The organism is Actinacidiphila sp. bgisy167, from assembly GCF_965342175.1.
Taxonomy (GTDB): Bacteria; Actinomycetota; Actinomycetes; order Streptomycetales; family Streptomycetaceae; genus Actinacidiphila.
The window spans coordinates 1-114,150 of the sequence record NZ_CBDRBL010000005.1; the positions used below are offsets into that span (position 1 = coordinate 1).

96 protein-coding genes, 3 tRNA genes and 3 pseudogenes (1 of these 102 only partly in view) are annotated in these 114,150 nt (G+C 72.7%); 51 read left to right on the plus strand and 51 right to left on the minus strand.

The annotated features are described in order from the left end of the window. Nucleotides 1-689: 689 nt before the first annotated feature. Both ACRWND_RS02935 and ACRWND_RS02940 read right to left on the minus strand, forming a co-directional pair. Nucleotides 690-762 (minus strand) — tRNA-Arg (locus ACRWND_RS02935). Nucleotides 763-1,325: 563 nt separating this feature from the next. Continuing rightward, nucleotides 1,326-2,099, minus strand: coding sequence for an alpha/beta fold hydrolase (locus ACRWND_RS02940; protein WP_431945516.1), 774 nt, complete (start codon nt 2,097-2,099; stop codon nt 1,326-1,328). Between the two features lie 470 nt (nt 2,100-2,569). Here ACRWND_RS02940 and ACRWND_RS02945 point away from each other — a divergent pair, with 470 nt between their 5' ends. Continuing rightward, entirely contained in the window at nt 2,570-2,875 is a 306-nt protein-coding gene (locus tag ACRWND_RS02945) for a TetR-like C-terminal domain-containing protein (protein ID WP_431945518.1), read from the plus strand. A gap of 262 nt (nt 2,876-3,137) precedes the next feature. On the opposite strand, the gene ACRWND_RS02950 is transcribed toward ACRWND_RS02945, so the two are convergent. Next, a complete protein-coding gene (locus tag ACRWND_RS02950; protein WP_431945520.1) occupies nt 3,138-3,620 on the minus strand; it encodes a MarR family winged helix-turn-helix transcriptional regulator in 483 nt (160 codons plus the stop codon). A gap of 103 nt (nt 3,621-3,723) precedes the next feature. On the opposite strand from ACRWND_RS02950, the gene ACRWND_RS02955 reads away from it, so the two are divergent. The 4 genes from ACRWND_RS02955 to ACRWND_RS02970 all read left to right on the plus strand — a co-directional run bounded on the left by ACRWND_RS02955 (nt 3,724) and on the right by ACRWND_RS02970 (nt 7,529). Then, a complete protein-coding gene (locus tag ACRWND_RS02955; protein ID WP_431945522.1) occupies nt 3,724-4,134 on the plus strand; it encodes an organic hydroperoxide resistance protein in 411 nt (136 codons plus the stop codon). 234 nt (nt 4,135-4,368) lie between these two features. Then, nucleotides 4,369-5,001, plus strand: a complete 633-nt coding sequence (locus tag ACRWND_RS02960; RefSeq protein WP_431945524.1) for a TetR/AcrR family transcriptional regulator — start codon at nt 4,369-4,371, stop codon at nt 4,999-5,001. A gap of 121 nt (nt 5,002-5,122) precedes the next feature. Beyond that, entirely contained in the window at nt 5,123-6,634 is a 1,512-nt protein-coding gene (locus ACRWND_RS02965) for an MFS transporter (RefSeq protein ID WP_431945526.1), read from the plus strand. Between the two features lie 391 nt (nt 6,635-7,025). After that, the gene (locus tag ACRWND_RS02970) at nt 7,026-7,529 is read left to right on the plus strand and encodes a MarR family winged helix-turn-helix transcriptional regulator (protein ID WP_431945528.1); all 504 of its coding nucleotides are present in this window, start codon (nt 7,026-7,028) and stop codon (nt 7,527-7,529) included. A gap of 10 nt (nt 7,530-7,539) precedes the next feature. Here ACRWND_RS02970 and ACRWND_RS02975 read toward each other — a convergent pair whose 3' ends face one another. Beyond that, nucleotides 7,540-8,067 carry an N-acetyltransferase family protein gene (locus tag ACRWND_RS02975; RefSeq protein ID WP_431945530.1) on the minus strand — a complete coding sequence of 176 codons (528 nt, stop codon included), beginning with the start codon at nt 8,065-8,067 and terminating at the stop codon, nt 7,540-7,542. Nucleotides 8,068-8,257: 190 nt separating this feature from the next. On the opposite strand from ACRWND_RS02975, the gene ACRWND_RS02980 reads away from it, so the two are divergent. Both ACRWND_RS02980 and ACRWND_RS02985 read left to right on the plus strand, forming a co-directional pair. Beyond that, nucleotides 8,258-9,244: a sigma-70 family RNA polymerase sigma factor gene (locus tag ACRWND_RS02980; protein WP_431945532.1), complete on the plus strand. Its 987-nt coding sequence runs from the start codon at nt 8,258-8,260 to the stop codon at nt 9,242-9,244. A gap of 271 nt (nt 9,245-9,515) precedes the next feature. After that, a complete protein-coding gene (locus ACRWND_RS02985; protein WP_431945534.1) occupies nt 9,516-9,728 on the plus strand; it encodes a hypothetical protein in 213 nt (70 codons plus the stop codon). An 11-nt stretch (nt 9,729-9,739) separates the two neighbouring features. Here the strand turns inward: ACRWND_RS02985 and mscL are convergent, their stop codons facing one another. Both mscL and ACRWND_RS02995 read right to left on the minus strand, forming a co-directional pair. Beyond that, nucleotides 9,740-10,219 (minus strand): large conductance mechanosensitive channel protein MscL, encoded by a 480-nt coding sequence (mscL, locus tag ACRWND_RS02990; RefSeq protein WP_431945536.1) that lies wholly within the window; start codon nt 10,217-10,219, stop codon nt 9,740-9,742. A gap of 191 nt (nt 10,220-10,410) precedes the next feature. Then, nucleotides 10,411-10,881 (minus strand): hypothetical protein, encoded by a 471-nt coding sequence (locus tag ACRWND_RS02995; protein WP_431945538.1) that lies wholly within the window; start codon nt 10,879-10,881, stop codon nt 10,411-10,413. Between the two features lie 329 nt (nt 10,882-11,210). Between ACRWND_RS02995 and ACRWND_RS03000 the strand changes: the two genes are divergently transcribed. Further along, nucleotides 11,211-11,891, plus strand: coding sequence for a helix-turn-helix domain-containing protein (locus tag ACRWND_RS03000; RefSeq protein ID WP_431945540.1), 681 nt, complete (start codon nt 11,211-11,213; stop codon nt 11,889-11,891). 84 nt (nt 11,892-11,975) lie between these two features. On the opposite strand, the gene ACRWND_RS03005 is transcribed toward ACRWND_RS03000, so the two are convergent. The 5 genes from ACRWND_RS03005 to ACRWND_RS03025 form a co-directional block, all read right to left on the minus strand. Continuing rightward, nucleotides 11,976-12,836: a universal stress protein gene (locus ACRWND_RS03005; RefSeq protein ID WP_431945542.1), complete on the minus strand. Its 861-nt coding sequence runs from the start codon at nt 12,834-12,836 to the stop codon at nt 11,976-11,978. 149 nt (nt 12,837-12,985) lie between these two features. Further along, on the minus strand, nt 12,986-13,996 hold the full coding sequence (locus ACRWND_RS03010; RefSeq protein ID WP_431945739.1) for a zinc-dependent alcohol dehydrogenase family protein: 1,011 nt from the start codon (nt 13,994-13,996) through the stop codon (nt 12,986-12,988). Between the two features lie 124 nt (nt 13,997-14,120). Next, entirely contained in the window at nt 14,121-14,441 is a 321-nt protein-coding gene (locus tag ACRWND_RS03015; protein ID WP_431945544.1) for an FmdB family zinc ribbon protein, read from the minus strand. A 66-nt stretch (nt 14,442-14,507) separates the two neighbouring features. Continuing rightward, complete coding sequence (locus ACRWND_RS03020) at nt 14,508-15,854, minus strand: MFS transporter (RefSeq protein WP_431945546.1); 1,347 nt, start codon at nt 15,852-15,854, stop codon at nt 14,508-14,510. A 208-nt stretch (nt 15,855-16,062) separates the two neighbouring features. Then, entirely contained in the window at nt 16,063-17,562 is a 1,500-nt protein-coding gene (locus ACRWND_RS03025; RefSeq protein ID WP_431945741.1) for a potassium/proton antiporter, read from the minus strand. A 164-nt stretch (nt 17,563-17,726) separates the two neighbouring features. Here ACRWND_RS03025 and ACRWND_RS03030 point away from each other — a divergent pair, with 164 nt between their 5' ends. Continuing rightward, entirely contained in the window at nt 17,727-20,630 is a 2,904-nt protein-coding gene (locus ACRWND_RS03030) for a penicillin acylase family protein (RefSeq protein WP_431945548.1), read from the plus strand. Between the two features lie 168 nt (nt 20,631-20,798). Here ACRWND_RS03030 and ACRWND_RS03035 read toward each other — a convergent pair whose 3' ends face one another. Continuing rightward, nucleotides 20,799-21,395 carry a 5-formyltetrahydrofolate cyclo-ligase gene (locus tag ACRWND_RS03035; protein ID WP_431945550.1) on the minus strand — a complete coding sequence of 199 codons (597 nt, stop codon included), beginning with the start codon at nt 21,393-21,395 and terminating at the stop codon, nt 20,799-20,801. 80 nt (nt 21,396-21,475) lie between these two features. Between ACRWND_RS03035 and galU the strand changes: the two genes are divergently transcribed. From galU to ACRWND_RS03070, 7 genes are all read left to right on the plus strand, one after another. Then, nucleotides 21,476-22,384 carry a UTP--glucose-1-phosphate uridylyltransferase GalU gene (galU, locus tag ACRWND_RS03040; protein WP_431945552.1) on the plus strand — a complete coding sequence of 303 codons (909 nt, stop codon included), beginning with the start codon at nt 21,476-21,478 and terminating at the stop codon, nt 22,382-22,384. After that, complete coding sequence (locus tag ACRWND_RS03045) at nt 22,381-23,724, plus strand: molybdopterin molybdotransferase MoeA (RefSeq protein WP_431945554.1); 1,344 nt, start codon at nt 22,381-22,383, stop codon at nt 23,722-23,724. The genes galU and ACRWND_RS03045 overlap by 4 nt, the downstream gene beginning before the upstream one ends. 56 nt (nt 23,725-23,780) lie before the next feature. Further along, nucleotides 23,781-24,263 carry a cyclic pyranopterin monophosphate synthase MoaC gene (gene moaC, locus ACRWND_RS03050; RefSeq protein WP_431945556.1) on the plus strand — a complete coding sequence of 161 codons (483 nt, stop codon included), beginning with the start codon at nt 23,781-23,783 and terminating at the stop codon, nt 24,261-24,263. Then, complete coding sequence (locus ACRWND_RS03055) at nt 24,260-24,748, plus strand: MogA/MoaB family molybdenum cofactor biosynthesis protein (protein ID WP_431945558.1); 489 nt, start codon at nt 24,260-24,262, stop codon at nt 24,746-24,748. Before moaC ends, ACRWND_RS03055 begins: the two co-directional genes overlap by 4 nt. Next, nucleotides 24,745-25,365, plus strand: coding sequence for a GNAT family N-acetyltransferase (locus ACRWND_RS03060; RefSeq protein WP_431945743.1), 621 nt, complete (start codon nt 24,745-24,747; stop codon nt 25,363-25,365). Before ACRWND_RS03055 ends, ACRWND_RS03060 begins: the two co-directional genes overlap by 4 nt. 140 nt (nt 25,366-25,505) lie before the next feature. Then, nucleotides 25,506-26,366 carry a divisome protein SepX/GlpR gene (gene sepX, locus ACRWND_RS03065; protein ID WP_431945560.1) on the plus strand — a complete coding sequence of 287 codons (861 nt, stop codon included), beginning with the start codon at nt 25,506-25,508 and terminating at the stop codon, nt 26,364-26,366. A gap of 63 nt (nt 26,367-26,429) precedes the next feature. After that, nucleotides 26,430-26,503, plus strand: a tRNA-Ala gene (locus ACRWND_RS03070). A 165-nt stretch (nt 26,504-26,668) separates the two neighbouring features. Here the strand turns inward: ACRWND_RS03070 and ACRWND_RS03075 are convergent. Together ACRWND_RS03075 and ACRWND_RS03080 are read right to left on the minus strand one after the other, a co-directional pair. After that, complete coding sequence (locus ACRWND_RS03075; protein ID WP_431945562.1) at nt 26,669-26,899, minus strand: DUF6461 domain-containing protein; 231 nt, start codon at nt 26,897-26,899, stop codon at nt 26,669-26,671. Then, nucleotides 26,895-27,142: pseudogene (locus tag ACRWND_RS03080) on the minus strand (hypothetical protein); the annotation flags it as partial. The gene ACRWND_RS03075 and the pseudogene ACRWND_RS03080, both read right to left, overlap by 5 nt. 355 nt (nt 27,143-27,497) lie before the next feature. On the opposite strand from ACRWND_RS03080, the gene ACRWND_RS03085 reads away from it, so the two are divergent. Beyond that, complete coding sequence (locus tag ACRWND_RS03085) at nt 27,498-28,460, plus strand: alpha/beta hydrolase family protein (RefSeq protein ID WP_431945564.1); 963 nt, start codon at nt 27,498-27,500, stop codon at nt 28,458-28,460. Between the two features lie 227 nt (nt 28,461-28,687). Then, nucleotides 28,688-29,437, plus strand: coding sequence for an aminoglycoside 3'-phosphotransferase (locus ACRWND_RS03090; protein WP_431945566.1), 750 nt, complete (start codon nt 28,688-28,690; stop codon nt 29,435-29,437). 42 nt (nt 29,438-29,479) lie between these two features. Here ACRWND_RS03090 and ACRWND_RS03095 read toward each other — a convergent pair whose 3' ends face one another. Beyond that, nucleotides 29,480-31,156, minus strand: coding sequence for an IucA/IucC family protein (locus ACRWND_RS03095; protein WP_431945568.1), 1,677 nt, complete (start codon nt 31,154-31,156; stop codon nt 29,480-29,482). A 75-nt stretch (nt 31,157-31,231) separates the two neighbouring features. On the opposite strand from ACRWND_RS03095, the gene ACRWND_RS03100 reads away from it, so the two are divergent. Further along, nucleotides 31,232-32,929 (plus strand): IucA/IucC family protein, encoded by a 1,698-nt coding sequence (locus ACRWND_RS03100; protein ID WP_431945570.1) that lies wholly within the window; start codon nt 31,232-31,234, stop codon nt 32,927-32,929. 78 nt (nt 32,930-33,007) lie between these two features. Here the strand turns inward: ACRWND_RS03100 and ACRWND_RS03105 are convergent, their stop codons facing one another. The 3 genes from ACRWND_RS03105 to ACRWND_RS03115 form a co-directional block, all read right to left on the minus strand. Further along, entirely contained in the window at nt 33,008-33,961 is a 954-nt protein-coding gene (locus tag ACRWND_RS03105; RefSeq protein WP_431945572.1) for a hypothetical protein, read from the minus strand. An 86-nt stretch (nt 33,962-34,047) separates the two neighbouring features. Continuing rightward, nucleotides 34,048-35,517, minus strand: coding sequence for a dihydrolipoyl dehydrogenase family protein (locus ACRWND_RS03110; protein ID WP_431945574.1), 1,470 nt, complete (start codon nt 35,515-35,517; stop codon nt 34,048-34,050). A gap of 154 nt (nt 35,518-35,671) precedes the next feature. Further along, nucleotides 35,672-38,218 carry a SpoIIE family protein phosphatase gene (locus ACRWND_RS03115; protein WP_431945576.1) on the minus strand — a complete coding sequence of 849 codons (2,547 nt, stop codon included), beginning with the start codon at nt 38,216-38,218 and terminating at the stop codon, nt 35,672-35,674. 225 nt (nt 38,219-38,443) lie between these two features. Here ACRWND_RS03115 and ACRWND_RS03120 point away from each other — a divergent pair, with 225 nt between their 5' ends. Beyond that, a complete protein-coding gene (locus ACRWND_RS03120; RefSeq protein WP_431945578.1) occupies nt 38,444-38,884 on the plus strand; it encodes an OsmC family protein in 441 nt (146 codons plus the stop codon). A 384-nt stretch (nt 38,885-39,268) separates the two neighbouring features. Here ACRWND_RS03120 and ACRWND_RS03125 read toward each other — a convergent pair whose 3' ends face one another. Continuing rightward, nucleotides 39,269-39,592, minus strand: coding sequence for a GNAT family N-acetyltransferase (locus ACRWND_RS03125; RefSeq protein ID WP_431945580.1), 324 nt, complete (start codon nt 39,590-39,592; stop codon nt 39,269-39,271). Further along, on the minus strand, nt 39,589-39,858 hold the full coding sequence (locus ACRWND_RS03130; protein ID WP_431945582.1) for a DUF2630 family protein: 270 nt from the start codon (nt 39,856-39,858) through the stop codon (nt 39,589-39,591). Before ACRWND_RS03130 ends, ACRWND_RS03125 begins: the two co-directional genes overlap by 4 nt. 618 nt (nt 39,859-40,476) lie before the next feature. Here ACRWND_RS03130 and ACRWND_RS03135 point away from each other — a divergent pair. Then, nucleotides 40,477-41,673 (plus strand): MarP family serine protease, encoded by a 1,197-nt coding sequence (locus ACRWND_RS03135; RefSeq protein ID WP_431945584.1) that lies wholly within the window; start codon nt 40,477-40,479, stop codon nt 41,671-41,673. Between the two features lie 208 nt (nt 41,674-41,881). Next, nucleotides 41,882-42,787 carry a DMT family transporter gene (locus ACRWND_RS03140; protein WP_431945586.1) on the plus strand — a complete coding sequence of 302 codons (906 nt, stop codon included), beginning with the start codon at nt 41,882-41,884 and terminating at the stop codon, nt 42,785-42,787. A 69-nt stretch (nt 42,788-42,856) separates the two neighbouring features. Here the strand turns inward: ACRWND_RS03140 and ACRWND_RS03145 are convergent, their stop codons facing one another. Then, entirely contained in the window at nt 42,857-43,939 is a 1,083-nt protein-coding gene (locus ACRWND_RS03145) for a glycerophosphodiester phosphodiesterase family protein (protein ID WP_431945588.1), read from the minus strand. A gap of 226 nt (nt 43,940-44,165) precedes the next feature. Beyond that, complete coding sequence (locus tag ACRWND_RS03150; protein ID WP_431945590.1) at nt 44,166-45,113, minus strand: MIP/aquaporin family protein; 948 nt, start codon at nt 45,111-45,113, stop codon at nt 44,166-44,168. Between the two features lie 132 nt (nt 45,114-45,245). Between ACRWND_RS03150 and ACRWND_RS03155 the strand changes: the two are divergent. Further along, a pseudogene (locus ACRWND_RS03155) lies at nt 45,246-45,460 on the plus strand (DUF4287 domain-containing protein). Nucleotides 45,461-45,501: 41 nt separating this feature from the next. Here the strand turns inward: ACRWND_RS03155 and ACRWND_RS03160 are convergent. Then, a complete protein-coding gene (locus tag ACRWND_RS03160; RefSeq protein ID WP_431945592.1) occupies nt 45,502-45,627 on the minus strand; it encodes a hypothetical protein in 126 nt (41 codons plus the stop codon). A 42-nt stretch (nt 45,628-45,669) separates the two neighbouring features. Next, entirely contained in the window at nt 45,670-46,509 is an 840-nt protein-coding gene (locus ACRWND_RS03165; protein ID WP_431945594.1) for an arylamine N-acetyltransferase family protein, read from the minus strand. Between the two features lie 269 nt (nt 46,510-46,778). Between ACRWND_RS03165 and ACRWND_RS03170 the strand changes: the two genes are divergently transcribed. From ACRWND_RS03170 to ACRWND_RS03185, 4 genes and pseudogenes are all read left to right on the plus strand, one after another. Beyond that, nucleotides 46,779-48,284 carry a flavin-containing monooxygenase gene (locus ACRWND_RS03170; protein ID WP_431945596.1) on the plus strand — a complete coding sequence of 502 codons (1,506 nt, stop codon included), beginning with the start codon at nt 46,779-46,781 and terminating at the stop codon, nt 48,282-48,284. Beyond that, nucleotides 48,281-49,231, plus strand: coding sequence for an alpha/beta fold hydrolase (locus ACRWND_RS03175; RefSeq protein WP_431945598.1), 951 nt, complete (start codon nt 48,281-48,283; stop codon nt 49,229-49,231). Before ACRWND_RS03170 ends, ACRWND_RS03175 begins: the two co-directional genes overlap by 4 nt. After that, nucleotides 49,228-50,120, plus strand: a pseudogene (locus ACRWND_RS03180) (SDR family oxidoreductase). Before ACRWND_RS03175 ends, ACRWND_RS03180 begins: the two are co-directional and overlap by 4 nt. A gap of 98 nt (nt 50,121-50,218) precedes the next feature. Further along, nucleotides 50,219-50,500: a hypothetical protein gene (locus ACRWND_RS03185; protein WP_431945600.1), complete on the plus strand. Its 282-nt coding sequence runs from the start codon at nt 50,219-50,221 to the stop codon at nt 50,498-50,500. Between the two features lie 75 nt (nt 50,501-50,575). On the opposite strand, the gene ACRWND_RS03190 is transcribed toward ACRWND_RS03185, so the two are convergent. The 7 genes from ACRWND_RS03190 to ACRWND_RS03220 all read right to left on the minus strand — a co-directional run bounded on the left by ACRWND_RS03190 (nt 50,576) and on the right by ACRWND_RS03220 (nt 64,117). Next, nucleotides 50,576-53,953, minus strand: coding sequence for a S41 family peptidase (locus ACRWND_RS03190; RefSeq protein ID WP_431945602.1), 3,378 nt, complete (start codon nt 53,951-53,953; stop codon nt 50,576-50,578). A 50-nt stretch (nt 53,954-54,003) separates the two neighbouring features. Beyond that, nucleotides 54,004-55,206, minus strand: a complete 1,203-nt coding sequence (locus ACRWND_RS03195) for a serine hydrolase domain-containing protein (protein WP_431945604.1) — start codon at nt 55,204-55,206, stop codon at nt 54,004-54,006. Nucleotides 55,207-55,307: 101 nt separating this feature from the next. Then, a complete protein-coding gene (locus ACRWND_RS03200; RefSeq protein ID WP_431945606.1) occupies nt 55,308-56,963 on the minus strand; it encodes an FAD-binding dehydrogenase in 1,656 nt (551 codons plus the stop codon). 280 nt (nt 56,964-57,243) lie between these two features. Beyond that, nucleotides 57,244-58,089 carry an EamA family transporter gene (locus tag ACRWND_RS03205; protein WP_431945608.1) on the minus strand — a complete coding sequence of 282 codons (846 nt, stop codon included), beginning with the start codon at nt 58,087-58,089 and terminating at the stop codon, nt 57,244-57,246. Between the two features lie 49 nt (nt 58,090-58,138). Further along, the gene (locus ACRWND_RS03210) at nt 58,139-59,767 is read right to left on the minus strand and encodes a penicillin-binding transpeptidase domain-containing protein (RefSeq protein WP_431945610.1); all 1,629 of its coding nucleotides are present in this window, start codon (nt 59,765-59,767) and stop codon (nt 58,139-58,141) included. Between the two features lie 156 nt (nt 59,768-59,923). After that, complete coding sequence (locus ACRWND_RS03215) at nt 59,924-62,350, minus strand: SpoIIE family protein phosphatase (RefSeq protein WP_431945612.1); 2,427 nt, start codon at nt 62,348-62,350, stop codon at nt 59,924-59,926. Nucleotides 62,351-62,458: 108 nt separating this feature from the next. After that, entirely contained in the window at nt 62,459-64,117 is a 1,659-nt protein-coding gene (locus ACRWND_RS03220; RefSeq protein WP_431945745.1) for a dolichyl-phosphate-mannose--protein mannosyltransferase, read from the minus strand. Between the two features lie 176 nt (nt 64,118-64,293). On the opposite strand from ACRWND_RS03220, the gene rsmI reads away from it, so the two are divergent. From rsmI to ACRWND_RS03250, 6 genes are all read left to right on the plus strand, one after another. Further along, nucleotides 64,294-65,178, plus strand: a complete 885-nt coding sequence (gene rsmI / locus ACRWND_RS03225; RefSeq protein ID WP_431945614.1) for a 16S rRNA (cytidine(1402)-2'-O)-methyltransferase — start codon at nt 64,294-64,296, stop codon at nt 65,176-65,178. Between the two features lie 534 nt (nt 65,179-65,712). Beyond that, on the plus strand, nt 65,713-66,111 hold the full coding sequence (locus tag ACRWND_RS03230; protein ID WP_431945616.1) for a hypothetical protein: 399 nt from the start codon (nt 65,713-65,715) through the stop codon (nt 66,109-66,111). A 68-nt stretch (nt 66,112-66,179) separates the two neighbouring features. Continuing rightward, complete coding sequence (locus ACRWND_RS03235; protein ID WP_431945618.1) at nt 66,180-67,079, plus strand: TatD family hydrolase; 900 nt, start codon at nt 66,180-66,182, stop codon at nt 67,077-67,079. A 234-nt stretch (nt 67,080-67,313) separates the two neighbouring features. Beyond that, a complete protein-coding gene (locus ACRWND_RS03240; RefSeq protein ID WP_431945620.1) occupies nt 67,314-68,570 on the plus strand; it encodes a ubiquitin-like domain-containing protein in 1,257 nt (418 codons plus the stop codon). Between the two features lie 88 nt (nt 68,571-68,658). Next, nucleotides 68,659-69,552: a 16S rRNA (adenine(1518)-N(6)/adenine(1519)-N(6))-dimethyltransferase RsmA gene (rsmA, locus tag ACRWND_RS03245; RefSeq protein ID WP_431945622.1), complete on the plus strand. Its 894-nt coding sequence runs from the start codon at nt 68,659-68,661 to the stop codon at nt 69,550-69,552. Between the two features lie 109 nt (nt 69,553-69,661). Then, nucleotides 69,662-70,570: a 4-(cytidine 5'-diphospho)-2-C-methyl-D-erythritol kinase gene (locus tag ACRWND_RS03250; RefSeq protein WP_431945624.1), complete on the plus strand. Its 909-nt coding sequence runs from the start codon at nt 69,662-69,664 to the stop codon at nt 70,568-70,570. A 48-nt stretch (nt 70,571-70,618) separates the two neighbouring features. Here ACRWND_RS03250 and ACRWND_RS03255 read toward each other — a convergent pair whose 3' ends face one another. Together ACRWND_RS03255 and ACRWND_RS03260 are read right to left on the minus strand one after the other, a co-directional pair. After that, a complete protein-coding gene (locus ACRWND_RS03255) occupies nt 70,619-70,870 on the minus strand; it encodes a type II toxin-antitoxin system RelE family toxin (RefSeq protein WP_431945626.1) in 252 nt (83 codons plus the stop codon). Continuing rightward, nucleotides 70,867-71,142, minus strand: coding sequence for a type II toxin-antitoxin system Phd/YefM family antitoxin (locus ACRWND_RS03260; RefSeq protein WP_431945628.1), 276 nt, complete (start codon nt 71,140-71,142; stop codon nt 70,867-70,869). The genes ACRWND_RS03255 and ACRWND_RS03260 overlap by 4 nt, the downstream gene beginning before the upstream one ends. A 212-nt stretch (nt 71,143-71,354) precedes the next feature. Here ACRWND_RS03260 and ACRWND_RS03265 point away from each other — a divergent pair, with 212 nt between their 5' ends. From ACRWND_RS03265 to ACRWND_RS03275, 3 genes are all read left to right on the plus strand, one after another. Beyond that, complete coding sequence (locus ACRWND_RS03265; RefSeq protein WP_431945630.1) at nt 71,355-73,145, plus strand: ABC-F family ATP-binding cassette domain-containing protein; 1,791 nt, start codon at nt 71,355-71,357, stop codon at nt 73,143-73,145. A gap of 101 nt (nt 73,146-73,246) precedes the next feature. Continuing rightward, nucleotides 73,247-74,839 (plus strand): PQQ-binding-like beta-propeller repeat protein, encoded by a 1,593-nt coding sequence (locus tag ACRWND_RS03270; protein ID WP_431945632.1) that lies wholly within the window; start codon nt 73,247-73,249, stop codon nt 74,837-74,839. Nucleotides 74,840-75,114: 275 nt separating this feature from the next. Next, nucleotides 75,115-75,846 carry a helix-turn-helix transcriptional regulator gene (locus tag ACRWND_RS03275; protein ID WP_431945634.1) on the plus strand — a complete coding sequence of 244 codons (732 nt, stop codon included), beginning with the start codon at nt 75,115-75,117 and terminating at the stop codon, nt 75,844-75,846. Here the strand turns inward: ACRWND_RS03275 and ACRWND_RS03280 are convergent. Continuing rightward, complete coding sequence (locus ACRWND_RS03280) at nt 75,770-76,102, minus strand: hypothetical protein (protein ID WP_431945636.1); 333 nt, start codon at nt 76,100-76,102, stop codon at nt 75,770-75,772. The two genes, ACRWND_RS03275 and ACRWND_RS03280, sit on opposite strands and share 77 nt — an antisense overlap. A gap of 11 nt (nt 76,103-76,113) precedes the next feature. Next, entirely contained in the window at nt 76,114-77,784 is a 1,671-nt protein-coding gene (locus ACRWND_RS03285) for a sodium:solute symporter family protein (protein WP_431945638.1), read from the minus strand. Between the two features lie 104 nt (nt 77,785-77,888). On the opposite strand from ACRWND_RS03285, the gene galT reads away from it, so the two are divergent. The 3 genes from galT to galK all read left to right on the plus strand — a co-directional run bounded on the left by galT (nt 77,889) and on the right by galK (nt 81,194). After that, the gene (gene galT / locus ACRWND_RS03290) at nt 77,889-78,962 is read left to right on the plus strand and encodes a galactose-1-phosphate uridylyltransferase (protein ID WP_431945639.1); all 1,074 of its coding nucleotides are present in this window, start codon (nt 77,889-77,891) and stop codon (nt 78,960-78,962) included. A gap of 100 nt (nt 78,963-79,062) precedes the next feature. Further along, on the plus strand, nt 79,063-80,052 hold the full coding sequence (galE, locus tag ACRWND_RS03295; protein WP_431945641.1) for a UDP-glucose 4-epimerase GalE: 990 nt from the start codon (nt 79,063-79,065) through the stop codon (nt 80,050-80,052). Next, complete coding sequence (gene galK / locus ACRWND_RS03300; protein ID WP_431945643.1) at nt 80,049-81,194, plus strand: galactokinase; 1,146 nt, start codon at nt 80,049-80,051, stop codon at nt 81,192-81,194. The genes galE and galK overlap by 4 nt, the downstream gene beginning before the upstream one ends. 357 nt (nt 81,195-81,551) lie before the next feature. Here the strand turns inward: galK and ACRWND_RS03305 are convergent, their stop codons facing one another. Both ACRWND_RS03305 and ACRWND_RS03310 read right to left on the minus strand, forming a co-directional pair. Further along, a complete protein-coding gene (locus ACRWND_RS03305; protein WP_431945645.1) occupies nt 81,552-81,959 on the minus strand; it encodes a PIN domain-containing protein in 408 nt (135 codons plus the stop codon). Further along, on the minus strand, nt 81,956-82,219 hold the full coding sequence (locus ACRWND_RS03310; RefSeq protein ID WP_289935391.1) for a CopG family transcriptional regulator: 264 nt from the start codon (nt 82,217-82,219) through the stop codon (nt 81,956-81,958). The genes ACRWND_RS03305 and ACRWND_RS03310 overlap by 4 nt, the downstream gene beginning before the upstream one ends. Nucleotides 82,220-82,772: 553 nt before the next feature. Here ACRWND_RS03310 and ACRWND_RS03315 point away from each other — a divergent pair. Then, the gene (locus ACRWND_RS03315; protein WP_431945647.1) at nt 82,773-83,570 is read left to right on the plus strand and encodes a LuxR C-terminal-related transcriptional regulator; all 798 of its coding nucleotides are present in this window, start codon (nt 82,773-82,775) and stop codon (nt 83,568-83,570) included. Nucleotides 83,571-83,645: 75 nt separating this feature from the next. On the opposite strand, the gene ACRWND_RS03320 is transcribed toward ACRWND_RS03315, so the two are convergent. Both ACRWND_RS03320 and ACRWND_RS03325 read right to left on the minus strand, forming a co-directional pair. Further along, entirely contained in the window at nt 83,646-85,070 is a 1,425-nt protein-coding gene (locus ACRWND_RS03320; protein WP_431945649.1) for an SH3 domain-containing protein, read from the minus strand. A 244-nt stretch (nt 85,071-85,314) separates the two neighbouring features. Beyond that, nucleotides 85,315-85,812 (minus strand): MarR family winged helix-turn-helix transcriptional regulator, encoded by a 498-nt coding sequence (locus tag ACRWND_RS03325; protein ID WP_431945651.1) that lies wholly within the window; start codon nt 85,810-85,812, stop codon nt 85,315-85,317. A 119-nt stretch (nt 85,813-85,931) separates the two neighbouring features. On the opposite strand from ACRWND_RS03325, the gene ACRWND_RS03330 reads away from it, so the two are divergent. Next, entirely contained in the window at nt 85,932-86,756 is an 825-nt protein-coding gene (locus ACRWND_RS03330; protein ID WP_431945653.1) for a trans-aconitate 2-methyltransferase, read from the plus strand. 5 nt (nt 86,757-86,761) lie between these two features. After that, a complete protein-coding gene (locus tag ACRWND_RS03335; RefSeq protein WP_431945747.1) occupies nt 86,762-87,130 on the plus strand; it encodes a VOC family protein in 369 nt (122 codons plus the stop codon). 59 nt (nt 87,131-87,189) lie between these two features. Here the strand turns inward: ACRWND_RS03335 and ACRWND_RS03340 are convergent, their stop codons facing one another. From ACRWND_RS03340 to ACRWND_RS03370, 7 genes are all read right to left on the minus strand, one after another. Further along, entirely contained in the window at nt 87,190-87,969 is a 780-nt protein-coding gene (locus ACRWND_RS03340) for an LPXTG cell wall anchor domain-containing protein (RefSeq protein ID WP_431945655.1), read from the minus strand. Between the two features lie 156 nt (nt 87,970-88,125). Further along, complete coding sequence (locus tag ACRWND_RS03345; RefSeq protein WP_431945657.1) at nt 88,126-88,620, minus strand: hypothetical protein; 495 nt, start codon at nt 88,618-88,620, stop codon at nt 88,126-88,128. A gap of 49 nt (nt 88,621-88,669) precedes the next feature. Further along, complete coding sequence (gene pth / locus ACRWND_RS03350; RefSeq protein WP_431945659.1) at nt 88,670-89,272, minus strand: aminoacyl-tRNA hydrolase; 603 nt, start codon at nt 89,270-89,272, stop codon at nt 88,670-88,672. A 64-nt stretch (nt 89,273-89,336) separates the two neighbouring features. Further along, the gene (locus tag ACRWND_RS03355; RefSeq protein ID WP_431945661.1) at nt 89,337-89,939 is read right to left on the minus strand and encodes a 50S ribosomal protein L25/general stress protein Ctc; all 603 of its coding nucleotides are present in this window, start codon (nt 89,937-89,939) and stop codon (nt 89,337-89,339) included. 227 nt (nt 89,940-90,166) lie between these two features. Next, nucleotides 90,167-91,144: a ribose-phosphate diphosphokinase gene (locus ACRWND_RS03360; RefSeq protein ID WP_431945663.1), complete on the minus strand. Its 978-nt coding sequence runs from the start codon at nt 91,142-91,144 to the stop codon at nt 90,167-90,169. Nucleotides 91,145-91,295: 151 nt separating this feature from the next. Continuing rightward, the gene (gene glmU / locus ACRWND_RS03365) at nt 91,296-92,735 is read right to left on the minus strand and encodes a bifunctional UDP-N-acetylglucosamine diphosphorylase/glucosamine-1-phosphate N-acetyltransferase GlmU (protein WP_431945665.1); all 1,440 of its coding nucleotides are present in this window, start codon (nt 92,733-92,735) and stop codon (nt 91,296-91,298) included. A 106-nt stretch (nt 92,736-92,841) separates the two neighbouring features. After that, nucleotides 92,842-92,912, minus strand: a tRNA-Gln gene (locus ACRWND_RS03370). Nucleotides 92,913-93,155: 243 nt separating this feature from the next. Between ACRWND_RS03370 and ACRWND_RS03375 the strand changes: the two genes are divergently transcribed. Both ACRWND_RS03375 and ACRWND_RS03380 read left to right on the plus strand, forming a co-directional pair. Further along, nucleotides 93,156-94,145 carry an acyl-CoA desaturase gene (locus ACRWND_RS03375; protein WP_431945667.1) on the plus strand — a complete coding sequence of 330 codons (990 nt, stop codon included), beginning with the start codon at nt 93,156-93,158 and terminating at the stop codon, nt 94,143-94,145. 76 nt (nt 94,146-94,221) lie between these two features. After that, nucleotides 94,222-94,824: a TetR family transcriptional regulator gene (locus tag ACRWND_RS03380; protein WP_431945749.1), complete on the plus strand. Its 603-nt coding sequence runs from the start codon at nt 94,222-94,224 to the stop codon at nt 94,822-94,824. A 91-nt stretch (nt 94,825-94,915) separates the two neighbouring features. Here the strand turns inward: ACRWND_RS03380 and ppc are convergent, their stop codons facing one another. Further along, nucleotides 94,916-97,645 carry a phosphoenolpyruvate carboxylase gene (gene ppc, locus ACRWND_RS03385; protein ID WP_431945669.1) on the minus strand — a complete coding sequence of 910 codons (2,730 nt, stop codon included), beginning with the start codon at nt 97,643-97,645 and terminating at the stop codon, nt 94,916-94,918. Nucleotides 97,646-97,784: 139 nt separating this feature from the next. On the opposite strand from ppc, the gene ACRWND_RS03390 reads away from it, so the two are divergent. After that, entirely contained in the window at nt 97,785-99,170 is a 1,386-nt protein-coding gene (locus tag ACRWND_RS03390) for a sensor histidine kinase (protein WP_431945671.1), read from the plus strand. Between the two features lie 524 nt (nt 99,171-99,694). Here ACRWND_RS03390 and ACRWND_RS03395 read toward each other — a convergent pair. Both ACRWND_RS03395 and ACRWND_RS03400 read right to left on the minus strand, forming a co-directional pair. Next, a complete protein-coding gene (locus tag ACRWND_RS03395) occupies nt 99,695-100,174 on the minus strand; it encodes an SUKH-3 domain-containing protein (RefSeq protein WP_431945673.1) in 480 nt (159 codons plus the stop codon). Continuing rightward, nucleotides 100,171-100,665 carry a YwqJ-related putative deaminase gene (locus ACRWND_RS03400; protein ID WP_431945675.1) on the minus strand — a complete coding sequence of 165 codons (495 nt, stop codon included), beginning with the start codon at nt 100,663-100,665 and terminating at the stop codon, nt 100,171-100,173. Before ACRWND_RS03400 ends, ACRWND_RS03395 begins: the two co-directional genes overlap by 4 nt. 450 nt (nt 100,666-101,115) lie before the next feature. On the opposite strand from ACRWND_RS03400, the gene ACRWND_RS03405 reads away from it, so the two are divergent. The 3 genes from ACRWND_RS03405 (at nt 101,116) to ACRWND_RS03415 (ending at nt 105,515) form a co-directional block, all read left to right on the plus strand. Then, nucleotides 101,116-102,102, plus strand: a complete 987-nt coding sequence (locus tag ACRWND_RS03405) for an HNH endonuclease (RefSeq protein WP_431945677.1) — start codon at nt 101,116-101,118, stop codon at nt 102,100-102,102. 8 nt (nt 102,103-102,110) lie between these two features. After that, complete coding sequence (locus ACRWND_RS03410) at nt 102,111-104,408, plus strand: SUKH-4 family immunity protein (RefSeq protein WP_431945679.1); 2,298 nt, start codon at nt 102,111-102,113, stop codon at nt 104,406-104,408. Nucleotides 104,409-104,519: 111 nt separating this feature from the next. Continuing rightward, nucleotides 104,520-105,515, plus strand: coding sequence for a cellulose-binding protein (locus tag ACRWND_RS03415; RefSeq protein WP_431945680.1), 996 nt, complete (start codon nt 104,520-104,522; stop codon nt 105,513-105,515). Here ACRWND_RS03415 and ACRWND_RS03420 read toward each other — a convergent pair. Both ACRWND_RS03420 and ACRWND_RS03425 read right to left on the minus strand, forming a co-directional pair. Continuing rightward, a complete protein-coding gene (locus tag ACRWND_RS03420; RefSeq protein WP_431945682.1) occupies nt 105,500-106,078 on the minus strand; it encodes a Uma2 family endonuclease in 579 nt (192 codons plus the stop codon). The two genes, ACRWND_RS03415 and ACRWND_RS03420, sit on opposite strands and share 16 nt — an antisense overlap. 4 nt (nt 106,079-106,082) lie before the next feature. Continuing rightward, entirely contained in the window at nt 106,083-107,570 is a 1,488-nt protein-coding gene (locus ACRWND_RS03425; RefSeq protein WP_431945684.1) for an MDR family MFS transporter, read from the minus strand. A gap of 365 nt (nt 107,571-107,935) precedes the next feature. Between ACRWND_RS03425 and ACRWND_RS03430 the strand changes: the two genes are divergently transcribed. From ACRWND_RS03430 to mfd, 3 genes are all read left to right on the plus strand, one after another. Then, nucleotides 107,936-108,724 (plus strand): ABC transporter ATP-binding protein, encoded by a 789-nt coding sequence (locus ACRWND_RS03430; protein WP_431945686.1) that lies wholly within the window; start codon nt 107,936-107,938, stop codon nt 108,722-108,724. After that, a complete protein-coding gene (locus ACRWND_RS03435) occupies nt 108,721-111,300 on the plus strand; it encodes an ABC transporter permease (protein ID WP_431945688.1) in 2,580 nt (859 codons plus the stop codon). The genes ACRWND_RS03430 and ACRWND_RS03435 overlap by 4 nt, the downstream gene beginning before the upstream one ends. 467 nt (nt 111,301-111,767) lie before the next feature. After that, nucleotides 111,768-114,150: the 5' portion of a transcription-repair coupling factor gene (gene mfd, locus ACRWND_RS03440; RefSeq protein ID WP_431945690.1), read on the plus strand. The gene runs 1,154 nt beyond the window's last position; the window shows 2,383 of its 3,537 coding nt (coding positions 1-2,383); its start codon is at nt 111,768-111,770; its stop codon lies beyond the right edge, outside the window.

Here is a 114,150-nt window from a genome sequence, read left to right on the forward strand (position 1 = left end):
ATCGGCCCACCCGACATGTGACCACCGCCTCAGGAGCGAGGTGGGGCGACTGTGGCTCTGACCTGCGAAGCAGGCAGGTGGGCGGAAAGGGATATCAGACACCTGCCGGTCCCGCCGTTCCCCGCGGTTCCCCGCTGGATCTGGCACGGATGTGGGACGGGGAGGCCTCTGATCTTCCTCAACTGACGGGGGCGGCACGGCTGTACAACTGACGGGGCCGTCCCTCAACGGGATGCCGCTCTCTCCTGCTTGTCTATCGCGGCGGCAAGTGCAAGGAGCGCCTCAACCTGGGCCATCCGTACGCGAGTCTCGACGGAGAGCCGCCCCCTCTCTCGCTCAGCTGCTTCAAGCAACTCCTGAGCCTTGTGCGCATGCGTGGCATAGTCAGCCACGAGAGACCCCCTGCTCGTCGAGACGTCCACCGTAGCGATCACTCCGGGGCGATGGGGCCCCGTTGCCCGAGTCGAGCCAAGCGGTCTCTTCGACGAGGAGGGGCCTACCGGCCTGGCCTCGGGATTTGAACACCCTCGATGGTCAACGGTCGTGATCGGGATCGCTGATCGACTCGGCTCGATGATCCGTGGGGCGCGAGGCGACGTGGACTCAAGTGGCACGGAAGTGGCACGGCCGTGGTCACGAGAAAGGGCCAGTTCGAGGGCATCAAGCCCCTGAACTGGCCCTTCACTATGTGCCCCAGGCAGGATTCGAACCTGCGACACCCGCTTTAGGAGAGCGGTGCTCTATCCCCTGAGCTACTGAGGCGAGGCTTGATCGTTACCTCGTCATGCGGTGGGGCCGCACCTTGCGAGGTCCTCTGTCAAGCTCTGAGCGTTCCCAGGCTGACGGCTGCCAAGCGAGTGGGGGACATGATCCGGACACCGCACGGCAGCGCCCGCCGGGGCGCTCGATCCACAGGGTACCGGATCGTTGCTCGGGCAGGCGCTGCCATGCGGTGGGTCGGTGACAGCGCGGTCGGGTATCGGGGGGTACCGGAGGCGGTGCCTTGGTGAACGGCTCGACGGGCGAGGTCATGGGGTCGAGCCGAGCCCATGCCTGCTCGACGCGGCGCCTGCGGGGCCCTTGAACTTCTGACGGCTGCATCCGACGACCTGCCGGTGTGCGGCGTCGGCGCGCCGCGTACGGTGCCGCACCGGAGGGGGCCAGCTGCCGTGTTGAGCGCAGTCACCACCGGCTCGGCGTCGTGCCCGCCCCGTTGTTCAGCCCTGCGGCCCTCCAGCCGATGTGCGCCCGCGCGGGCGAGCTGCGGATCGGACGGCCGACCCGCCCGGCCGGGTACCGGGACGGGCGGTTCCACGGCAGGGGCGTCAGTCGCCGGGCAGCCGCGCGTGGGTGTGCCGGACCAGGTCGGCGAAGGCATCCGGATCCTGGAGTGGGAAGAGGTGGTCGCCGGGGGCGTGCGAGAGGTGGGCGGTTGTACCGCCGCCGCGCACGGCCCTGACGTACGTCTGCTCCTCCAGGCGGAAGAGGAGGTCACGGCGCCCGTTGACGAACCGGGTCGGAGTCCGCAGCCGGGCGGCCAGGTCCAGGAAGTCCACGCGGCGCAGCTCCCGGACGGCCTCACCGAAGGCGTGCCGGGCGAAGCCGCCGGCGATGACCGCCTCGGCGCACTCGGGCGTGGCGTGGCGCCGGAAGAGGCGGGCGTTCACCTCGGTGCTGCGCTCCTCGCTCCGGAGCTCGTCGATGCGCGCGGCAGCGGTGTAGGCGAGCGCCTTCCAGCCGCGCGGCCGCGCGGTCGACCCGCACACCAGCAGCCCGTGCACGTGCTCGGGACAGAGCGCCGCGTGGGCCATGGCCACGAAGCCGCCCAGGGACATGCCCACGACCAGCGGCCGTCGGCCGGTCACCGCATGCGCCTCTGCGACGACCGGGTCGAGTGCCTCGACGGCCGCCGCGAGGGTGAACGTCCGACCGCGCAATGCGCCGTGGCCGGGCAGGTCGGGGGTGCTTACCCGGAAGGCGGGTGCGAGCCGCCGGGCATGGGGGAGCCACATGGACGAGGAAACGCGGATGCCGTGCAACATCACCACAGCGGAGTCTGTCCTGTCGCCGCCGAACACGCGCGAGGTGGGCTCGGTCATGCCGCGCGCCCCCCGTCGCCGGTCGTCTTCCGGGGGCGCCGGGCCGTGGCGGGACCCCGTCTCGCGTCTCCCCCGCCGAGGGGCTTGCGGGCGCCGGTGTGCCGGGGAGCGTTCGGTGGCCGCGCGGTCCGTCCGGTCAGGAAGCAGCCTGGCGCGGTGGTGGCCGCCCCGGTACAGCGGAGCACTGCGCGCAGTGAGTGGGGCGCCGTGCCGTTCATGGCCGAGCGCCCGGTCGCCGGTGGACGGACGGCCCGGCCCGCGAGGTCACGTCGGTGCGGAACGTCGGGGCAGGGATTGAGCAGGCCGGCGTACGCGGTCCTGGGCCGGTGAACACCAGGCCGAGCAGCTCCGTCACGCGGGCGCCGGGTCCGCTCCGCAGGTCGTGCCAGTACTCGGTGACACGGGTCCCTTCGCCCGCCGGCTCGACTTCCCCTGTGTGAACCCAGGGGGATGCGTGAACAAGATCGCGAATGGTGTTGCCCGCGCTCGTCTCGGACGCCGCCGCGGACCCCGAACTCGGCCAGCGTCTGCGCGAGGAACTCATAGAGCAGCGCAAGAAGCAGTCGGTCGCGGTTCTCGACCGGGCGGTCGAACGCGGGGCCCTCCCCCAGGACGCCGACGTTTCCACGGTGCTGGACATGTGGGCCCGGCTGATGCTGTTCCGCAGCCTGTTCTACGGCGTCAGGCTCGACGAACAGTCCATACGCGGCCTGGTGAGTGCGACCCTGGCGTCCCCGCCGCGCACCGTCTTTGTGGACCAGCCTTCCGCGGCCTGAAGCGGCCCCCGTCAGCGGCCGGCTGACGATCGGCTGTCCCCGCGGGATCGCTGTCGCGTTCGGGCCGCTGCGCCGTACGGGCGCAGCGGCCCGAAGAACCCGGCGACAGCAGGACGACACGGTCGACGCCTCCCCGCGGGCGCGTCGGCGGGAGCGCCGGGGCGGCGGCCGTTCCCCCGTGCTTCGCGGCGCGCCGTCTCGCAGTGCGGGGAACGGTCCCGCCGGCGTGTCCCGGTAAGGACGCAGAGCAGCATCGGGCGCGTCAGGTGCGGGGCTGCCCGTCGTCGAGGCCGGCCGCGGTGAGGGCAGCGGTGAGGCGGTCGACGCGGGCGCGCAGGTCGTTGATCTCGTCCAGGTCGAGGCCGGTGGCCGCGGAGATGCGGGGCGGTATCCGCAGGGCCTTCTCGTGGAGCGCCGTGCCGGCGTCGGTGAGGTGGACCGTGACGGAGCGCTCGTCGTCCGTGGAGCGCTCGCGACGGACGAGGCCGGCGGCCTCGAGGCGCTTGAGGAGTGGGGAGAGGGTGCCGGAGTCCAGGCGCAGGTGCTCGCCGATCTTCTTGACCGGCAGGGCGCCGTGCTCCCAGAGCACGAGCATCACCAGGTACTGGGGGTAGGTGAGGCCGAGGTCCTTGAGGACGACGCGGTAGACGCTGCCGAAGGCGCGCGATGCCGCGTGCAGGGAGAAGCAGATCTGGTTCCCGAGCCGGAGATGGTCCTCGGCGCGGGCGGGCGCGGTGGCGGTCATGGGTCGATGGTAACTCGACCGTCCACATTTTAGTTGTGCACAACTGAATTGTGTGCTTTACTTGTCGTCGTCGAGATCGCAACCGATCGAAAGAGGACGTTCCATGGACCCGCTGTACACCGCCGTCGCCACCGCCAACGGCCGTGACGGCCGCGCCGTCAGCTCCGATGGTCAGCTCGACCTGGCGCTCGCCATGCCGCCGGCGCTCGGTGGCAACGGTCAGGGCACCAACCCCGAGCAGCTTTTCGCCGCCGGTTACGCCGCGTGCTTCGCCAGCGCCCTCGCCCTGGTCGGGCGGCAGGCGAAGGTGGACACCAGTGAGATCTCCGTGACCGCCGAGGTGACCATCGGCAAGGACGAGACGAGCTTCGCCCTGGCCGTCGTGCTCCGTGCCGAACTTCCGGCGGAACTGGAGAACGAGACCGGCCGCAGCCTGCTTGAGCAGGCCCACCAGGTGTGCCCGTACTCCAAGGCGACGCGGGGCAACATCCCGGTCGAGCTCGTCGTGGAGTGAGCGGAGCAAGGATGTGCGGAAGGGCCCCGGGCGCGGCAGCGTCCGGGGCCCTTCCGCTGTGCGCGGGGGCCGCGACGCCCTGCCTCCCGGGCGCCACCCCGCTCGGCCGCGTGCGTGTGACCCAGTTCACGAAGGACGCCGAAATATCCGGGGAACGGTTCCCCGTTTATCCCTACGCCGCACAAACGGGGACTCGCTCCCCGGAACCGAACGGAACGAGAGGAGTGCCCCGTCATGACGGCGAACGCCGCTGTGAAGCTTCGCGCGGACGCCACGCGCAACCGCGAGCGGATCATCGTCGCCGCCCGTGAGGCGCTCCTCGAGCACGGTGTCGACGCCCCGCTCGACGAGATCGCCAAGCGAGCCGGAGTGGGCAACGCCACTGTCTACCGTCACTTCGCCGACCGCCAGGAGCTCGCGCTCCAGGTGGCCCTGTCGGTGATGGACCGGCTCACCCGTCGGGCCGAGGAGGCGCTGGCGCAGGAGCCGGACGCCTTCGACGCACTGCGCCGCTTCGTGCACGAGGCGGCCGACGAGCGCGTGGGCGCGCTGTGCCCGATGCTCTCCACCGGATTCGGCAAGGGGGATCCGCGGCTCGAGGAGAGCCGCATACGCTTGGAGCACGCGATCGAGGAGCTGCTGGCCGCCGGGCGGCGGATCGGACGGCTCCGTTCCGACATCGACGTCGGCGACGTGATGGTGGCCGTCAGCCAGCTGACGCGGCCACTGCCCGGTATGCACTGCGGCAGCATGGATCGCTTCGTCCGTCGTCATCTGCAGTTGTTCGTCGACGGCCTGCAGGCGTCGGCGAGCTCCGAACTCCCCGGCCAGTCCGTCACTTTCGACGATCTGCGGCAATGTCGCTGAGGTCCGCCTGCCGAGCGGGTGCCCCCGCGTAATTCATTCGCCCACAACATCTGCGTTACATACCGTAAGTCCTCTTCGTCTTCAATGTCGTCATCTCCTCGTACCGTTAGTGAGTTCACCCATGCCTGATACGGCACATTCCCAACGCTGGAAGGCGTTGGCCTTCATCGCGATAGCTCAGCTGATGGTCGTCCTCGACGGCACCATCGTGAACATCGCCCTTCCGTCCGCCCAGACCGACCTGGGCATCTCCGACGCCAACAAGCAGTGGGTCATCACGGCCTACGCGCTCGTCTTCGGTGGGCTGCTGCTCTTCGGCGGACGCATCGCCGACCTCTGGGGCCGCCGCCGTACCTTCGTCACGGGCCTGATCGGTTTCGCCGCCGCCTCCGCCATCGGCGGCGCGGCTGCCAACGAGGCGGTGCTCTTCGGAGCCCGTGCGCTGCAGGGCGCCTTCGGTGCGCTCCTCGCGCCGGCCGCGCTGTCGCTCCTCGCGGTGATGTTCACCGAGGCCAAGGAACGCGCCAAGGCGTTCGGCATCTACGGCGCCATCGCCGGTGGTGGCGGTGCCGTCGGTCTGATCCTCGGCGGTGTGCTCACCGAGTACCTGGACTGGCGCTGGACCTTCTTCGTCAACATCCCCTTCGCCGCCGTCGCCGCCTTCGGCGCCATGCGCTTCGTCCGCGAGCCGGCCGGCAGCCGCAACAGCAGCGCTCTGGACATCCCCGGCGTCGTGCTGGCCACCGCGGGCCTGGTCTCCCTGGTCTACGGCTTCACCCGCGCCGAGACCCACGGCTGGAGCGAGGGGACGACGATCGGCCTGTTCGTGGCCTCGGTGGTGCTGCTCGTCGCGTTCGTGGCCGTGGAGGCCCGCGTGAAGGCCCCGCTGCTGCCGCTGCGCGTGGTGACCGACCGCAACCGCGGCGGTGTCTACCTCTCGTTGGGCCTGGCCATCATCGCCATGTTCGGCCTGTTCCTCTTCCTCACCTACTACCTGCAGGTCGTCCAGGGCTACTCCGCGCTGAAGACCGGCTTCGCCTTCCTCCCGATGATCGCGGGTATGATCACCGGCTCGACGCAGATCGGCGCGCGCCTGATGACCCGCGTCCCTCCGCGCCTGCTGATGACCCCCGGCTTCCTGGTGGCGGGCCTGGGCATGCTCGTGCTGACCCAGCTGTCGGTCGACAGCTCGTACGCGGGCCTGGTGCTGCCGGCCGAGATCCTGCTCGGCCTCGGCATGGGTACGGCCTTCATGCCGGCCATGAGTCTGGCCACGTACGGGGTTCAGCCGCGTGACGCGGGTGTCGCCTCCGCCATGGTCAACACCTCGCAGCAGGTCGGCGGCGCCATCGGTACGGCGCTGCTGAACACCATCGCGGCCAGCGCGACCACCTCGTGGGTCGCGGCGCACGCGGCCGAGGCCCGCACCCTCGGCAAGCAGGGCTTCACCAACGCCGCGGCCGTGCACGGCTACTCCACGGCGATCTGGTGGGCGGTCGGGATCCTGGCCCTGTCCGCGATCATCGCCTTCACCTTCATCAACACCGGCGGTGGCGGTGGAGTGGTGGCCGGCTCCGGCGGCAAGGACGCCGATGGCGCGGAAGACGTCGCCGTCCCGGTGATCGCTCACTGACGCACGCGTCGACGACGACGGCACGCCGGACGAACGGCGAGCACACGGAAGGGCCCCGCTTCATGGGAGGAAGCGGGGCCCTTCCTGTCGCGTCGCGGAGACTACCTGCCGAACTGCACGGAGCGCTTGGCCGGACCGGTCCAGAAGCTGTCGATGACGCTTGCGCTGCTCGCCGAGCGCGTCCTCGCGGCGCCCGTGTCAGGTAGAGCGCGGCGAAGTGCTCCGCGGATGGGTGAGCCGTCCGGCGGGGGGATGTGTGCTCGAAGTCCAGCGGTACGGCCGGGGCGGCACTCTCGGGGAAGGTTGGCGGTCTCTTGAAGTTTCAAGCGGAAGGGAGGGGTTGGGTTCGCGATTGCTTGAAACTTCAAGGTCGAGTTCGTAGAGTGGAGCCATGAGCACGAGAGCCACCGAACCCCGCTGGTTGAGCCAGGAGGAGCAGCGCACCTGGCGTGCTTACCTGGCGTCCACACAGTTGGTCTCGGACGCGCTCGACCGGCAGCTCCAGCGTGACGCACGGATGCCACACGCGTACTACTCGTTGCTGGTGTGGCTCTCGGAGACCCCCGACCGCCGGATGCGCATGACGGAACTGGCCGAACGCTCGAAGATTACGCGCAGCCGGCTCTCCCACGCCATATCCCGTCTGGAGGGGAACGGCTGGGTCCGGCGCGAGAACTGTCCCTCCGACCGGCGCGGGCAGCTGGCGGTGCTCACCGACGAGGGGTTCGCCGCGCTCGCCGCGGCCGCCCCCGGCCATGTCGAGGCAGTGCGCGGGGCGATCTTCGACCCGCTCTCGGCAGAGCAGGTGCGCCAACTCGGCGAGATCTGCCGGGCCATCGCCGAGGGGCTCCAGCCGCGCGACGGCGGGGCGGAAGACCTCCCCTGGCTGCGCTGAGCCCTTCGGTTCAGGCCAGCTCCTTCTCGTACCAGGCGACGTCCCAGTAGCGGCCGAACTTCCGGCCGACCTCCCGGTGGACGCCCAGCGGGCGGAATCCGAAACGGGTGTGCAGGCGGACGGACGCCTCGTTGGGTTGCGTGATGCCGGCGTACGCGCGGTGCAGGTCCTCGCCTCGCAGGGCTTCGAAGAGCGCGGCGTAGAGAAGAGTGCCGACGCCGCGGCCGCCTGCGTCCGGGGCGCAATACACGGAGGTCTCCACGGAGGTGGAGTACGCGGCCTTCGGGCGGAACGGGCTGCTTGTGGCGTATCCGAGCAGTCCGTTCGAGCCGTCCGGTTTTTTTCCGCAGGCAACCAAAAGGCGATGCGGCCCGTCTTCCGGGTGGGACAGGAGCCAAGGACGGCGCTGTTCCGGTGACAACGGCTCGAGATCGAAGGTGGTCGCCGTCTCCCGGATGTAGTGGTTGCACAGGTCGGTGAGGGCCTGCAAATCCCCCTCCACCCCCGTCCTGACCTGCACTTCTGTGGACTCTGACAATGATCCACCTCCGGCTTTGGGCCCTACAGGGTACTGCAAGATCGTAAAAAACGGGGTCGCGCTTGGGAATTGTGTCCGGATTCCAGTCGTTATCTCTTTTCGAGTGGGCAGCCGAAAGGCACGCGCGAAGCTGCTGGAGGGGCAGCTCATTCGACCAGACACCCGACCGAACCTTCGCAAGGGAGCACGCATGGCAACCCGTGCCGTCGCCCGCAGCACCACAGGCGGGAACAGCAGCGCTCGCGCAGGCCACGGTGAGATGGCCGACCGTGACCTCGTCGGCATGTACCTCGACGAGATCGCGCGCACGCCGCTGCTCGACGCCGCGCAGGAAGTCGAGCTTTCCAGGGCGATCGAGGCCGGCGTCTACGCCGAGCAGCTCCTCGCGGGCGAGGAGCTGGGTCAGGGAGCGGGCGCAGGCCGAGAGGAACTGGAGGCGATAGCCGCCGCGGGAGCGCGGGCCAAGGACGTCTTCATCCGTTCCAACCTGCGCCTGGTCGTCGCCGTCGCGCGACGCTATCCGCGCAGCGGCCTGCCGCTGCTCGACCTGATCCAGGAAGGCAACGCAGGCCTGGTGCGCGCCGTCGAGAAGTTCGACTACACCAAGGGCTTCAAGTTCTCCACGTACGCGACGTGGTGGATCCGTCAGGCGATCACCCGGTCCATCGCGGACCAGTCGCGCACCATCCGGCTTCCCGTCCACCTGGTGGAGGAGCTGGGGCGGGTGCGCCGGGTGCAGCGCGAGTTCAACCGCGAGCACGGGCGCGACCCTGAGCCCGCGGAGATCGCGGACGAGCTCGGCTCCACCCCGGAAAGGGTCTCCGACGTACTGGACTGGGCGCGCGACCCTGTGAGCCTGAACATGTCGGTGGACGACGAGGGCGAGACGCAGTTCGGCGATCTCGTCGAGGACACCTCCGCGACCTCGCCGGAGGACTCCGTACTCGTCATGCTGCGGCGTGAGGAACTGGAGGACCTGATCGACCGGCTCGACGACCGGACAGCGTCCATCATCCGGGCGCGCTACGGCATCGTGGACGGCCGCGAGCGCACGCTGACCGAGGTCGGCAAGCAGCACGGGCTGACGCGTGAGCGGATCCGGCAGATCGAGAAGCACGCGCTGGCGGACCTCAAGCGCATGGCGCGCGCGACCGGGCTGTCCATCGAAGCGGCCTGACCCTGGGCGGCCACCGCGCGCGGTGCCCGCGCTGACTCCACAGACTCGAGCCCCGGTGCCACCCCCCTGTGCCGGGGCTCGACCCTTGGCGCCGCCGGACCGGTCCCCGTGTCGGCCCGGTGTCGGCTTGGCCCGGTGTCGGCTTGGCCCGGTGTCGGCCCGGACTTGGGTCGGCCCGGACCTGGGTCGGCCCGGTGCGTGCGGCCTGGTCGTTGTGGTCGGGCCGTCTGGTCGAGCGGGAGCCGTCGAGCCGCCCCGTACCCTGGGTGGCATGAGCAGTACCCCCTACTCCGCCACGAACCACACCGAGGCCCCTGTTCCGCGAGCACCGCGCGACGACCCCGCGGCGGCGCTGGTCTTCGACGACCCGCTGGACCGACAGTCGTCCGACGACACCGACACCGGATGGGGCGAGCGCCCCGGCCAGGGCGGTGCGGGGGATCTCGCGCGCTTTCTCGACGAGAAGCCCCCGCACCACATCTGAGGCGGCCCGTCTTACGGACGCGTCCGGTTGCTGCTGCCGTGGCTGTAGGGAGAGGGAATGGTGGGGGCGTCGCCGTGGCCCTGCTGCTGGCGGGCGAGCAGGTCGCGTATCTCGGTCAGCAGTTCCAGCTCCGTGGGAGCGGCCACTGCCTCCTCCTTGCCCGCCCTGCGCCGCTCGTTGAGTTTGTTCATCGGCAGGATCAGCAGGAAGTACACGACGGCGGCCGTGATGAGGAAGGTCAGCGCCGCGCCGGCGACGGCGCCCCACAGCAGGCCCACACCCTTGGTGAGCTCGCCGTTGACGACGGTGCAGGGCGCCTCGATGCACAGGGTGTAGCCGTCGAGGTTCTTGGTGCCGATGGCACCGATCACCGGATTGATGAGGCCCTTCACGAACGCGTCGACGATCTTGCTGAACGCGGCGCCGACCACGACCGCGACAGCGAGCTCGACGACGTTGCCACGCAGCAGGAAGGCTTTGAAGCCCTTCAAGGGACGAATTCCTTTCGAGGAACGACCGTGCAGTGCGGCCCGGGGAGCCGTGGGTACCCAGTGGTGTCCCGCGGGGCGCCGCCGGAGCGAGGGCCGGCGGTCACGGAGGTAGGTGAGCGGTTCGGCCTTTGAGGGTAGGGGGTGCGCGCGGGGGCTCACCCACTGGTTGCTGCCCTTCTCATGGAATACGGCTAACGCAGGGCGACCGCCAGGGGCGAGGAGGCCGCGGCGCCGGACAACGCGGCAGCCGTCCCCCGTGGTACCGACAGCACGATCAGTGCTCCGCCGCCGAATCCGCCCCCGTCCACGCCTGCCGCGGCGAGGCCCTGGGCGCCGGCGGGGGGAGAGGGGACCGCCACCACAGGCGCTCCGCGGGCCACCACGCGCGCCGCGGCGAGGACGTCCACCCGGTCGCCGGGCCGGACCAGCGAGGCGGCAGCCGCGTCCGCGATGCGCACCGGCGCCCGGACCATGTCCTGTGCGGCGGCAGCGGCAGCCGGGGCGTCCCGTCCCGGTCGGCGGGGCTGCTGATCCGTCCGGGGCGCCGCCGCGGCCAGTGCGGCAGCGGTCATCGCCAGGCCCGCGGCCATCATCCGCCGCCGTCGGCGCAGCGCACGGCGCAGGCGATGCCTCCCGCCGCCCGCCCTGATCGGCGCGAACATCGGGACCACGCCAGGTGTGGGCGCGTCCGTGCCCATACCCGCCGGCGGTACCGGGCCGCCGCCTGCCCACCATGTGGCGCCACCGCTGTCCACCATCTCGACCACCCCCGTCATCGGGCCTTGCCCGCCGGTGCTTCCGGCCGGGCACGACCACCATGACGCATCGCGCCGCGGCGCCTCGGCGCCCTGTGGAGTACTGGCCGGTTGTGGATAACTCGGCCACCCGTTCGAGGGGATGAGCTTGACGGGCCTGGCGGTGCGGCGCCGGTGGTGGTGTGCTTGCTGGTAACGAACCGAAGCGCGGAGCTCGAGAGCGGGAGGTGGTCGACATGACCAGTCAGCCATTGCGCGACGGCCCGTCCGAAAGGTCCAGAGCTCATCCGGGGGACGTCAGCCGTCGCGTCGCGCAGCGGCGGGAACAGTTGGGGCTCAGCCGCGAGGAAGTGGCCGCCAGGGCCGGAATGACGTCCAGCTACGTGCGGTATGTGGAGGAGCAGTGCCACCACACCATCGGCACCAACGCCCTGCTCCGGCTTGCAGGCGCCTTGCGCACCACTGCGAGCCATCTGCTGGGCGGTGATGCCGAGCACGTGCCCGGTGAGGAGGCCGTCGGTCCACCGGTGATGGAGGAGATGCGGCCGGAGGAGTGCTGGAACCGGCTGTCCGGCCAGGACGTCGGCAGGATCGCGCTGACAACCGGCGGGGGCCACCCCGCGGTCGTTCCTGTGAACTACGCGGTCGTCGACGGCACCATCATCTACCGCACGGCTGCGGACGCGCCTCCGTCCCTGGCCAAGGGCAATGAGGTCGCCTTCGAGGTCGACCAACTCGACGCCTGTCTCAGCGCGGGATGGAGTGTGCTGGTTCTCGGGGCCGCCGAGCGCGTCGTCGATCCCGAGGACTCTCGGGTGCTGGAGGCCCATCCTGGCCCTTGGTCCGGAGGTGAGGACGACCTGTGGATACGCATCGTCCCCTCCCGTATCTCCGGCAGCCTCATACGCAGCGTGTAGCAGGCAAGAGCCGCGAAGGAGAGAGACGGGCACAGTCGGATGTGATCGCGCGTCCGATCGGACGCATTCGGTTCGGCCGGCCGGTCAGGCGTGGCGAAACACCGCCACGGGGCAGTGAGCGTGGTGTAGCAGGGCATGGGTCACATGTGGCAGTCGGCCGCGGGAACGTCGATGCCGTTGGGCGCCTGCGACGAGTAGGTCGGCATGGGCCGAGGCATCCACCAGGGCGCCGCTCGCTGAGGAGGCGTTGACCAGGTCCACAGTCACGGTGAGGTCCGGGTACTCCTCGCGAATCCTGTCGGCGACCTGCTGTTGCGCGGCCGCCTCCCGGTCACCGACCGACCTGGCGTCGTCCAGCCCGGGCACCATCTCGCCCACAGCCCCGAGCAGGCTCCATGCCGTCAGGAGGCGCAAGGTGGCCTTCCGTAGCCGGGCCTCGTCGGCGGCGAAGCGCACGGTGGCCAGGTCGGTCTCGTCGCGGAGCCCGGCCAGGACGACACCGGTGGACGGATGCTCGCTGCCTCGCACGATGACCACGGGCCCGCACGCGTGGGCCGCCACACGCAGCCCGACCGAGCCCAGCAACAGCGCTTGGAAGCCACCCAGCCCACGGCTGCCGACCACGACGAGGCTCTCGGGCCCGGAGTGGTCCACCAAGGTGTCGGCGGGCTTCCCTTTACCGAGAGAGGTGGTGATCGTCAGGTCCGCGTAGCGGGTTGTGGCGGCGGCCGCCGCCTCGTCCAGCACCGCGTGGCCGTTGTCGATGACGAGTTGTGCGGTCTCGGGCGTCAGGTTGCGGCCCGAACGGGTCTCCAGGCCGGCAGCGTGGAGGATGTGCAGCGGGCGATCGCGTAGCACGGCCTCGCCTGCGGCCCACATCACCGCGGCGATGGCGCGGGGCGAGCCGTCCGTGCCGACCACGACCGATCCGTGGCTGGTGTCCATGGCGGTGTCTCCTTGTCGCTGTCGCTCCGCTCGGACTCGTCCCCCCTGCGTTCCGTCCCGCCCTCGTCCCGTCTCGGCGATGCCCACGCCGCACTGCAGCTGCCCGGACAGCCCTTGCCCGCCTCGTCCCCCGTCCCCTCGTCCACATCTCAGCGCGGCAGCAGCACCGCGGCGCCGTTGACACCGTCGGCGGCCAGGTCGGACAGCGCCCGGTCCGCGTGGTCCAAGGAATAGGGGGTGACAGTCACCCGGATGCCGATTCGGGCGGCCAAGGCCAGGAATTCCTTTCCGTCCTGTCGTGTGTTGGAGGTGACGCTGCGCAGATTGCGTTCCTGGAACAGATGGCGCTGGTAGTTCAGTGCCGGGATGTCGGTGAGGTGGATCCCGGCGATTGCCAGGGTTCCGCCCCGGTCCAGGGCTTCCAGGGCCGGCGGCACCAGGTCGCCGACCGGGGCGAAGAGGATGGCCGCGTCCAACGGTTCCGGCGGGCGGTCCGCCGCCGCCCCGGCAGAGGCGGCGCCGAGTTCCCGCGCGAGTTCCCGCGCTCGTTCCGACCGCGTCAGTACATGCACGGTGGCCCCCTCGGCCAGGGCGACCTGGGCAGCGATATGCGCGGAGGCGCCGAAGCCGTAGATGCCGAGCCGCCCGCCGGGCGGCAGGTCGCTGCGGCGCAGCGCGCGGAAGCCGATGATGCCCGCGCACAGCAGGGGCGCCAGGTGCATGGCGTCACGGCCGTCGGCGTCTTCGGGCAGGGCGTAGGCGTAGTCCTCGGGCACGGAGGTGAAGTCGGCGAAGCCGCCGTCTGCGTCCCAGCCGGTGTAGAGCGAGTACGGGCACAGGTTCTCGCGGCCGCTCAGACAGTAGATGCAGTTCCCGCACGTGCCGCGTAGCCAGGCGACCCCCACCCGGTCGCCCTCGGTGAAGCGGCTGACGAGCTCACCCGTGCCGACGACGCGCCCCACCACCTCATGCCCGGGGATGGTCTCGCGGCGGTGGGGTGGCAGGTCGCCCTCCGCCAGGTGCAGGTCGGTACGGCACACGCCGCACGCCTCCACGCGCAGCAGCAGTTCCCGCGGTCCTGGCACAGGCTTGGGGCGTCCGACGCGTACCAGTGGCTCCGTGATCATGGGTCCGGGCCGATCGACGACCCAACCGCTCAGCATGTCTCCAGTCTGCGACCGGAGGCCTCGGCGCTGCAGCCCGAAGCCCGTCACGCGGGCATGGCGAAGACCCCCGTCGCACGGGACGGGGGCCTTCGCCAGGGCAGGGCGCCGTGGGCTCCGCTCAGGCGGCCGACGTGCTCGCCGAGCTGGTGGAGCCGCTGGTGGTGCTGCTGGAGGAGCCGGCGGAGCCGCTGCTCTTGGAGTCCGAAGAGGCCTTCGACTCCGAGCTGCCGCTCTTGGAGGCCGGCGTGCTGCTGGACGACGAGCCGCGGCTGTCCGTCCGGTAGAAGCCGGATCCCTTGAAGACGACGCCGACCGCGGAAAAGACCTTGCGAAGCCGGCCGTTGCAGGCCGGGCACTCGGTCAGCGGGTCGTCTGTGAACTTCTGCACCGCCTCGAGGCCCTCGCCGCAGGTGGTGCACTGGTACTGGTAGGTCGGCACTTGCTCCTCCTGGCACTCTGACTCAGTGAGTGCTAACGACGGTCAATAGTGCAGCATTCCGCGGCATCAGTCCACCGCGACCGGCTCTCGGTGACCGATGCCACTGCTGTGGCCGGTCCCGCCGCCGCGCGCCGCGACCACGTCCCCCGGCCTCGGCACCAGCCGTCCGCGCAGTGCCAGCAGCGTGACGAGCGCCAGTCCGGTGCCCACCAGCGGTACGGTGAACCCCGCGCTCGCCCCGAGCCCGTCGGCCAGTCGTCCCGCCGCCGTGGCGGCCGCCGCCTGGCCCAACGCCACCGCGCCGGTCAGCCAGGTGAACGCCTCCGTGCGGACCCCGGCGGGAACGAGCGACTCGACCAGGGTGTAGCCGGTGATCAGGGCGGGCGCGATGGTGAGCCCGACCAGGAGCCCGAGCCCGCCCAGCAGCGGCACTGCGTGTGCCGCCCACAGCATGGAGGTGGCCAGGGTCAGCGCCGTGTAGCCGACGACCAGGCGCCGCTTGGGCCCCGACTTCCACGCGACGGCGCCGCACGCGATGCCCGCGAGCATGTTGCCGGCCGCGAAGACCCCGTAGAGCAGGCCGTTGGTGCCCGGCCGCCCGATCTCCTCCGTGAAGGCCGTCATGGACACCTGCATGCCGCCGAAGACCGTGCCGATCCCGAGGAAGGCCACCGCCAGCACCCGCACCCCCGGCACGCGCAGCGCCGAGGCTCCCCGCTCGCGGCCCCCCGGGACGGTCCGGGACGAGGCGGGCGCGGTCCGCCGCTGCGCGGCGAAGAGCAGCCCGCCGGCCAGCGTCAGCACGGCCTCGGACAGCAACCCCGCCGCCGGGTGCACCCCCGTGGCCAGCGCCGTGGCCAGCACCGGCCCGATGACGAAGGTGAACTCGTCGGTGACGGACTCGAACGCCGCCGCCGTCTGCAGCAGCGGCGACCCGGTCGGCAGCGTGGCCGCCCAGCGGGCCCGCACCATGGGCCCGACCTGCGGCACCGAGGCGCCGGTGGGCACCGCCACCGCCAGCAGCGCCCACAAAGGCGCGTGCGCCAGCGCGAGCAGCGCCAGCAGCACCCCGGAAGCCGAGTGGACGATCACCCCCGGCAGCAGCACGGCACTCTGGCCGAAGCGGTCGGAGAGCTTGCCGCTCTGCGGGGCGAACAGCGCCATGGAGACGCCGGTGACGGCCGAGACGGCGCCGGCGGTGCCGTAGGAGCCGGTGGTGTGCTGCACCAGCAGGACGATGCCGATCGTCAGCATCGCGAACGGCTGGCGCGCGGCGAACCCGGGCAGCAGGAAGGCCCACGCTCCCGGCGTGCGCAGCAGTTGCCCGTACCCCGGCCGCGCCGGCGTACGGGAACCCCCACCGGACACGGGCGCACGCGACGTGGACGTATGTGACGTCGGCGTACGCGGCATGGACCTACGAGATGTACGACTGACCGTGGATCCCACGGCCGGGCCTTTCCGCCGCCTGGTAGCGCACCCTGGACGCCTGGTCGCGTTCCTGTGCGCCGAGAGCTGTCCTCTCGCGCATGACCGAGGTAGATACCGGGTCTGTCCGGCCGCCGGGCGGTCGCGCCAGCCCTGCATCAGGCAGAGTTGGTGATGACTGTCGTCAGCCATGCTAACGGCCGGCCGCACCGCCCGATTCCAGCCATCCGGCCAACTTGCCGCCGCGTCCCACCGCCCGCAGCCGGGCCTCGGCCTTGTCCCGCACCGGGTCGGTGGCCACGACGAGAAGTTCGTCACCGTGCCGCAGCACCGTCGTCGGCAGCGGGACGAAGCTCTTGCCCTCGCGGACGACCAGGGTGACTGCGGCACCCGGCGGCAGCCGCAGTTCGCCGACCTCCACACCGTGCATGCGCGAGCGGGGTGGGATCCGCACCGACAGCAGGTGCCCCCGCAGCCGTTCCAGGGGCGCCGACTCGATCCCCAGGTCCTCCGCGCCCCCGAGGTCCGCGAGGCGCAGTCTGCGGGCGACCCAGGGCAGCGTCGGACCCTGCACCAGGGTGTAGACGATCACCAGGACGAAGACGATGTTGAAGATGCGCTCGCTCTGCGGGACGCCCGCCACCATCGGGATCGTGGCGAGCACGATGGGCACCGCCCCGCGGAGCCCGGCCCAGGACAGCAGCGCCTGGTCGCGGAACGGCCTGCGGAACGGCAGCAGGCTCGCCATCACCGAAAGCGGCCGCGCCACCATCGTCAGCACCAGGCCGACCAGGAGCGCGGGCACGATGTCGTCGCCGAGTTCATGCGGGGTCACCTGCAGACCCAGCAGCACGAACAGGCCGATCTGCGCCAGCCAGGCCAGGCCCTCGGCGAAGCCCCGGGTCGCCGGGCGGTGCGGGAGCCGGGCGTTGCCCAGGACGACGGACGCGACGTACACGGCGAGGAATCCCGAGCCGTGGGCGAGCGCCCCGCCCGCGTACGCGAGGACGGCGATCGCCAGCACCGCGATCGGATAGAGGCCCGAGGCGGGCAGCGCGACACGGCGCATCGCGAACGCGCCGATCATGCCGATGGCCAGGCCGACCACGGCGCCGATGGACAGCTCCAGCAGGATCTCGCCCAGCAGCACGCCCCAGCTGTGCACCGGCCAGTGCTCGGAGAAGGCGACGACCAGGATGACGACCGGGGCGTCGTTGAATCCGGACTCCGCCTCGAGCACACCGGTCAGCCGGCTCGGCAGCGGCACCCTGCGCAGCACGGAGAAGACGGCCGCCGCGTCGGTGGAGGAGACCACTGCGCCGATCAGCAGCGCCACCCGCCAGTCCAGACCGACGAGGAAGTGTCCGGCCGCGGCGGTGACGCCGACGCTGACCGCGACGCCCAGGGTCGCGAGGACCGCCGCCGCCGGGACCGCCGGTTTGATCTCCCGCCACTGGGTGCCAAGTCCACCCTCGGCCAGAATCACCACAAGTGCGGCATATCCCAACACTTGTGTCAATTCGGCATTGTCGAAGGCGATTCCCAGCCCGTCCTGTCCCATGGCGACGCCGATGCCCAGGTAGAGGAGCAGGCTCGGCAGGCCGCTGCGTGAGGAGAGGCGCACGGCGACCACCGCCATGAGCAGCACGAGGGCGCACACGAGCAGGAGTTCATTGAGGCGTTCGACGGTCAGGAGCCGGTCCTTCCAGCGAAGTTCGTTGCTCTGCCTAAGATTTTACCGGTGCTTGAGGTTGCGCGATCTCTGTCCACAGGTCCGACACCGCTTGGGGAGCTACGTCTCGGTACGCCTAAGGTGGCCCCTAGCAATCGGTCCACCCTGCCCCTCGAAGGACATCGATGCCCGCCAAGAAGAAGTCCCGCCGCACGCGCCTCATCGTGATCGGGGTCGTGCTCGTGCTCGTGGCGGGCATCGTCTACGGGTCGTACTGGAGTGTCGCCACCGTTCGCGCCTCCCTCCCGCAGACCACCGGAACCCTGCAGCTCAAGGGCCTGACCGGGGCCGTCCAAGTGAAGCGCGACGGCAACGGCATCCCGCAGATCTACGCCGACACCCCCGAGGACCTGTTCCGCGCGCAGGGCTACGTCCAGGCCCAGGACCGCTTCTACGAGATGGACGTGCGCCGGCACCTGACCGCCGGCCGGCTGTCGGAGATGTTCGGCAGCGGCCAGGTCGAGACCGACGCCTTCCTGCGGACGCTCGGCTGGCGCCGGGTCGCCCAGCAGGAGTACGACACCAAGCTGTCGGCCACCACGAAGAAGTACCTCCAGGCCTACTCCGACGGGGTCAACGCCTACTTGGACGGCCACTCGGGCGCCGATCTGTCCGTCGAGTACGCGGCGCTGAAGTTCAGCAACGACTATGTGCCGGAGAAGTGGACCCCGGTCGACTCGGTCGCCTGGCTCAAGGCGATGGCCTGGGACCTGCGCGGCAACATGCAGGACGAGATCGACCGCGCCCTGCTGTCGAGCCGGCTGAGCCGCGCGCAGATCGCCCAGCTCTACCCCGCCTACCCGTACGCCCGGAACAAGCCGATCGTCGAGGGCGGCAGGGTGGACGACCTCACCGATGAGTACGAACCGGCAGGAAGCGGCACGGAAGCGGGCATAGATCCCGCAGTCGGTGTGAACGAGGGCGGCGGCACGGAGACCGGCACGGGACTCGGCGCCGACGCGGAAACCGGCACGGAACTCGGCACGGCGACCGACGCGGCATCCCTCACGGCAACCGGCACCGGTACGGCCACCGCCACCGGCGCCGGCCCGGGCGCCGCCACCGACACCTCCGGCGCGGCGCAGAACGTCCAGTCGCAGCTGGCCTCGCTCTCCGACACCCTCGACCAGATCCCGGCGCTGCTCGGCCCCAACGGCAACGGCATCGGCTCCAACTCGTGGGTGGTCTCGGGCGACCACACCACCACCGGCAAGCCGCTGCTGGCCAACGACCCGCATCTGGCTCCGCAGATGCCCTCGCTCTGGTACCAGATGGGCCTGCACTGCAACACCGTCGGCAAGGACTGCCCCTTCGACGTGGCGGGTTACACCTTCTCGGGCATGCCAGGTGTGATAATCGGGCACAACTCGTCGATCGCCTGGGGCATGACGAACCTCGGTGCCGACGTGACCGACCTCTACCTGGAGAAGGTCACCACCGACACGTACCTCTACGACGGCAAGCAGAAGGCCTTCGAGACCCGCAAGGAGACCATCAAGGTCGCCGGCGGCGCCGACCGCACGATCACGGTGCGCAGCACCGGAAACGGCCCGGTGATCTCCGATCGCAGCGCCGAACTGCGCACCGTCGGCGACCGCGCACCGGTGCCCAACTCCGCGCCCGACCGTGCCGAGGGCTACGCGGTCTCCCTGCGCTGGACTGCGCTGACCCCGTCCAACACCATGGACGCGGTCTTCAAGCTCGATTCCGCGACCGGCTGGGAGGAGTTCCGGGCAGCCGCCCGCGACTTCGCCGTCCCGTCCCAGAACCTGATCTACGCCGACAACAAGGGGCCGAAGGGCCACATCGGCTACCAGGCGCCCGGCCGGATCCCGATCCGCGCCGGCGGTTACGACGGCACCTACCCGGCCCCCGGCTGGGACTCGCGGTACCAGTGGAAGGGGTACATCCCCTTCTCCGAGATGCCGTACGACTTCGACCCGCAGCGCGGCTACATCGTCACCGCCAACCAGGCCGTGGTCGACCAGGACAAGTACCCCTACCTGCTCACCCAGGACTGGGGCTACGGCACCCGCAGCCAGCGGATCAGCGACCTGATCCAGTCCAAGATCAAGGACGGCGGCCTGGTCTCCATGGACGACATGCAGGAGATGCAGGGCGACAACAGCAGCGAGATCGCCAAACTCCTGGTGCCGTACCTGCTGAAGATCGACATAAGGAACGATAAGGACGACTACGTCCGCAACGCCCAGAAGCTCCTGGAGGGCTGGGACTACAACCAGGACGCCGACTCGGCGCCGGCGGCCTACTTCAACGCCGTCTGGCGCAACATCCTCAAGCTGGCCTTCGGCAACAAGCTGCCCAAGGAGCTGCGCCCGGTGGGCCAGTGCCTGACCGTCCCGGCCGCCGACAGGTCCGGCCCGGTCGACGACCTCGACGGCAAGCCCGAGCTGGTGCGCGAGTGCGGCCTGCGCGCCGCCGACCAGGCGCAGCCCGACGGCGGCGACCGCTGGTTCGAGGTCGTCCGCTCGATCGTGAAGGACGAGGACAACCCGTGGTGGACGGACTCCCCCTCGGCCTTCTACGACAAGGACAGCGACCGGGCGCACACCACCCGCGACGAGCTGTTCGCCCGGGCCATGAAGGACGCCCGCTACGAGCTGACCGCGAAGCTCGGCAAGAACATCGACACCTGGAGCTGGGGCCGCCTCCACACCCTGGAGCTGCGCAACCAGACCCTGGGCACCGGTGGCCCGGCCGTCGTCCGCTGGCTGCTCAACCGCGGCCCGTGGCAGCTCGGCGGCGGCGAGGCCGCGGTCAACGCGACCGGCTGGAACGCGGCCGGCGGCTACGAGGTCGTCTGGGTGCCGTCGATGCGGATGGTCGTCTCGCTCGCCGACTTCGACAAGTCCCGGTGGATCAACCTGACGGGCGCCTCCGGCCACGCCTACAGCGCCCACTACACCGACCAGACCGCCAAGTGGGCCGCGGGCGAGCTGCTGCCGTGGATGTTCAGCAAGCCGCGGGTCGACACGGCGACGCAGGAAACCCTCGAGCTGACGCCGTGACCGTGACGGGCGGAACGTGACACGAAGGGGCGGGCCGTCAGGCCCGCCCCCTTCGTTCGTCCCCGAGGCGCTGACCCGCTGCTGGGCGTTCTCCGTCCCCCTCGCCTCCGTCCCCCTCGCCTCCGCCCCCCTCGCCTCTGGTGCCGCCCGCCCCTCGAGCCCCCGCCCTCAGGGGCCGCCGAAGCGCCGTACGCCCTGCGGCGTCACCACCGCGTCGACCGGCCGGTCGTGCGGCTCGCAGGGCACCCGGTCCAGCACCTCGTGCGCGTACAGCAGCACCACCAGCGCCGGCGTCGCGCCCGCCGCGTCCAGCCGGGCCAGGACCCGGTCGTACGAGCCGCCGCCGCGGCCCAGCCGCCGGCCCCGGCCGTCGACGGCCAGTCCGGGGAGCAGCACCGCGTCCGCCTCGGTGACCGCGTCCGGGCCGAGACGGGGGCCGGTGGGCTCGTACAGGCCCCGGGCGGCCGGCCGCAGGGTGCCGGGCCCCTCGTAGAGCGCCCAGTCCAGGTCGTTGTCGGGCAGCAGGACGGGCAGAAGCACCCGTTCCCCGCGTTCGCGCAGCACCTCGAGCAGTGCGCGGGTGCCGGGTTCGGCGCCCACCGACACGTACGCCGCCACGGTCCGGGCCCGCGAGAACGCGGACAGGGCCAGGGCGTGTTGCGCGATCGCCCGTTCGGCCTCCGCCCGGTCATCGGCAGTCAACCCGCGTCTCACCTGGAGGAGGCGTTCTCGCAATTCCCTTTTGATAATCTCGCCATCACTCATTTGACGTGCAAGCGCCGCCTTTCGTCATCAAGCAACCGGAACTTCATCTTCACCTCATAGCCAGCGGTTATCGTTGCCCCATGACTCACGCGCGTACCCGGATCAGCAAGGCGGTCATCCCTGCCGCCGGGCTTGGCACCCGTTTCCTGCCCGCCACAAAGGCGACGCCCAAGGAAATGCTGCCGGTGGTCGACAAGCCCGCAATCCAGTACGTCGTCGAGGAGGCCGTCGCCGCGCACCTTTCCGACGTCCTCATGATCACAGGCCGGAACAAGCGGCCGCTCGAGGACCACTTCGACCGCAACTACGAGCTCGAGTCGGCGCTGACCGCCAAGGGCGACGAGGCGCGCCTGGCGCGGGTCCAGGAGTCCAGTGACCTCGCCACCATGCACTACGTGCGCCAGGGCGACCCGCGCGGCCTCGGCCACGCCGTTCTCTGCGCCGAGCCGCACGTCGGGGACCAGCCCTTCGCTGTGCTGCTCGGCGACGACCTGATCGATCCCCGCGACCCGCTGCTCGGCCGCATGATCGAGGTGCAGGAGCGACACGGCGGCAGCGTCGTGGCGCTGATGGAGGTCGACCCGAGCCAGATCCACCTCTACGGCTGCGCCGCCATAGTCCCCACCGGCGACGACGACGTGGTCCGCGTGACCGACCTCGTCGAGAAGCCCGCGCGGGAGGAGGCGCCCTCCGCGTACGCGGTCATCGGGCGCTATGTGCTGGACCCGTCGATCTTCGCGGTGCTCAGCAAGACCCGGCCCGGCCGCGGCGGCGAGATCCAGTTGACCGACGCGTTGCGCGAACTGGCCCAGGAGGGCGGCCCGGACGGTCCGGTGCACGGCGTCATCTTCACCGGCCGGCGCTACGACACCGGAGACCGGGGCGACTACCTGCGTGCGATTGTCCGACTGGCGTGCGAACGTGATGACCTGGGGCCGGACTTCCGGTCCTGGCTGCGCACGTTTGTCAGCGAGGAGATGCAAGATTGAGCAGTGGCACGGCCGACCGCGTCTGGTCCGTCTCGGAGCACCTCGACAACATCCTTCGGCAACTGAAGCCGCTGGAGCCCATCGAGCTCCAACTGCTCGACGCCCAGGGGTGCGTCCTCGTGGAGGACGTCATGGTGCCCGTTCCGCTGCCGCCCTTCGAGAACAGCTCGATGGACGGCTACGCGGTCCGCACCACCGACACCCTGGGCGCCGACGCCTCACATCCGGCCGTGCTCACCGTCGTCGGTGACGTGGCGGCCGGCAGCGGCGAACTGCCCACCGTGGGACCGGGTCAGACGGCCCGCATCATGACCGGCGCCCCGCTGCCGCCCGGCGCCGAGGCCGTGGTGCCCGTCGAGTGGACCGACGGCGGCACGGGCGGCGACCCGGTCATCGGCATGCCGGCCGCGAGCCGGAGCCCCGACGCCGTGGGCGGCGAGGTCCGCGTCTACCGACCCGTGGAGCGGGGCGACCACGTCCGGGCGCGCGGCAGCGACGTCGCGGCGGGCGAGCTGGCGCTCAGCGCCGGCACGGTGCTGGGCCCGCCGCAGATCGCCCTGCTCGCCGCCGTCGGCCGCGCCACCGTACGGGTGCGGCCCCGGCCGAGGGTGGTCGTGGTCTCCACCGGCAGCGAACTCGTCCCGCCCGGCGAGGAGCTGGGCCCCGGCCGCATCCACGACTCCAACAGCTACATGCTCACCGCCGCAGCCCGCGAGGCCGGCGCCCAGTCCTACCGGGTGGGCGCGGTCGTGGACGACGCCGAGACCTTCCGGGCCACCGTCGAGGACCAGTTGATCCGGGCGGACCTCGTGGTCACCACGGGCGGCGTCAGCGTCGGCGCGTACGACGTGGTGAAGGAGGCGCTCGGCGAGGAGATCGAGTTCCGCAAGCTGGCGATGCAGCCCGGCAAGCCGCAGGGCTTCGGCTTCATCGACGCCGGAGCACGCGCCGAGGCGGGGGGCGACGGGGAGGACGCGCAGGCCGCGCCGCCGGAGCCGGAGCGCACCCCGCTGCTCGCGCTGCCCGGCAACCCGGTCAGCGCCTACGTCTCCTTCGAGCTGTTCGTCCGGCCCGCCATCCGCACCCTCATGGGCGTGGAGCCGGTGTTCCGCACGACGGTGCGGGCCGTGTGCGACAGCGATCTGACCTCCTCGCCCAAGGGCCGGCGGCAGTTCCTGCGCGGCCGCCACGACCCCGCCACCGGCCGGGTCACCCCTGTGGGCGGCGCCGGCTCGCACCTGGTCAAAGCACTCGCCCACGCGAACGCGCTGATCGTGGTGCCCGAGGACACGACGCAGGTCGCGGCGGGCTCGGAGGTCGACGTCGTGCTGCTCGACTGAGCGGGTACCGTTACTGCCCACGCGAGCACGCGGCGAGCAGTGGGAGTGCCGGACCGATGACAGAACAGCAGCATCTGACGCACATCGACGACGCGGGGGCGGCCCGCATGGTGGACGTCTCGGAGAAGGACGTCACCACCCGCGTCGCCCGGGCGACCGGCCGGGTCCTGGTGTCGCCGCGTGTCATCGAACTGCTGCGGGGTGAGGGCGTGCCGAAGGGCGACGCCCTCGCCACCGCGCGCATCGCCGGGATCATGGGCGCCAAGCGCACCCCCGACCTCATCCCGCTGTGCCACCCGCTGGCCGTCTCCGGGGTGAAGGTCGACCTCTCGGTGGGCGACTCGTCCGTGGACATCACCGCCACCGTGAAGACCACCGACCGCACGGGCGTGGAGATGGAGGCCCTCACGGCGGTGAGCGTCGCCGCGCTCACCGTCGTCGACATGGTCAAGGCCGTCGACAAGGCCGCCGTCATCACGGACGTGCGGGTGGAGGAGAAGACCGGCGGCAAGTCCGGCGACTGGAGCCGCACCCGATGAGGGCACTGGCGATCACCGCGTCCAACCGCGCCGCCGCCGGCGTCTACGAGGACCGGGGCGGCCCGCTGATCGTCGCCGGACTGCGCGAGATGGGCTTCACCGTCGACGGCCCGCGTGTCGTCCCCGACGGCGAGCCCGTCGGCGACGCGCTGCGGGAGGCCGTGGCCGGGGGGTACGACGTCGTGGTCACCACCGGCGGCACCGGCATCTCGCCCACCGACCGCACCCCGGAGGTCACCCGCGGGGTCCTCGACTACGAGGTCCCCGGAGTCGCGGAGGCGATCAGGGCCGCGGGCCGCGAGAAGGTGCCGACGGCCGCGCTGTCGCGTGGCGTCTGCGGTGTCGCCGGGCGCACCCTGGTGGTGAACCTCCCCGGATCGACCGGCGGCGTCAAGGACGGCCTGGCCGTCCTGGCCCCGATCCTCGTCCATGCCGTCGAGCAGATCCACGGCGGCGACCACCCTACGTCTGGGAGACCGAGCTGAACGGGTCCTGGCCGGCCGAACTGGCGGACGGGGACGTCCTCCTCCGCCCGATAAGGATGCGCGACCAGCGGGCCTGGCGCGAGGTGAACCGGCGCAACCGGCAGTGGCTGCGGCCCTGGGAGGCCACGGTGCCGCCGGCGCCGCCGGGCCACCTCACCCAGCGGCCCACCTACCGCCAGATGGTCCGGCATCTGCGCCACGAGGCCGCCGCGGGCCGCATGATGCCGTTCGTCGTCGAGTACCAGGGGCGGCTCGCCGGTCAGCTCACGGTCGCCGGGATCACGTGGGGCTCCATGTGCAGCGCCCACATCGGCTACTGGGTCGACGAGGCCGTCGCCGGGCGCGGGGTCATGCCCACCGCGGTCGCGCTCGCCGTGGACCACAGCTTCCGTGCGGTGGGACTGCACCGCATCGAGGTCTGCATCCGGCCGGAGAACACCCCGAGCCGCCGGGTGGTGGAGAAACTCGGCTTCCGTGAGGAAGGACTGCGCCCCCGCTATCTCCACATCGACGGGGCGTGGCGCGACCACCTGGTCTTCGCGCTGACGGCGGAGGAGGTGCCGGAGGGAATGCTCCGGCGCTGGCACCGGACGCGACCGGGAACGGCTCACAAATAAAATCTTTGTTCGAAAGTGGCCGCCGATTCGACTCCGATGTGGGCACGATCAGAAAAAAATTTCGGAGTATCAGCCAGATCGTGCGACACACCGCGCCGAATTGCGTATCCCGTGTGGCCGACCCCCCTACCGTGTGATGCGTGAGCAGCAGCGGCCTCATCTACGCAGTCATCGTCGGGGCCTGGGCTGCCTACTTGGTGCCGATGTGGCTCCGTAGGCAGGACGAGCTCAACGAAGCGCGCCCGACGGAGCGCTTCAGTACCGCCATCCGGCTGCTGTCCGGACGTGCGGCGCTGGAGCGCAGGTACGCCAAGACGGCGGACCCGGAATCGGAGACCGAGGCGGAGCCCGCGGTCGACGTCCGGGCCCTTGCCGTACCCGCGACAGAGGTGAAGCCGAAGTCCCGGCAGAGCGGGAAGCCGGGCAAGCCCGGCAAGCAGGGCGGTCAGGCGCACCCCCGGACGGTGAGGAAGCCCGATCCGCGCGCCAAGGTGCTCGCCGCCCGACGCCGCACCATCACGCTGCTCTTCCTCGCCTTCACCGCCGGCATGATCGTCGCCGCGGTCGGCGGTGTCGCCTTCCTCTGGGCCCCGGCCGCGCCCGCCGTGCTGCTCACGTTCTACATCGCCTATCTGCGCACGCAGGAACGCCGCCGCTTCGAGGTCAAGCTCGACCAGCGCCGTGCCGCCGACGCCGCCAAACGCCTGCGTGAGGCCCGTACGACCCGCGAGCCCGGCCTGGACGCGCCCGACGCGGCAGAGCCCGCACAGCCCGCCGAGGAGCCTGCGACGGCCGACCGGCGCGCCCTGGTGGAGCAGACCGACCACGCCGAGTGGGTCGACCAGCAGCGCGTCCCCGCCGAGGACACCTGGGAGGTCCCGGCCCCCCGGCCCACCTTCTCCACGGCCCCGGTCACCCCGCGCCGCTCCCGCGACCGCTCCCGCACCCCTCTGTTCGACCAGCACGCCGACCGCGGCCGGCCCCGAGCGGCCAACGAGTGACCTCCCAGCGCGGGGGGCGCGCCGAGCACCCTCGGCGGGATGCTAGAGTTTTCCTCGTTGCAAGGGCCTGTGGCGCAGTCCGGTAGCGCACCTCGTTCGCATCGAGGGGGTCAGGGGTTCGAATCCCCTCAGGTCCACAGCAGCTCAAAGCCCCTGTCGGAGAGATCCGGCAGGGGCTTTGTCATGCCGTACAGCAGCGAAGTACAGCAACTACGGTCGATCTTGCTTGTCGAGATGCTTGCCGAGCCTGCGCAGAGCCTTGCGCGTCGCCTCGGACGGGACATGCGTGTAGATCTCCATCGTCACCGCGAATGCACCGGATTGCAGCCGCCGCAGGGAAGCGCCACTCGGGACGAGCTCGCGGGCAAGCTCCAGAGATGGGAGCCGATCCGGCGCATGACGTCGAGGAGTTCGTCGGGCTCGTCGGCGCCCCAGCGGTCCTTCTGGAACTTGGGGTCGATGCACAGTCGCAGGGCCTGGTCCTCCGCCCAGAGGAACGTGCCGACGCCCGTCGACGGTCGAGTCGAGGGCACCGTCGGAGACGGCGTAGACCGACGCGTAGATGCCGCGGGCCACTGCCTCGGCCGGATGGACCTCCGCCCATGTCCGCCATGGCGGTCCCCGGGGCTCCGGATCCTCAGCGAACGTGCCTGCCTCCATGAGCACCGGGAGCCGCAGCCCGTTCCCGTACTTCTGGTAAGCGTGTGCCGGCAGGGCGACCGGGACAGCGGGGCGGTCAGTTCGGCGCCGCATCCCGCGCACGCGAAAACGAACACATGCCCTCCGCTGGAGAATCGGGGGACATCGTCGCAGTTTTCCCCGGGGCTATCGCGTAGAAGACGGGTGCGATGTCGCGGACGGTCGGTCGCAGGCGGCTGATCTCGGGCGGGCGCCGGCGCGCTCCCGACCCGCCCGGTGGCCACGGCGGTATCGGAATCGCCATGCGCCCGCGCCTGTGTGCGCGGCCGAACGGATCGGCCCGCCAGGGCTGTCGACGTCGCCACGCACTGTGTCCTCCGTCACGTTCTCCAACCTCATCGCGGCTCGGACGTCTCTGGGCATGGACAGGTAGTCGAATCCCTCTGACAGCACGTCCAACAGTCGCGCCTTCGCACTCTCAGGAGGAACTCCTTGCCCTGGAAACGCCGCGCCGGTCACCGCGCCGCAGCACTGTCCCTGGCCGCCGCCGCCGTGGTTCTCGGCGGTTGCGCCGCGCCCGCCCCGGTAGCGGTGAAGGCGCTGGACAACAGCCCGTCTCCTGTGAAGTCCGCGGTCGTCCACCCCTCGCAGGGAACGCAGGGAACGCAGGGAACGCAGGGAACGCAGGAACCCGAGGACGCTGTCACCGAGAAGCCGGTGTCGTACCGGCCGGCGGACCCCGAGGACACCGTGCGGACGCCGTCCGGGTACCTCGTCAACAAGTGCGTGCCCCGACGGCTGTATGAGCACGTCACGACACTGACCACACAGGACGGCAAGCACCTCTCCACACTGATCCTGGGCAAGGGGCCGGACGCCGTCTACTTCGGGCATCAGTACGGAGGCCAGATCTGCAACTTCCTCGACCTCGCCGAGGAGTTCGCCAAACGCGGCTACCGGGTGATGCTTCCGGAGTTCCGCAACCACGTCGCCTCTGAGAAGTCCGACTCCTCCAGCGCCCTGGACGCGAAGGCCGCCTTCGACAAGCTCAAGGACCTCGGGACGAAGCGGGTCTTCCTCGCGGGGGCCTCCTGCGGCGGAACCACCGCGGCCACGCAGGGCGTGGCGAGCGGCATACCCCTCGCGGGCCTGGCTCTGCTCTCCTCGCCGGCGCGGTGTGACGGCGACGCGGTGGCGGCGGTCAAGAAGATCAAGGCGCCTTCGATGTTCTTGGTCGAGCACGACGACATGCAGGGAGGGCACGAGCGGCAGATCCGCGAGCTCTACGAGGCGTCCGCGGCGTCGGACAAGCGCCTCGTCGCGGTCGACGGCGAGGAGCACGGGACATTGATGCTGTACGGATCCAAGGAGGACGACGAGCGACGCGCCATGGTCGTCAGCTTCATCGCGAACGCGTTCACCGCGGGCGACGAGGCAGGCGGCGGCTCGCGGTAGGCCGCGACCGTCACCCACCCGAAGCGACCCACACGGCTTGTGTGGGAGCAGGCGGGAATCCCGGGCCTTTAAGCCCGGGAGGATGTCAAGCCTGCTGCCCGCTCCTCGTCCGCGACCGGGGACCCCGGCACACGGGTCGCCGCCGCATAGCGGCCTGCCCTGCCGCGCGGTCCCGGACGCGTGAAATGGGCTGGCGCCGTGCGGGGCGCGGGGAGGAGCATGCGGCGGTGGAGATTCTGATGTCGGGGCCGCCGGACGGCGAGGTGGAGGTGCCGGCGCGGATCAGCGCGCTGGCGGGGGAGCGGGCGCCGCTGCCCGTGTGGCGCAACGAGGCGGGCGGGGTGACGTTCCGGCTGGGCGCGGGCGAGGACCGGCTGTTCGCCAAGTGGGCGCCGGCCGGCTCGGGGCTCGACCTGGGAGCCGAGGCCGAGCGCCTGGAGTGGGCGAGCCGCTTCACGCCCGTGCCGCCCGTCCTGGAGTACGGGACGGACGAGGCGGGCGCCTGGCTGGTGACGCGCGGGCTGCCCGGGGAAAGCGCCGTCAGCCCGCGCTGGACGGCGGACCCCGGCACGGCGGTACGCGCGCTGGGCGCCGGGCTGCGCGCGCTGCACGACCGGCTGCCCGTGGACCGCTGCCCGTACGACTGGTCCGTCGGCACCCGCCTGGAACGCGCCCGGAGGGCCGGCAGGCGCGTGCCGGGGGACCTGCCGCCCGCGCCCCCGGTCGACCGGCTCGTGGTGTGCCACGGAGACCCCTGCGCGCCCAACACGCTGCTGGGCGAGGACGGTTCCTGGTCGGGCCACGTCGACATGGGCGCCCTCGGTGTCGCCGACCGCTGGGCCGATCTGGCCGTCGCCACATGGAGCACCGAGTGGAACTACGGGCCGGGCTGGGAGGACGCGCTCCTGGAGGCGTACGGCACAGTCCCCGACCCGGAGCGGACAGCCTATTACCGGCGCCTGTGGAGCGTCACCTGACGGGCGCCCCGACGGGACGGCCCGGCCGCGGGAAACCCCGCGTCAGAGCAGGGGGTTGGGCAGTCCCGTCCACTGGTCGCCGTGCGCGGCGGTCTCCAGCCGCATCGACGTCAGGGCCTTGACGGCGAGTTCGGGGGCGCGGAGCAGGGCCGCCCGGTCCGCGAGGGCGTCCGCCGTGGTGGGGTGGGCGTCGAAGGCGCGGACGGCCTCCGTGCGCACCGCGTCCCACAGCCGGGCCTCGGTGGGGCGGTGGCCCTCCCCGAGGGCGGAGACGAGGCTGCCGAACGTGGTGGCGACCAGGGAGCCGTAGAGCTTGGAATGCAGGACCGCCGGGTCGTCGCTGAGGCCGCGGCCCATCGGGGGCACGCGGACGCCGTGCCGGGCGAGGCGGGCCGGGCTGATCCGGACGTCGGCGAGGTCGCGGTAGACCAGCCGCAGCGGCCGGGCGTGCCGGTCGAGGACGACCAGCAGGTTCTGGCCGTGCGCCTCCAGGGCGACGCCCCAGGACAGCAGCCGCAGCAGGGCCGGGAGCGCGAGCCCGGCGAAGGCGGTGAGCCACGCGGCGCCGTCCGGGGGCGGGCCCGGTGCCGCGGCCGCGAGCAGGGAGCGCAGCAGCGGCGGTCCGCCGGCGGCGGGGCGCCCGGTGAGGGCGGCGACGGGCAGCACGCTCTCGCCGGCCGCGGGGTCCGCGAAGCCGGCCGGGGACTCCCGCAGGATCGCGGCGAGGTCGGGGACGGCCTCACCGCCGACGACGGCGCAGGCCGCCCCGAGGTTGCGGGTGATGTGCAGCGTGCCGGGGCCGAGCCGCCGGGCCAGTTCGTCCAGCAGCCCGGACAACGGGGCGCTGTCGGTCACCGAGCGGGCGGAGATGTCGCGGACGGACGAGGTCATCCGCATGCTCAGCGCCGTCTTCAGGTGCGGCCCGCCGCCCCGCGGGGCGAGGGTGCGCACCGACATCAGGGGCCGGGCGGGGACCGCGGCCTCGGCATAAGGGCGCACCCCGAGGGCTGGCAGGATGTGCCGGGTCTGCCAGGGATGGACGGGCAGCAGCAGCCGGTCGCCGTCCCGGAACCGGTCCGGCCAGACGCCCGCGACCAGGCACTCGGCGGCGGGGACGGCGACGAGGTCGAGGGCGACGACGGGCCGGTGCTCGGGACCGTAGGCCAGTTGCTCGGCCACGGAGAAGCCGGGGCGGCTGCGGCAGCACGGGTGGTAGGGGTGGCCGTCGACGACACCCTGCTCGTAGGAGGCGAGTGACGGCGGCCGGACGCCGCCGTCCCGCGAGCCGTGCGCCTGCGCGGCGTCCGCGGCTCCCGCGCGGGACAGGGCGAGCGAGGCGACGCTGTGGTCGAGTTCCTCGCGCAGCAGGCCCGACCCCGGCAGGCCGAGGGCCTCCACCAGGGCGGCCGGATGCTCCTGGGGCCGGCCGTCCAACAGGAGAACGGTCTCGTCCGCCGGCGACCCCAGGTCGTGCGGCAGTCGCCGCGGCCCGGTGAGCACCCGGCCGTCGTGCAGGAGTACGCGGCCGGGACCGCGCGAGGCGATCCCCGGCAGGGGCTCCAGGAGCAGGGCGCGCCACAGGCGGCCGAGCACGGCGGCGCGGGCGCCGGGGAGCGCGGCGGCGTACGCGTCGCGCAAATCGGGTCGGAGCGCCGCCAGGTCGCCGGCGAACGCCGTCTCCAAAGGGCGCCGCGTCGCAGCCGCCGAGTGCGGGTACATGTTGGGTGCCTACCCTACGCAGGAGGTCGCCGACCGTGCTTCGACCAGCGCAGTCGCCCGTGGAGACGAGCCGCCGTGGGTGACGCCTGGGAACGCGCCGAGGCGCTGTCCGCGACGGCCCTGCTGAACTGCCTGCTGCGCGAGGTCGCCGAGGCCGCGGGTGAGGACGGCGGCCGTCTCGTCCACCGGCTGCCCGCGACCGGCCGGCTGCTGCGGACGCGGCCGGGGCGGCGCCCCACCGGCCCCGAGCTGCGCACCCGGGACGGCTGGCGGCCGCTCCCGCTGGAGGGCCTGGTCGAGGTCGCCTCGGCGGAGCTCACCGCCCGCACAGGTGTGACCGCCCCCGGGCTGCCCGCGGAGATCGCGGACAGCCGCGACGTGCTCGCCGCCCTGTTGGAAGCCCGCGACCGCACGCCGCCGCCCGCCGATCCCTATCTGCGCTCCGAGCAGGCCCTGGTGGCCGGGCACCGCTACCACCCCGCGCCCAAGAGCCGCGGTGGCGGCCCGCCGGAGAGCTGGCTGCCCTACGCGCCCGAGGCGCACGCGAGCTTTCCGCTCACCCTGCTCGCGGTCCGCGCCGACCTGCTGGCAGGGGAGGGCGACACCGCGGTGCTCGACCGGCTGTACCCGGACGTTCCCGGCGGCTACCGGGTGCTGCCCGCGCACCCCTGGCAGCTGGCCCTGCTGGGGGACCTCCCCGCCTTCCACGACGGGCGCCTGCTGCGCCTGGGCCGCACCGCCGTGCCGGCCGTGCCGACGGCGTCCCTGCGGACGGTGTACCTGCCCGAGGCCGACCTCTTCCTGAAGTTCAGCCTCGACGTGCGGATCACCAACGACATCCGCCGGCTGTGGCGGCACGATCTGCGCTGGCTCGGCCCGGTGGACGAGGTGCTGCGCGGCGTCCCGGAGGCGGACGTCCTGTCCGACCGCGGGTACCGCACCGCCGCCCTGGGCGGCCGGGACCCGTACGAGGCGCTGGCCGTGCTGGTCCGCGAGGGTTTCGGCGGGCACGTGCGGCCCGGGCTGACCCCGCTGCTCGCGGCCGCCGTCGCCGAGGGGTACGAGGGCAGCCCGCTCGCCGCGCCGGGACTCACCGCGCGGGACACGCTGGCCTGGTGGGAGGCGTACCTGCGGCAGGTCGTGCCGCCGGTGCTGCACGCGTATCTGCGGCACGGGGTGGTGCTGGAGTGCCACCTGCAGAACGTGCTCGTCGCCGTGGACGCCGACGGCCTGCCGGGCCAGGCGCTCTTCCGCGACCACGAGGGCGTCAAGCTGGTCGAGGAGCGGCACCGGGAGCTGCTGCGCCGCCGTCGTCGGCCGGACGCCGCCGGGCCCGGTGTGGACGCCGCCCACGGCTGGGAGCGCCTGGTGTACTGCCTCGTCACCAACAACCTGCTGGAGATCGCGGGCGCGGCCGCCGAACGCCACCCCGGCCTCACCCCGGCGCTGTGGGCGCGGGCCCGGCGCTTCCTCCAGGAGTGGGCGGCCGGGCACGGCGACCCGGCACCGCTGCGGGAGCTGCTCGCCGCCCCGCACATCCCCGCGAAGACCAATCTGCTCCTGCGCTGGACGGAGGCGGACGGCGCAGCCGCCCGCTACCAGCCGCTGCCGAACCCGCTGCGGCCCCGGGCCGGCGAGGCGACCGGCTCCGACCCCGGCTCCGGCTCTGACCTCGGCTCCGGCTCCGGCTCCGACCCCGGCGAGCTGCACGCGGCGGCGCCGCCGAACCCCGTGGCGCCGCCCGGGCGCCCTCGTCCTGCTGAGAGCGGCTGAGGCCGGCGTCACGGGGCGGAGGCGTTCCGGGACGGCGGCGGTCAGCGGTGCGACGGCCGACCCGCGGGGCCGCCGGGATCACCTGTCGTCGCCGGCCTGGTCGGGCACGAGTCGTTCGAGGACGTCCTGGAACTCCTCGCCCACGGTGATCAGCAGCCCGTCGCCGTCCTTGTGGCTGAGCTGGGTCAGCACGCCGTCCCGCCACCAGTAGACGTACGGGCTGATCGGACCCACCGCGTCCTCGTGGCCCGCCGCGGCGAAACCCGCCATGCCGTTGAGCGCGGGGATGACGCCGCTGTCGCGGATGGCGTGGAAGGCCAGCTGGTGCCGGAACGGCATGGCGACCAGCGCCCCGTCGGCGGTCAGCGGTTTCCCGGTGACCCGTTCCACCAGCTCGTCCAGGACCAGCACCCGGGCGGCGGTGAAGAAGGAGTCGCCGACCAGGACGTCGAAGCGCACGTCGGCGTGCCGGACGACCTCGTGCCGTTCCACCGGAAGGTCGCGCAGATTGAGCAGGGCGCGGCCGCGCAGCTCGCGGGCGTCGCCGAGCGGGACCAGGGCGTGGTCGGCGAGCGTCATCACGCTCTCCGGGAGGTCCAGGGCGAGCACCTCCAGCAGCCCGGGCGCGGCGACGCGGGCGTAGCGGAAGGTCTCGGGGTCGATCGCGTCAGGGGGGACGAGGCGCGGGTAGAGCCGCTCGCGGATCTCCTCGGCGGGCATGGTCTCCAGCGGTGAGGGCCCGTCGAGCGTGCGCAGCACCGCCCCGATGTGCTCGCGCGCCAGCTGCGGCCACACGCGCGGGCCGCGCCGGTCGTTGTGGCACAGCGCGGCGAGGTTGCCGAGCCCGAAGCGGCGGCCGGAGTCGTCGGTCACCATGTCGGTGAAGACGGTGACCTCCAGCCCGAGCTCGGCGAACGATTCCCGCACGATCGCGCGGAAGCGCGCGCCCTCGTCCACCGAGAAGAAGGCGTACTCGGGGTCGCGGGGTGCGTCCCGCTGGTCACGCTTCGGCCCGCGCCGGAAAATCCCCACCTCAGATGTCCCCTCGACAGACCTGGACTCGACTCCACGAGCAGGGCGCGATCCTATCGGCAGGCGCCCGGGGCCGCCCTGCGCGTTCAGCCCTCGCCGTCCGGTGCGTCCCGGTAGGTCTCCAGCAGCCGCAGCCACACCTCGCTCATGGTGGGGAAGGCCGGTACGGCGTGCCACAGCCGCTCCAGCGGCACCTCGCCGGCGACGGCGATCGTGGCCGCGTGCAGCATCTCCCCGACCGACGGGCCGACGAAGGTGACGCCGACGAGGTGGCCCCGGTCCAGGTCGACCACGGCGCGGGCCTTGCCCTTGTAGTCGTCGGCGTACAGGCCGGCGCCGGAGACGCTGCCGATCTCGTAGTCCACGACCTTCACGCGGCGGCCCGCCTGCCGTGCCTGTTCGGCGGTGAGGCCGACGGCGGCGGCCTCGGGCTCGGTGAAGACGACCTGGGGGACGGCGCTGTGGTCGGCGGTGGCCGTGTGCCGGCCCCAGGGAGCGGTGTCCAGGGGCTCGCCCTTGGCGCGGGCGGCGATGGCGGCCCCGGCGATACGGCCCTGGTACTTGCCCTGGTGGGTGAGGAGGGCGCGGTGGTTGGTGTCGCCCGCGCAGTACAGCCAGCCGCCCTCGACGTCCTCGACCAGGCAGGTGTCGTCGACGGCCAGCCACGAGCCGGGGGTCAGGCCGACCGTCTCCAGGCCCAGGTCGTCGGTGTGCGGGGCGCGTCCGGTGGCGAACAGGACCTCGTCGGCGACGAGTGCGGAGTCGTCGGAGAGCAGCAGGGTGACCGGCCCGGCCGCATCGGCGCGCCGCAGCTCCGTCACCGACACGCCGAAGCGGATCTCCGTCCCGGCGGCGCGCATCCCTTCCGCGACGAGCCCGCCCACGAACGGCTCCCAGCGCGGCAGCAGCGCGGAGCCGCGGACCAGCACCGTCACCTCGGAGCCGAGCGACCGCCACGCGGTCGCCATCTCGACGCCGACGACACCTCCGCCGACCACCACGAGCCGCCCCGGCACCTCGGAGGAGCTGGTGGCCTCGCGGCTGGTCCACACGCGGCCGTCGGCGATGCCGGGCAGCTCGGCGCGGGTGCCCGTGCAGACCGCCACGGCGTGCCGGGCCAGCAGGACGCGCTCGCCGCCGTCCGGGGTCTCGACGACGACCCGGCGCGGGCCGTCGAGCCGTCCGCGCCCCCGGACGAGGTCGATGCCGACCGAGTCCAGCCAGGTCACCGCCCCGTCGTCCTTCCAGTTCCCCGTCCACCAGTCGCGCCGGGCCAGCACCGCGGCGGCGTCCAGTCGCCCGCCCGCGGCCTCCCGGGCCCCCGCGACGGCCCGCGCGGCCTCCAGCGCCGCCTGCGGGCGCAGCAGCGCCTTGCTGGGGATGCACGCCCAGTACGAGCATTCGCCGCCGACCAGCTCCGCCTCGACCACCACGGTGGTCAGTCCGGCCTGCCTGGTCCGGTCGGCGACGTTCTCCCCGGTGGGGCCGGCGCCGATGACGATGACGTCGTAGGTGTCCGTGCGCGTGCTCGTACCGCTGTCAGCCGCCGTTGTCATGGTTCCACCGTAGGCAACGCCGCGTCCGCGCACAGCCGGAGCCCCCGGTCTCACCGCCGCTGTCACCGCACGGTCCCACCGCTCTCACCGGTCCCACCCGGGGCGGCGCCGCCCCGCCCGGGGCGTGCTCCTGGAGGGGCACGTCCGGGCGGCCTCAGGCGGGCAGCTGCTGTTCCGTCCAGATGACCTTGCCCCGTTCGGTGTAACGGGTGCCCCAGCGGCGGCAGAGCTGGGCGACGAGGAAGATGCCCCGGCCGCCCTCGTCGGTGTTGGCCGCGCGGCGCAACCGGGGGGAGGTGCCGCTGGCGTCGGCGACCTCGAAGACCAGGGCCCGGTCGCGCAGCAGCCTGGCCTGCACGGGGCCGGCGCCGTGCCGGATGGCGTTGGTGATCAGCTCGCTGGCGATCAGCTCCGTGGTGAAGGCGAGCTCGTCCAGGCCCCAGTCCCGCAGCCGGTGGGTGATGGCGGAGCGCAGGGCGGAGACGGCCGCGGGGTCGTCGGCCACGTCCCAGCAGGCCACCTGGGCCTCGTCCAGGGAGCGGGTGCGGGCGACGAGCAGGACGACGTCGTCGGCGCAGGGCGCGGGGCGCAGCGCGGCCTCGAGCGCGGCGCAGACCTCCTCCGGCGGGCTGTCGCGCGGGAGGGCGGCGAGGGCGCGGCCCAGGCGGCGCATGCCGGTGTCCGGGTCGAGGTGGCGGCCCTCGATGAGGCCATTGGTGTAGAGGACCAGGCCGCTGCCCTCGGGGACCGGGAACTCCGCGGCCTCGAAGGGGAGTCCGCCCAGGCCCAGGGGCGGTCCGGCGGGCAGGTCGGGGAAGCACACCCCGCCGTCCGGGGCGAGCAGCGCCGGTGGCAGGTGGCCGGCGCGGGCCAGCCGGCAGCGCCGCGTGACCGGGTCGTAGACCGCGTAGAGGCACGTCGCGCCCGCGAGGCCGGGACCGGTGCTGCTCTCCTCGTCGAGGCGGACGACGAGGTCGTCCAGGCGGCCCAGCAGCTCGTCCGGGGGCAGATCGAGGGCGGAGAAGTTGTGCACGGCCGTACGCAGCCGGCCCATGGCGGCGGCGGCGTGGATGCCGTGCCCGACGACGTCGCCGACGACCAGCGCCACCCGCGCCCCGGAGAGCGGGATGACGTCGAACCAGTCGCCGCCCACCCGGCCGCGCGCCGCCGGGAGGTAGCGGTGGGCGACGTCCACGGCGCGCTGCTCCGGCACGCCGTTCGGCAGCAGGCTGCGCTGGAGTTCGAGGGCGAGCTGGTGCTCGCGGGTGAACAACCGGGCGTTGTCGATGCAGACGGCGGCGCGGGCGGCGAGGTCCCCGGCGAGGGTGAGGTCGTCGTCGGCGAAGGGCTCGGCCCGCGCGGCCCGCGCGAAGGTGGCGACGCCCAGCAGCGTGTCGCGGGCGCGCAGCGGGACGGCGATGACGGCGCGCGGTTCGCCGTCCGGGCCCGGGGAGGTGTCACGGACGGCGGAGCTGCCGCACAGGGCTCTGGCCTGGGGGCTGCCGGGGGCGAAGCGGACCGGTTCGCCGCTGGTGTTCGGGGCGTACGCGGCGCCGGGGGCAGCGTCGCTCGCCGCCACCCGGCGCAGCTCGGCCCCGGGGCCGCCGGGGGCCGAGCCGTGCAGGACGGGGCAGAACAGGTCGACGGTCGCCTCGTCGGCGAAGCGGGGCACGGTGACCTCGACGATCTCGCGGGCGGTGCGGGCGACGTCCAGGGTGGTGCCGATCCGCAGGGCGGTCTCGCCGAGCAGTTCCAGGCGGCGGCGCGCGGCGACGGCGAGACGGCCCACCCCCGGCTCGCCGACCAGCAGCGGCTGGCGCCCGGACCCGCCGTGGGAGGCGTCGGGGACACGCGGGGACCCGGCGCCCCCGGGCAGGCTGACCTCCACGACGGCGCCGCCCGCGGCGAGCGGCCTGCACAGAAGGTGCGCCGTGCGGCCCTGCGAGAGGGGGAGTTCGAGCGCGTCCCGCCGTCCGGCGGCGATCAGATCGGCCGCGCTCCCGGCGAGTGCCGACTCGTCGCCGTCGGTGAGTCCGGCCGGAGGCCCGACGCGCCGGACGTGCCCGGTGCCGTCGAGCCGCAGGCAGCCGCCCGCGGAGGCGCGGCCGTGCTCGGCGGTCAGGTAGGTGTGCAGCAGGGCGCGTTCGCGTGCGCCGCACTGCTCGAGGAGCCGCCGCTCGATGGCGAGGGCGCAGCCGAGGGCGAGTTCGGCCATGAGGGGATGCGCGTCACCGTGCAGACTGGTGAGGTCGAGCACACCCTCCACCCGCCCGCTGACGGGGTGGCGGACGGGCACGCCGAAGCAGGTGAAGCCCCGCAGGGCGGCGGAGAAGTGCTCCTCGCCGGAGACGCGGACGGGCTGCCGGGCGGCCAGGGCGGTGCCCATGCCGTTGGTCCCGGCGTCGAGTTCGTGGTAGCTGAAGCCGGGGGCGAGCCGCACCCGGTCCAGAGCGGGCAGCAGCGGGGGCTCGGCGGCACGGCGGTCGACGATCATCCCCCGGTCGTCGGCGAGCAGCACGGCGGTGCGGGTGCCGGAGAGCGTGCCGGCGAGCCGGTCGAGGACGGGACCGGCGGCCCGGACCAGGGCCCCGGTGAAGTCGAGGTCCTCGCGGTACGGGACCTCGAAGCGCTCGGGGTCGAGGCCGGCGGTCTCACAGCGCTCCCACGAGGCGAGGATCGGTACCCGCACGGATTCGACCACCAGGCTCACTCCTCGACTTCCGCGTCCCAGGTCCCGAAAGTAGGACGGCGGAACGGCGGCAGGAGGCGGGTCGGTGAAATAGCCGCGTACAGCCACTCGTGTGGGTGATGGCGGTTTGACAGGGGGCGACCCGGACGCCGACGGGAGGGAGATCGCTTCGCGAAGCGGCGCGCGGTGGTGAACACTTGGACCCGCACGACGTACTCGCACTCGGGAGGATCCACCATGTCCAGCACGCCGCACTCCACCACGCGGATCGCGCACACCGTCTGGGACGGCAGCCTGACGGAGGGCAGCGGGGTCGTGACCCTCGACTCCTCCGGCGTCGGGGAGTACCCGGTGACCTGGGTCGCCCGCTCGCAGGAGCCGGGCGGGAAGACCAGCCCCGAGGAGCTCATCGCCGCCGCCCACTCCAGCTGCTTCTCGATGGCCCTGTCGGCCGGTCTGGGCAAGGCGGGCACCCCGCCGACCCGGCTGCGCACCCAGGCCGACGTCACCCTCACGCCGGGCACCGGCATCACCGGCATCCACCTGACCGTCGAGGGCGAGGTGCCCGGGCTCGACGAGGCGGCGTTCATCAAGGCGGCCGAGGACGCCAAGGCGAACTGCCCGGTGAGCAAGGCGCTGGCCGGCACCGAGATCACGCTCACGGCGTCGCTGGCCTGACCCGCGCCCCGGCGAGGACGCGAAGGCGCCGAGACCGCGGGCACACCGGGACCCGGACCTGCCGCGCGAGATCGGGTTGCCGTCGGCCCTGCGGTTCGTGCCCGTGCGCCGCATGTGTCGGCCGCTTCGTGGGCCGGCGTCCGGCCGGCGCCCGGCAACCGCCCGCGCCGCTGTCGACGGGCCGGATGTTGTCGCTCGCGTGCCGCCAGGGCGGCACGCGGCCCGCACGCGGCCGCTGCGCGACGGCAGCGGTGAACACGCCCCCCGGGCGAGGGCGAAGTCGCGCTGACGCGTCCGGTGGCCACGTCGACCGAAGGCGCGGGAGCCGTAGCGCGCGTCGTGACCGCCGGACTCGCGGGCCGCGCCGGACGGCGCGGCCCGGCGCTAGTCGCTGACCACGCTGCGCGGCTGGTACTGCAGGTCCTCGTACTCGGGGTGGTGTGCGATCCAGCCCGAGATGAACGGGCAGGCCGCCAGTACGCTCTGGCCGTGTTCACGCGCCTCGTCCAGGGCGTGGCGGGCGATCGCGGAGCCCACGCCGCGGCCCTCGAACTGCGGGTCGACCTGGGTGTGCAGGAAGGCGATCATCTCGGGGGTGCGGATGTAGGTGGCGAAGCCCGCCAGCGTGCCGTCGACGCGCGCCTCGTACCGCCGCGCGCCGACGGCGTCCGTCACCTGTGTGTCGCTCTTCTTCGTGTCGCTCTTCACGACTCGTAGCCCTCCACGGTGCGCGAGGGACGCACCCTCGCCTCGTTCGGGTCCTCGCCCGCCTCCGTCTTGGCGCGGCGCTGGCGGAGCAGGTCCCAGCACTGGTCGAGCTCGCGTTCCAGCGCTTCGAGCCGCGCACGTTCGGTGTCGCCGTCCATCCGGCCCTCGCTGAGGAGCTCGCGCAAGGTCCTCTCGTCGGAGACCATCGCGCTGATCCGGTCCAGAATCGCCTTCTCCGGGCGATCGCCCGCGTGCTGCTCGGCCACGGCCCGCACCTCCTCGGTCCTCGGCCTCCACTCTAGGCAGCCCGCCGGTCCCGTGCGATCGGGGCCCTGCGGGCCCGGCAGGGCGGACGCCGGGCTCGGCCCGCGCACGGGAATTCCCGGCGGCGAACAGAATCACAGCTCAAGACGGGAATGCCGGGGCCGTCCCGGTCGTCCACATGTAAGAGGTCGCGCGGACAGGCGGGGTGGAGAAGGGAGCGGGTCGAGGGCCGAGTTCGGCAAGGCGGAGAAGGGAGACGCAGCGGAGCTGCGGCGACCGACGACAACGCCGCCAGGCGAGAGCCATCGACCCGCGACGCCAGCCCGCCTGTCCGCGCGACCTCTAAGGGGAAAGTGAGCTGCGGGGCCGCCCCTGAGCGGTGGGAGGGCCCCGCACGCGCCGACCCGTGGGGACGGGGTGCGGTGCGACGGAGGGCCCGGTGCCGGATTCCGTGTCGTGACACGGAATCCGCGCCGGGCCCTTCTCTTGCGAGGCCCCCGGTGTTCCGGGGGAGTGAGGAACGGATGTGACCGGCTCTGCGTGGGCTGCGCCATAAATGGGAACCAATGGTCAGTTAATGTGCGTTTCCCGGTCACAGGGTGTCGTCGAAAGGCCCTCGGGTGAACCTGCTCGACCTGCTGCTGCTGGTGCTGACCGTCGCCTACGCCGTCGCCGGCTTCCGGCGGGGGCTGGTCGCGGGCTGCATCTCGCTGGCGGGTTTCCTCGGCGGCGCGGTGGTGGGCGTGTGGCTGCTGCCGTACCTGCTGCAGTTCGTCGAGCCCGGCACCCCGCGGGCGAGCCTGGTCGCCCTGCTCACGGTGCTGGTGCCGGCTGCCGGCGGGCACGCGCTCGCCTCCGGGATCGCCTGGAAGGTGCGGACCGGTCTGGACTGGGGCCCGCTGCGCTGGCTCGACGGACTGGGCGGTGCGGTGGTGAACGCCGTGGCCGTGCTGCTGGTCTCCTGGGTGGCGGCGAGCGTGCTGGTGACGTCGTCCTCCAGCGTGCTGGTCCAGTCGATCCGCGGGTCCGGGGTGCTGGGCGCCGTCCAGGACACCATGCCCCGGCAGGCGCCGACCTGGTTCAGCAAGGCGACCGGCGCGCTGGCCGAGGCCGGGTTCCCCAGGGTGTTCAACCCCTTCGAGTCCGAACCCGTCAACGGGGTGCCCGAGCCTTCCGGGGACAACGTCACCGCTGCCGCGGCGGGCGCCGCCGCGCGCAGCACGGTCAAGATCGAGGGCGTCGCCTTCGTGGACGGCCGCCGCCAGGGTCAGGAGGGCACCGGCTTCGTCTACGCCGACGAGCACGTCATGACCAACGCCCACGTGGTGGCCGGAGTGGACGAACCGGCCGTCCAGGTCGGCGGCACCGGGCCGGCCTACCGGGCCACCGTGGTGCTCTTCGACCCGGGCAAGGACATCGCCGTCCTGGACGTCCCCGGGCTGACGGCACCCGCGCTGAGCTTCACCGACGACGCGGTGCGCGGCGACGGCGCCGTGGTGGCGGGCTACCCGCAGGACGGCGGCCTGGACCTGCGCGCGGCGACGGTGGCCGGGCGCATCCGTGCCACCGGTCAGGACATCTACGGGGACGGCACGGTCACCCGCGACATCTACCAGGTGCGGTCCGTGGTGCGCCCCGGCAACTCCGGAGGGCCTCTGCTGGACACCTCCGGACGCGTCTACGGAATGGTCTTCGCGCGCTCGACGACCGATCCCACGACGGGCTACGCGCTGACCGCCGACGAAGTGCGCTCCCAGGCCCAGCGTGCGGCGCACGCGACGCAGCCGGTGGACACCGGCGACCGGGCCGCGCTGTGACCGCGGCCGTCGGTGCGCACGCCCCCGATGGCCAGGGCCGCTCACCAAGGCCGACCGCTAGGGCCGCTCACCAGGGCTGAGGCCATCCCGCCCCGGCCCCGGTGCCCGGGCCCGACCCGTCGCGGCGGCCTCCGCACGTCCGCGACGTTAGACTTTCCCTTTCACCCGCATAACCGAATGAACCGGACGCGGGAGTGGTGCCGTCCTTATGATCTCCATCCTCTTCGCCGTCCTCGCGGCCTGCAGCAACGCCTTCGGAACGGTCCTGCAGCGTCGCGCGGTGCTCGCCGTCCCCGCGGCGAAGTCCCTGCGCCTCGGTCTGATGAAGGACCTGCTGCGCACCCCCGTCTGGCTCGCCGGCATCCTCGGCGTCATCCTCGCCGCGATCTTCCAGGCGCTGGCCCTGGGCACCGGTTCGCTCGCGGCGGTCCAGCCGGTCTTCATCCTGGAACTGCCGCTGGCGCTGGTGATCGGAGGCATGGTCTTCCACGTCGAGCTGTCCCGCAAGGCGTGGGTATGCGTGGTGTGCATCGCCGGCGGCCTCGCGCTGTTCCTCTTCTCCATGGCTCCCAGCGGAGGGCGTGAGCAGGTTCCCGGCATCTGGTGGGTGCCGACACTGCTCATCGTCGGCGGGCTCGGCGCGGTGCTGGTGCTCGCCGGGCTGCGGCGGCCGAACGGTCTGATGCGCGCCGCGTGCCTGGGCGCCGGCGCCGCGGTCGGCAACGCCCTCACGGCCGCGCTGATCAAGTCGTCCATGGACATCCTGGAGCACCAGGGGGTCGCGGTCTGGTTGCTGTCCTGGCAGACCTACGCGTTCGCCGCGGCCGGCGCCTTCTCCCTGCTCCTGCTGGGGACGGCGATGCAGGGCGGACCGCTGATCGCCTCCCAGCCCGCCCTGACGCTCGGCGACGCGGTCGTCGGTTTCTGCCTCGGGGTCACGCTCTACGGTGAGCAGCCGCGTGCCGGCATGTGGCTGCTGCCCGCTCTGATCGGGTTCACGGTGCTGAGCTACGGCGTCTTCGCGATGTCCCGCACCCAGTGCCTGTACAAGTGCGTCCATCCTGAGGAGCACCTGACCGGTCCCGCCGGGGAACCGGCCCCCTCCGCCACCTGAACGCCCGCGGACGCGGACGCCCCCGGGACCGGCAGGTCCCGGGGGCGTCCGCGCGGGGTTCGCCGGAGGTCAGTGGCGCGGGGCGGGGTAGGCCTTGGGCAGGCGCATGCCGCGGTCGGCCATGATCTGCCGGACGTGGTTGGGGTAGTCGGTGATGATGCCGTCGATGCCCATGTCCATCAGCGCCTCGATGGTGGGGTTGTCGTCGCAGGTCCACGGGATGACCTTCAGGCCGCGCTCGTGGGCGTCGGCCACCATCTTCTCGCTCACGTAGAACGTGAAGTTCGGGTCCGCGACGGTGCCGTTCTGCGGCATGCCGTAGACGGGGGAGAGCGCCGTGACGCCGGGGATGGCGGAGGCGGCCTTGACGAAGTCGCCGTCGTAGTCGTCGGCGTCGATGCCGCCGAGCCACGGGGAGGCGCCGGGCTTGCCGACCTGGAGGAAGTCGTAGTTGGTCAGCGCCACCAGGGGGTACTTCGGCGCGAGCTTGTGCATCTCCTTCAGGGCGCCCCAGTCGAAGGACTCGATGGTGACCTGCTTCTCGATGCCCGAGCGGTGGATCTCCTCGAAGACACGGCGCACGAAGAGCTCGCGCGGCGCCGTCTGCTCGGGCGCCCCGGCCTCCACCTTGGTCTCGATGTTGAGCTTGACCTTGTTGGCCTTGTAGCTCTTGACCAGACCCAGGACGTCCTTGAGCTCCACCATGCGGTGGCCCTTGATCTGCTCCTGCTCAGGGAAGCCGGGCAGCTGCTGGTAGCCGCAGTCCATCGTCTTGATCTGGGCCAGGGTCAGGTCCTTGATGTACTTGCCGACGTACGGGTACATCGGGTCGCCCGGCGTCACGGGGCCGGTGTCCTTGCACTTCTGGGCACTGATCTGGCGGTCGTGGTTGACGACGACCTTCTCGTCCTTGGTGATCTGGGTGTCCATCTCCAAGGTGCTCACCCCGAGGCGGAGGGCCTTGCCGAAGCCCTCCAGGGACTCCTCGGTGGTCATGCCGATGCCGCCGCGGTGGGCCTGCAGGTCGAAGTCGACCTGCCGGGAGTGGCCGAGACCGGGGTCGTGGTCCTGGGCGGTGGCCGCCTGGGCGGCGGTGGGCACCACGAGTGCGGGTACGACGGCCAGGGCTGCGAGAGCGTGCCGGAGGGACATGTACACCTCGTCTACATCACGGGCGAATTGGGACCTCGTGACGTTAAGGCGCAGGTGGAGCGGGTATGGAGCCCGTACATGAGAGCACGATGAACGCCCGGGGAACGATCACTCCCCGGGAGTTCCTCTGCGTCATGAAGTCCGGCCGCTCCTCTGTGACGTCTGCGCCCGTCTGACGGGCTTGCGACGGCCGCGCCTTTGTGCGGCTGCGCCACAGTGAGACGGACTAGACCTCGTCGTCCGGGTTCTCGGGCCGCGCCCGTCCGGGCTCTGCCGTCTCGCCCTTTCGCGCCCGGGCGTGCAGCACGTCGCCGATGAACAGGTCGTACACGAGCACGCCGATCGCGGCCCCGATGAGCGGCCCCACGATCGGTATCCAGAAGAAGTTGCTGAAGGCGCCCGGTGAGGTGCCGGGCAGCGCCAGTTCTCCCCAGCCGGCGACCCAGGTGAACAGGCGCGGGCCGAAGTCGCGGGCCGGGTTGATCGCGTAGCCGGCGTTCGCCCCGTAGGACATGCCGATGGCGGCCACGACGAAGCCGATCACCAGCGGCGCGAGATTCGCCTTCACCGCGGTGTTGCGCAGGTCGATCACGGCGACGACCAGCATCCCCAGGAAGGCCGTTCCGACGATCTGGTCGATCAGCGGTCCCCAGATCCCTCCGTGGAAGTAGGGCGCCGGGAACGTGGCGAAGATCGAGAACGAGGCGACGGTGTGCCCGTTGGTCTTGGGCCCCTTGCTGGCCGCGTCGAACGCCGTGATCGCGTCGTGGTAGACGAGGTAGACCAGGGCTGCACCGGCGAACGCGCCCGTCAGCTGTGCGAACCAGTACGGCAGCACCTTGCTCCAGGCGAACTTGCGGCGCAGCGCGAAGGCCAGGGTGATCGCCGGGTTGATGTGCGCTCCGCTGACGCCCCCGGCCACGTAGATGCCCAGCATCACCGCGAAGCCCCAGCCCCAGGTGATCAGCAGCCAGTCGCCGGCGGCCAGGAAGATGGTCGTCGGGGTCTCCGCGCGTCCGGAGCCGGGAAGGGCGGCGACGGCGGTCGCGACGACACCGCAGCCGAAGGCGATGAGGACGAAGGTCCCCAGGAACTCGGCGAGGCATTCACCGAGGAGCCCGCCGCGGCTCTTGAGTCGAGAACCCTTGATGAGAGGGGAAATATCAGCGGCCATGGTGGTGGCCCCCTTAGGTTTTCCGCCTGATTCCGTGATAACCCGGCACATTCGCCACCGCAACCACAAGGCGTGACGCAGGTCACGCCAGGGTCGCCGACGAGTACCCACCGCTCACGCGGTCAACCAGGCATGACTCAGAACGCGAAGGGCCCCGCGAGCTACTTTCCGGCTACGAGAAGAAGTACGGCCGCCCGGTCGCGGAGTGGAAGGAGCTCATCCGCTCCAGTCCGCTGACCCGGCACATGGAGCTCGTCGGCTGGCTGAAGGCCGAGCACGGCCTCGGGCACGGTCACGCCAACGCGCTGGTGGCGCACACCCTCGCGGAAGCGCAGCACGTCTCGTAGCGCCTCGTGGCCAAGCGCCTCGTACGGCCCCGCAGCACCGCTCAGCGCGGCAGCCGCGTCCCCTCGGGGAGCCGGACACCGAAGTCGTCCGCCAGGACCCGCAGCACCTCGTCCGCGTCCGCCAGCTCGCGTTCCCTGCGCGTGCCGTCGGCGGCCGTCTCGGTCACACGGAGTCCGGTGAGGGACCTCGTACGGCCCCGCAGCGCCGCTCAGCGCGGCAGCCGCGTCCCCTCGGGGAGCCGGACACCGAAGTCGTCCGCCAGGACCCGCAGCACCTCGTCCGCGTCCGCCAGCTCGCGTTCCCTGCGCGTGCCGTCGGCGGCCGTCTCGGTCACACGGAGTCCGGTGAGGGAGAGGTGGGCGTCGCCGGTGGTGCGCTGCGCGTAGACGCCACGGGAGAAGGGGGAGCGCGGGTTGGTCGCCACGTGCCAGTTGACGACCTCGTAGTCGGGGGCCAGGAAGGGCTCGACGGTGAAGGCGTACTGGTCCTCCCATCCGCCCCCGCTCGCGCCGTCGGCCGCGGCGCCGGGCAGGTGCGCCTGGAGACGCCACAGGGGCAGCGGGCCGTCGTGCGGGGCGCGGACGAGCCGGTGACGGCGCGGCGCGTCGTGCAGTTCTACGTCCGCCGCCAGGGGCAACGGCTCCAGCAGGCCGCCGATGCTGCCGAAGCCGACGTCGCACACCCACGGCACCGGATCTCCGGGCGCCTCGGCGAGCATGAGCATGTGGGTGCGGGGACGGACCTCGCCGGGCCTGGCGCCGACCAGGACGCGCGCGGTGAGCAGCGTGACCCGGAACCCGAGGGCGCTGAGTGCTGCGGCGAACAAGGTGTTGTGCTCGTAGCAGTAGCCGCCGCGCGCCCCGCGGACGAGCTTGGCCTCCAGGTCGGGCAGCGCGAGGGAGGGCGCGCAGCCCAGGACGGGGTCGAGGTTCTCGAACGGGATGCCCAGCAGGTGGGCGCGGTGCACGGACCGCAGCACGTCCGCCGTCGGGCGGCGCTCCCCGGTCCATCCGATGCGGGCGAGGTAGGCGTCGAGATCCAGCGTCATACGACCACGGTACGGATGCGCGGCACCGCCCTGGGGACGGTCGCGGGGCGGACCCGCGCACGGCACGGACCGGGACGCCGGCCGCCTCCACGAGCTCTGCCATCCGGTGCTCGGGCGGGTGCGTCGCCACGCCGGTCAGCCTGTGCGGTGGGGACGGCGCCGCGCGCGACCGCCCTCTACCCCAGGTAACGCCCCACGGTCTACGCTCCGAAACGCGCCGGTGGGCACTGGCGCGATGCGGCACGGGCGCGGCACCGAGAGGCGGCGGTATGGCCGGACAGGGCGAACACGTGCGGGTGGCGGTGGTCGGATCGGGGTTCGGCGGGCTGGGCGCCGCCGTGCGGCTGCGCCGCGAGGGGATCACCGACTTCGTCGTCCTGGAGCGCGCGGGCTCCGTCGGCGGGACGTGGCGGGACAACAGCTACCCGGGTTGCGCCTGCGACGTGCCCTCCCACCTCTACTCGTTCTCCTTCGCGCCCAACCCGCGGTGGCCGCGCACCTTCTCCGGCCAGCCGCACATCCGCGCCTACCTGGAACAGGTAGCGGACACCTTCGGCCTCCGCCCGCACCTGCGCCTCGGCACGGAGGTCGAAGCGGCCCGATGGGACGCCGGCGCGCGGCACTGGCGCATCACCACCTCGCGCGGCGACCTCACCGCCGATCTCGTGGTCTGCGCCACCGGGCCGCTGTCCGACCCCAGGCTGCCGGATGTCCCGGGCCTCGACACCTTCCCCGGACGGGTCTTCCACTCCTCCCGGTGGGACCATGACGCCGACCTCGGAGGCAAGCGGGTCGCCGTGGTCGGCACCGGCGCCTCCGCGATCCAGATCGTCCCCGCCATCCAGCCCCAGGTGGCGCGCCTGACCGTGGTGCAGCGGACGCCCCCATGGGTGATGCCGCGCGCGGACCGCGGGATCAGCCGGGCCGAGCAGTGGTTGCACGACACGGTGCCGGCCACCGCCAGGGCGCGGCGCGGACTGCTCTGGCTGGTCCGCGAGTTCCAGGTCGGGGCGTTCACCAGGCATCCGGCGCTGCTGCGCGGCGCGCAGGCCCTCGCCGCCTCGCATCTGCGCCGGTCCGTCGAGGACCCGGCGTTGCGGGCCAGGCTGACCCCGGACTACCGGATCGGCTGCAAGCGCATCCTGCTGTCCAACGACTACTATCCGGCGCTCACACGGCCCAACACCGAGGTCGTCGCCTCCGCCTTGAAGGAGGTGCGCGGCTCGACCCTCGTCATGGCCGACGGCACCGAGAGGGAGGCCGACGCCATCGTCTTCGGCACCGGCTTCCACGTCACCGACATGCCCGTGGCGCAGCGGGTGTTCGGCGCCGACGGCCGTTCGCTGGCCGAGCACTGGAAGGGCGGCATGGCAGCGCTGCGCGGCTGCACCGTCGACGGCTTCCCCAACCTGCTGTTCGTCATCGGGCCCAACACCGGCCTCGGGAACAGCTCGATGGTTTTGATGATCGAGTCCTCGCTGAACTACCTCGTCGCGTATCTGCGCGCCCTGGAGGCCACCGGGGCCGCCGCGCTCGACGCCCGTCCGCAGGCCGTGCGGTCCTGGAACGAACTGCTGCAGCGCCGGATGGCGCGCACGGTGTGGAACACCGGGGGCTGTGTGAGCTGGTACCTGGACGACCAGGGCCGCAACACCACCATCTGGCCCGGCACGACCGCGGAGTTCCGGCGTGCCACGCGCCGGCTGGACCTGCGGGAGTACGAGCTCGTACCCGTCGCCGCGGACCGTCCGCAGCGCGCGGGGGCGGCCTCGTGACCGCGTCCGTCTTCGACCTCCCGGCCGCCCGGCGCACCCGCCGTGTGCGGTCCGCGGACGGTACGTGGATCCACGTCGAGGAGTACGGCCCCGAGGCCGGGGCCGCGCCGGCCGTGGTGCTGATCCACGGCTGGACCTGCAGCACCCTCTTCTGGGCCCCGCTCGTCCGCGAACTCGCCGGGGAGTACCGGGTCGTGGCCTACGACCAGCGCGGCCACGGAGGCAGCGGGACTCCGGGGCCCGGCGGATACGGCACCGGCGCGCTCGCCGACGACCTCTGCGCGGTCCTGGAGGCCGTCGTCCGGGGCGACGAGAAAGTGGTGCTGGTCGGGCACTCCATGGGCGGGATGACGGCGATGGCGGCCGGCGGCCGGGCCGTCGTGCGGACCCGGACGGCCGCGGTGCTGCTGGCCAGCACCGGCAGCGGACGGCTGCTCACCGAGGCGATGGTGCTGCCGCCGAGAGTGCGCAGCAGGCGGGTGCGGGACGCCTTCCACCGCTTCCTGCTGGTCAGTTCGGCGCCGCTCGGCCCGCAGTCCGCGGTGACCCGGGCGGCGCTCAAGTACGGGGTCCTGGGCGCGGCGTCGGGCAAGGAGCTGGTGGCCGCCACCGCCCGCATCGTGCATGCCTGCGGTCGGCGCCAACGCGCCGCCTGGGGCCGGGTGCTGGCCGGGCTCGACCTGGACGCGGGCGTCGCCGCGCTGCGTGCGCCCACCGCCGTGCTGGTGGGCGCCGCCGACAAGCTCACCCCGCCGGTGCACGCCCGGGGCCTGGCCGCCCGGCTCCCGCGGTGCGCCGGCCTCACCGAACTGCCGGGCCTGGGACACATGACGCCGCTGGAGGACCCGGTGGCGGTGGCGGGCGTCATACGCACCCTCGTCGAGGAGCATCTGCGGCCCGGCACGGAGGTCGCGCGGGAGGCCCAGGGTGAGGGGGAGCCGGTATGAGCCGGTCGCTGCACGGGCAGGTCGCGGTGGTGACCGGGGCCGCCCGGGGCCTGGGGGCGCTGCTCGCCAAGGAACTCGCCGCACGGGGCTCCCGGTTGGCGCTGCTGGGGCTGGAAGCGGACGAACTGGGGGGCGTCGCCCGGCAGATCGGCCCGGACACCGGGTGCTGGACGGTGGACGTCACCGACGGTGAGGCGGTGCACCGGGCGGCAGGGGAGGTCGTGGAGCGCTACGGCCGCGTCGACGTCGTCGTCGCCAACGCCGGTGTGGCGACCGGCGGTCCGTTCCTCGACGTGGAACCCGCCGCTTCGCCCGGGTCGTGGAGGTGAACCTGCTGGGCAGTGTGGTCACCGCGCGTGCCTTCCTCCCGGCGCTCGTCGCCTCGCGCGGCTACCTGCTGCAGATCGCCTCGCTGGCCGCGATCGCACCGGCGCCGCTGATGACCGCGTACTGCGCGAGCAAGGCGGGCGTCGAGGCCTTCGCGCACTGCCTGCGCGCGGAGGTCGGCATCAAGGGCGTCAAGGTCGGTGTGGGCTACCTGAGCTGGACCGACACCGACATGGTGCGGGGCGCCGACGAGGACGAGGTGCTGCGCGAGGCGCGTTCCCGGCTGCCCTGGCCGGCGGGCCGCACCTATCCGCCGGAACCGGCCGTCAGGCGCCTCGCGGACGGGATAGCGCGCCGCTCGCCGCATGTCTACGCCCAGCGATGGCTGCGCGGAACGCAGCCCCTGCGCGGATGTCTTCCCGCTCTGATCGGCGGCGCGCTGGGGCGGCGGGAGATGCGCCGCCTGCAGCCGCGGCTCGCCGCCGCGGGCGGGGTCCGGCGCGGTCTCGTGGGCCGCGGGGGTGCCGCCGACGAACGCGCCCGGTCGGAAAGGCCTGTCTGACCAGGGCCGTTCACGGTACGCGTTCGTCCGAAATGCGTAGTGTGTTCAGCCGTGTCAGCCTGGTCGAGGCCCATTCCATACATCACGAAGGAGTGATCATGGGCAAGAACGACCCCACGCGAAGCAAGGCCGGGCAGCAGCACCGCCCGCAGGCTCAGCCCCAGGCCCAGGAGCGCATCGGCCAGACCCGCGAGCGCGCCCAGGGCATGGCAGGTGAGCCGATGCGTCAGCAGGGCAAGCAGCCGCAGCGCGAGCCCGGCCGCGAGCCCGGCCGCGAGCCCGGCCACGGCCAGCCGGCCAAGCAGGCCCCGCAGTCGATGCCGAAGGGCGGCGACCGCCAGCGGTCGCCGGAGACCGACGAGCGGCACGGCCGGTCCTGACCCGCGTGGTTCAGGCGTGAACGAGGAGGGGCGCGCGCTTGCGGGCGCGCCCCTTCCCGTGGGCCTCGTGGAAGCTCACGGGCGCGGTGGGAGCGGGGGCCGACGCCGGACGGGGCGGTCGGACAGGTCGGGCGGTGTGGAGGCCGGGTGCTTCTCCAGCAGGTCCAGCGCCGTCTGCACGGCGACCTCGAGGTCGGTGCGGCGGCCCTCCGCCCATTCCAACGGGGTGCGGATGACCGGGATGTCCGGCTCCACGCCGTAGTTCTCCACCCCCCAGCCGTAGGCCTCGAACCAGGCGGCGTTCATCGGCACCGTGATCACCGTTCCGTCGCCCAACCGGTGCCGGCCGGTCATGCCGACCACACCGCCCCAGGTGCGGTGGCCCACCACCGGGCCGATGCCCAGCAGCCGGAACGTGGCGGTGATCATGTCGCCGTCGGAGGCCGTCGCCTCGTCCGCCAGCGCCACGATCGGGCCGCGCGGGGCGTTGCCGGCGTAACTCACGGGCTGCGCGTGGCGTGTGTGGTCCCAGCCGAGGATCTTGCGGGTCAGGCTCTCCACCACCAGGTCGCTGATGTTCCCGCCCGCGTTGCCGCGCACGTCGACGATGAGGGCCGGACGGACGACCTCGATGCGCAGGTCGCGGTTGAACTGCGCCCAGCCCGAACCCCCCAGGTCGGGGATGTGCAGATAGCCGCACTTCCCCTCGCTCAACGCCCTCACGACAGCCCGCCGTTTGGCCACCCAGTCCTGGTAGCGCAACGGGCGCTCGTCCACCAGCGGGACCACCGCGACCCGCCGCGCGGGCCCGCCGTCGGGCGGGGCGAAGGTCAGCTCCACCGTGGTGCCGCCCGCGGCCGACAGCAGCGGGCCGGGCCCGGCGTCCGGGTCGATGGCACGGCCGTCGACGTGGGTCAGCTCGGCGCCCTCCGAGATGCCGGTGCCTGCCAGTGGCGAACGCGCCTTGGGGTCCGAGGACTCGCCGGGAAGGATGCGCCTGACCACCCACCGGCCGTCCGGGGTGCGGACGAAGTTCGCGCCGAGCAGCCCGATCGGCCGCTGGTAGTGCGGCGGCCCCTCGCTGCGGCGGGCCGGCGCGACGTACGCATGCGAGGTGCCCAGTTCGCCGAGGACCTCGCGCTGCAGGTCGGCGAACTCGTCCGGCGTGGCGACCCGTTCGACCAGCGGACGGTACTGGTCGAGGATCGCCGGCCAGTCGATGCCGCACATGTCCGGAGCCCAGAAGTAGTCGCGGATGATGCGCCCGGCCTCGTCGAACGCCTGCCGCCACTCGGTGGGCGGGTTCGCCTCGTGCAGGACCCGCCGCATGTCGATGTAGACGGTGGAGTCCAGGTCGCCCGGCTCGTACGCCGGGACCACCGTCAGGTCGCCCTCGTCGAAGACCACCAGGTGCGTGCCGTCGCCGCTGACCCGGTACCAGTCCATGTGCCGCACCAGCTCGACCCGCTTGGACTTGGCCAGGCCGAAGTACTCCAGCGTGGGACGGGCCGAGGGGTCGGTGGGGTTGGCGAAGGTCTCGCCGAGCGCGCCGGAGATCGGCCAGCGCAGCCAGGTCAGGCCGCCCCGCACCGCCTCCAGCGAGCTGTACTTGGAGGCCGGCACCGGGAAGGGCGTCACCCGCATCGGCAGCCCGGCCGCCTCCACCGCGAGCGGCCCCTCGGTGAAACCGGCCGGATCCAGCCCGCCCCCGGGCGGCCGGCCCTCCACGGGCAGCGCGAAGGGCGAGGGCGTCGCCGAGTGCAGCGGCACGAGATGCGGGCGGCAGCCCAGTGGGAAGGACAGGTCGCCGGTGTGCACGTCGTACACCGGGTCGAAGCCGCGCCAGGACAGGAAGGCCAGATAGCGGCCGTCGCGGGTGAAGACCGGCTGCTCGTCCTCGAAGCGGCCGTTGGTGACGTCGATCAGGGTGTGCTTGCCGGTCTCCGGGTCCGGGCTGAGCCGGGCGATCCGGATCTTGCGCAGCGAACGGCCGATGACGGGGTGGGACCAGGCGATCCAGTCGGAGTCCGGCGAGAAGGACAGGTCGCGGACCGGCCCGTTGGAGGAGCGGATCAGCTCGGCGACCACACCCGACTCCGCGTCGACCATGAGCAGCCGCCCGTCGTGGGAGGCCACGGCGAGGATCTGGCCGTCGGGCGAGGGCACCAGTTCGTGGACGCGGCCCAGCATCCCGCACCCCAGCCGGGTCCCGCCGCTGCTGCACGGGGGCCGTGGCTCGGTCTGCCCCTCGGCCTGCGCGATGTCCTGGGCCTCACCCTCCGCTCCCGCGGAGGACTCCTCCCCGGCCCGCAGCGCCTGCCCGACCGCGTCGTCGGCGTCGGCGATGTCGGCGGCGGCCAGTGCGGCGGGGCGGCCCGGCAGCACGGCGATCTCGATGGCGTCCTCGCCGTCGGCGTCGGTGACGAAGGCGATCCGCCCGGTGTCGCCCAGCATGACCGGCAGCCGCACCCGCGACCCCGGTACGTCGGAGATGGTGCGCGCGGGCCCGTCGCGGTGGGTGAGCCAGTACAGGCTGCCGCGTACGCACACCGCGCTGGCGCGGCCGGTGCGGTCCACGGCCAGCCCGTCCAGGTACGCGCCTGCCGGCACCTGGTAGGGGCGGCGGCCGGCGCGTGGGCCGCCGAGGTCGATCGAGAGGCGGCGCGGTACCGACTGCGGGCCGAGGTCGTCGACCAGCCAGACCTCGCCCCCGCACTGGTAGACCACGCGCGTGCCGTCGGTGGCGGCGCTGCGGGCGTAGAAGTCGGCGTGGTCGGTGTGCCGCCGCAGGTTCGTGCCGTCCGGCAGGCAGGAGTACAGGTTGCCGACGCCCTCGTGGTCGGAGAGGAAGGCGATGCGGCCCGCGACGAACATCGGCGACTCCAGGTGGCCGCCGACGTCCGGCACCAGCCGCCGGCACTGAAGCCACAGCCGCCCGGTGGCCCCGCCCCGGTACCGCTTCCACGAGGCGGGCTCGTGCGGCGCGGTCGCCGTCAGCAGCAGTGTGCGGTGCTCGCCGTCCTCGCCGTCGTCCATGGCGATGTCCGACACCGGGCCCCAGGGCAGACGGCTGCCCGGGCCGCCCTCGACGGGAACGGAGTAGGCCCAGGTGTAGTGCGAGAACGGCTCGCCGTGGGACGACACCGCGAGGATCCGGCCGTCCGGCGTCCAGGAGCGCACGCGGGCGTCCGGGCTTCCCCAGTACGTCAGGCGGCGGGCCGGGCCGCCCTCGACCGGCGTGACGTACACCTCGGGGTCGAGGGAGCGCCAGCTGTTGAAGGCGATCACCGAGCCGTCCGGCGAGAAGCGGGGGTGCCCGACCCGGATCCGGTCGGCCGTCACCCGCCACGCGCGCCCTTCGTCCAGGGGCGCGACCCAGATGTCGTCCTCGGCGACGAAGCAGAGCCGCTCGCCGTGAACATGCGGAAACCGGAGGTATGCGGCGTCGCTCACCCATCCATCGTTCGCGGCTCCCCGAGCCCGGGCAACTTTTCGGGCAGCCGTCAGCGGAGGCTGTCGCGGACGGCTCGGACGAGGGCCTGGGCGCGGGGGTCGGCGGTGACGTTCTGCTGCATGCCGTTGGTGACGTAGCCGAAGGCGACGGCTTCGCCGGGGTCGGCGAAGCCGAGGGAGCCGCCGCGGCCGGGGTGGCCGAAGGAACCAGGGGTCAGCAGCGGGGCGGCGGGGCCGTGCAGCATGAAGCCGAGGCCGAACCGGGTGTTGACCACGAGCACGCGGTCCGGGCCCTCCGACTCCGGGGTGCGCGCCGAGGTGAGCGTCGCCGGGGCGAAGAGCCGGTTGCCGGGGCCCTCGACCTCCCCGATCAGGGCGGCGTAGAAGCGGGCCAGCGAGCGCGCCGTGGCGATGCCGCCGGAGGCCGCCAGCTGCGCCGCGTGGTACCCGGGGTCGTTCTCGTCCGGTAGCGGGTCGATCGCCCCGAACGCCCGCCGGGTCAGCGACGACGGGTCCGCGTACGCCTCGGTCACGTTGCGCTTGGGGCGCGCCCGCAGTCCGGCCGCGGCCGGCGCCGGCGGGGCCTCGGCCGCGGCGATCCGCCCGACGCGGTGCCCCTCACCCGCAGGCAGCCCGATCCACAGGTCGAGGCCGAGCGGGCGGGCGATCTCCTCGGCCACATAGCGGCCTATGGTGCGGCCGCCGCTCGCGCGCCGCACCAGCTCGCCGATCAGCCAGCTGTACGTCTGCGCGTGGTAGCCGTGATCCGCCCCCGGCGTCCAGAAAGGGGCCTGCGCGGCGAGCGCGACCGGTCCGCTCCCGCCGTCCAGCGCCTGTGCCGGGGCGAGCGGGGTGTCCAGCGCCGGCACACCGGCGCGGTGCGCCAGGGCGTCGCGGACCGTGACGCGTTCCTTGCCGGCGGCCTTGAAATCGGGCCAGTACGTGCCGATCGGCGCGTCCAGGTCGAGCTGGCCCCGCTGGTGCAGCAGGAGCAGGCAGGCCGCCGCCACACCCTTCGTCGCCGAGCGCACCACCTGAGCCGTGTCCTCGGCCCAGGGCGCGCCGTCCTCGCCCGCGTCCCCGTCGGCGGAGCCCGCCCACAGGTCCACGACCTTGCGGCCGTCCCGGTACACGGCCACGGCGGCGCCGCGCTCTCCCCGCTCCTCGAAGTTCCGGACGAAGGCGTCCCTGACCGGCTCGAAGCCTTCCGCCACCGCTCCCTGGACGTCCACCACAGCCCGTGCTCCCACCATGCGCCTCCGTCGTTGCTCCCCCCATGGTGCCTCGCGCCGGGGACCGGTCAGGACCGGGGTCGCGCGGCGGGACGCGGGGAGCGCCGGTAACTGGGGAGCGGTCAGGCGGTGGCGCGCGCCGCGGCGCGGCCCGCCGTACGGCCGGAGAAGACGCAGCCGCCGAGGAAGGTTCCCTCCAGCGAGCGGTAGCCGTGCATCCCGCCGCCGCCGAAGCCGGCGGCCTCGCCCGCCGCGTACAGCCCCGGCAGCGGTTCGCCGTCGGCCCGCAGCACCCGTGCGTCCAGGTCGGTCTCCAACCCGCCGAGCGACTTGCGGGTCAGGATGTTCAGCCGCACGGCGATCAGCGGGCCCGCCTTCGGGTCCAGCAACCGGTGCGGAGCGGCGGTGCGGATCAGCTTGTCGCCGATGTAGTTGCGGGCCCCGCGGATCGCGGTCACCTGCAGGTCCTTGGTGAAGGTGTTGGTGATCTCGCGGTCGCGCGCCTCGATCTCGCGGCGCAGCGCGGTCCCGTCGATCAGGTCGTCCCCGGTGAGCGCGTTCATGCCGCGCACCAGGGCCGGCAGATCGTCCGCCACCACGAAGTCCGCGCCGTGCCGCTTGAACGCCTCGACCGGGCCGGGGGCCCCCGGCAGCGCGCGCTTGAGCACGTCGCGCACGCTCTTCCCGGTCAGGTCGGGGTTCTGCTCGGAGCCCGAGAGCGCGAACTCCTTCTCGATGATCTTCTGGGTGAGGACGAACCACGTGTACTCGTGGCCGGAGCGCATGATGTGCTCCAGCGTCCCCAGCGTGTCGAAGCCCGGGAAGAGCGGCACCGGCAGCCGCTCGCCCGTCGCGTCCAGCCACAGGGACGACGGGCCCGGCAGGATGCGGATGCCGTGTCCGGCCCACACCGGGTCCCAGTTCTCGACGCCCTCGGTGTAGTGCCACATCCGGTCACCGTTGATCAGGTGCGCCCCAGCCGCCTCGGCGACCCCCAGCATCAGGCCGTCCACATGCGCGGGCACCCCCGACAGCAGGGTGCGCGGCGGCGTTCCCAGCCGCTGCGGCCAGGCCTTGCGCACCAGGTCGTGGTTGCCGCCGATGCCGCCCGAGGTGACGACCACCGCCTGCGCCCTCAGCTGGAACTCGGCGCGGACCTCCCGCGAACTCGCCTGGCCGCGTTCGGCGTCGCTGTCCACCAGGACCTCGCCGGCCACGCCGTCCACCGCGCCGCCCGTCGAGGTCAGCGCCGTCACACGGTGCCGGAAGCGCAGCTCCACCAGGCCCCTGGCGGCGGCCTCCCGCACCCGGCGCTCGAACGGCGCGACCACGCCCGGGCCCGTACCCCAGGTGATGTGGAAGCGCGGCACGGAGTTGCCGTGCCCGGTGGCGAGACTGCCCCCGCGCTCCGCCCACCCCACCACCGGGAAGAAACGTATCCCCTGCGCATGCAGCCAGGCCCGCTTCTCGCCCGCGGCGAAGTCCACGTACGCCTCGGCCCACGCGCGCGGCCAGCGGTCCTCGGCGCGGTCGAACCCGGCGGTCCCCATCCAGTCCTGCAAGGCGAGTTCGCGACTGTCCCTGATGCGCATCCGGCGCTGCTCGGGCGAGTCGACGAGGAACAGCCCCCCGAAGGACCAGAACGCCTGGCCGCCGAGGTTGCTCTCCGGCTCCTGGTCGAGCAGCAGCACCTTCCGGCCGGCGTCGGCCAGTTCGGCCGTCGCGACGAGACCTGCCAGCCCCGCTCCGACAACGATGACGTCCGCGTCCAGCGCCATGGCGTGCCTTTCCGCTGCCCCTTGGGTGTGGGGGCACGTTACGGTACGCGCGGGTAGGGATGCGAGGGGTCGGCGGCGGGTTGTGCGGCGCCGCACGTGTCGGGGGTGGTTTTTTGCAGCCCCCACCCGGTGCCCGGCGCGGTCGGCCCGGGCCGCGCAGGTTCGCAGGGACCCCGGCCCCCCAGCGCACACCCCTCACCAACCATTCGAAGCGCCGGGAGGGAGGGGCGGGGAAGCAACCGCGACCCCAGCCACAACGGCGCCGCACACGGAGCCCGCGTCAGGCGTGCAGCATCAGCCCGATCCCCGCCACCACGACCAACGCCGCGACGACCCGCGAACGCCCCAACTGCTCCTTGAAGAAGACCGCCCCGATGACCGCCCCCGCGATGATGGAGGTCTCCCGGAGCGCCGCGATGGGCGCGAGGGCGCCCCGCGTCTGGGCCCACAGGACCAGGCCGTAGGCGGACATGGACAGCGCCCCGCCGAGGAGCCCGCGGCCGGCGACCGGGCGGAGTTGTCCGAGGAGCGCCGCACGGCGCGCCGCGAGGGCGCAGCAGGCGAGCAGGACGCCCTGGATGAGCAGGAGCCAGGCGACGTACCCCAGGGCGGTGCCGGACGCGCGGACGCCGACGCCGTCGACGACGGTGTACGCCGCGATGGCAAGGCCGGTGCCCACGGCCGCGCCGACGGCCGGCCAGTCCTCACGGCGGCGACCGCGCACGCTCCAGAGGGCGGCCCCGCCGAGCCCGGCGGAGGCGACGAGGACGCCGACGGTCTGCAGGGGAGCCGGCACCTCGCCCACGAAGAGGGCCGCCAGCACGGTCACGGCCAAGGGGGCGACGCCGCGCGCGATGGGGTAGACCTGCCCGAAGTCGCCCAGCGCGAAGGACTTCGTCAGCAGGTACATGTAGGCCATGTGGATTCCCACCGACGACGCCAGGTAGGGCCACGCGTCCGCCGCGGGCAGCGGCGCGAAGCCGGCGGCGACCGCTCCGCAGATCGCTCCGCCGCCACCGACGAGGGTGAACGCGACGAGTCGGTCCCGGATGCTGTGGGCGATGGCGTTCCACGCCGCGTGGGTGACCGCCGCGAGCAGGACGGCGGCCGCTGTCAGAGGTGCCATGCGGCACCGCCCTCCCGGTCTTCCGGGGCGGGGGCCGTGGCCACACGGGTCACGAGGAGGCCTTCAGCACCGCCGCCACGATGGGCCCCGCGGAGTCGCCGCCGTGCCCGCCCTCCAGCACCATCCCGCCGGCCGCGACGTCACCGCGGTAGGCGACGAACCACCCGTTGGGCTGCTCCTGGCCGCCCACCTCCGCGGAGCCGGTCTTGGCCCCGACGTCGCCGTAGACCCCGCGCATCGCCGTGGTGGCGGTGCCGCTCGACGCGGTCAGCCGCATCATCGACTTGAGGTTGCCCCGCACGCCGGACGGCAGGCCGCTGCTCGCCTTCGCGAGGGGTCCGTCGATCAGGCCGGCGGCGACCAGCCGGGGCTGGCGGAACACGCCGTTCTGCACGGTGGCGGCGACGGAGGCCATGTTCAGCGGGCTCATCTGTATCTGGCCCTGGCCGATCATCTCCTCGGTCATCTCGTCGCCCGAACCGCCGGGAACGCGTCCGTCCCAGGCCGGGACGCCGACGTTCCAGGTCTGGCCGAAGCCGTAGTAGCGCTGGGCGACCGAGGGGACCGAGGAATCGTCGAGCCGGTCGGCGAGCTTGATGAAGCCGGTGTTGCAGGAGATCGCGAAGTCCCGCTGGAAGGTGGCCGAGAGGTCGGAGGAGCTCTCCACGTTGTGGAACATCTTGCCGTTGTCGTGGTTCGCGGTCGCCGGGCACGGGGCCGGGGTGCCCGGGCTCACGCCCCTCTCCAGCAGGGCGGTGGCGGTAATGACCTTGAAGGTGGAGCCGGGGGCGACCTGCGCGTTGAAGGCGTTGTTGTTGTCCGTCGACGGGTTGTTGGCGAAGGCGAGGATCTCGCCGGTGCTCGCCTTGACCGCCGCGACCGACGACTGGGCGCTGCGTCCCACGGCTTGTTCGGCGGCCTTCTGCAGGCGCGCGTCCAGGGTGGTGGGCAGCTTCGCGGGCGTGCCCTTGGCGATGACGTGCAGTGTCTGCCCGGGGCCGTCGCCCCCGTTCACCCAGGTCTCGACGCCCGGCTTGCCGCCGGAGAGTTCGGCGCCGTAGCGCTCCCGCAGCTGGGGCAGGACGGAGGCCAGGGACGGGTAGTCGTCGGCGTCCAGCTCCTTGCCGTTGCGGTCCACGACGATCACCTGCGGGGAGGCGGCCTCACCGGTCTCCAGTGACTGGCCGGCCGTCAGCTGGGGGTGCAGTACCGACGGTTTCCAGGCGACCAGGGGGCGGTGGGTGGTCTCGCCGCGGAAGACGGTGAGGGCCGAGGAGTACGTCCACGTGGAGGACTTGCCCTTGTAGGAGAGCGAGGCCGTGACCTTGAACGGCACGACGTCCCCCTTGGCCGCGCCGGGGGCCAGCCGTACCCGGGTGACGTGCGCGTCCCGCCGGTACGCGGTCAGCGCCGCGGAAGCCGTCGCCGCGTCATTGGTGAGCGCCCCCGCCGCGGCGGTGTCCCCCTTGGCCCATGCGGCCAGGAACTCGGCGGCCGTCTTCTTCACCTCTGCCGCGGTCGGTGGCCCGGTCTCGACGGGAGCTGCCTGTGCGGAAGAACCGCCGAACCCGCTGCCTCCGGTCAGCCCGTTGTAGATGTTGTACGCCCCGTACCCGGCGGTCCCCACCAGCCCGGTGGTCAGTGCGGCAACGATCCCCAGCTTCACTCCTCGGCGCATGACACCGACCCTCCCGTTGGCCCTTTGAACATGTTCAAAATCTTGGCGGCGCAAGCGCACTCTACGGGACGCGGACGAACCCGGGGCCGTCCCCCCGGTCACGGCTTCACCACACCTGTGCCATGGACCGGGAAAACGCGCCGCCTGCGACCGGTCTCACGGCAGGACGCAGTCCGGCCCGTCCAGAAGCCGTTCCTCGTCCGTCAGGGGCAGCTCCGCCCAGACGATCTTGCCTTCCTTGAGTCGGCGGGAACCCCACCGGGCGGCGATCCCTCCGATGATCACCAGGCCCCGGCCGCCCTCGTCGTCGGGTCCGGGGTGGCGCGGCAACGGTGGACCCGGACCGGCGTCGAAGACCTCGCAGGCCAGCTTCCAGTGCCGGATCAGCCGCAGCCGCACAGGCCCCGCCCCGTGCCGTACGGCGTTGGCCAGCAGCTCCCCGACGATCTGCTCGGCGGCCGTCCCGAGCCGGTCCAGCCCCCACGCGGACAGCTGCCGGACCGCCTCGGCCCGCGCGCGTCCGACCGCTTCCGGATCGGCCGGCACCTGGACGGTGAACACCCGGTCGGCATCGAAGGTGCAGGCCCTGGCGATCAGCAGCGCCACGTCGTCGTCCTGCCCCTTGTCGGGCAGCAGCTCGACCACCGCGGAGCACAGGTCCTCCAGCGGGGTGCCCGGCGGCCGGGTGAGCGCGGCCCGCAGGCGCTCCAGCCCGTCGTCGATGTCGCCCTCCCGGCTCTCGACGAGCCCGTCGGTGTACAGGGCGATCACGCTGCCCGCGGGCAGTTCGAGGTCGACCGACGTATAGGACCGCAGCCCCACGCCGAGCGGCGCCCCGGAGGGGACCTCGGGGAAGTCCACCGTGCCGTCGGGAGCGATGACCGCCGGCGGCGGATGCCCGGCCCGGGCGACGGTCAGCCGCTCCTCGGTGGGGTCGTAGACGGCGTACACGCAGGTGGCGCCGAGGATGTTGGCCGTGGGCGCGTCGTCGTCGTCCTCGTAGCCCAGCCGGACGACGAGGTCGTCCAGGGCGGACAGCAGCTGCTCGGGGGCCAGGTCCAGGCCGGCGAGGGTGCTCACCGCCGTGCGGATCCGGCCCATGGCCGCGGCGGCGTTGAGCCCGTGCCCCACGACGTCCCCGACGACCAGGGCGATCCGGGCGCCGCACAGCGGGATCACGTCGAACCAGTCGCCGCCCACGCCGTCCTGGGTGTCCGCCGGGAGGTAGCGCCAGATCGTCTCCAGGGAGAACCCGGCGTTCGGGTTGCGGGGGAGCAGGCTGCGCTGCAGCGTCAGCGCCATGGTGTGCTCGCGTGTGTAGCGGCGGGCGTTGTCCAGGCTCAGCGCGGCCCGGCTGACCAGTTCCTCGGCGAGCGTCCGGTCGTTCTCGTCGAACGGCGTGGGGTTGTCGGTGCGGACGAGCACGGTGATGCCGAGGATCTCGTTCCGCGCGTGGACCGGCAGGATCAGCAGGCTGTGCATCCCTTGTTCGAGGACCATCCGCAGCCGCTGCGGGTCCTCCTCCAGCCACGTGCCGGGCTCCGTGTCCAGCCGCGGCTCCATGTGCGTCCGTCCGGAGCTCAGCACCTCGACGAACGGCGAGTGCGGGGGGACGAAGACGGGGGTGCCGCGAGCGAAGAGCGACTCCCTGAAGTCGTCGTGGATGGAGGCCATGCCCGCGCGGTGGAAGGCGGGGACGTTGCCGTCCTCCAACGGGCCCAGCCGGGTGAGCGGAGCGTCGCCGAGCCCCACCGACTCCGCGAGGTCGACCGTCGCGTAGTCGGCCATCAGCGGCACCAGCAGGTCCGCGAGGTCCTGCGCGGTCTGCCAGACGTCCAGGTTGGTCCCGATGCTCGTGGCCGCCCGGCCGAGCAGGGTCATGCGGTCCCGGGCCCGACGGCTCTCGGTGACGTCCACGTTGACCGAGCAGACGCCCGGCAGGCCGCCCCGGACGTCCTCGATCCGGAAGACGGACAGTGCGTACGCCCGGTGGTGCAGGGGGTCCAGCTGGTTGAGCTCCCGGTCGATCACCGGGACGCCGCTCTCCAGTACCTCGCGCAGCAGCGACGTGACCTGCTCGGCGTTCTCGTAGAGCGGTGACGTCTCCAGGTGCCGACCCAGCCGCTCCTCCCGGGAGAGGTCGAATCGCTCGGCCAGGGCGTGGTTCAGCCAGATGGTGCGCAGGTCGCTGTCCCAGATCGCCATCGGGAAGGGGCTCAGCTCGGCGGCCGACTCCAGGACGGAAGGAGGTACCCCGGCCGTCGAGACCAGCCAGTCCAACGTGCCCGCCGGCCCAGGCAGCCCGGTCACTCGGAGGTCCACGTCCACCAGCCCGCCGCTCTGGTGCCGCAGCGCGGCGGGCCCCGCCCACTCGCAGGTGAGGTCCGGCGGCGCGCCGTCCGGCCCGTCGAGCAGCGTCGAGACCGGTCTGCCGAGCACGTCCGCCGCCGCGTACCCCAGCAGCCGGGTGGCGACCTCGGTCCAGCGGACGAGTCTGCCCCGCGCGTCGACGACCGCCAGAGCCGCGCCGACGCTGTCGAGCGCCGACGCCTGACCGGGGACGCGGGGATCGGGAGCGGACATTCGTGACATTCCCTCGGGGCTCACGCTAAGTGTGCACCCGCGCCCCTGCAAACGGCGGCTGCCCGGCCGACGGCCGCAGACCAGGTCCGGCCGCTCCGCCTCGGGCGGTCAGATCCAGGTGTCGAGCCACATGCGGTTGCGCCAGGCGTCCATGGGGATCGTCTGCCCGGTGTAGAGCGGGAAGAAGTAGATGAAGTTCCAGACGATCAGCAGCACAAGGGTGCCCGCGCCGACCGCGCCCCACATGCGGCGGCGTTCGCTCGAGCCGGGGGGACCGAGGATCGCGCCGAGCATCATCGCGACCGCGAGGCAGAGGAACGGCACGAAGACCACCGCGTAGAACAGGAAGATCGTCCGCTCCTGGTAGAGGAACCACGGCAGGTACCCGGCCGCGACGCCGCAGGCGATCGCGCCGGCGCGCCAGTCGCGGCGGAAGATCCACCGGTACAGGACGTACAGCAGGGCGAAGCACCCGGCCCACCACAGCAGCGGGGTGCCGAGGGCGAGCACCTCGCGGGCGCAGCCGCCGGCCGCGGTGCAGCCGTCCTCGCCGAGCTTGGGGGACTCGTAGAAGTACGACACCGGGCGGCCCAGCACCAGCCAGCTCCACGGGTTGGACTGGTAGGTGTGCGGGGAGTGCAGGTTGACGTGGAAGTCGTAGACCTGCGACTCGTAGTGCCACAGGCTGCGCAGGGACGCCCAGGCGTCGGAGAGGAAGCCGCCGTCGCCCTTGGCCCAGTTGCGGTCCCAGCCCTTGCCGCTGGTGAACCAGCCGAGCCAGGACAGCAGATAAGTGACGGCGGCGACGCCGACCATGCTGAGCGCCGCCCACAGCCCGTCCAGCCAGAACGCGCTGAGCCGGGGGTGGCGTCCCCCCCCCACCCGGCGGGCGCCGGCGTCCCACAGCACGGTGAGGATGCCGAAGAACGCCAGCACGTACAGGCCGTTCCACTTGGTCCCGATGGCCAGGCCCAGGCAGACCCCGGCCGCGATCCGCCACCAGCGGAAGCCCAGCCAGGTGAGGGAGGCGACGCGGTCGTTCGGACGGTCTTCGGGCAGGGCCGCGGCGAGCCGGGCCCGCGCCCGGTCGCGGTCGATCAGCAGGCAGCCGAAGGCGGCCAGCACGAAGAACATCACGACCAGGTCGAGCAGGGCGACGCGGCTCATCACGAAGTGCAGTCCGTCGACGGCCATCAGGCCGCCCGCGAGGCAGCCCAGCGCCGTGGAGCGGAAGAGCCGGCGGCCGATCCGGCAGAGCATCAGCACCGACAACGTGCCGAGCACCGCCATCGCGAAGCGCCAGCCGAAGGGGTTCAAGCCGAAGATCCACTCGCCGGAGGCGATCACCCACTTGCCCACCGGCGGGTGCACCACGTACGAGGGGGCGTCGGAGAGCGGCACGGAGGGCGGGGTGGCGAGGATCAGGTCGTTGGCCTTCTCCGGCCAGCTGCCCTCGTAGCCGTACTGCAGGAGCGACCAGGCGTCCTTCGCGTAGTACGTCTCGTCGAATATCACCGCGTGGGGGCTGCCCAGGTTCCAGAACCGGAGCAGGCCCGCGAAGAGCGCCACGAGCAGCGGGCCGCCCCAGCCGCTCCAGCGGGCGAGCCGGGACGCCGTCACCGGGCCCGTACCGAGCGCCGCCCACACCCGCGTCCCCGGCTCCGGGAACGGCGCGACCAGGCGCTCGCGCACGCCGGGGCGCGGACGGTCCGCGTAGCCGAACCGGCGCAGCCGGCGCTGCCAGGGGTTCTGCTCCTGTACGGCCATCGGCGCGTCCTCGACCGGGTGCGGGTGCGTCGCGGTGTCACTGGTCACCGGGCCATCGTAGGGACACCGCCTGCGGAAGCGCGCAGGCCGCGCCAACCGGGCGCACCCCGCCGTGCGCCGCGGCCCCGGGCAGCACCGGCCCGGGCCGGGGGCGCGACGGGTGGGAGACTGGGGCGGTGACTAGCTCCGCAGCACCGGCCGCAGGCGTACTCGTACTCGCAGGGACCCCCATCGGGGACGTGGCCGACGCACCGCCCCGGCTCTCCTCGGAGCTGGCCGGCGCCGACGTGATCGCCGCCGAGGACACCCGGCGGCTGCGTCGGCTCACCCAGTCCTTGGGCGTGACCACCACTGCCCGGGTGGTGTCGTACTTCGAGGGCAACGAGTCAGCCCGCACCCCGGAGCTCGTCGCGGCGCTGGAGGCGGGCGCCCGGGTGCTGCTCGTCACCGACGCCGGGATGCCCTCGGTCTCCGACCCCGGCTACCGGCTGGTCGCGGCGGCCGTCGAGCGCGGCATCCGGGTGACGGCCGTCCCCGGCCCGTCCGCCGTGCTGACCGCGCTCGCCCTCAGCGGGCTGCCCGTGGACCGCTTCTGCTTCGAGGGCTTCCCGCCGCGCAAGGCCGGGGAGCGGCGGGCCCGGCTCGGCGAGGCCGCCGGCGAGCGCCGCACCCTGGTGTACTTCGAGGCGCCGCACCGCCTCGCCGAGACCCTCGCCGCCATGGCCGAGGCCTTCGGCGGCGGACGCCGGGCCGCCGTCTGCCGCGAGCTGACCAAGACCTACGAGGAGGTCAGGCGCGGCACCCTGGAGGAGCTGGCGGCCTGGGCCGCCGAAGGGGTCCGCGGGGAGATCACGGTCGTGGTGGAGGGTGCTCCGGAGACCGGGCCGGAGGAGCTTGACGCCGCCGAGCTGGTGCGCCGGGTCCGCCTCCGCGAGGAGGCGGGTGAGCGCCGCAAGGAGGCGATCGCCGCCGTGGCGGCGGAGGCGGGACTGCCCAAACGGGAGGTCTTCGACGCGGTGGTGTCCGCGAAGCACGCCGCGAACCCCTCCGCGGCGGGCTGAACGCGGTCCCGGAACGCCGTGCGGGAGAAAGCCGTGCGGGAGAACGCCCTGCGGGCGACGGCTCGCCCGGCGGCGTTGTCGTCGGCCGCACCAGCCCCGCTGCGTGCGCCTTCCCCGCCTCGCCGGCCCCGGCCCGCGACCCGCACCTTGCACCGCCCCATCTGACCGCACCGCCTCTAGGAGGCCGCGCGGATAGGCGGGCCGGCGTCGCGGGTCGATGGCTCTCGCCTGGCGGCGTTGTCGTCGGTCGCCGCAGCTCCGCTGCGTCTCCCTTCTCCGCCTTGCCAAACTCGGCCCTCGACCCGCTCCCTTCTCCACCCCGCCTATCCGCACCGCCTCTAAACACGGCGCGGGGCAAAGTCCTATCGTGGGAGAGGGAAAGACCTGGGGCCGCCTGCCCGGCCCTCGGTCACCGCCACCCCAAAACTGGCTCAAGAAAGGGCACCCCTTCTGTCGCCGACGCCCTTGCGGGCGTTCGCTGGTACAGGGAAGTCCCGCTCCGGACGCCTCGTCCGGAGGGCATCAGGAGCTGCCATGAGCGAGACCGTCGGAACCGATGGCACGATCCGTGAGGCGTACGCCTTCGTCTGCATCAGCTGTGGCCGCGGGTGGGAGCAGGCGTACGAGATCGAGCACCACGTCGATGCACAGGGCCGCGAGGTCGTCTGGTACATGGCGGACGGCAAGCGCGTGCCGTCCCCGCTCACCAGGCCGACGTGCGTGGAGTGCGAGAGCCACAAGGTCCGCATCATGCAGGCCGGACAGGTCTCCGGGGTCGCCGGCTCCTGGACGGGCACCGCGGCCGCCGGCCCCCTGCCCGCGGCCTCCGACATGCGCCGGGTCCCGGTGTCCTCCGCCGTGGAGGGTGCGGAGCACCGAGCGCGGCACTGGTCGCCCCGCAACCTGCTGCACCGCAGGCGCGGCGGGCAGTAGCCGTACTGCCCGGCACTGGCTGCGACGCCCGGCGCAGGGCCTCGCAGCCCCCGCCTAGGATCGGGTCCATGCCCGAGCAGAACCAGAGCCAGCGCCCGAAGAAGGCCGTGTCCGCACCGCCCCTCCCCGAACCGCTCGCGGTCCCGGTGGCGGACTCGCACACCCACCTCGACATGCAGGAGGGCGGCGTCGAGGAGGCGCTGGCGAAGGCGGCGTCCGTCGGTGTGACGACCGTGGTCCAGGTCGGCTGCGACGTGGACGGCTCCCACTGGGCGGCGCGCACCGCGGCGGCGTACGACGCCGTGTGGGCGGCCGTCGCGCTGCACCCCAACGAGGCCCCGCGGCTCGTCCACGGCGAGCCCGGGGGAGGAGGGCCGCGCCAGGGCGCCCGTGAGGCGGGCGGCCGCGCGGCCCTCGACGCCGCCCTCGAGGAGATCGACGCCCTCGCCGCGCTGCCCCAGGTGCGAGGCGTCGGCGAGACCGGACTGGACTACTTCCGCACCGGGCCCGAGGGCCTGGAAGCCCAGCAGTACTCCTTCCGCCGCCACATCGACATGGCCAAGCGGCACGGCAAGGCCCTGGTGATCCACGACCGCGAGGCCCACGCCGACGTGCTGCGCATCCTCGACGAGGAGGGCGCACCCGGCACCGTCGTCTTCCACTGCTACTCCGGTGACGCGGACATGACCAAAGTCTGCGCCGACAAGGGCTACTTCATGTCCTTCGCGGGCAACGTCACATACAAGTCCAACCAGAGCCTGCGCGACGCGGTCGCCGTCGCCCCCGCCGAGCTGCTGCTCGTCGAGACCGACGCGCCCTTCCTCACCCCCGTCCCGCACCGCGGCCGCCCCAACGCCCCGTATCTGATCCCGGTCACCCTGCGGGCCATGGCCGCCGTCCGCGGCGCCGCGGAGGACGAACTGGCCGCGGCCGTAGCGCACAACACGGCCCGCGCCTTCGGATACTGACGCCGCCTCACGCGCGTCGCGCGGTCGGCGTAACAGCACGCGCCCGGTTGCGGACGCCCGACGGGTCGCGGCGGAAGCCGCCCCAACCGGGGCCGGAGCGCTTTGAGCGTGCCCTCGCGAGGCGCCCAAGGACCGCGTCCGCTCACGGAGCGTGATCGTTCCGCTTGGGGGAGTGGTGAATCCTCCGCTATGGTCCCGGTTCGGTCTTATATCGGACCGGGCCGGAGGTACGCCGTGGGCAACAGGAGCAAGGCGGGCACGACGCGGGCGACGCGGGCGGGAAGGCACTCCCACGCGGAGGGCCGCAACCGCGGGACACCGGGTGGGGCCCCCGCCACCGAGGACGCCGCACCCCGTCCGGGGCGCGCGGCCGCGCGGCACAGCCGCGCCGCCAAGCGCCCCGACATGCTGAGCAGGCTGCTGCCCCGGGCGCTGGTCGTCGCCTGCCTGGCGGGCAGCAGCACCGCCTACCTGGCCGGCGGCAAGGTCGTGCAGCTCAGCGTGGACGGCCGGCCGCGCACCCTCAACACCTTCGCCGGGAGCGTCGGGGAACTGCTGCAGCGCCATGGCGTGCGGGTCGGCGACCACGACATCGTCGCCCCCGGCTCCGACACGGCGCTGAAGGACGGCGACACCGTCGCCGTCCGCTACGGCCGGCCGATCGCCCTCACCCTCGACGGCCGGCCCCGGCGGATCTGGACCACGGCCGGCACCGTCGACGGCGCCCTGCGCCAGCTGGGCGTGCGCGCGGACGGCGCGTACCTGTCCGCGTCCCGAGGCGAGGCCATCGGGCGCCACGGGCTGGAGCTGGACGTGCGCACCGAACGCCAGGTGACCTTCCTCGCCGACGGCCGCGAACGCCCCTTCCGCACCAACGCCGCCACCGTGGGCGAGGCGCTGCGCGACGCCGGCATCGTGCTGCGCGGCATGGACGCCGCCTCCGTCGACCCCGACACCTTCCCCCGCGAGGGCCAGACGATCTCCGTCAAGCGCATCCGCGGCCACGACGAGGTCCACGAGGAGCCGGTGCCCTTCCCCGTCGTACGGAAGAAGGACCCCTCGCTGTTCGAGGGCACCACCGTCGTCGACACCCGGGGCAAGAACGGGCTGCGCCGCGTCACGTACGCGTACCGGACGGTCGACGGAGTCCGGCAGAAGCCCCGGCGCATCGCCGAGGAGCTGCTGCGCGAGCCAGTACGGCAGATCGTGCGCGTCGGCACCAAGCCGCTCCCGAACAGCGTCAAGGGCGCCGACCACCTCAACTGGAAGGCCCTCGGCCAGTGCGAGGCGGGCGGCCGGCCCAACGCGGTGGACGCCTCCGGCACCTACGGCGGGCTCTACCAGTTCGACCGGCGCACCTGGCGCAAGCTCGGCGGCCGCGGCCGGCCCCAGGACGCCTCGGCCAAGGAGCAGACGTACCGCGCCAAGCGGCTGTACATCCAGCGCGGCGCCAGCCCCTGGCCGGTGTGCGGGCGCAAGCTGCACTCCTAGGTTGCGGGAGGCGCCGCAGGCACCGGCGGCCGAGGCACCGCACGCACAGGCCGCGGGCGGCCCCGCCGGGCCCGGATACCCTTGAGCGGTGAGCACCACCGACCACTCCGGTCCCGCCGACGACGCCCTGCTCGGCCCCGCCGACATCCGTGAGCTGGCCGCCGCGCTGGGCGTCCGCCCCACCAAGCAGCGGGGCCAGAACTTCGTCATCGACGCGAACACGGTGCGCCGCATCGTGCGCACCGCGGACGTCCGGCCCGACGACGTGGTCGTCGAGGTCGGTCCCGGGCTCGGCTCGCTCACGCTGGCGCTGCTGGAGGTGGCCGAGCGCGTCACCGCGGTCGAGATCGACGACGTGCTGGCCGCGGCCCTCCCCTCGACCGTCGCCGCCCGCCTGCCTGTGCTCGCGGACCGCTTCTCGCTCGTGCACAGCGACGCGCTGCGCGTGCAGGAGCTGCCCGGCCCGCCGCCCACGGCGCTGGTGGCGAATCTGCCCTACAACGTGGCCGTCCCCGTACTGCTGCACATGCTCGCGACCTTCCCGAGCATCGAGCGCACCCTGGTCATGGTGCAGTCCGAGGTGGCGGACCGGCTGGCCGCCGGTCCCGGCTCCAAGGTGTACGGGGTGCCCTCGGTGAAGGCCGCCTGGTACGCGGAGGTCAAGCGGGCCGGCGCCATCGGCCGCAATGTCTTCTGGCCCGCCCCGAACGTGGACTCCGGGCTGGTGTCGCTGGTCCGCCGCAAGGAGCCGCTCGTCACCACCGCCTCCCGCGAGCAGGTCTTCGCGGTCGTGGACGCCGCTTTCGCACAGCGCCGCAAGACGCTGCGGGCGGCGCTCGCCGGCTGGGCGGGCTCTGCCGCCGCGGCGGAGGAGGCGCTGGTGGCCGCGGGGATCTCACCGCAGGCGCGCGGCGAGTCGCTGACGGTGGAGCAGTTCGCGGCGATCGCCGAGCACGGCGGGGCCGCCGCCCCCCGGAGGTAGCAGCGGGCACAATGGGGGCGTCGCCCTGCCGGGCGGGTCCCGTTCCGGCCTCGGCACGCGGCGCGCGCCGCACGCCGCACGACCCGAAGCACCGAGGAGAACCGCGCCAGTGACCCGCCGATCCGCGTCCGTGACCGTCCGCGTCCCCGCCAAGGTCAACGTCCAGCTCGCGGTGGGCGGACCCCGCTCCGACGGCTTCCACGACCTGGCGAACGTCTTCCTCGCCGTCGGCCTGTACGACGAGGTCACCGTCACTCACGCCGAGCAACTGCGGATCACGGTCGCCGGACCGGACGCCGCCCAGGTCCCGGTGGACGCGAGCAACCTCGCCGCCCGCGCCGCCGTCGCGCTCGCCGCACAACACGGCCTGGAGCCGCGCGTCCACATCCACATCGCCAAGGACATTCCCGTCGCGGGCGGGATGGCCGGCGGCAGCGCCGACGCGGCGGGCGCCCTCGTCGCCTGCGACGCGCTGTGGGGCACCGGAGCGAGCCGCGAGGAACTGCTCGCGATCTGCGCCGAGCTCGGCAGTGACGTCCCCTTCAGCCTGGTCGGCGGGGCCGCCCTCGGCCGGGGCCGCGGCGAGCTGCTGGAGCCGCTGGAGACGGGCGGCACCTTCCACTGGGTCTTCGCCGTCGCCGACGGCGGTCTGTCCACCCCCGAGGTCTACCGCGAGTGCGACCGGCTGCGCGGCGACGCGGCGGTGCCGGAGCCGGAGGCGTCCCCGGCCCTGCTGGACGCGCTGCGCAGTGGCGACGCCGGCGCCCTCGCCGCCTCGCTGGCGAACGACCTGCAGCCGGCCGCGCTGTCCCTGCGGCCGTCGCTGGCGCAGACCCTCGCCGCGGGCACCGAGGCCGGCGCGCTGGCCGCCCTGGTCTCCGGTTCCGGTCCCACGACGGCCTTCCTCGCGAAGGACGCCGAGGCCGCGCGCGCCGTCGCCGATGCCCTCGCCGTGTCCGGCACGTGCCGCGCGGTCCGGGTGACCACGGGCCCCGCGCGGGGCGCGACCGTGGTCTGAGCGCGCGCGTACGCGGGGCCCGGCGGGCGTCCGATTCCGGGCCGAACGTCAGCCGACACGGCCGACCTTCAGGACGAGGACGGTGACGGTCCCGGTGTCCGGTCGGTACAGAACACGCCAGTCGCCCACGGACAACCGCCAGTATCCGGAGCCCCCCAGGGCGCGGGCCGCTCGAGGACTCGGATCCTCGGCCAGGTCCCGGACGGCAGCCGCGCATGCCTTGGCGCCCACCAGGTCAAGGGACCGCAGCCGCCGGAATTCGTCCATGGCCCGGTGCTGCCAGACGACAGTGTGGGTCATGAGGCCTCGGCCTGACGGTCCTCGTCCTCCAACCGCGCCATGAACTCGTCATGCGTCATCGCCGGGCCCGAGGATGCGGATTCGCGGGCGGCCGCCTCGGCGACGTCCGCCGCGTCGCGCAGACGCTGCAGTTCCTCGAGTTCGCTTATCGGGACGAGAGCCGCGGCGGGTTTGCCGTACTCGCTGATCACGATGTGTTCGTGCCCGTGCCGGACTCGGCCGACGAGCTGCCCGAGCTGATTGCGGGCCTCCACGAGCGGATACGTCTCCATGCGTGAACTGTACATACCTGCGTCTGTGTACGGTGGCGAGCTCACGCATCCACGCAGGGCTCAGGCAAGCGCCCCTCGCCGCTCCCGCGGCTCTGCGGGGGCCGCACCGCCGGGGCCCCACCCGCAGGGATGCCCCGAGGGGCGGCCGGACCGAGCGGGTGACGCGGCCGCACTACCCTGGGAGGTCGTTCTCTCGTAGTGACAGGAGTCCCATGGCCGTCAACCTGGTCAACGTCGAGTCCGTCAGCAAGGTGTACGGAACACGCACCCTGCTGGACGGGATCTCGCTCGGCGTGTCGGAGGGCGACCGCATCGGTGTCGTCGGGCGCAACGGCGACGGGAAGACGACCCTGATCCGGATGCTCGCCAAGCTGGAGGGTCCGGACACCGGGCGGGTGACGCACACCTCGGACCTGCGCCTGGGCGTGCTGACTCAGCACGACAGCCTCGACCCGAACGCCACCGTCCGGCACGAGGTGGTCGGCGACCGCCCGGACCACGACTGGGCCGGCGACGCGAAGATCCGCGACGTGCTCACCGGGCTCTTCGGCGGGCTGGACCTGCCCGGCTTCCCGCAGGGGCTGGACACGGTGATCGGGCCGCTGTCCGGCGGCGAGCGCCGGCGGATCGCGCTGGCGAAGCTGCTCATCGCCGAGCAGGACCTGGTCGTGCTCGACGAGCCCACCAACCACCTCGACGTCGAGGGCATCTCCTGGCTGGCCGGCCACCTGCGCGCGCGCCGCGCCGCCCTGGTGTGCGTGACCCACGACCGCTGGTTCCTGGACCAGGTCTGCACCCGCATGTGGGACGTGCAGCGCGGGGACGTCCACGAGTACGAGGGCGGCTACAGCGACTACGTCTTCGCCCGGGCCGAGCGCGAGCGGATCGCCGCGACCGAGGAGGTCAAGCGGCAGAACCTGATGCGCAAGGAGCTGGCCTGGCTGCGCCGCGGCGCCCCCGCCCGCACCAGCAAGCCGCGCTTCCGCATCGAGGCGGCCAACGAGCTGATCGCCGACGTGCCGCCGCCGCGCGACAACGCCGAGCTGATGAAGTTCGCGACGACCCGGCTCGGCAAGACCGTCTTCGACCTGGAGAACGTGACCGTGCAGGCCGGGCCCAAGGTGCTGCTGAAGCACCTGACCTGGCAGCTGGGCCCCGGCGACCGGGTCGGCCTGGTCGGCGTCAACGGCGCGGGCAAGACCTCGCTGCTGCGGGCGCTCGCGGAAGCCGCCACGAGCGAGGGCGAGAAGCAGCCCGCGGCGGGCAAGGTGGTGGTCGGCAAGACGGTGCGGCTGGCCTACCTGTCGCAGGAGGTCGCCGAACTCGACCCGGCGACGCGGGTGCTGCAGGCCGTGGAGTCGGTGCGCGGGCGCGTCGACCTCGGCAAGGGCCGGGAGATGACGGCGGGTCAGCTCTGCGAGAAGTTCGGGTTCACCAAGGAGAAGCAGTGGACCCCGGTCGGCGACCTGTCCGGCGGCGAGCGGCGCCGGCTGCAGCTGCTGCGGCTGCTGATGGACGAGCCCAATGTGCTCTTCCTCGACGAGCCCACCAACGACCTGGACATCGAGACCCTGACCCAGCTCGAGGATCTGCTGGACGGCTGGCCCGGCTCGATGGTGGTCATCTCCCACGACCGGTACTTCCTGGAGCGGACGACCGATCGCACCTTCGCCCTGCTCGGCGACGCGACGCTGCGCATGCTGCCGCGCGGCATCGACGAGTACCTGGAGCGACGCCGCGCTGTTGTGGAGGCCGCCGCCCCCGCGCCCGCCCCGGCCAAGCCCAAGGGCGGCGGCGACAGCCGTGCGGCCAAGAAGGAGCTGCAGCGCATCGAGCGCCAGTTGGACAAGATCAGCGACAAGGAGTCCACGCTGCACACCGCCATCGCCGAGAACGCCACCGACTTCGAGAAGGTGGCCGAACTCGACCTGGAGCTGCGGTCGCTGGCAGCCGAGCGCGAGGAACTGGAGATGCGCTGGCTGGAACTGGCAGAGGACGAGTAGCAGTGCCGTAACGGTCCTCGGGCGCGAGGCGGAACGCCGCGTCACCAGTGCTACAAAGAGGGCGGCCGTCCGTCCGTACGCCTGCCCGAAAGGTGCCGCTGATGTCGCAGCCGCCTCCCCCCGGCGACCAGCCCGGGTCCGGTCAGCAGCCGCCTCGGTACGGTTACCCGCCGCAAGCGCCGAACCCCTACGCCCAGGCGCCGACGCAGCCGCCGGGCGCGCAGCCGCCGCCTTCGCCGCCGGGGCCGTACGGGCCGGGCCCGCACGGCTACAACCCGTACGCGCAGGCTCCGACGCAGCCGCTGCCCGGATACGGGCACCAGCCGTATCCGCGGTACCCGCAGCCGCCGAAGCGGGGCAAGGGCGCGGTGGTCGGGATCGTGGCGGCGGTGGTCGCGGCCGTCCTGGTCGCCGGCGCGGGGGTCTTCCTGGCCACCGTCGGCGACGACGCGCCTTCGGACGCCCCGGGGAAGGACGGCGGCAGCCCGTCGGCAGCCGGCCCGTCGGCGGGCGACGGCCCGCGCACGGCCCGCGTGCTGTGGGACAAGAGGGCGGTGCGGCCCCCGAAGTCCGAGATCACCGCCCAGGTGGCGGAGGCCTGGTTCACCGGCGACTCGGTCGTGAAGACGATGCCGGACGCACTGCGCTCCTTCGACATCGACAGCGGCAAGGAGAACTGGTCGATCCCGCTGCCCGGGGACTCCTGCCCGGGCCCGGGGTCGGCGGCGAACGACCGCCTGGTCCTGCAGTACGGCAAGGGCTGCGACAGCGTGCTCGCCGTCGACATCGCGCGGGGCGAGAAGCTGTGGGCGAAGAAGCTGCCCAGCCCGAACGGCCGGACGACGCACCTCTACTCGAAGATCGCGCTCACGGGCGACACCGCCGCCGTCTCCTGGATCGGCGGTTCGGTCGCGTACCGGATCAGCACCGGCGCGGTGCTGTGGGAGCCCAAGGCCGGTTCGCGTTGCGTCGACAAGGGCTACCAGGGCGGCACCGCGCTGATCGCGGTCGTCGAGTGCGGCGGCTACGGCGGTGAGGCGTACGTGCAGGGCCTGAGCGAGGGCGGCGCCAAGAAGTGGTCCTGGCAGGTGCCGAACGGCAGCAGCGTGCACAGCGTCATCTCCGTGGACCCGGTGGTCGTGGGGCTCTCGGCGGGCAGCTCGTTGATGACCGACATCGTGTACCTGGACGGCGGCAGGATGAAGAGCCGCATCTCGCTGGGCGCCGGCGGCGCGGAGGCCACCTACCGGATCCGCTGCGAGGACAACCGGTGCACCAACGTCGCCGTCGACGGCACGACCATTTACCTGACCACCAAGCTGCATGCGGGCAGCGGCGACGCCTCCAGGCGCACCAACGAGGTCGCGGCGCTCGACCTCGCCACCGGCAAGCGGAAATGGCTCGCCGAGCCCGACCAGGAGCGCGAGCTCAGGATCGTCGGCATCAGGAACGGCGAGGTGGTGGTCTACCAGCGGAACACCTACGACCAGCCGGGCAGCCTGCTGCGGCTCACCCCCGCGAGCCGCGAGCTGACGCCGCTCATGCACCTGCCCGAAGCGGGCACGGACATCGAGAACGACTTCCTGGACATGACCTCGGGCTGCTGGCTGTACCGGGACCGCTTCTTCCTGACCTCCGACCGCGTCTCCGCTTCCACCACCCTGTCGGACCGCTCGATCGTCGCCTTCGGCTGACGGCCCCGGAGCCACGCGGACGGACGCCTCGTCAGGACGCGCCCAACGGGGCTCCGGTGAGCCGTACTTGGCGACAATGCGGATTTAAGGGAGGCTTCTGTCGTGTAGGTGGCGCAAAGCGTCGAACAAGCGTGTACCTTCCCGGGCATGGCCCGGGGCCCGCGCGGGGCCCGGGCGGTATGCCGGACGGCCTCCGCCACGGCATGGGAAAGGGGACCGGCTTGGACTCGGTGGGCAGGTCGGCACCAGTCCATGGGGGGATGAGGGGGACGCCCATGGGCGTACGGCTCGTCGTCGTCGACGACCATCGTCTGCTGGCCGAGGCGCTCGCCTCGGCGTTGAGGCTGCGCGGGCACCGGGTGCTCGCCGCGGCCGCGCCCGCGTCGGCCGCGGCGGAGCTCGTGCTGAGCAGGTCGCCCGAGGTGTGCCTGATCGGGACGGCCGCGCCGGCCGAGCCGGGCGCCTTCGACGCGGTGGTGCGCATCAGGCGAGAGCGGCCGGGGGTGGCGGTGCTGGTCCTCGGACCGGTGCCCGACCCGCGGGGCATCGCCGCCGCCTTCGCCTCCGGCGCGTCCGGCTACGTACGCCACGACGAGCGGATCGAGGGCGTCGAGCGGGCGATGGCCAAGGCGCGCGCCGGTGAGGTGGCCGTGGCGCCCGCACTGCTGCAGGGCGCCTTCGCCGAACTGCTCAACCCGGTGGTCGAGCCGGACGACGAAGGAACCAGGCTGCTGCAGATGCTCACTCCGCGCGAGGTGGAGGTGCTGGCACGGGTCGCCGAGGGCGAGGACACCCGGCTGATCGCGGCCGGCATGCGGATCGCGCCGAGCACCGCCCGGACGCATGTGCAGCGGGTGCTGATGAAGCTGGGAGTGGGGTCCCGGCTTGAGGCCGCCGCGCTGGCGGCCCGGACGGGGCTGCTGGACCAGGTCACCCGTCATCTCCCGGGCGGTGCGGTTCCCGGTCAGGCGTCTCCTGGGGCGCGGGCGGCGCGGGAGGGGGGCTGAGCCTCATCCACAGGAGGAAGAGCAGCCCCAGCACCAGCATGCCGATCCCGGTCCAGAGGTTGATGTTGATGCCCTGGGCCTTGGCGAGGTCCGCGTCGGAGACCGTGAACCCGGCGATGGTCACGATCACCCCGTAGACCACGAAGAGGCCGCCGATGACCCGGCGCACGTCGAAGAGCCGCGCCGCCGAGGCCGACGTGTGCTCCAGTTCCTCGACGTGGTGCTGGAAGTCCGACTCGTCGCCGTACTCACTCATGTCGGGTCACCTCACAGGGAGAAGGGGATGTAGCACAGCGCGGCGAGGACAACGGCGCCCCAGCCCAGCAGCGCGGGCCTGCGGTACCAGGCGTCGTCGCCCCGGGCGGGCGGTTCGGCCATGCCGGGGGAGGTCGTGCCGTAGACGAGGCCGGCCAGCGACTCGACGGGCTTGGGTTTGGTGAACCACGAGACGATGACCATCACCACACCGCCGACGACGAAGGCGGCGATGGCGGAGACGAAGTTGGCGCCCTGGTCGCTGGGGATCGAGATCAGACCGCCCTTGTAGAACCAGAAGTAGTTGATCATCGCGGCGACCGTGCCGCTCAGCAGCCCCCAGAAGCCGGCCGCGGCGGTGGAGCGCTTCCAGAACATGCCGAGGATGAAGACGCAGAAGAGCGGCACGTTGAAGAACGAGAACAGGGTCTGCAGGTAGTTCATGATGTTGCTGAAGGACGAGGCGATGAAGGCGGTTCCCATGCCGATCACCACGCCGATCGCGGTCACCACGCGTCCGGTGGTGACGTAGTAGCCGTCGGGCCGGCCGCGGCGTACGTAGGCGCCCCAGATGTCGTAGGTGAAGACGGTGTTGAAGGACGAGACGTTGGCCGCCATGCCGGCCATGAAGGCGGCGAGCAGACCGGTGATCGCGACGCCGAGGACGCCGTTGGGGAGCAGGTCGCGCATGAGCACCGGGATCGCGTCGTTGTACTGGAGCCCGCTGCCCGGCCTGCCGATGTCCGGCTCCATGACGAGAGCGATCAGCCCCGGCAGCACCACGATCAGCGGGATGAACATCTTGGGGTACGCGGCGATGAGCGGGGTGCGCTGGGCAGCCGAGAGGTTCTTCGCGGACAGGGCGCGCTGCACCTCGGCGAAGTTCGTCGTCCAGTAGCCGAAGCTGAGGACGAAGCCGAGCCCCAGCACGATGGTGAGCCAGTTCGCCCCCAGCGGGTTGGGCGAGCCGATGCCGGTGCCGTCCCAGGCGGAGAGGAAGGCGGCGCCGCGCGAGTCGGTGAGCGAGTCCGTCAGCCCCGACCAGCCGCCGACCCGCTTCAGGCCGACGACGGTGAGCGGGATCAGCGCCGCGAGGATCACGAAGAACTGCAGCACCTCGTTGTAGATCGCCGAGGACAGGCCGCCGAGGGTGATGTAGAAGAGCACGAAGCAGCCGGACACGAGGATCGCCACCCACTGCGGCCAGCCGATCAGCGCCTCCAGCACGATCGCCATGGCGTAGAGGTTGACGCCCGCGATCAGCAGTGCGGAGACCGCGAAGATGATCGAGCTGAGCAGGTGCGAGGACGGCCCGAAGCGGTGCAGCAGGAACTCCGGCACGGAGCGGACCTTGGAGCCGTAGTAGAAGGGCATCATCACCAGGCCGAGGAAGACCATGGCCGGGATGGCGCCGATCCAGTACCAGTGCACCGTGTACGCGCCGTACTGCGCGCCGTTGGCGGCCATCCCCAGGATCTCGGTGGCGCCGAGGTTGGCGGCGATGAACGCCAGGCCGGTCACCCATGCGGGCAGCGAGCGGCCGGACAGGAAGAAGTCGAGGCTGGTCCGGACAGCGCGGCGGGCGGCGAAGCCGATGCCGAGGACGACGACGAAGTAGATCGCGAGGATCGAGTAGTCAAGCGCGTTCGTGGGGAGCCGTAGCCCTTCTGCCAGGTTTTGCATGGTTTGATCACTCCCCGCCATGGGGCCTCCGTTGACGTTGCTGTTGTGTTGTGGTTCATTGTGTTTAGTTGTGTTTGTTGGTGTGGTGTGAAGGAGCCCGCAGGGTGAAGAAGACATCGACCCGGCTCGCCGACGGGCGCGAGCTGATCTACTACGACCTTCGCGACGACGAGTCCCGCGACGCCGTCGACCGCCGCCCGCTGGACCCGGTGACCAGCGCCTCGGAGATCCGCCGCGACCCGCTGCTCGGTGACTTCGTCGCCATCGCCTCCCACCGCCAGACGCGCACCTACCACCCGCCCGCGGACGAGTGCCCGCTGTGCCCGTCGCGCGAGGGCCGGTACAGCGAGATCCCTGACGACCACTACGACGTGGCCGTGTTCGAGAACCGCTTTCCCTCGCTCACCGGAGAACATGGCCGTTGCGAGGTCGTTTGTTTCACCGACTCGCACGACAGGTCGTTCGCCGAGCTCACCCCCGAGCAGGCGCGGCTGGTCCTGGACGCCTGGACCGACCGCACGGCCGAGCTCTCCCGGCTGCCCGGCGTCGAGCAGGTCTACTGCTTCGAGAACCGCGGCGCGGAGATCGGCGTCACCCTCGGCCACCCGCACGGCCAGATCTACGGCTACCCGCACGCCACCCCGCGCACCGAGCTGATGCTGCGTTCGCTGGAGCGCCACCGCGAGGCCACCGGCGGCCGCAACCTCTTCGACGACCTGGTGGCGCGCGAGCGCGAGGACGGCAGCCGGATCGTCCTGGAGGGCGAGCACTGGACGGCGTTCGTGCCGTACTCCGCGCACTGGCCCTACGAGGTGCACCTCTACCCACGCCGCAGGGTGCCGGACCTGACGGGCCTGGACGAGGCCGCCCGCGCCGAGTTCCCCGTGATCTACCTGGAACTGCTGCGCCGCTTCGACCGGATCTTCGGCCCCGAGGGCCCGTACCGTCCCGGGGCCCCGGCGGAGCCGCCCACCCCGTACATCTCCGGCTGGCACCAGGCCCCGTTCAGCAGCCCCTTGCGCGAGGAGTTCGCGCTCCACCTGGAGCTGTTCACCATCCGCCGCACCCAGGGGAAGCTCAAGTACCTGGCGGGCTCGGAGTCCGGCATGAGCGTCTTCATCAACGACGTGCCGCCGGAGGCCGCCGCCGGCCGTCTGAGGGAGGTCGCCACCCCGTGACCGGAACCCCCGCGATCTCCTCGGCGCCGCACCGCAGGCGAGTGTTCACCTCGTCCGGCTACCGTGGCCCCGAGTCGAACCCGAGAAAGGCTGTGACCCCGTGAGCGACCCTCGTACCAAGAAGGTTCTGGTCACCGGAGGCGCCGGTTACGTCGGCAGCATCGTGGCCGCCCATCTGCTGGAGGCGGGACACCGGGTCACCGTCCTGGACGACCTGTCCACCGGCTTCCGCGACGGCGTCCCCGGGGGCGCCGACTTCGTCGAGGGACGCGTCCAGGACGCGGCGAAGGTGCTCGACGCCACCTATGACGCCGTGCTGCACTTCGCCGCCAGCTCCCAGGTCGGCGAGTCCGTCGTCCACCCCGAGAAGTACTGGCGCAACAACGTGGTCGGCACGCTGGAACTGCTCACGGCGATGCGCGACGCCGGGGTGCGGCGACTGGTCTTCTCCTCCACCGCCGCCACCTATGGCGAGCCGAAGTCCGTCCCGATCACCGAGGACGACCCGACGTTGCCGACCAGCCCGTACGGCGCGTCCAAGCTCGCCGTCGACCACATGATCACCAGCGAGGCGGTCGCCCACGGCCTGGCCGCGGTCTCCCTGCGCTACTTCAACGTCGCGGGCGCCTACGGGGCGTTCGGTGAGCGGCACACGCCCGAGTCGCACCTCATCCCGCTCGTGCTCCAGGTCGCCCAGGGCCGCCGCGAGGCGATCTCGATCTTCGGCGACGACTACCCGACCCCCGACGGCACCTGCGTGCGCGACTACATCCATGTCGCGGACCTGGCCGAGGCGCATCTGCTCGCCGTCGACGCTCCGGCCCCCGGAGAGCACCTGATCTGCAACCTCGGCAACGGCAACGGCTTCTCCGTGCGCGAGGTCGTCGAGACCGTCCGCCGGGTCACCGGTCACCCCATCCCCGAGGTCGTCGCTCCGCGCCGCGGAGGCGACCCGGCCGTCCTGGTCGCCTCCGCCGAGCGGGCCAAGGAGCGCCTCGGCTGGCGCCCCTCGCGCACCGACCTCGACGGCATCGTCCGCGACGCCTGGACCTTCGCACAGGAACTGCAGAACCGGGAGGGCAGCAAGTGAGCGAGGACGGATTCCGCGCCACATACGGCACCGGCCCCGAGGGCGTCTGGGCCGCCCCCGGCCGGGTGAACCTGATCGGTGAGCACACCGACTACAACGACGGCTTCGTCATGCCGTTCGCGCTGCCGCACGCCACCGTCGCCGCGGTCGCCCGCCGCGCCGACGGACGGCTGCGGCTGCACTCCGGCTCGCCGGACGTCCCGGCCGGTGTCGTCGAACTGCACGTCGACGAACTCGCGCCCGGCGGCGGAGCCGGCTGGGCCGACTACCCGGCGGGCGTCGTCTGGGCGCTGCGCGACGCGGGGCACGAGATCACCGGCGCCGACATCCACTTCGAGAGCACCGTGCCCACGGGCGCGGGGCTGTCCTCCTCGGCCGCCCTGGAGGTCGTCACCGCCGTCGCTCTGAACGACCTCTACGGCCTCGGCCTGGAACGGTGGCGGATCGCCCGGCTCTGCCAGCGCGCCGAGAACGTCTATGTGGGCGCCCCCACCGGGATCATGGACCAGACCGCCTCGGCGTGCTGCACCGAGGGGCACGCCCTGTGGCTCGACACCCGCGACCTGGCGCAGCGTCAGATCCCCTTCGACATGGCCGCCCAGGGTTTGCGGCTGCTGGTCGTCGACACCCGGGTCACCCACGCCCACAGCGAGGGCGAGTACGGCAAGCGCCGCACAGGCTGCGAGCAGGCGGCCGCGCAGCTCGGCGTCGACGCGCTGCGGGACATCCCTTACGAGGGCCTCGAGGACGCCCTCGCCCGCCTGGAGGACCCCGAACTGCGGCCGCTGGTGCGGCACGTGGTCACCGAGGACCGCCGGGTCGAGCGGGTCGTGGAACTGCTGGAGACGGGCGACGCCCGCGCCATCGGACCGGTGCTGACCGAAGGCCACGCCTCGTTGCGCGATGACTTCAAGGTCTCGTGCCCTGAGCTCGACCTCGTGGTGTCGGCCGGGGTGGAGGCGGGCGCCCTCGGCGCGCGCATGACCGGCGGCGGCTTCGGCGGTTCGGCGATCGTGCTGGTGGAGGAGTCCGCGGCGGAGAAGACCGCCGAGGCGATCGCCGCCGCCTTCGCCACGGCCGGCCACCGCGAGCCGCGGGTCTTCACCGCGGTGCCGTCCGCGGGAGCACGCCGACTGGTGTGAGCACGTGAGGGGGCGGGGGGTCCGTACCGGGCCTCCCGTCCTCTCCCGCCCTTCGGGGCGCGCAGCGCTGCCTGCCGACAGCCGGGCCGGTGGGGCCGGGTGGGCGGGGCGGAGTGCTGCGGCGGCGGTGGCGGTTCGGCTCTCCCGCCGTCTCGCGCCCTTCGGGCGCGCGAACGCGGGCTGCGGCCGGGGAGGGGCGGTGGGGCTGCGCTTCTCGGCGGTGTGCGGTCCCGGCGCCTGAACCCCGGCTGCGAACTCGGCCGCACCTGCCCAAGGGGCCCGGCCCAACCCTTCCCGTCCGCGGTCCGCCTCCTTGCGTGGCCCTTCATTCCGTGCCTGTCATTCCGTGCCTGGGCTTCAGACCTTGATGACAGTGGCGCGTGTTCCGCAGAGGGCCGTGAGATCTTCCGGGTCGGAGGTGAGCACGGTGACGGGCCCCGGGGCGGTGAGGGCGGTCGCGCTGAGCATGGCGTCGACGGCGTACTTGTGCCCGTGCAGGCCGGCATCGGTGAGCAGGGCGGCGGCATGGCGCGCGACTGCGTCGGTGACCGGCTCCACGACGAGGCGGGAGAGTGTCCACTCCAGCGCCGGGCGGTTGATGCCCGGGTGGACGACTTCCACCAGGGTGGCCGCTGACGTGATCACACGCAGGTCGTCGGCGCGTGCCAGGGCGAGCCAAGCGGTGACGGTGCGGTCGCGCAGCACGGCCTTGGCCAGCCCCTCGCTGTCGAGTACCAGCGTGCCGCCCGGGGCGGAGCGTGTCACGCCGCGCTCGCCTCGTCGCCGGTCTGCTGTGCGCGTGCCTCGTGGAGCTGGTCGCGCAGCGCCTGCACCTCGTCCTCGGTGATGGGACCGTGTTCTGCCTCGGCGACCTGAATGAGGTCGTTGAGATTGTCACGCTCGATCTGGCGGGCGACGGCGGCGGCGACGTAGGCGGACAGGCCGGAGGGGCCGCTGCGGGCGCGGGCGGCTTCGGCGATGTCCCGGGGCATCGTGATCGAGTACTTCTGGGTGGGCTCACTCATGCCCTTTATCCTACTTCGGATGCTACCGGCGTGCGTCGAGGCGACCGCCTTCCCCCGTGGCCAGATCGACGGTGGTCAGCGCTGAGCTGCCGTGGTACGACGGATGAGATCCCACACGGCGAGACCGCAGGTCACCCCCTCCCTCGGCCACGTCATGGACATGGACGGGGAGTCACGATCCGCGTCCCGTGCCGCGCATCGACGCGAGCGCGGGTGCCTCCGCCGTGGGGAAGCCCGCAGCCGCTGCCGGAGCTCCGCGCGCCGTTCATCGTCCACCGCTGTGGAAAACGGCACCTGGGGGCACGGCCTGGCACGATCCCAGGGAAGTCCGAACCGCCAGTTTCTCCATTCGCGCGCCTATGTCTGCCGCTGCCCCTACGCTTTTGGCAACGCCGGTGGGGGCCGGCGGCATCAGGGGGCGAGACACAGGGGTCGGCACCTGGTTGGGGGCGGCTGCCGGACCGGCGGCATGCGGCGTCCGTGCCAGGTACCGGCCCTCCGTGCCATCGACCTCGTCCGTGGGGGTAAGTGCCGAATTCCGGGAGTGGGGCCCGTGGGACGAATCCGCGTTCTCGTCGTCGACGACCACCGCATTTTCGCCGAATCGCTCGCGGCCGCCCTCGCGGCCGAACCCGACGTCGACGTCTCGGCCGCGGGCAGCGGGGCGGCCGCCCAGCGCTGCCTGGAACGCGCGGCCTCCGACGGCCGCCGCTACGACGTGCTGCTGGTCGACGCCGACCTCGGGGCGGCGACCGCCGCAGGAGGCCGCGTGCCGGGCGCGCCGAGGGCCGCCCCGCCGTCCGCGTCCGACAGCGCCGCAGAAACCGGCCTCGACGGCATCGCCCTGGTGGAACGGGTGCGGTCCGACCACTCGAGCACCCGGACTGTCGTGCTGGCGGAGCGGGACGACGCGCGCCGCGCGGCCCGCGCCCTGCAGGCCGGAGCCTCCGGCTGGGTCGCCAAGGACTGCTCGCTGTCCCGGCTGCTGGCCGTCATGCGCGGCGTCCTGCGGGACGAGACGCATCTGCCGCCCGCGCTGCTGACCGGCGTGCTGCGGGAGTTGACCACCGCCCGCCGGCACCGTACGGAGAGCGAGCGGCTGGTGGAGTCGCTGACTCCGCGCGAGCAGGAGGTGCTGCGCTGCATGGTGGCCGGCCTGGGCCGCAAGGCTGTCGCGGAACGGCTGTACCTGTCGCCGCACACCGTCCGCACCCACATGCAGAACGTGCTCGGCAAGCTGGGCGTGCACTCGACGCTGGCCGCCGTGGCGCTGGCCCGGCGGGCCGGGGTGCCGCCGGCCGACGGGGAGAGTGGACGGGTGGGGTCACCGCCCTCCGTTCAGCACGTCTGACGGCCCGGTGAACGGCGGATCGCTCTCCCCGCTATCGGGGAGAGCGACCCGCCGGGTCACCGCGGATACCCGCGGTTATTCACCGCCGACGTCGGTTTTGGCCGGCGTCGAGCGGCTGGTGTCACGGTCGTTGGCACGGTCACGATGCTGACCGTTGTCCTGACCGCGGTCATTGAGGCCGTCGAACGGGTCGCGGCTGCTGTCGCCCCGGCGGCTGTCACCGGCCTCGTCGAAGGGGTCGCGGCTGTCGTCGCCGCGGTTGTCGCCCCGGCCGTTGCCGCCGCGGCCGTTGTCGCCGCGGTTGTCGCCTCGGCCGTTGCCGCCGCGGCCGTTGTCACGGCAGTTGAAGCCGCCGTTGAAGCCGCCGTTGAAGCCGGGGCCGCTCACGAAGCCGGGAGCGCCCACGAAGCCGGGGCCGGCGATCCCGCCGACGCCTCCGACGCCTCCGACGCCACCGGGAGCCACGATGCCGGGGCCGCCGACGAAGCCGGGGCCGCCCACTCCGCCCACGCCGCCGATCCCACCGGGACCGCCGACGAAGCCGGGGCCGGCGATCCCGCCGACGCCTCCGACGCCACCGGGAGCCACGACGCCGGGGCCGCCGACGACGCCGGGGCCGCCCACTCCGCCCACTCCGCCCACGCCGCCGACGACGCCGGGAGTGCCGACGATGCCGGGCCCACCGATGACGCCGGGCCCACCGATGACGCCGGGCCCGCCGATTCCGCCGACGCCACCGCGGCCGTTGCCGCCGGGGCCGTCGCTGCGCTTGGCGAGGGCGACGCTGTCCAGGGCCTCCTCGGCACGGTCGGCATCGCGGAACGGGTCGTCCACGCCGTTGAAGCGCTGGTCGCCGCGGCCGTGATCGCGGCCGCCGCGCCCGTTGTCGCGGCAGACGACGCCACCGATCCCACCGATGACGCCGGGGACGCCCACGATGCCGGGGCCGGCGATCCCGCCGACGCCTCCGACGCCTCCGACGCCTCCGACACCTCCGACACCTCCGACGCCACCGACGCCTCCGACGCCGCTGCACCAGCCCGGCGCCGGGCCGACGTTGGCGACGAAGCGGGCCGAGGACCAGGCCCAGTAGTTGCCGCTCAGCTGGTACCAGCGTGGGTTGCCGGCGATGGGACTGCCCATGGACTTGCAGACGATGGCCACCAGGGCGTTGTAGGGGATGACGCCGACGCTGGGGTACTGGACGCCCGGTCCGCTGCGGACGCGCAGCCCCGTACGGGCGACGACGCGGCCCTGGAACAGGGCCGCGTGGGGGGAGCGTGCGGAGGACACCGCCACTTCACGGGACAGGTCGCGGAGACGCTCCGATGGGGAAACGAGTTCACTTTGGCCGTCCGGTCCCGGAGCGGCAGGCACCCCGGCGGCAGGCCGGCCGTCGGTGGCGAAGGCAGTGCCCATGGTGCCGATGGCGAGGGTGCCGGCCAAGGCGCCGGTCACCGCGGTTGCGGCTATCTTGCTTGCGCGGGTGTGCAGAGTCATCTGCATCTCCAAGGTGGAGCGGGACCCGGCGGGGTCCAGGGAAATGGAAGCCGGACGCGCCCCGACCGCCTTCCACTTGACGTTGTCGGAATGTGGTGCGCCGGCAGCCGCACATGTGCCCATTTGAGCCTTTATGCGGCGTTCACGGTCATCACGCTAAGTGCGCCACTTTGTGTGCGCAACTGGTGGCGGAGCGTGGCCGTCCGTGATCATTCCCAGGGGCGTCACGCCGCGTCGCCGGGCGTCAGCCGGGGATGTTGTCGAACGGCGCGGTCAACTGTCGGAGCAAATTCGCGAGTTCCCCGCGCTGGCGGCCGGTGAGCTGCGCGAGGATGGCCCGCTCCTGGGCCAGCAGGCCCGCCAGGGCCTGGTCTGCGCGGTCCCGCCCCTCCGGGGTGAGCCGTACGAGGACACCGCGCCGGTCCGACGGGTCGGGCAGCCGCTCCACGAGCCCCTTCTTGGCGAGCCGGTCGATCCGGTTGGTCATCGTGCCGGAGGTGACCAGCGTCTGGGTCAGCAGCGCTCCGGGGGAGAGCTGGTAGGGCGCCCCCGCGCGGCGCAGGGAGGTGAGCACGTCGAACTCCCAGGGCTCGAGACCGTGCTCGGAGAACGCGAGCCTGCGGGCCCGGTCCAGGTGCCGCGCCAGCCTGCTGACCCGGCTGAGCACCTCGAGTGGCTCGACGTCGAGGTCAGGGCGCTCCCGGCGCCACGCAGCGACCAGCCGATCGACCTCGTCCTCCATGAGGATCAGTGTAGTGGTTGTGTCGACATGAAGTCTCTTGATGTCAAGAGATTAGCCCGGCGAGCTTGTGGGCAAGGTCGGCGGCAGAAGAGATGCGTCCTCGCCAGGGAGTTCGAAACATGTCCACAGCAACAGACTGGGACCCCCAGCAGTATCTGCGTCACTCCACCCACCGCACCCGGCCCTTCCACGATCTGCTGGCACGGATACCCGAGCTCCCCTCGGCCGGCCCGCGGATAGCCGACATCGGCTGCGGCCCGGGCAATGTGACCGCCCTCCTCGCGCAGCGCTGGCCCGGCGCCCGCATCACCGGTCTCGACAGCTCCGCCGAGATGCTGGAGGCGGCACGCGCCCACGAGGGTCCCACCCCCGGCGGCGGCAGCCTGACCTTCCGTGCCGCCGACGCCGCCCACTGGACACCCGACGACACCTACGACCTGATCGTCTCCAACGCCGCCCTGCAGTGGGTGGAGGGCCACGCCGAGCGCTTCCCCCTCTGGGTGGAGCACCTCGCCCCCGGTGGCGTCCTCGCCTTCCAGGTCCCCGGCAACTTCACCTCGCCCAGTCACGCGCTGCTGGGCGACCTCTGCGACTCCCCGGCCTGGCGGGACCGCCTCGGCGACGGCCACGGCCGGCGCTATGTCCACATCCTCCAGCCCGCCGACTACCTGGAACGGCTGATCGAGATCCCCGAGATCGAGGTGGACGTCGACGTCTGGGAGACCACCTATGTGCAGCTCCTGCAGGGCGAGGACGCGGTCCTCGAATGGACCAAGGGGACGGCGCTGCGCCCTGTGCTGACCGCCCTGGAGGCCGACCCCGAGGCCACCGCCGAGTTCCTCGACCAGTACCGGGACCTGCTGCGCAAGGCCTATCCGGCGGGGCCGCACGGCACCGTCTTCCCCTTCCGGCGGATCTTCGCCGTGGCACGGAAAGCGAGATGACCCCGGTGATCACCGCCCTCGACCATGTCCAGCTCGCCGCCCCGCCCGGCTCCGAGGAGACCCTGCGCGCCTTCTATGCGGGGGTCCTGGGGATGAGCGAGGTCCCCAAGCCGCCGGTACTCGCCGCCCGCGGCGGCTGCTGGTTCGCCGCCGGCCCGGTCCAGCTGCACATCGGCGTCGAGGAGGACTTCCGCCCCGCGCGGAAGGCCCATCCGGGCCTGCGGGTCAGCGGCATCGAGGCCTACGCGGACCGGCTGGAGGCCCGTGGCGCCGTGGTCGTCTGGGACGGCGCCCTGCCGGGACACCGCCGCTTCTACACCGACGACCCGTGCGGCAACCGTCTGGAGTTCCTCGAGCCCGTCGGCGCCGTGTGAAGCGCCGGCCGCGCCGGTCCCCTGCGGGGGACCGGCGCGGCCGGCGCGTATCCGCCCGGTCAGTGCTGCGCGGCGCCCTTGCGGCGGCGCGTCACCAGCACGGCGCCCGCGCCCACCAGCAGCAGCGCGCCGAGGGCGAGGCCGCCGACCTGCGCGCCGGTCTCGGCCAACCCGCCGCCCTCCGTGCCGGACGTGTCGGAGGCGCCGGGGGAGCCCGCCGGGGTGGAGTCCGTGCCGGACGGGGCCGCGGTGGCGGGGGCCGAGCCGTTCGGCTGCTCACCGGTTCCCGGAGCGGACGCCGACGGCGCCCCGGAAGCGGCGGGCGGCTGCGGGGCCGTGGGGGACGCCGAGCCGGTGGGCGGCTGCGAGGCGGTCGGCGAGGCGGAGCCCGGAGGCTGCGTCCCGGTGCCGCCGTCGCCTTCGCCGTCGTCCGCGCAGTCGACCCAGAACACCTTGTGCTTGGCCTTGCCGTGCTCCCCGTCGAAGTTCCAGAAGAGCTTGTAGTGGCCGTCCGGGAGGGCCTGGTCCTCCGTGCGCTCGTGTCCGGAACCGTCGAGGGCCAGCGAGCCGGACTTCACCGTCTCGCCCTTGTCACCGCCGGTCGGGGACCACCGCTCGATGTGCCAGTCGGCCTGCTGGGCGCCGTCGAAGCGGAAGCCGTCGAGATAGAAGGTGCAGACGTGCGGCTCGTTCTGGTGGAGCTCCTCGCCGGTCTTCGCGTCGTGGATCTTCACATTGCCGTTGTCGCCGGGAGCGTTGTGCGCGAGGGCGGCGGGGGCGAACAGCGCGGACGCTGCCAGGGCCACCGTCGCCGCGCACGCCGTGGTGAGGGCGCGCATGGGCATACCACCTTCAAGGTGTGAAAGACGGAATGCGGGGGGAGGTGCCCAGATTCCTCTGTCGATCACCGACACGTCAAGAAAGCTCCGTGCCCATTGATCACACGGCGTCCCCTATGCCCCATGGATGCGGGATAACGATCAGGCCACCCGCCCTCACGAGGTGAGAAAGGCCGCCCCGAGGAGCGCGGCGCCGGCCGCGGCGGCGGTCCAGGCAGTGCGCGGCCAGCGCAGACCCCCGGCCAGGACCAGCGCGGCCAGCAGGAGAGCGCCGCCCAGCGGAATCCAGGCGTGCAGCACGCCGGGGAGCCCGCTGCGCACGACGTCGTCCGTGCCGGGCTTGACCGCCACCGGTATCCGCTCGCCGGTGCGGTGGGTGACCGCCTTGTCGATCGTCACCTCGTCCCGGGGCGAGCCGAGGCCCTCGGGCACGAAGGGCCCGGTGCAGGTGCCGGGGCCGCAGGCGGAGACCGTCATGGTGCCCTGCTCGCGGCCCTTGGTGAGCATGACGTGCTGGGCGGTCTTCCACGAGGTCCACACTCCGGCCGCCAACATGATCAGGACCAGTGCGCCCAGCAGGACGATGCGGCCGACCAGCAGCAGGCCCCGGACGCTTTCGGCGGTGCGGCGGGCAAGACTCCGTTTGACCATGCGGGCGATCCTTGGCCATCGCCCGGCACTCGGTCAACTCGCGCTCCGGTCACCCGTTGTAGGTGCTCTGCGCTTTCTCCAGGCCTTCACGGATGAGCGACTCGACCGCGTCGGCCGCGCGGTCCACGAACCACTCGAGCTCCTTGCGCTCGGCCGAGGAGAAGTCCTTGAGGACGAAGTCCGCGACCTGCATCCGGCCCGGCGGGCGACCGATGCCGCAGCGCACCCGCAGGTATTCGGGGCCGAGCGCCTTGGTGATCGACTTCAGGCCGTTGTGGCCGTTGTCGCCGCCGCCCATCTTCAGCCGCAGGGTGGCGTAGTCGATGTCCAACTCGTCGTGCACCGCGACGAGGTTGCCGAGCGGCACCTTGTAGAAGTCGCGCAGCGCCGTCACCGGGCCGCCGGAGAGGTTCATGTACGTCATCGGCTTGGCCAGCACGACGCGGCGGCCGCCGATGCGTCCCTCGACGACCTGGGACCGGCTCTTGTGGGTCTTGAAGCGCCCGCCGATCCGTTCGGCGAGCAGATCGGCGACCATGAAGCCGATGTTGTGCCGGTTGCCGGCGTACTCCGGTCCGGGGTTGCCCAGACCCGCCACCAGCCAGGGCCCCTCGGGGGCGCTTTCCGCTGCGCTCATGCTCATGCCGTCCATTCAACAGGACCGCCGCCCCGCTCCTCGCGGAGTGGGGCGGCGGCCGGGAAGCGCGTGCGACCTCTTACTCGGCAGCGGCCTCGGCGCCCTCGCCCTCGGCGCCCTCGCCCTCGGCGGGAGCCTCGGCCTGGGCGGCGACGACCTGCAGGACGACGGTGTCCTCGTCGACGGCCAGCGTGGTGCCCTTGGGCAGCGGGATGTCCTTGGCGAGGATGGAGGTACCGGCCTCCAGGCCCTCGACGGAGACGGTGACGCCGTCGGGGATGTGGGTCGCCTCGGCCTCGACCGGCAGCGAGTTCAGGACGTGCTCCAGCAGGTTGCCGCCCGGGGCCAGCTCGCCCTCGGTGCTGACGACGACCTCGACGGTGACCTTCTCGCCGCGCTTGACCGCGAGCAGGTCCACGTGCTCCAGGAAGCCCTTCAGCGGGTCGCGCTGGACGGCCTTGGGGATGACCAGCTCCTTGCCGTCGCCCTCGATGTCCAGGCTGATCAGGACGTTCGGGGTGCGCAGGGCGAGCAGCAGCTCGTGGCCGGGCAGGGTGACGTGCTTGGGCTCGGCGCCGTGGCCGTAGATGACGCCGGGGACCTGGTGGGCACGGCGGACGCGACGGGCCGCGCCCTTGCCGAACTCGGTACGCACCTGCGCGGTGATCTGGACCTCGGACATGGGGATCACACTCCTCGTGGAGACGACGGGACTCGTGTCGGTCGCCCAGCCCACGACGGGCCGTTCCACTTGCGAGGAGCGCGTCGATAACGGAGGGCCCGCACAGACGCGGACGGCCTCCCTCGCCGAGCAACTCGCTGAGTCTACCCGGCGGGGAGGCCGCCCCGGAAATCGATCAGTGGGCGCGCAACGCGGCCCGCGACCGTGGTGCGCGGTGGGCGCCCGTGTCAGTGCCCGTCTTCGAAGAGGCTGGTCACGGAGCCGTCCTCGAAGACCTCGCGGACCGCGTTGGCGATCGTCGGAGCGATCGACAGCACCGTGATCTTGTCCAGGTGGAGCTCGCCCGGCGTCGGCAGCGTGTCGGTGAAGACGAACTCGCTGACCCGGGAGTTCTTCAGCCGGTCCGCGGCCGGGCCGGACAGGACGCCGTGGGTGGCGGTCACGATGACGTCCTCGGCGCCGTTGGCGAACAGCGCGTCGGCCGCGGCGCAGATGGTGCCGCCGGTGTCGATCATGTCGTCCACCAGGACGCAGATGCGGCCGCGCACATCGCCGACCACCTCGTGCACGGTGACCTGGTTGGCGACGTCCGGGTCGCGCCGCTTGTGGACGATCGCCAGCGGCGCACCCAGGCGGTCGCACCAGCGGTCGGCCACGCGCACCCGGCCGGCGTCGGGGGAGACGACGGTCAGCTTCGAGCGGTCGACCTTCGCGGCCACGTAGTCCGCCAGGATCGGCAGCGCGAACAGGTGGTCCACCGGGCCGTCGAAGAAGCCCTGGATCTGGTCGGTGTGCAGGTCGACGGTGAGGATGCGGTCGGCGCCCGCGGTCTTCATCAGGTCGGCGACAAGGCGGGCCGAGATCGGCTCGCGGCCGCGGTGCTTCTTGTCCTGGCGGGCGTAGCCGTAGAAGGGCACGACCACGGTGATGCGCTTGGCGGAGGCCCGCTTCAGCGCGTCGATCATGATCAGCTGCTCCATGAGCCACTTGTTGATGGGAGCGGTGTGGCTCTGTATGACGAAGGCGTCCGAGCCGCGCGCCGACTCCTCGAAGCGCACGTAGATCTCGCCGTTCGCGAAGTCGAAGGCCTTCGTCGGCACAAGGTTGACGCCCAGCTCACGTGCCACCTCCTCCGCGAGCTCGGGGTGTGCGCGGCCGGAGAAGAGCATGAGCTTCTTCTCACCGGTCGTCTTGATCCCGGTCACTGCACCGTCTCCTTGGTGTTCAACGCAGCTTCGCCTTCGGTCAGGGGAGCTGGCGGAATTGTGTGCACCTCACACGGTACGCGCTGCATGGCGCGACCGCGCACGTGGGGAAGGCCACTTCGCCTCCGCTCCCCGTCAGCCGCGTGGCCGGTCAGACCTCCGGGGCTGCCTGGGCGGCCTGTTCGGCGGCGTGGGCCGCGGCGCTGCCGGGCCGCTTCCTGGCCACCCAGCCCTCGATGTTGCGCTGCTGCCCGCGCGCGACGGCGAGCGAACCGGCCGGCACGTCCTTGGTGATCACCGAGCCCGCGGCGGTGTAGGCGCCGTCCCCGACTGTCACGGGGGCCACGAACATGTTGTCGGAGCCGGTGCGGCAGTGGGAGCCGATCGTGGTGTGGTGCTTGTGCTGCCCGTCGTAGTTCACGAAGACGCTGGCGGCGCCGATGTTGGTGTGGTCGCCGATCGTCGCGTCGCCGACGTACGACAGATGCGGCACCTTGGTGCCCTCGCCGACGGTGGCGTTCTTCATCTCGACGTAGGTGCCGGCCTTCGACTTCGGGCCGAGCCGGGTGCCCGGGCGCAGATAGGCGTAGGGGCCGACCGTGGCGGCCTCGCCGATCTCCGCGCCCACGGCCACGGTGTTGCTCACCGTCGCGCCGGGGCCGACCGATGTGTCGGTCAGCGTGCAGTTGGGGCCGACCTCGGCGCCCGGGGCGAGCCGGGTCGTGCCGTAGAGCTGGGTGTTCGGCAGTACAAGGGTGTCGGGTGCGAACTCCACCGTGACGTCCACCCAGGTCGACACCGGGTCCATGATCGTCGCGCCGGCCAGCATCGCCCGGTTCAGCAGCCGGTCGTTGAGGATGCGGCGGGCCTCGGCGAGCTGTACGCGGTTGTTGATGCCGGCGATCTCCCGGTGGTCCTCGGCGGCCGAGGCGCCGACGCGGTGGCCGGCCTCGCGCAGGATGCCGAGGGTGTCGGTGAGGTACTCCTCGCCCTGGGCGTTGTCGGTGGTCACCTTGGCCAGCGCCTCCGCGAGCAGTTGTGCGTCGAAGGCGTACACCCCGGAGTTGATCTCACGCAGCGCCCGCTGCTCGTCGGTGGCGTCCTTCTGCTCGACGATGGCGAGCACCGAGCCGTCGTCGCCGCGGACGATGCGGCCGTAGCCGGTCGGGTCGGGCACCTCGGCGGTCAGCACGGTGACGGCGTTGCCGTCGGCGGCGTGCGCCTCGACCAGCGCGCGCAGGGTGTCCGGGGTGAGCAGCGGGGTGTCGCCTGCGGCGATCACCACCGTGCCGGTCAGCTCCGGGAGTTCCGCGAGGCCGGCCCGGACGGCGTGGCCGGTGCCGTTCCGCTCGTACTGCACGGCGGTGCGGACCGACGCGTCGGTCTCGGCCAGGTGGGCGGTCACCTGCTCGCGGGCGTGGCCGACGACGACCAGCAGGTGCTCGGGCTCGAGCGCGCGGGCCGCCGCCACGACGTGCCCGACCAGTGTCCGGCCGCTGATCGCGTGCAGGACCTTGGGAGTCGCGGACTTCATACGGGTGCCCTCACCCGCGGCAAGGACGATGACGGCAGCCGGGCGGTGGGCGCTCACGGAAGGGCTCCTCGGCGTGGGGTGATGGTCACCCGAAGGATACCGGGGCGTTTCGGGCGGTGAACGCGGAAGGGTCGCGGCGCTCGCCGCGACCCTTCCACCCGCGCTCCGCTGCCAGGATTCGAACCCGGACTTAAGGGACCAAAACCCTCAGTGCTGCCGTTACACCACAGCGGATGGACGCCCCGGCCGAGCAGGATATCCGTCCACCTGCCCCGCCGGCCCCCACCACTATGCCGCACTGGCCGCCTCCCGTGCGACGAGAAAGACCGGTGCTGTCCCTCCACGAACGTGGGTACATCTCACAAGAGCCGCATAGCGTCGACACGCGCGCTCTGGCCGTCCGCAACTTAGCGCTGCCATACTTACGAAGCCGTAAGTTACGGTGGCGTAGCCCCCGACCTTCATTGAGGGACCACCATGACCACACAGACCGACGTGATCACCGAGTCCCCGGACCCCGGTGCCGGCGGCGGGGCCCCCGCTCCCCGCGCCACCCTCGGTGGTGACAAGAAGCAGTCGCTCGAGCAGATCACCCTCGGACTCTTCATCGGCATCCCCTTCCTCGCCCTTGTCGCGGCCGTCCCGCTCGCCTGGGGATGGGGCATGAGCTGGCTCGACCTCGGGCTGATGGTGGGGATGTACTTCCTCGGCTGCCACGGCATCACCATCGGCTTCCACCGGCACTTCACGCACGGCTCGTTCAAGGCCAAGCGCCCGCTGAAGATCGCCCTGGCCATCGCCGGGTCGATGGCGGTCGAGGGGCCGATCGTGCGCTGGGTCGCCGACCACCGCAGGCACCACAAGTTCTCCGACGCCGAAGGCGACCCGCACAGCCCCTGGCGGTACGGCGAGACCGTCCCCGCCCTGCTCAAGGGCCTGTGGTGGGCCCACATGGGATGGATGTTCGACGAGGAGCAGACCCCCCAGCACAAGTACGCCCCCGACCTGATCAAGGACCCGGCGATCCGCCGGATCAGCCGCGACTTCTGGCTGTGGACGACGGTCTCCCTGCTGCTCCCGCCGCTGATCGGCGGCCTGGCGACGATGTCCTGGACCGGTGCGGCCACCGCCTTCTTCTGGGGCTCCCTGGTCCGCGTGGCCCTGCTGCACCACGTCACCTGGTCGATCAACTCGATCTGCCACGCGGTCGGCAAGCGCCCCTTCCGCTCCCGCGACAAGTCGGGCAACGTCTGGTGGCTGGCCGTGCTGTCCTGCGGCGAGTCCTGGCACAACCTGCACCACGCCGACCCCACCGCTGCCCGGCACGGGGTGCTGCGCGGCCAGATCGACTCCAGCGCCCGCATCATCCGCTGGTTCGAACTCCTCGGCTGGGCCAGTGACGTACGGTGGCCGAGCGCTGACCGCATCGCGGCCCGCCGCCGGGAGGACGTCGGCGAAGCGGCATGATGGGCGGGTGAGCGACGGCAGAAGTAGCAGCAGGGGCAGCGACGGCGCACCGTCGCGGCGTACCCGGCGGGTGCGCATGACGGGCAAGGAACGCCGCGAGCAACTCCTCGACGTGGGGCGCGCGCTCTTCGCCGAACGCGGTTTCGAGGGCACCTCCGTCGAGGAGATCGCCCACAAGGCGGGCGTGTCCAAGCCGGTCGTGTACGAGCACTTCGGCGGCAAGGAAGGCCTCTACGCCGTCGTCGTGGACCGTGAGATGCGCTGCCTGCTGGACATGGTCACCGGTGCCCTGACCGGTGGCCACCCCCGGGAACTGCTGGAAGAGGCCGCCTTCGCCCTGCTCGACTACATCGAGCAGGACACCGACGGCTTCCGGATCCTCGTCCGGGACTCGCCGGTCGCCCAGTCGACCGGCACCTTCGCCTCGTTGATCAGTGACATCGCCACCCAGGTGGAGGACATCCTGGGCATGGAGTTCAAGCAGCGCGGCTTCGACGCCAAGCTCGCCCCGCTCTACGCGCAGGCGCTGGTCGGGATGGTCGCGCTCACCGGGCAGTGGTGGCTGGACGCCCAGAAGCCCAAGAAGGCGGAGGTCGTCGCCCATCTGGTGAACCTCTCCTGGAACGGGCTGTCCGGACTGGAGCCCAGGCCCCGCCTGATCGGCCACCGCAAGAACTGACGCCGTCGCGGGCGACGCCCCGGCGCGACGGCGAGGGCGGTACCTCCCCCTGCGGGGAGGCACCGCCCTCGCCGTGTCCAGAGGGGCCAGGTCAGCCGGTGTTGCGCAGCCCCGCCGCCACGCCGTTGACCGTCAGCAGCAGCGCGCGGGCGAGCAGCGGGTCGGGCTCCTCGCCCCGCGCGGCGGCCTCGCGCTGCCGGTGCAGGAGCGCCACCTGCAGATAGGAGATCGGGTCCAGGTAGGCGTCCCGGATCCGGAAGGTCTGCTGGAGCACCGGCTGCGCGTCCAGGAGCGCGTCCTCACCGGTGATCCGCAGCACCTCGGCGACCGTCAGCTCGTGCTCGGCCTTGATCGCGTCGAAGACGTGCCGGAGCTCGTCCGGCACCAGGGTGTCGACGTAGTGCCCGGCGATCCGCAGGTCCGTCTTGGCCAGCGTCATCTCGACGTTGGACAGGAAGTTCCGGAAGAAGTGCCACTGCTCGTACGCCTCGGCGATGTCCGCCTCCAGGCCCGCCTCGCGGGCGGCCTTGAGGCCTGATCCCACGCCGAACCAGCCGGGCACGATCTGCCGCGACTGCGTCCAGCCGAACACCCACGGGATGGCCCGCAGCCCGTCCAGGCCGGCCCCGCTGTCCGGGCGGCGCGAGGGGCGCGAGCCCAGGTGCAGCTCGGCCAGCTGGTCCACCGGGGTGGAGGCGAAGAAGTACGCCGGCAGGTCCGGATCCTCCACCAGCCGCCGGTACGCCTCGTGCGCGGCGTCGGAGACCACGTCCATGGCCGCGTCCCAGCGCGACAGCGCCTCCTCGGACTGCCGGGGCGCGGTGTGCAGCGCCGAGGCCTGCAGCGTGGCCGAGACCGTCAGTTCCAGGTTCTCCCTCGCCAGGGACGGGATCAGGTACTTGTCGGAGATGACCTCGCCTTGCTCGGTCACCTTGATCTCGCCCTCCAGCGTGCCCCACGGCTGCGCCAGGATCGCGTCGTGCGTCGGGCCGCCGCCCCGGCCGACCGTGCCGCCGCGGCCGTGGAACAGCCGCAGCCGCACCCCGTGGCGGTGCGCCACGTCGCGCAGCCGGCGCTGCGCCCGGTGGATCTCCCACTGCGAGGTCGTGATGCCGCCGAACTTCGACGAGTCGCTGTAGCCCAGCATGACCTCCTGCACGTCGCCGCGGAGCGAGACGAGCTTGCGGTAGGAGGGGTCGGAGAGCATCTCGTCGAGCAGCCGGTCGGCGACCTTCAGCTCGTCGGTGGTCTCCAGCAGCGGCACGATGCCGATCTTGGCGACGCCCGCGTGCAGGTCGATCAGCCCGGCCTCACGGGCCAGCACCGCCGCCGCGAAGACGTCGTCGGAGCCCAGGCACATGGAGATGATGTACGACTCGACGATCTCCGGCCCGAACCGCTCGAAGGCCTCCCGCACCGTGTGGAAGACGCCCAGCGTCTTCGCCCCCGCGGCGTCCAGCGGCGCGGGGGAGGGCGCCAGCGGACGCCGCGACCGCAGCTCCTTGGCGAGCAGTTTGCGCCGGTAGTCCCGCGGCATGTCCGCGTACCGCCAGGACTCCTCGCCCAGCCGGTCGAAGAGCTGGCCCAGGGCGTGGTGGTGGGCGTCGGCGTGCTCGCGGACGTCCATCGTGGCCAGTTGCAGGCCGAAGGCGGCGATCGTGCGGATGGTCCGGTCCAGCCGGCCGGTGGCGATCAGCTCGCCGCGGTTGGCGCGCAGCGAGTCCTGCAGCAGCCGCAGATCGGCCAGGAGGCCGGTGGTGCCGAGGTAGTCGCGGCCGGGCACGTGCGGTGTGCCGGCGGCCAGCCGCTCCCGGGTGTTGAGCAGCTTCTGCCGGATGCAGGTGGCCTTGAGGCGGTAGGGCTCCTCCGCGTTCAGCCGCTTGTAGCGGGGGCTGATCTCCGGCAGGCGCCGCAGGTCCTCCTCCAGGTCGGCCAGCAGCTCGGGGGAGGCGCCGCAGTTGCGGATCGAGTTGGACAGCGCCGCGCGCAGTTCGTCGACCAGCGCCAGGGCGTCGGTGATGCCGTGCTCGTGCTGCAGGATCAGCACGTCCCAGGTGACCTGCGGGGTCACGTTGGGGTTGCCGTCCCGGTCGCCGCCGATCCAGGTGCCGAAGGTCAGCGGGCGGGTCTCCGCGGGCAGCGGCACGCCGACCCGGTCGAGCTCGACCGCCAGGTCCTCGAGCACGTCGCCGACCGCGCCGGCGTGCAACTCGTCCAGGTAGTAGATGGCGTTGCGCGCCTCGTCGGCGGGTTCGGGGCGCACGACCCGCAGTTCGTCGGTCTGCCAGAGCAGATCGATGTTCTCGGCCAGCCGAAGGTCGCTGCGGCGGCGGTCGCCGCCGGCCGTGCTGGACTCCTCCAGCAGGGCGGCGATCACCCGCAGCTTGTTCAGCACGCTGCGGCGGGCCGCCTCGGTGGGGTGCGCGGTGAAGACGGGGCGCACGTTGAGGTTGCGCACCGTCTGGCGCAGGTGCTCCGGGTCGGCGTCCTTGAGCAGGTCGACCGTACGGGCCAGCAGCCCTCCGTCGACCGCCCTGCGCGAGCGCAGTTCACGGCCGCGGTGCACCTGCTCGGTGACGTTCGCGAGGTGGAAGTAGGTGGAGAACGCCCGTACCAGCTTGGCCGCGGTCTCCAGATCGGTCTCGCCGAGCAGGGCGGCGGCGGCCTCGCCGTCGCTGCGGGTCAGTGCCCGCACCTTCTCGACCAGATCGAGGAGCTCCGGGCCCTCCTGCCGGACGAGTGTCCCGCCGAGAAGGTCTCCCAGGCGGCGGATGTCCGCGCGGAGGGGGGCGCTGCCGGTGGTGTTGTCGGCGCTGCTCACAGGTGCGGCTCCTCGTGCAGTGGATGGTCGGCGGCAATGTCCGGACCGCGCTGTCCGACGGCACCAAGGATAGGCCGGGGCCTTCGCCCGGACCGGGGCTGCCCGCCAGGCGGACAGCCCCGCGTCTAGGCTGGCCGGTATGAGTACGACGGGGGAAGACGTACTGGACGGGGCCGGCGGAGGAAGCCGGGAGTCCGCCGGGCCGTGGTGGTGGCCCAGGCGGCGCAGCCTGGTGCTCGATGTCGTTCTGGCCTTCGTCTCGGCCATGGAATGCCTCGTGGAGGGCGCGGCCTTCGCGGAGAAGACCGGGGTCTCGCCGGGCGTCGCGGCGCTGTTCGGGCTCGTGGTCGGCTCGGTGCTGGTGCTCCGCAGGCGCTGGCCGGTGCTGGTCGTCCTGGTCGCCATCGCTGTGACACCCGCCCAGATGGGGCTCCTGCTGAGCATCGTGGGCCTCTACACCCTGGCCGCCTCCGACGTGCCGCGGCGGATCATCGCGGTGCTGTCGGGGATGACCACGCTCGGCATGCTGATCGTCACCTTCCTGGAGATGCACGGGGACCTCGGCACCGCCGCCTACCACGCGCCGCTGGCCGTGGTCGTCCTCACCTCCGTGCTCGTGGCGGTCGGTGTCACCGCGCCGCCGGTGCTGCTCGGCCTGTACGTCGGCGCCCGCCGCCGCCTCGTGGAGAGCCTGCGGGAACGGGCGGACGGCCTGGAGCGGGAGCTGTCGCTGCTCGCCGAGACGGCCGCGAGCTCAGCGGAGCGTGCCCGCATGGAGGAGCGCACGCGCATCGCGCGCGAGATGCACGACGTCGTCGCGCACCGGGTGAGCCTCATGGTCGTGCACGCCGCCGCGCTCCAGGCGATCGCCGTCAAGGACCCGGTGAAGGCCTCGGGCAGCGCGCAGCTGCTGGGGGACATGGGGCGCCAGGCGCTCGACGAACTGCGCGAGATGCTGGGCGTGCTGCGGGCCGAGCCGGCCACGGCCGCGGCGCCGGCGGGCGCGCCGGTGGGCGTGGACGTGGCGGCGGCGGACGCGGCGGAGGCAGGGGACGCGCGGGACGGGACGGTGAGGATCTCGCCCGTGTCGCCGGGCGCGTCCGCGGGCCGGCCCGCGGACGCCGAGGGGAACGACGAGCAGGGGCCGTGCCTGGCGGAGCTCAGCGGGCTGCTCGACGAGTCGCGGGCCGCCGGGATGGACGTCGACCTCACGGTGGAGGGGGAGGAGCGGCCCCTGGCGGCGCGGGTCGAGGCCACGGTCTACCGCGTCGTGCAGGAAGCGCTCACCAACGTCCGCAAGCACGCGCCCGGCGCGCGGGCCCGCATCCGCCTCGCCTACCGCGAGGCGGAGGTCGCGGTCCTGGTGCAGAACGGGCCCTCCGACGGGGAGCCCGCGCTCGTGCTGCCCAGCGGGGGCAACGGACTGGTCGGCATGAGGGAACGGGTCACCGCGCTGGGCGGGGGGTTCGCCGCCGGCGCGACGGGCGAGGGCGGGTTCCGCGTCTCCGCGATGCTTCCCGCGTGACGCCGCGGCGGGGGTGGCCGGGGCCGGGTCGGCCTGGTGGGCGGATGGGCCGGATGGGCCGGATGGGGCGAGTGGGCTGGTGGAGTGAGGGCCCGGTGGGCGTGCTGCCGGTGGGTGCGGCCTCCGGGGCCGGTGGCCCTGGAGGGACAGGGCGACAACGCACCGGCGTACGACGCGGCGCTGCGCGTCGACCATCCCCGTCACGTGGTGCAGACACGGTCGGCCTGTGGGGCCGCTCCCCCTGACCGGCGCCCGCGCGGTCGCCATCGCGCCCGGCGGCCGCGCGCCCTGCGCGCCACCGTCCGCACCCCTCGCGGGTCCGTCGCCGTCTACGTCGTCCACCTGCCGTCCGTCCGGTTCACACCGGCGTCAGGCTTCGGCACGGGCAGGCGGGATGCCGCCGCGCGTGCCCCGGCCACCGCCGGTTTCTCGTGCCTGGGGGTGCGAAGCGGTGGGCGTGCCGCCGCAGCCGAACCACCGGCACTGCCGACCTGTCCCGGCCGCCGCTCTGCCCCGCCCTGCGGTCAGGTCGTGAGGCGGTGCGGGCGCGAGCCCGTCGTGAGGGCTTCCAGCGCCGCGTCGATGCTCGGGCCCATGTAGTAGTCGCCGGTGTGGTCGATGCAGTAGACGCGTCCCTCCGCGTCGATCGCCAACTGCCCTTGTCCGGCGGACTCCTCCCCGAGAGGCGCGACTTCCGTTTCCAGCGCCCTGCCCAGGTCGCCGAGTGTGCGGGCCATGTGCAGCCCGTGGAGCGGGTCCACGTGGACCGCGACGGGCGCGATGGGGCGGCCGGGGGAGGGGGCGGCCGGTACGGTCAGGCCGCCGAACTCGGCCCAGGCCTCGACGGCGGCCGGGAAGACGCTGTGCCGGTGTCCGCCGGGGGAGACGTAGGCGCGGAGCGTGTCGGCCCAGACCTCGGCCTGGCGGATGTCCCAGCGGCCGGGCTGCCAGCCGGCGGAGCGCAGGGCGGCGGCCACACCGGCGGGGAAACGTGCCGAGGTCATGCGGTGCGGGCTCCCGGGTCGAAGGCACGGACGCCGAAGTGCGCGAGCAGCGCCTGGCAGGAGCGGCAGGGCGGGGCGTAGGCGCCGTGGGCGGGGTCGCCGTCCTCGCGTATGCGGCGGGCGGTGAGCTCGGCGCCCTTGAGGGCCTTGCGGGCCTCGCCGTTCGTCAGCGGCTTGCGCGCGGCGCGCTTGCTGCGCGATCCGTCGACGGTGGTGAGGTGGCGGGACAGCAGTACCGGCTCGGGACAGCGCCCGGCGAAGCGCTCACGCTGTGCGCGGGGGAGGGCGTCGAGGACGTCCTGGACGAGCGGGTGCAGCGGGGGCGGCTGGTCGGCCTTGACGCCCGTGCAGGTGAGGACCTCGCCCCGGACGGACAGTGCGGCGGCCACCGCCGGCAGGATGCCGTCGCGCCGGTGGCGCAGCACCGGTGGCGGGGGCGCCTCGCCTGGCGCCCAGTTGAGCCGCGGGTCCGCGGCATCCCTCGTCAGCATCTTCGTACGGCCCTCCGATCCGTCCTCACGGGGAGGATGCCCCCCTATGCGCGTAAGACTGCCAAACGGACAAGGCGTTACGGAAGTCGGTTGTGAGGTGAGAGGTTTATTTTGTGCCAGATGTCATGGCATCTGGGAGACACAGGTAACGAACTCCCGCGAGCGATACTCCTTGCGTTGGCCTGTGGTTCTACGGATAGTAGCGCCGGCGTGGGCGGGAGGAGCGCCGAGGCCCCCAGCGGACCGGCCGGGACACGGCCACCGCCGCCTGCTGCCGACGACTCACGTGCGCGCTCTCACAGGTGAGTCGGCGGCCCCGTCGACCGCGTGGCCGCGCCGCCCGCAGAACGCGACCGAGCTCGCCCCCTTCCGTGCCGGAACCAGGGGAAGTACCTTGTGCACACCCCCTAGGCTGTGCCCAACACCGCATTCAGCATGGGGGCATCCGCAATGACGACAGGTCGGCCCGGCTACCGGGTCGCGCCACCGAACGCGGCCTACGCCGGTCAGATCGTGCACTTCCCGGACCCGGTGCGGCGCGCCCGCCACCCGCAGGGCGTACGCGTGGACGAGCGCGGCTACCCCGACTTCTCGCCCTACGCCCGCGCGGCGGCCGAGATCGCCGAGCCGCCGGACGGCTTCGGCATCGACGAACTCCGGCTCACCGACTACGTGTCGGCCAACGCCGCGCTGCACGCCGCCGGTCACGAGCTGTGGGACAGCCTCTCCCCCGTCGCCACTCCGCACGGGTGGACCTGGCACCACGTCGCCGGCAGCCGCCGTCTGGAACTCATCCCCGCCGAGGTCAAGTCCTTGCTGCGGCACCACGGCGGCCTGGCCACCACTGCCTCCGCCGACCACGACAAGCGCGGCACCCGGCCGCTGCAGGAGACCCGCCCGGTCCACTTCGGCCTGCGCAAGGACGCGGTCGCCGTCACCGAGCAGCAGGTGCGGGACGTCGAGGAGGAGCTCGGCTACCGGCTGCCCGGCGCGTACCGCACCTTCCTCAAGGCGGCGGGCGGCAGCGCGCCGCGCGGTGTGGCCCTGCTCCCCATGCTGGGACTCCTCATCGACCAGCCCTTCTTCACCGTGCGGGACGAGGCGGCCGCCAACGACCTGGTCTACGTCAACAAATGCCTGCGTGACCACCTCACCAAGGACTACCTGGCGATCTCCTACGTCCAGGGCGGTGTGCTCGCGGTGAAGGCGCAGGGCGCCGACCGGGGTTCGATGTGGCTGTGCCCGTACGACGACGTGCGGGACGCCGAGGGCGCCTTCGGCTCCACCGAGGAGCGGGCCGCCGTGCTCCTGCTGCCCTGCGGCGAGGACTTCGACGCCTTCCTGGCCGCGCTCGCGGGCGATCCGCCGGAGCTGGCTACGGTGGCGCGCCTGATGGTGGACGGCGGCTTCGCCCGCGCCGTCCCGGTGGAGGGGTGAGGCGGCAGATGGTCACGTTCGCGCAGGCGCAGGAGCGCGCCGAGGAGTGGATCAACGCCGGCGTCCCCGGCCACCTCGCGCGCGAGGTGCGGGTGCGGGAGTTCGACCGGGGCTTCGTGGTGTGGTCCGAGCCGAGGGAGGACGGTCCGACCGCGGACGACGGGGAGGTCCGCATCGTCATCGCACGCGACAGCGGCGAGGCGACGCTCTGGCCCGCACTGCCCGTGGGGGAGATCGTCCGCCGCTGGGAGGAGGCCTACGGCACCGCGGCCGACGCGATCGCCGACGCCGTGCCGGAGCCGCCCCGGCGGATCGACCTGGAGGCGACGTCCTTCCTGCTGAGCCCGCCGCAGTGGCTGCAGGACGCCGCCGACCGCCTCGGCATCCCCGGCAGCCGCGGGGGAGCGGACGCCGCCTTCGGCGGCACCGCCGCCACGCCGGTCACCACGCCGCCGCCCGCGCCCGCCCCGGCCCCCGTCACCGCGCCCGGGCCGGCGACGCCCACTCAGCCGTACGTCCCGACCCCGACCCCGACCCCGGCCCCGATTCCGTACAGCGGCGCGCCGACCCCGCCGCCCGCGGTGTGGCGGGACGCCAACGACAGCGGGGGTGCCGGCGCGTCCGTGCCGCCGCCGGCGACCGTGTACGCGCCGCCGATCAGCGACTCGGACGACGCCCACACCCCGTCGGCCACGGCGAACGCCGACGCGGGCACCGAGCGGCTGCCGGGGGTGTCCGGGACCGGGACACCGCTGCCGCAGCCCCGGACACAGGGCGGTCACGGCCACCCCGGCGCCGGGACAGCGGTTCCGCCCCCACCCCCGCCGCCCGCGCCGTTCGGCGGCCCGCCCCCGCCGCCGCCCGCGCCGTCCGCACCCGCGCGGCCCGGGGCAGGGGACGCTCACCACGCCGCGGCGATGCCGTCCCGCCCGGACGCCGCGCCCCCGCCGCCCCGGCCGGCGCCCGGGCCGAACGCCGGCGCCGCCGACCTGGCCGCCGCCGAGACCGTGAAGGCGGCCCCGCCCGGGCCGCCCCCGCCGCCGCCCGGCCCGGGGGTGCCCGGCACCCCGGCCGCCGGGTACGTGCCCACGCAGCTCGTGCAGGCACTGCCAGCGAACGACCCGCCCGGCCCGCCCGCACCGCCGAAGCCGGCAGCCGGCGACGTGCACCACGCCGCGACAGTGCTGTCCCGCCCGGACGCGGGAGGCCGGACCGCGCCTCCGCCCCCGCCGCCCGGACCGGTGGCGCCCGGACCGGCGGCGGCGCAGCCGCCCGCGTACGGCTACCCTCACCCGCCGCAGCCGCTGCCGCCCACCGGGGTGCCCACCGTCGGCCCCGGCTACCTGGCCGTGCTCCGCTACCGCGCGCCGGACGGTTCCGAGCAGCAGCTGATCCGCCGCTCCGCGCCCGGCACACCGCACCCGGAGTGGCAGATCCTGCACGAGTTGCGCGCCCTCGGCGTGCCTCCGCAGGCGGTGCTGGAACTGCACACGGAGCTGGAGTCGTGCGATCTGCCGGGTGGTTACTGCGCCCGGATGATCCGCGAGACCTGGCCCCAGGTGCGGATCAGCAGCACCGCCCCCTATGGCACGGACCACGCGAGCCGTCGCGCGGGCGTCCAGCACCTGCTGACCCACCTCGGTGAGCTGCACCAGGTGGCGAGCGCCCCGGCGCACGCCCACCCGCAGCGGGTGCCGATGCCCGAGCCGCACCGGATCCAGCGGGTCCCCCCGGTCCCGCTGGACGCGATCGGGCACGAACTGGCGCAGTCCTTCGGGCCGCAGGGCGTGTTCCGTTTCGACCAGCGGGCGGTCGCCCGCCAGGGCGTCCCGGACCTCGTCGCGCAGACGCTCACCTGGTGCGGGCTGCCGGTGGACTTCGGCCCGTTCTTCTGGGCCCAGGCCCAGCCCGGGCGGCCGGTGCCGACCCTGGCCGAGCTGGCGGTCGAGCGGGGCGCGCAGCCGGCCCCGGACGCGGGCTCGTACCTGGTCATGGGCAACGACTTCGGCCGTCAGCTGTGCGTGCAGTACGGCACGGCGCACATCGTCGCGGTGCCGCTGGAGGCCGGGCCGGGCGGGACGGCGGCGGTGCCGCAGTTCGTCAACACCGGCCTGCCGGAGTTCGTCCGCTGCCTGGCGCTGCTCGGCACGATGTGGCGCTGGCGGCTGGGCCTGACGCCGGAGCAGGCGGGCCGCTGGACGGTCGACTTCCAGAACCAGCTGGCCGCGCTCGACCCGGCGGCGGTGGCCTCGCCGGAGCACTGGTGGCCGGTGCTCGTCGAGCAGATGTGGGACGGAATGCTCTGAGTGTCCCACCCCGGACGGCCCCGGCAGGCCCTCGTGGCGGAGGACGGCCGTCGAGGGCCGGTCGGAGTGTCGCGATATGGGTAAATCAGGCAAATCCCCGAGAATGGGGGTATGAGCACGGCACACCCCCGCGACGGCCGCGACTTCGCCACCGTCCGCGGTCGCGGGTACCGCACCGACCAGGTCGACCGCTTCCTCGAGGCGCTGTCCGAGGACCGCGACGCCGCCTGGGAGCGTGCCGCGCGGCTCACCGTCCTGGCGAACGAGATGGCCGCGGAGTGCGCGGCGCTGCGCGACGTGGTCTCCTCCCTCTCGCCGCCCACGTACGAGTCGCTCGGGAACAACGCGCTGGAACTGCTGCGGCTGGTCGAGGAGGAGGCCGCCTCCGTGCGCGAACAGGCCGAGGAGGAGGCCCGGCACGCGCACGACGCGGCGGAGGCCGCCCGCCGCACCCTCATGGACGAGGCGCGCGCCGCCGCCCAGGCCCGCCGTTCCGCCGCGGACGAGGAGGCCGAGCAGCAGCTGCAACAGTCCCGCGACGAGGCCGGAAGCGTCCTCGGCGCCGCCCGCGAGGAGGCCGGCCGGCTGCGGGACGAGGCCGCCCGGGAGCTCGACGCCGCCCGGCGGGAGAGTGCACACGTGCTTGCCGAGCAGGACAGGCAGCACCACGAGCGCTTCGACACCCAGGAGCACGAACTCGCCGAGGCGGAGGCCGGGGTCGACGCCCGGCTGGCCGAACTCACCTCGTACGCCGAGGCGATGCTGGACGAAGCCCGCCGGGCCCTGGCGGAGACGGAGGAGGCCGCCCGGCGCCGCCAGGAGGAGGCCGACGCCACGGCCGCCGCTCTGCTCGCCCAGGCCCGGGTGAGGGAGGAGCGTATCCGTCTCGCCGCCGAACGCGAACTGCGCGAGCACGAGGTCCGGCGGGAGGAGATCCGCGAGCACCTCGCCCACGTCCGCAGCAGCCTGGCGGCCCTCACCGGCCGCGCGCTGCCGGAGGCCGGTGCCGGGAGCGGGACCGGGACCGGGACCGAGGACGCCGCCCCCGGCCCCGCTACCCCCGATGTGCCCGCCCCGTCTCCGGGGGACGATCAGGAACCGTCGTAGGAGGGGAACTCCCCGCTCTCCACGATCCAGGGGCCCACGGGGACGGCGTCCCCGAAGGCGTAGTCGTGCCGGGCCCGGTAGCGCGGGCCGTCGTCACCCGGAGCCGGATCGGAGAGGACGGCGAGCGTCTTGTCCCGCGGATCGATGATCAGATAGAGCGGGATGTCCATGGCGGGGTAGTCCCGGGTCTTCTCGCGGTAGACGTTGTCCGGGTTCGACGCCGAGACGACCTCGGCCACCAGGGCGACGTCCGAGGGGTCGAGGAAGCCGGGCGTGTCGAGGGCCTGTTCCGCCACGACGACCACGTCGGGGCGACGCATACGCCCTATGGCGGGCACTTTGATCTCCGGACCGCTGTGGGCCACGTGACCGGCCCAGTCCGGATCGTCGGACAGTTGCCGCTCGATCTGCCGGCGCAGCCGCAGGGAGATCAGCTCGTGCCGGTTGACCGGCGACATCGTCATCGTGACGACACCCTCACCGATCTCCACGGCCCAGGCGTCCCCACGTTCCAGCAACTCCATGGCGAGGGCCCGCATACGCGCGTAGGTCTTCGCGTCCACGGGCTCACCGTACCGCCGGGTCCTCCTCCAGGACGGGGAAGCGGCGGGGGGCCACCAGCAGGACGACGGCCAGGGACAGGGCCGCGGCGGCGGCAGCGCCGACGTAGACGTGGTCGACCGCGGCCGCGACGGCGCGGCGCACCTGGTCGTCGATGTGGGCGGCGCCGGCGACGGAGTCGAGGTCGGTGCCGGAGCCGTGCAGGCAGGTGGCGAGCGTGGCGTTGGCGACGGCGCCGAAGACGGCCGCGCCCACGCTCTGGCCGACCTGGCGGCAGAAGAGGATCGACGAGGTGGCGGTGGCCCGTTCGCTCCAAGGGACGGTGGACTGGACGCCGACGATCAGCGGCAGCTGGAAGAGGCCGAGGGCGGCGCCGAGCAGCAGCATCACCAGGGCGGGCTGCCAGGCGGGCCCGGCGTAGGGGAGCCGCACCAGCACCACCAGGACGACGGTGGCGGCGGCCATGCCCAGGGCGGCGGTGTTGCGGAAGCCGATGCGCAGGTAGACGCGGTTGCTGAGGGCGGCGGAGACCGGCCAGCTGAGCGTCATCACCGACAGCACGAAGCCCGCCGCGATGGGACCGAGGCCGAGCACGGTCTGGGCGTACGTGGGGAGGAACACGGTCGGGGCGACCATCAGGACGCCGAGCATGCCGAGGGCCAGGTTGACGGCGACGATCACCCGGCGCCGCCACACCCAGCCGGGGATGATCGGCTCGGCGGCCCGGCGCTCGGCCCACACGGTGCAGCCGCCCATGACGAGGCTGCCGCCGAGCAGCCACCACCGGGCGGGACCGCTCTGGACGAGGCCGGTGATCAGCAGTCCGCCGGAGAGGAACAGCAGCAGCGCCCCGGGCCAGTCGATGCGGTGCCGGGTGCGCTCGCCGAGCCGCTCCCGCAGGTGGCGGGAGATGAGCAGCAGCGCGACCGCGCCGATCGGCAGGTTGATGAGGAAGATCCAGCGCCAGCTGGCGTACCCGGCGAGCAGCCCGCCGCACAGCGGGCCGAGGACGGCGGAGACCGCCCAGACCGTGGAGATCGCCGCCTGGATGCGGCCGCGCTGCTTCAGCGGGTACAGATCGGCGGCGATGGTCTGCACGGTCCCCTGGATGGCGCCGCCGCCGAGCCCCTGCACGATGCGGAAGGCGATCAGGCCGGCCATGTTCCACGCCCCGGCGCACAACACCGAGCCCAGCAGGAAGATCCCGATGCCCGCCAGCAGCACGGGCTTGCGGCCGAAGGTGTCGGCCAGCTTGCCGTAGACCGGGAGGGTCACCGTGACCGCGAGCAGGTAGCCGGAGAAGAGCCAGGAGAACACGGAGAAGCCGCCCAGCTCGCCGACGATCTGCGGCACCGCGGTGGAGATGATCGTGGAGTCCATCGCCGCCAGCGCCATGGCCAGCATCAGCGCGGCGACCACCGGGCCGCGCCGCCGCGGCCCGTCGGCCGACGACGGTGCGGCGGCGGCGGTCGCGGTCTGCTCGGTGCGCTCCACGGGTCCCCCCTGGTGTTTGTGTGTACAACGCACGATTATGCCCGGCTTCCGCGCGCACGGTTCCCGCAGGTCGGACGGCCGGGCAGAAGCACCCCGGACCGCGCGGCCCGCTCCCGACCCCGAGCCGGGTCCATCGAAAGGCGCAGACCCCTTAGGGGACGCACCCGACTTCCACCGACTCCAGGTTCGTACCGGCGGAGGACGAGGGGGCCCTCCCGCGCTCCCTAACCTTCTGGTGGGGCTAACCCCCGGGCCGATACGGAGACCCGCACCATCGTTCCAGCCCCCTCCCCCACACCAGTCTTGGTACGCGACGCAGCACGCCCCGAGACGGCGGCGACCACACACCCGACAGGAGCAGGTCAGTGACAACGGCAGTAACGATCCCCACGTCCGGGGGCAGCGGAGAACGTACGGCCGTGGCCGCCCGGGCCCGTCAGGTCACCAAGGCGTACGGCTCGGGGGAGACCCGGGTCGTGGCCCTGGACGCGGTCGACGTCGACATCGACGCCGGCCGGTTCACCGCGATCATGGGGCCGTCCGGCTCGGGCAAGTCGACCCTGATGCACTGCCTCGCCGGTCTCGACACGGTGACCGAGGGCCGGATCTGGGTCGGTGAGACCGAGATCACCACGCTGAGGGACAAGAAGCTCACCCAGCTGCGGCGGGACAAGATCGGCTTCATCTTCCAGGCCTTCAACCTGCTGCCGACCCTCAACGCGTCCGAGAACATCACGCTGCCCATGGACATCGCCGGCCGCAAGGCGGACCCCCAGTGGCTGCAGCGCGTCGTGGAGACCGTCGGTCTGGCCGGACGCCTCAAGCACCGGCCCGGCCAGCTCTCCGGCGGCCAGCAGCAGCGCGTCGCCGTGGCCCGCGCCCTCGCCGCCCGCCCGGAGATCATCTTCGGCGACGAGCCGACCGGCAACCTCGACTCGCGCGCCGGCGCCGAGATCCTCGGCTTCCTGCGCCGCTCCGTCGACGAACTCGGCCAGACCATCGTCATGGTGACCCACGACCCGGTCGCCGCCTCCTATGCCGACCGCGTCCTCTACCTCGCCGACGGCCGGATCGTCGACGAGATGCGGGACCCGACCGCCGAATCCGTCCTCGAGCGCATGAAGGACTTCGACGCGCGCGGGAGGACGTCGTGACCGTCGTCAAGACCTCGATGCGCAACTTCCTGGCGCACAAGGGGCGTATGGCGCTGTCCGCCGTCGCCGTCCTGCTGTCGGTGGGCTTCGTCTGCGGCACGCTCGTCTTCACCGACACCATGACCTCCACCTTCGACAAGCTCTTCGCCGCCACCGCGTCGGACGTCACGGTCACTCCCAAGGGCGCGCCGAGCGACGACGAACTGCAGACGACCGCCAAGGCGGCCACCATGCCCGCCGCCACGGTCGCGAAGCTGCGCGAGGTCGACGGCGTCAAGTCCGCGACGGGCGAGGCGGGCAGTCAGACCCTGACCGTCACCGACGCCGCCGGCGAGAACCTCGGCCCGACCTCCGGTGCCCCCACCATCGCCACCAACTGGGACGCCACCGAGCTGCGTTCGGTCGACGTCACCTCCGGCCACGCCCCGCGCGGCCCCACCGAGGTGATGGTCGACGCCGACACCGCCGGCAAGAAGCACCTCGAGATCGGCGACGAGCTGCGCGTCATCGCCATCCCCGGGGAGTTCCGCGCCCGGATCAGCGGCATCGCCACCTTCAAGGTCACCAACCCCGGCGCGGCGATCTTCTACTTCGACACCCCCACCATCCAGACCAGGCTGCTGGGCGCCAAGGACGTCTTCAGCAGCGTCGGCCTGACCGCGAAGCCCGGGGTCACCGACGAGCAGCTGAAGAAGAACGTCACCGCCGCCCTCGGCGCCACCGCCGGCTACACGGTGCAGACCCAGGCCGAGTGGACCGCCGAGAACCAGAAGGACATCGCCGGCTTCCTCGACGTCATCAAGTACGCGATGCTCGGCTTCGCCGGGATCGCCGTCCTCGTCGGCGTCTTCCTGATCGTCAACACCTTCTCGATGCTGGTCGCCCAGCGCACCCGGGAGATCGGCCTGATGCGGGCGATCGGCGCCAGCCGCCGCCAGGTCAACCGCTCGGTGCTGGTGGAGGCGCTGCTGCTCGGCGTGGTCGGCTCCGTGCTCGGCATCGGCGGCGGCGTCGGGCTCGCCGTGCTGCTCATGAACCTCATGGGCAGCGTGGGCATGAACCTCGACACCTCGTCCCTGACGATCAAGGCCACGACGCCCGTCATCGGGCTCGTCCTCGGCGTCGTGGTGACCGTGCTCGCCGCCTACCTGCCCGCCCGGCGGGCCGGGAAGGTCTCGCCGATGGCCGCGCTGCGCGACGCCGGCACCCCCGCCGACGGCCGGGCCGGCAGGGTGCGCGCCGCGATCGGCCTGGTCCTCACCCTCGCGGGCGGCGCCGCGCTCCTCGCCGCCGTGCAGGCCACCAAGGCCGCGGACGGCTCGATGTTCCTCGGCCTCGGCGTCCTGCTCACCCTGGTCGGCTTCGTGGTCGTCGGGCCGCTGCTCGCCGGCGTCGTCGTCCGGGTGATCAGCGCGGGCGTCCTGCGTGGGTTCGGCCCGGTCGGCCGCCTCGCCGAGCGCAACGCGCTCCGCAACCCGCGCCGTACCGGCGCCACCGCCGCCGCCCTCATGATCGGCCTCGCGCTGGTCGCGGGCCTGTCGGTGGTCGGCTCCTCACTGGTGGCCTCGGCGACCGACCAGCTCGACAAGTCGGTCGGCGCGGACTTCATCATCGAGTCCAACAGCGGTCAGCCGATCACCCCGCAGATCGAGCGGGCCATCAAGGCCGCGCCCGACCTCGCCCACGTCACCGACTACAAGTCCCTCGACGTCAAGCTCACCGCCCCCGACGGGTCGGTGTCCGACACCTCCCTGACGGCCGCGGACCCGACGTACGCGGAGGACCTCCAGGCCAAGACGGTCGCCGGCGAGCTGTCGGCCGCGTACGGCCCGAACGCGATGTCGGTCGGCGAGAGCTTCGCCGACAAGCACAAGGTGGGGCTCGGCGACACGCTCTCCGTCCACTTCGAGCACGGGCAGACCGCCAGGCTGACGGTCGCCGCCATCACCTCCGCGGACACCGTCTTCGACCAGGGCGCGATGTACACCAGCATCACGACCGCGGCGCGCTACGTGCCGGCCGACCGGATGCCGGTCAACGACATCATGTTCGCCGCCGCCAAGGACGGGCGGCAGGACGCGGCCTACGCGGGGCTGAAGAAGGCGCTGCACGACTTCCCGCAGGTCCAGGTCCGCAACCAGGCCGACTACAAGCAGATGCTCAAGGACCAGATGGGCCAGCTGCTCAACCTGATCTACGGCCTGCTGGCCCTGGCGATCATCGTCGCGGTCCTGGGCGTCGTGAACACCCTCGCCCTGTCGGTGGTGGAGCGCACCCGGGAGATCGGCCTCATGCGGGCGATCGGCATGTCGCGGCGGCAGCTGCGACGCATGATCCGCCTGGAGTCGATCGTCATCGCCCTCTTCGGCGCGGTGCTCGGCCTCGGCCTCGGCATGGGCTGGGGGGCCTCCGCCCAGCAGCTGCTGGCGCTCCAGGGGCTCGGCGTCCTGGAGATCCCCTGGCCGACGATCATCACCGTCTTCATCGGCTCGGCCTTCGTCGGACTCGTCGCGGCGCTGGTGCCGGCGTTCCGGGCGGCCCGGATGAATGTGCTGGGCGCGATCGCGACGGAGTAGCGCGCGGAGCGCGCGGTGTGTGCGGCGCCGTGGTGGTGGGGGTGGGTGCTTTCCCTCCCTCCCACCCGGCGCCCGCGCGTTCAGTGGCCGCCTCGCACGTTCCCTGGGGGCCGGGGCCGGGGCCGGGGGCGGGGCCTCCTGGGCTGGACATCCTGGACTGGCATGTTTCCGTGCGTGCGGGCGGTATGTGTTGTGCCCCGGATGCCGCACACAGATATGCCGCATCGTCCAGAACATCCACCCCTACGACCCCACCCCCTCCGGCTGCCCTTCGGGGTGGCGGTCCCCCGGCCGAAGGCTGGGGAGGGCGGGCGGGGAGACAACCGCAGACCCAGCCGCAACGGCGCCGCACACAACGTCACGCACCGCCCACCCGCGGAGCGTCGTACGCTGGGACACCCCGGCTCGTTCGACGTGTCGGGCTGTTCGCGTTGACCCGCATGTCTGCCCCTGGGACGGAAAGCCACATGAGCCTCAACGGTCTGCTCGACGTCGTCGTGGACGACCCCGCGCTCGCGGAGGCGGTCCGCGGTGCCGCGGACGGCAACCGCCCGCATGTCGACCTGGTGGGTCCGCCCGCCGCCCGGCCGCTGGCGCTGGCGGCGCTCGCGGCCCGCACCGGCCGCACGCTGCTGGCCGTGACGGCGACCGGCCGTGAGGCCGAGGACCTGGTGGCGGCGCTGCGGTCGCTGCTGCCCGAGGACTCCGTCGTGGAGTACCCGGCCTGGGAGACGCTGCCGCACGAGCGGCTCTCCCCCCGCTCGGACACCGTGGGCCGCCGTCTGGCCGTGCTGCGCCGGCTGGCGCACCCCAGCGCGGACGACCCGACCGCCGGCCCGGTGCGGGTCGTGGTCGCCCCCATCCGTTCCGTGCTGCAGCCGCAGGTCAAGGGCCTGGGAGACCTGGTGCCGGTGGCGCTGCGGACCGGGCAGACCGCCGATCTGAACGACGTCGTCGACGCGCTCGCCGCCGCCGCGTACGCCCGGGTGGAGCTGGTGGAGAAGCGCGGCGAGTTCGCGGTGCGGGGCGGGATCCTGGACGTCTTCCCGCCCACCGAGGAGCATCCGCTGCGGGTGGAGTTCTGGGGCGACGACGTCGAGGAGATCCGCTACTTCAAGGTGGCCGACCAGCGCTCGCTGGAGGTCGCCGAGCACGGCCTGTGGGCGCCGCCCTGCCGGGAGCTGCTGCTCACCGACGAGGTCAAGGCCCGCGCCGCCGAGTTGGCGGAGGAGCACCCGCAGCTGCGGGAACTGCTGGACAAGATCGCCCAGGGCATCGCCGTGGAGGGCATGGAGTCCCTCGCCCCGGTGCTCGTGGACGACATGGAGCTGCTGCTGGACGTGCTGCCGGCCGGGTCGCTGACCGTGGTCTGCGACCCCGAGCGGGTCCGTACCCGGGCCGCAGACCTGGTGGCGACCAGCAGGGAGTTCCTGGAGGCCTCCTGGGCCGCCTCCGCCGGGGGCGGCGAGGCGCCGATCGACCTGGGCGCGGCATCGCTGTGGAGCATCGCCGACGTGCGGGAGCGCGCCCGCGAGCTGGGCGTTCCCTGGTGGTCGGTGAGCCCGTTCGCGGCCGATGACGAGCTGGACGCCGACACCCTCAAGCTCGGTATGCACGCCCCGGAGGTCTACCGGGGCGACACCGCCCGGGCGCTCGCCGACGCCAAGGGCTGGCTGGCCGACGGCTGGCGGGTCGTCTTCGTCACCGAGGGGCACGGCCCGGCGTCCCGCATCGTGGAGGTGCTGGGCAACGAGGGCATCGCCGCGCGCCTCGACACGCGGCTGGAGGGGCCTGTCGAGCCGTCGGTGGTCCACGTGGCCTGCGGCTCGCTGGACAGCGGCTTCGTCGACCCCGCCCTGAAAACGGCGGTGCTCACTGAGACCGACCTGTCCGGCCAAAAGTCCTCCACCAAGGACATGGGCCGGATGCCGTCCCGGCGCCGCAAGACCATCGACCCGCTGACGCTGCAGGCGGGCGACTTCATCGTGCACGAGCAGCACGGCGTCGGCCGCTACGTGGAGATGGTGCAGCGCACCGTCCAGGGCGCCACCCGCGAGTACCTGGTCGTCGAGTACGCCCCGGCGAAGAAGGGCCAGCCCGGCGACCGGCTCTTCGTGCCCACCGACCAGCTGGAGCAGATCACCAAGTACGTCGGCGGCGAGGCGCCCTCGCTGCACCGCCTCGGCGGCGCGGACTGGACGAAGACCAAGGCGCGCGCCAAGAAGGCGGTCAAGGAGATCGCCGCGGACCTGATCCGGCTGTACTCCGCGCGTATGGCGGCCCCCGGCCACACCTTCGCGCCGGACACCCCCTGGCAGCGGGAACTGGAGGACGCGTTCCCGTACGCGGAGACCCCGGACCAGCTCACCACGATCGCCGAGGTCAAGGAGGACATGGAGAAGTCGGTCCCGATGGACCGGCTGATCTGCGGCGACGTCGGCTACGGCAAGACCGAGATCGCGGTGCGGGCGGCCTTCAAGGCCGTGCAGGACGGCAAGCAGGTCGCCGTCCTGGTGCCCACCACCCTGCTGGTGCAGCAGCACTTCGGCACCTTCTCCGAGCGCTACTCGCAGTTCCCGGTGGTGGTGAAGGCGCTGTCCCGCTTCCAGACCGACGGCGAGGCCAAGGCCGTCCTGGAGGGGCTGCGCGAGGGCTCGGTGGACGTCGTCATCGGCACCCACCGCCTGTTCTCCTCGGAGACCAAGTTCAAGGACCTGGGCCTGGTCATCGTCGACGAGGAGCAGCGCTTCGGCGTGGAGCACAAGGAGCAGCTGAAGAAGCTCCGGGCCAACGTCGACGTGCTGACGATGTCGGCCACACCGATCCCGCGCACCCTGGAGATGGCGGTCA

Excerpts from the sequence above, each read along its gene's own strand:
- ACRWND_RS02940 (WP_431945516.1), bottom strand. The coding sequence starts at position 2,099 with ATGACCGAGCCCACCTCGCGCGTGTTCGGCGGCGACAGGACAGACTCC.
- ACRWND_RS02945 (WP_431945518.1), top strand. The coding sequence starts at position 2,570 with ATGGTGTTGCCCGCGCTCGTCTCGGACGCCGCCGCGGACCCCGAACTC.
- ACRWND_RS02950 (WP_431945520.1), bottom strand. The coding sequence starts at position 3,620 with ATGACCGCCACCGCGCCCGCCCGCGCCGAGGACCATCTCCGGCTCGGG.
- ACRWND_RS02955 (WP_431945522.1), top strand. The coding sequence starts at position 3,724 with ATGGACCCGCTGTACACCGCCGTCGCCACCGCCAACGGCCGTGACGGC.
- ACRWND_RS02960 (WP_431945524.1), top strand. The coding sequence starts at position 4,369 with ATGACGGCGAACGCCGCTGTGAAGCTTCGCGCGGACGCCACGCGCAAC.
- ACRWND_RS02965 (WP_431945526.1), top strand. The coding sequence starts at position 5,123 with ATGCCTGATACGGCACATTCCCAACGCTGGAAGGCGTTGGCCTTCATC.
- ACRWND_RS02970 (WP_431945528.1), top strand. The coding sequence starts at position 7,026 with ATGAGCACGAGAGCCACCGAACCCCGCTGGTTGAGCCAGGAGGAGCAG.
- ACRWND_RS02980 (WP_431945532.1), top strand. The coding sequence starts at position 8,258 with ATGGCAACCCGTGCCGTCGCCCGCAGCACCACAGGCGGGAACAGCAGC.
- ACRWND_RS02985 (WP_431945534.1), top strand. The coding sequence starts at position 9,516 with ATGAGCAGTACCCCCTACTCCGCCACGAACCACACCGAGGCCCCTGTT.
- ACRWND_RS02995 (WP_431945538.1), bottom strand. The coding sequence starts at position 10,881 with ATGTTCGCGCCGATCAGGGCGGGCGGCGGGAGGCATCGCCTGCGCCGT.
- ACRWND_RS03000 (WP_431945540.1), top strand. The coding sequence starts at position 11,211 with ATGACCAGTCAGCCATTGCGCGACGGCCCGTCCGAAAGGTCCAGAGCT.
- ACRWND_RS03005 (WP_431945542.1), bottom strand. The coding sequence starts at position 12,836 with ATGGACACCAGCCACGGATCGGTCGTGGTCGGCACGGACGGCTCGCCC.
- ACRWND_RS03020 (WP_431945546.1), bottom strand. The coding sequence starts at position 15,854 with ATGCCGCGTACGCCGACGTCACATACGTCCACGTCGCGTGCGCCCGTG.
- ACRWND_RS03030 (WP_431945548.1), top strand. The coding sequence starts at position 17,727 with ATGCCCGCCAAGAAGAAGTCCCGCCGCACGCGCCTCATCGTGATCGGG.
- ACRWND_RS03035 (WP_431945550.1), bottom strand. The coding sequence starts at position 21,395 with ATGAGTGATGGCGAGATTATCAAAAGGGAATTGCGAGAACGCCTCCTC.
- galU (WP_431945552.1), top strand. The coding sequence starts at position 21,476 with ATGACTCACGCGCGTACCCGGATCAGCAAGGCGGTCATCCCTGCCGCC.
- moaC (WP_431945556.1), top strand. The coding sequence starts at position 23,781 with ATGACAGAACAGCAGCATCTGACGCACATCGACGACGCGGGGGCGGCC.
- ACRWND_RS03055 (WP_431945558.1), top strand. The coding sequence starts at position 24,260 with ATGAGGGCACTGGCGATCACCGCGTCCAACCGCGCCGCCGCCGGCGTC.
- ACRWND_RS03095 (WP_431945568.1), bottom strand. The coding sequence starts at position 31,156 with ATGTACCCGCACTCGGCGGCTGCGACGCGGCGCCCTTTGGAGACGGCG.
- ACRWND_RS03110 (WP_431945574.1), bottom strand. The coding sequence starts at position 35,517 with ATGACAACGGCGGCTGACAGCGGTACGAGCACGCGCACGGACACCTAC.
- ACRWND_RS03120 (WP_431945578.1), top strand. The coding sequence starts at position 38,444 with ATGTCCAGCACGCCGCACTCCACCACGCGGATCGCGCACACCGTCTGG.
- ACRWND_RS03140 (WP_431945586.1), top strand. The coding sequence starts at position 41,882 with ATGATCTCCATCCTCTTCGCCGTCCTCGCGGCCTGCAGCAACGCCTTC.
- ACRWND_RS03145 (WP_431945588.1), bottom strand. The coding sequence starts at position 43,939 with ATGTCCCTCCGGCACGCTCTCGCAGCCCTGGCCGTCGTACCCGCACTC.
- ACRWND_RS03150 (WP_431945590.1), bottom strand. The coding sequence starts at position 45,113 with ATGGCCGCTGATATTTCCCCTCTCATCAAGGGTTCTCGACTCAAGAGC.
- ACRWND_RS03165 (WP_431945594.1), bottom strand. The coding sequence starts at position 46,509 with ATGACGCTGGATCTCGACGCCTACCTCGCCCGCATCGGATGGACCGGG.
- ACRWND_RS03170 (WP_431945596.1), top strand. The coding sequence starts at position 46,779 with ATGGCCGGACAGGGCGAACACGTGCGGGTGGCGGTGGTCGGATCGGGG.
- ACRWND_RS03185 (WP_431945600.1), top strand. The coding sequence starts at position 50,219 with ATGGGCAAGAACGACCCCACGCGAAGCAAGGCCGGGCAGCAGCACCGC.
- ACRWND_RS03195 (WP_431945604.1), bottom strand. The coding sequence starts at position 55,206 with ATGGTGGGAGCACGGGCTGTGGTGGACGTCCAGGGAGCGGTGGCGGAA.
- ACRWND_RS03200 (WP_431945606.1), bottom strand. The coding sequence starts at position 56,963 with ATGGCGCTGGACGCGGACGTCATCGTTGTCGGAGCGGGGCTGGCAGGT.
- ACRWND_RS03205 (WP_431945608.1), bottom strand. The coding sequence starts at position 58,089 with ATGGCACCTCTGACAGCGGCCGCCGTCCTGCTCGCGGCGGTCACCCAC.
- ACRWND_RS03210 (WP_431945610.1), bottom strand. The coding sequence starts at position 59,767 with ATGCGCCGAGGAGTGAAGCTGGGGATCGTTGCCGCACTGACCACCGGG.
- ACRWND_RS03215 (WP_431945612.1), bottom strand. The coding sequence starts at position 62,350 with ATGTCCGCTCCCGATCCCCGCGTCCCCGGTCAGGCGTCGGCGCTCGAC.
- ACRWND_RS03220 (WP_431945745.1), bottom strand. The coding sequence starts at position 64,117 with ATGGCCGTACAGGAGCAGAACCCCTGGCAGCGCCGGCTGCGCCGGTTC.
- ACRWND_RS03230 (WP_431945616.1), top strand. The coding sequence starts at position 65,713 with ATGAGCGAGACCGTCGGAACCGATGGCACGATCCGTGAGGCGTACGCC.
- ACRWND_RS03235 (WP_431945618.1), top strand. The coding sequence starts at position 66,180 with ATGCCCGAGCAGAACCAGAGCCAGCGCCCGAAGAAGGCCGTGTCCGCA.
- ACRWND_RS03255 (WP_431945626.1), bottom strand. The coding sequence starts at position 70,870 with ATGACCCACACTGTCGTCTGGCAGCACCGGGCCATGGACGAATTCCGG.
- ACRWND_RS03260 (WP_431945628.1), bottom strand. The coding sequence starts at position 71,142 with ATGGAGACGTATCCGCTCGTGGAGGCCCGCAATCAGCTCGGGCAGCTC.
- ACRWND_RS03265 (WP_431945630.1), top strand. The coding sequence starts at position 71,355 with ATGGCCGTCAACCTGGTCAACGTCGAGTCCGTCAGCAAGGTGTACGGA.
- ACRWND_RS03270 (WP_431945632.1), top strand. The coding sequence starts at position 73,247 with ATGTCGCAGCCGCCTCCCCCCGGCGACCAGCCCGGGTCCGGTCAGCAG.
- ACRWND_RS03275 (WP_431945634.1), top strand. The coding sequence starts at position 75,115 with ATGGGCGTACGGCTCGTCGTCGTCGACGACCATCGTCTGCTGGCCGAG.
- ACRWND_RS03280 (WP_431945636.1), bottom strand. The coding sequence starts at position 76,102 with ATGAGTGAGTACGGCGACGAGTCGGACTTCCAGCACCACGTCGAGGAA.
- ACRWND_RS03285 (WP_431945638.1), bottom strand. The coding sequence starts at position 77,784 with ATGCAAAACCTGGCAGAAGGGCTACGGCTCCCCACGAACGCGCTTGAC.
- ACRWND_RS03310 (WP_289935391.1), bottom strand. The coding sequence starts at position 82,219 with ATGAGTGAGCCCACCCAGAAGTACTCGATCACGATGCCCCGGGACATC.
- ACRWND_RS03320 (WP_431945649.1), bottom strand. The coding sequence starts at position 85,070 with ATGACTCTGCACACCCGCGCAAGCAAGATAGCCGCAACCGCGGTGACC.
- ACRWND_RS03325 (WP_431945651.1), bottom strand. The coding sequence starts at position 85,812 with ATGGAGGACGAGGTCGATCGGCTGGTCGCTGCGTGGCGCCGGGAGCGC.
- ACRWND_RS03330 (WP_431945653.1), top strand. The coding sequence starts at position 85,932 with ATGTCCACAGCAACAGACTGGGACCCCCAGCAGTATCTGCGTCACTCC.
- ACRWND_RS03340 (WP_431945655.1), bottom strand. The coding sequence starts at position 87,969 with ATGCGCGCCCTCACCACGGCGTGCGCGGCGACGGTGGCCCTGGCAGCG.
- ACRWND_RS03345 (WP_431945657.1), bottom strand. The coding sequence starts at position 88,620 with ATGGTCAAACGGAGTCTTGCCCGCCGCACCGCCGAAAGCGTCCGGGGC.
- pth (WP_431945659.1), bottom strand. The coding sequence starts at position 89,272 with ATGGACGGCATGAGCATGAGCGCAGCGGAAAGCGCCCCCGAGGGGCCC.
- ACRWND_RS03355 (WP_431945661.1), bottom strand. The coding sequence starts at position 89,939 with ATGTCCGAGGTCCAGATCACCGCGCAGGTGCGTACCGAGTTCGGCAAG.
- ACRWND_RS03375 (WP_431945667.1), top strand. The coding sequence starts at position 93,156 with ATGACCACACAGACCGACGTGATCACCGAGTCCCCGGACCCCGGTGCC.
- ACRWND_RS03380 (WP_431945749.1), top strand. The coding sequence starts at position 94,222 with ATGACGGGCAAGGAACGCCGCGAGCAACTCCTCGACGTGGGGCGCGCG.
- ACRWND_RS03390 (WP_431945671.1), top strand. The coding sequence starts at position 97,785 with ATGAGTACGACGGGGGAAGACGTACTGGACGGGGCCGGCGGAGGAAGC.
- ACRWND_RS03395 (WP_431945673.1), bottom strand. The coding sequence starts at position 100,174 with ATGACCTCGGCACGTTTCCCCGCCGGTGTGGCCGCCGCCCTGCGCTCC.
- ACRWND_RS03400 (WP_431945675.1), bottom strand. The coding sequence starts at position 100,665 with ATGCTGACGAGGGATGCCGCGGACCCGCGGCTCAACTGGGCGCCAGGC.
- ACRWND_RS03405 (WP_431945677.1), top strand. The coding sequence starts at position 101,116 with ATGACGACAGGTCGGCCCGGCTACCGGGTCGCGCCACCGAACGCGGCC.
- ACRWND_RS03410 (WP_431945679.1), top strand. The coding sequence starts at position 102,111 with ATGGTCACGTTCGCGCAGGCGCAGGAGCGCGCCGAGGAGTGGATCAAC.
- ACRWND_RS03415 (WP_431945680.1), top strand. The coding sequence starts at position 104,520 with ATGAGCACGGCACACCCCCGCGACGGCCGCGACTTCGCCACCGTCCGC.